Raw genomic sequence first — 115,343 nt, 5'->3', positions numbered from 1 at the left:
CCTCCCAAGCCGATGTCTTCGGCCATGGTGATTTGGACGTGGTCGATGTAGTTGGCGTTCCAAATAGGTTCAAACATTTGGTTGGCAAAGCGCAAGGCCAGGATGTTTTGCACTGTCTCTTTGCCGAGGTAGTGATCAATGCGAAACACAGAGCGCTCCGGAAAGACCTCACCCACGATCTCGTTGAGTTTATGGGCGGATTCTTCGTCGTGGCCGAAGGGTTTTTCAATGATCACGCGGCGCCATTGTCCCTCAGTCGGTGCCGCTAGCCCGCAGCGATCGAGCTGGTGGACCACGGAGGAGAAAAACTGCGGGGGAATAGACAAGTAGTAGGCCCAGTTTCCGCCGGTGCCGCGGGTGTTGTCGAAGGTGCGCAGCATCTCACCGAGGCGGTCGAAGGCTTCGTCGTCGTCAAAGTTGCCGCGCACAAAGTGCATGCCTTCGGCGAGGCGCTGCCAGACGTTGTCGTCGAAACGCGTACGCGAGAAAGCCTCGACGGCGTTGCGCACGTAGTCCTCAAAGTCGGTTTTGTCCCATTCGCGGCGACCGTAGCCGACCAGGGTGAAACCTGCGGGCAAAAGTCCCCGGTTGGCCAAGTCGTAAACGGCGGGAAGCAGCTTCTTGCGGGCCAAATCGCCCGTCACGCCGAAGATCACCATTCCGGAAGGCCCCGCGATGCGGGGCAGGCGTGTGTCATCGCTTTGGCGCAGCGGGTTTGTTGGGTGCTGATCGAAAGCAACAGTCACGAAAAATACCTCGCAATGGTGATAGGTGCGTGTTTACTTCAGGTTTTCGCGCATCGAGTCGAGTAGTTCCTGCCAAGCGTCGACGAACTTTTCGACGCCCTCGCGCTCCAGCACCTGGACTACATCATTCATGTCGATGCCGACGCCTTCGAGCGCGTCGAATACCTCTTTCGCTTCCCCGGCAAACCCCGTGAGCGTGTCGCCGTGCAGGCCGCCTTGCTCGAGTACCGCGTCGATGGTGTCCTCGGGCATCGTGTTGACGGTGTAGGGTCCGGCCAGCTCAGTGACGTACATTGTTTGCGGGTAATCGGGGTTTTTCACGCTTGTCGACGCCCACAGTGGCCGCTGCTTGTGGCCCCCTTCCGGCAAATCACGCGTTTGTAGGAAATTCTTCACAAACAATTGGTACGCCAATCGCGCGTTGGCAATGCCTGCCTTGCCCCGCAGAGCCAGCGCTTCTTCGGTGCCGATGGTCTCTAGGCGCTTATCCACCTCGGAATCCATGCGGGAGACGAAAAAGGAGGCCACGGAGTGGATCGTGGAGACATCATGTCCGTTGGCCGCAGCCTGGTCAAGGCCCTTCTTATAAGCGTCGATGACCTGTGCGTAGCGCTCAACGGAAAAGATCAAGGTGACGTTGACCGAAATTCCCGAAGCGAGCGCTGCGGTGATCGCAGGCAATGATTCGTCGGTAGCCGGAATTTTAATCATGACGTTTGCGCGGTCGACGAGTTCCCACAGCCTTTTCGCCTGTTCGATGGTGCGCTGCTCGTCGGCGGCGAAGCGCGGGTCCACCTCGATGGACACGCGACCATCGCGGCCGTCGGTGCGTTCATAAACCTCTTTGAACACATCGCAGGCATGGCGGACATCTTCGACGCTCATGGCGTAAACAGCTTCGTCGACATCCGCGCCGGCCGCTTTCAACTCGCTAAGTTGGGCGTCGTAAGCCGTGCCTGCGGACATGGCCTTAGCAAAGATCGCCGGGTTGGTAGTTACTCCCACAACCGACTTCTCGGCGCGAACTGCGTCAAGATTGCCGCTGGTGAGGCGGTCGCGGGAGAGGTCGTCGAGCCAGGTGGAAGTCCCGATCTCCAGAAGTTCGTCGATGTAGCTCACGGTGAATCAGTCCTTAGTTGCTAGCGTTGCGGACAGACGACAGGGACTCGCGGGCAGCTTTGGCGACGTTGTCGGCGGTAAAACCGAAGCGCTCGAAAAGCTCCGCGCCCGGAGCCGAAGCGCCGAAGTGCTCAAGGGAAACATTGCGGCCGTGATCACCGGTGAAACGGTGCCATGGCATTGCAATGCCAGCCTCCACAGAAACACGGGCTTTGACCGCGGCGGGCAACACCGACTCGATGTAGCTGTCCTCCTGCTCCAAAAACCACTCGATGGAGGGAAAGGAAACCACTCGGGTGGCGCTACCTTCAGCCTCGAGTAACTTCGCGGCCTCGACAGCGTACTGTACCTCGGAACCGGTGGCCATAAGAATAACGTCGGGAGTTGCCTTGGAGCCTTCGACAAGCACGTAGGCACCGCGGGCGACACCTTCGAAGGCCTTGTCTTTCGTCCCCTCAAGCACCGGCAGGTTCTGGCGCGACAAGGCGAGGGCTTTGGGCTGTTGCTTGCCTTCAAGAGCGGCCTTCCACGCGGCGGCAGTCTCGTTGGCGTCGGCGGGGCGCACAACCACCAAATCCGGGATGGCGCGCAGCGCAGTCAGAGTTTCAACAGGCTGATGAGTAGGACCGTCCTCGCCAAGGCCGATCGAGTCGTGGGTAAATACGTAGTAGCCGTCGATACCTGACAAGGCTGCGACTCGGATAGCTGGGTAGAGGTACTCGGAAAAGATGAGGAAGGTTCCACCGTAGACGCGGGTGCCGCCATGCAGCGCAATCCCGTTCATGACGGCACCCATGGCATGCTCGCGCACACCGAAATGCAGGTTGCGACCATAAGGCTGGGCGTTAAACATATTGGTTGTGATGTCCTCCGGGCCGAAGGAGGAAGCGCCCTTGATCAAGGTGTTGTTGGATCCGGCCAGGTCAGCAGAGCCACCCCACATCTCAGGCAGCGCCGCCGCGGCGGCCTGGATGACAGCCTCGGAAGCTTTGCGGGTAGCTAAGCCCTTTTCATCAGCATCCCACGTAGGCAAATTTGAGTCCCAACCTTCCGGCAGTTCACGGGCACTCAAACGATCGAGCAGAGCCTTGTTCTCCGGGTTCGCTTTCGCCCAAGCCTCGAACTTCTCGTCCCACGCAGCTCGCTTCGCAGCAGCGCGCTGCACCAGCTTGCGGGTGTGGGCGATGATGTCGTCTTCGATGGGGAAATTCTTCTCCGGGTCGAAGTCGAGCTGCTTTTTTACCTCAGCGATTTCTGCGGCGCCCAACGCCGCACCGTGAACTGCACCCGTGTTCTGCATGTTCGGAGCGGGGTAGCCAATAACGGTCTTGACGCGCACGATGGTGGGCCGCTGAGTCTCCGCTTTTGCTTGCGCCACGGCCCTTTCAATGGCGACGATGTCTTCGCCGGATTCCACGGTCAAGGTCTGCCACCCGTAGGCCTCGTAACGCTTCATCACGTCTTCGGTAAAGGCGATTCGTGTGTCATCCTCGATCGAAATACGGTTATCGTCCCAAAACAGGATCAGATTGCCCAGTTGTTGGGTGCCGGCCAGGGAGCTAGCCTCAGCGGTGACGCCTTCTTGAAGGCAGCCGTCGCCGGCAATGACGTAGATGAAGTGGTCGAAAGGGGACTCGCCAGCAGGTGCCGTCGGGTCGTAGAGGCCGCGTTCGCGCCGCGCCGCCATCGCCATCCCCACGGCGGAAGCCAGTCCCTGGCCGAGCGGGCCAGTAGTGATCTCCACGTGGTCAGTGTGGTTGAACTCCGGGTGGCCAGGTGTCTTCGAACCCCAGGTGCGCAGATCCTTCAGATCCTGCAATTCGAGGCCGAAACCACCGAGGTAGAGCTGAACGTACTGCGTCAAAGAGGAGTGCCCGTTGGACAGAACAAAGCGGTCACGGCCGACCCAGTGGCGGTCCGTTGGGTCAAGGTTCATCACCCGCTGATACAAGGTGTAGGCCAGCGGGGCGAGCGACATCGCGGCACCGGGGTGGCCCGAACCGCAGTTTTCTACGGCATCAGCGGCGAGTACACGGGCAGTATCGACCGCGCGAGTGTCCGCCTCTGTCCAATCGTCCGGGTAGTTGCGTACAGTCATCGCAGCAAGTTCGGGGGACAGGCTCACAATTTCCTCACTTCACGTTTTCGCTCATTGGTCTGGGGGCATCAGTGGAAGCACCCGAAAGTGCAGCCTCCTGACCGCCTTTGGGAAACCAGCCTAATCATTTGCTTGTCGATGTGTTTCACAGCACCGCCTTTGGGTCAGATGGTGTTTTGTTTTGCTCGAAGTTGGCGCGTGTTCAATTACCTCCGGAGGCGGTGCGGGCGCTACCATCGTCCAAAGGATTGATTTCAGCGGCGAATGTGCGGAACTTTCCCCGGCCGCGCGCCGACAACTAACGTGCGAGACTAACGCGCCTTCAATGCCGAGCTGTGCGAGCAAAGCGGAAGCGCTGGACCCGGGCCCCGGGTTCTTTGAGTTTTTGTGTGGAGGAAGATTTTTGGAGACCATCAAGGCCTATTTTGCGCTGACGAAGCCGAGGGTCATTGAGCTCCTTCTCGTCGCGGCGATCCCGGCCATGCTGCAGGCGGACCGCGGCAGCGTCAATGTGTGGCTTATTCTTGGGACGCTGCTCGGGGGATGGATGGGCGCCGGAGCCGCCAACACCTTCAACATGGTCGCGGATTATGACATCGACCAGAAAATGGGACGCACCAGAGCCCGCCCCTTGGTTCGCGCCAAGGTGACTAAGAAGCGTGCCGCGGTGTTTGCTTGGGCGCTGTTGGTCTTGAGCGTTCTGTGGCTTGGATTCTTGTGTAAGTCCTGGCTAGCGGCCTTCTTTATCATTTTGACTAACTGGTTCTACATCTTCATTTACACGAAGTGGTTGAAGCGGCGCACGTGGCAAAACGTCATCTGGGGCGGGGCAGCAGGGTGCATGCCGGTGTTGGTGGGGTGGGCAGTGATCCGCGACAACGTCCACGACGGCTCCCCGGACCGCTGGTGGCAGGCCATCGTGATGTTCCTCATCATCTTCTTCTGGACCCCGCCTCACACCTGGGCCCTGGCGATGAAGTATCGCGAAGACTACGCGCGAGTCAATGTTCCGATGTTGCCCGTGGTGGCCTCTCCAGCAGAAACCACCCGCCAAATCCTCATCTACTCGTGGGTCACGGTCGGGACTTCACTTTTGTTGGTTCCGGCGGCGTCCTGGATTTATCTTGTCGTTGCCCTTGCATCCGGTGCGGCGTTCCTTGCCGTGGCGACGAAATTGCACAACGACGTCAAGCGCGGAATCGACGTCAAACCTTTGAAGCTTTTTATCTTGTCGAATAACTACCTAGCTGCACTGTTCTTAGCCTTGTCGGTGGATGCGGTGCTCGGCTGGCAAACGCTGTCGCAATTGCTTTAAGACGCGCTCCACCAGCTTGTGTGAACGAGATGGTTAAGGCACTCCGCGACGATAGTTGTATTTTTCAACCCTAAACCTTGACCGCTTTATTGACCCCGAATACATCCGTGTTGTGCGCGTTGCTGGCTCGTTGTCTCGCCCGCCAAAAAGCCAAAGCCGAGGGCAGAAATTTCGTGCAGAAGCAGGCAAGGGCAATCGCCTGAACACGCCCAACGGAGGGGAAGGGGGGGTTAGGTAAGCGTCGGCAAGCGCCGTTTGGCGTGCGCGTAGAGGAAGGAGTTGAAGGCCACGACGAGAGATGACATTGCGATGTGCGCCGGAATCGTCCAGCGGGGCACACCCAAGTAGTACTGAGTTACGCCAATCGCCCACTGGACAAAGATCATCGCGATAAGAACCAAGGCTGTGCGCTGCGCGTCCTGCGGCGCCTTCGTGCGGCGCAGCAGGAGAGAGGCGGCTGCTGTTGCCAAAAGGTAGATATACATGCAGGTCGCGTGAACGTAGACGAGCATGCGAGTGTCCATTTGCAGACGTCCCTCCATGCCCACCCCTGCATCACCAGAGTGCGGTCCGGAACCTGTGACCATGGTGCCGGTAACCAGCACCAGCGACATCGCTACGGCAGCAACTACCGTTAAAAATCGAGCGTGGGAGCTGTAACGCTGGGTGGGGGAGGTATCGTCAGGTTCAGCGAGGCGCATGTAGAGCAGCCCAGCGACCCACACCAGGATCATTGAAGGCAAAAAGTGGAGAGCAACCGCCCACCAGTTGAGTTGAACGCGCACAGAGATGCCGCCGATGACCGCTTGGAGGACGATTCCGGCCAAAGAAATGATTGCCAGCCGTTTGATTTCGGAGCGTCGCTTCGCGCGCAACACCGCGTTGACAACGAGAATGGCCAGCGCCGCTAGCACCAATGCGAGGAGTCGGTTGCCAAATTCGATGGCCTGGTGAATCCACGGCGCGGCGCCCGCGACCGGGGTAAGAGAGCCCTCGTGGCAAAGCGGCCACGTGTCGCATCCCAGGCCGGAGCCTGTGACTCGCACCAAGGATCCGGTGACTGTGATCGCGCCTTGCCCAATGAGCAGCAGCATGCCCAAGATGCGTTGCTGCGCAAGAGTTGGGTTCGTCCACCAGCCGAAGCGGCCAGCGCGTTGTCCTAGAGCCGCGTGCTCTGGGGAGGATGAATGGGTCGTGGTGCTCACGTTGGACCTGCAACCTTCCTTATGCAACTTTTGTTCGATTCATAGCTTAAACCACGGTGATGCAAATCTTCAGATCTCGTGCTCAGCCGTCAAAGCGGAACCAGCGTAGCGTTCCGGCGACTGCGCCCAAGGCCCACAGCGCCAGCGAAATCCACGCTCCTGGGTGAAAGACCAAAGCGAAGGATTGACTGAGCGCCCCGGCGAGCGCCACCGTGGGCACCGCGTTGTACCACCCGGCCGCGGAGATGTCGCCGGAGTACACCACCCAGCCGACAGCGCCCATGAGAATCAACCATACAAGGTTGGCTAGGGCGAGAACTGTTTCGGAGCTTAGTGAGCCGCCCATGAGTAAACCCAGCGCACTAAAGGTTGCCACCCCTATGAGCAGGCAGGCTAAGCCGGCGAAGGCCCCCGCTGGGGTGACACTCCAGCCGATAAGTAGCGCCAGCGCCCCCAAAGCGAGGATTTGGACGGCGACGGTGGCGAGCACGCCGAGGATTTTTCCGGCAATGATGGTCCAGGCAGGCACCCCCGAAGCGCCCGTGCGTTTGAGGGCGCCGTAACGGCGGTCAAAAGCCAGCGAAATCGCTTGGCCGGTAAACCCGGCGCTGCTCGCGGCGACGGCAAAGACCATCGGCACGATCCGATCCAGCTCGAAGCCTGTGCCGGCGATGGTGAGTTTCGCTGAGGCGATCAAGATGGCGGCGGGAACGAGGATGTTTAAAAGGAGCTGCTCACCGTGGCGCAGCATCAGCTTTGCTTCAATGCGGCCCTGGGCGGCGACCATACGCGCAACGGGGGCGCGTTTGGGGCGCGGCGTGAAGGTACCGGGCTTGATGCGTGCGTTCGTGTGTGTGGTGCTCATTTTTATCAGCTCCTAAGTTCGCGTCCGGTGATGTCGAGGAAAACGTCTTCGAGGTTGCGGTGGGTGACCCCAAGCTCCCGAATCTGGACGTGTTGTGCTGCTGCTTCGGCGGTGAAAGCGGCAATAACGTCAGGTGCTGCGGTGCCAAGGACGCGATAATGCAGCGGACGTGGTACTTCGGCCTGCGCCCCGAAGCGCTCAAGCGCCAGGTTTAAAGCAGCTACGTCGAGCGCTTCGGCGGTTTCTACAGACAGCAGTGGAAAGCGATCATCAGAAGTCAGCTCGGAGGGGCTGCCTTTCGCCACGACTTTTCCCTTATCCATGATGACCACCTTGTCAGCGAGGGACTCAGCCTCGTCCATGAGGTGAGTGGTTAACAGGACTGTTACTCCGTCGCGTTTGAGCGCGGAAATGATGTCCCACACTGCCAGGCGAGATTGCGCGTCCATGCCGGCCGTGGGCTCGTCGAGGAACACGAGTTCTGGGCGACTAATGAGGGCTAAAGCGAGGGAGAGGCGTTGCTTCTGCCCTCCGGAAAGCCTGCGGTAGGTGGTCTTTTGTACACCGCCGAGCCCAAGTAGTTCGATGAGCCACTCGGGGTCGTGCGGGTCCTCGTTGTAGGAAGCGGATAGTTTAAGCATGTCACGCACGGTGATGCCGGAGTAAGATCCCCCGCCTTGGAGCATGATTCCGATGCGTTCGCGGACCGCTTCGGGTTTGGTTGCGGGGTCGAGCCCGAGGACTCGAATGTGCCCGGAGGTAGGGGAAGCGAAGCCTTCGCACATTTCCACTGTGGTGGTTTTTCCGGCGCCGTTCGGCCCGAGCAGGGCTAGGATTGTTCCTTTGTCCACGCTGAAACTGAGGCCGTCGACGGCTGTGACGTCGCCGAAGCGCTTGACGACGTTATCGACGACCAATGCTGCCTTCGATTCCGACCCTTTTGCTCCACCGAAAGTTGTAGCCATAGCCGTCGAGTCTAGACGCTCAGAGAAGTGTTTTGGATGGTGAGTTTGGTTAGTTGAGGATTCGCCGCCCGGCGCGTTTGTACCACCACCACGCTGCTCCGGCGAGAAGAAGATAAGCCACGGCCGCGCTGATGTAGATAGTTGCGATCGTGGCCGCAGACAAAGCGAGGCCCCGGGGGAGAACGAGGAAACTAAAGACGGCGGAATACAGGGCAACGCCGGCCCGGAAGGCGAAACGGTTGGCCCACGCAGCCAGCGGGAGAATCGCCCACAGCGCATACCACGGGTGCACAACGGGGAAAAGAATTACGAGGACGACAGTGGAGACTCCTAACCCACCGACGGGGTGAATGGTGCCTCTATACGTTGCCCATAAGAGACGCACCATAAAAGCCAATGCAATGGCGAGTCCAACGCTTCGCGTGACAACCATCGTGGCCTCCGTGTGGTCCCCGAGCCCCAGCAGGGAGCCGAGAAAACCAGCAGTGATGCCAATGTCGGTGGTCACTGACAACCAGCTACGGATGGTGGCGGCACCACCTTGGCCAGTGATCCACCCGAGGCCGATTCCCGTGGCGACAGTTGCCGCAGCTATAGCGGCAACTAACACGGCTATCTGGAAGGCTGCTGCCGCGGGCAAAGCCCATCGGTGCAGCCGCGGTTCCAGGTGGCGGGCGGTTGCCATACCCACGAATCCGAGGGCGATAAAACCCGTCACCTTCACCATGCCGCCGCACGCTATGAGGGCTCCGGACGAAATAAGTAGGCCCCACCCACTGGCAGGCTGGGAGGATATACGTTCCAGCCCCTTTAACCCTAGCTCCAGGCCGACCAAAACCAGCCCGAGCAACAAGGCTTCGTTGTGGATTCCCCCGATGAGGTGCAGAACCGTCAGCGGGTTGAGGATCCCCAGCCAGATCGCTGTTGGCCGCGAGATGTCGCAGCGGCGCGCCAGCGCAATGACCGCCCACGTCGCCGCGGCGATCCCGCACAAGGAAACAGCGCGGTGCGCTAAGACGCCAAGAAGAATAGAATCGCCGGTCAGCTTTGAAATCAGCGCGGCTACACCCAAAGCAACCGGACCATACGGGGAGGGGGAGTGTGCCCAGATGAAAGGTACGGAGCGGGCCAGGTGATTTTCGGCGCCGAGGATTTCCACCGGGCCAGCCGAATAGGGGTCCAAGCCTTGGCGCACAATCGACCCCTGCGCGAGATAAGAGTAGATGTCCTGGGTAAACAAAGGAGCGGTAAAAAACAGGGGGATGACCCAGGCGATAAGCGTGCGGATAAGCACCGGGGTGTCCACGCGAGCGCGTTGTTTGCCCGCCCCCACGAAAGGCCCCATCAGCAACCAGGCGGTAACGAGCAGGCCGGTCCCCAACAACACTAGTGAGGAAGATGTCTGCAGCATCCGGCCCATGAAGGCTCCACCGGGCAGATCTTTATAGGGGTTTCCAACCACCGGAAGTGCGCCTGCGCCCAGACCGCCTAAGCCCATCAGCAGTGTCCCGACGAGGCCCAGCCAACGCAAGAGAGAAAAGCGGTTAACCTCGCTGATGGTGGGGAGGGTGAGGTGGGCGTCGTCAAGCGTGCGCTGATGAAGCTTTGAGGAACGCGACCCTGCCCGACCCATGCGGGGCAACACTGAGAGGAAGGCGTTTCTGCGCGGTATCACGGTGGTTGAGCTTAGTGGAGGCGAAACTCAGTGCGGCTTCGTACCCCGGTCCGGCGGAATGATTTTACGCACACTACTGTTGTAAAAAGGTGGATGCGGGATACTGCGATGCGGCGCATGAAAATTTCCCGCTGTGACATCAAAGGCGAGAGAGGTGAAGACATGACCCACAAGAAGCGACAGCCGGACGTGCCGGGTGGCGGCACTCGCCACGATGTCATGTCGCTGCTGCTCAAACTCGGCCCAGTCACCGCAACCGAAATCGGGGAGTCCCTCGGACTATCCGCAGCCGGTGTCAGGCGCCACCTGGACAAGCTGGTTGAAGAAAACTACGCCGAAACCTGCGAACCGCACGCAGTAGCCGGTGAAGGCGCGGGACGGGGACGCCCCGCGAAGCACTTTCGTCTCACCCAGCACGGCCGTAATTTATTCGGCAACCACTATGACACCATGGCAGCAGAAGCCTTCGGTGCCCTCCGCGCACTCGGCGGCGATGACGCTGTCCGGGCACTAGCAAAACAGCGGGTAAATCAGTTGCTGGCCGGCATCGAAGGAGCAGCACTAGGTGCAGACAACTCGGAAATGCTCAACGACGACCAAGTCGAAGATGTCGCCAGGGAACTTGCCCGGACTCTGGATGAATCCGGGTACGCTGCAACAGTGACGCGGGCTGGCAATGGCATCCAAATATGCCAACATCATTGCCCCGTCGCGGCGGTGGCAGCGCAGCACCCAGAATTGTGTGAGGCTGAGCACCAAGCGATTTCTGCACTTGTTGGCAGACATATTCAACCGCTGGCGCTCATCGCCGACGGCAATGGCATCTGCACCACCAACATCCCCCTAGCCCGGGCTACCCAGGCCAGGAACCCATCTGAAAGGAGCGGAGACATTGACTGAGACAACTCCCGCACCCGGCCTGGAAAGGCCAATGAACGACGACGAGATCATCGAGTCCATCGGCGCGTATAACTACGGTTGGCATGACTCTGATGAAGCCGGCGCTTCCGCACGACGCGGACTCAACGCCGACGTCGTGCGCGACATCTCCTCCATCAAGCAGGAGCCGGAGTGGATGACCGAGCAGCGCCTGAAGGCCCTCGACATCTTCGACAAGAAGCCAATGCCGACGTGGGGTGCAGACCTGACGGGCATCAACTTCGATGAGATTAAGTACTACGTGCGGTCAACAGAAAAGCAGGCGACCTCCTGGGAGGATCTGCCAGAAGACATCAAGAACACCTACGACAAGCTCGGCATCCCCGAGGCGGAGAAGCAGCGCCTTGTCGCCGGTGTCGCGGCCCAGTACGAGTCCGAGGTGGTCTACCACCAGATTCGCGAGGACCTCGAGGCCAAGGGCGTCATTTTCGTCGATACTGACACTGCCCTGCGAGAGCACGAGGAGATGTTTAAGGAGTATTTCGGGTCTGTCATTCCAGCCGGTGACAACAAGTTCTCCGCCCTAAACTCCGCCGTGTGGTCTGGCGGCTCCTTCATCTACGTTCCGCCGGGGGTCCACGTGGACATCCCGCTGCAGGCCTACTTCCGTATCAACACGGAAAATATGGGCCAATTCGAGCGCACATTGATCATCGTCGACGAGGACGCTTACGTCCACTACGTCGAGGGCTGCACCGCGCCGATCTACAAGTCGGACTCTTTGCATTCCGCAGTCGTTGAGATCATCGTCAAAAAGGGTGGCCGCTGCCGCTACACCACCATCCAGAACTGGTCGAACAACGTCTACAACCTGGTGACTAAGCGCGCCAAGGCTGAAGAAGGCGCGACCATGGAGTGGGTTGACGGAAATATCGGCTCCAAGGTGACCATGAAATACCCGGCTGTGTGGATGACTGGAGAGCACGCCCGCGGCGAAGTCCTCTCCGTCGCCTTCGCCGGCGAGGGCCAGTTCCAAGACACCGGTGCGAAGATGACGCACATGGCCCCCTACACGTCCTCGTCGATCGTGTCCAAGTCGGTGGCCCGCAGCGGTGGCCGTGCAGCCTACCGCGGTCTGGTGCAGATCAACGCAAACGCACACCACTCGACTTCCAACGTTGAGTGTGACGCGCTGCTGGTAGACAACATTTCGCGCTCGGATACATACCCGTACAACGACATCCGCAACGACCACGTGACACTTGGCCACGAGGCGAAAGTGTCGAAGGTTTCTGAGGAGCAACTGTTTTACCTCATGTCGCGCGGCATTGAGGAAGAAGATGCCATGGCGATGATTGTGCGCGGTTTCGTTGAGCCGATTGCGAAGGAACTGCCCATGGAGTATGCGCTGGAGCTGAACCGTCTAATTGAACTGCAAATGGAAGGATCGGTGGGTTAAACAATGACGGAAACTACCGTCGACACAGTCAAGGCTGCGACGCCCCATAACACCAAAGGCGATTTGTTCACCTCCTTCAACGTCGAGGATTTTGCGATCCCCGGCGGCCGCGACGAAGTGTGGCGCTTTATTTCCTTGCGTCGCCTGCGTGGACTGCACAATGGCACCTTCGCTGAGGTTGTCGAGGCCAAGATCAAGGTTGAGGGTCCCGAGGGCGTTAAAGTTGAGCAAGTCACGCCTGACGACGACCGCCTTAAGGCCGCCGGTGGGCCGGTCGACCGCGTCGCCGCTCAGGCTTGGACGTCCGCGAAGTCCGGCACCATCGTGACCATCCCGGCTGACACCGTGCTGCGCGAGCCGGTCACGATCACCATTACCGGCGCTGGTGCGGGTGTGACCACTTTTGGCACCATTTTGATCGAGGCGAAAACGCACGCTGAGGCGACGGTGCTGGTCAATTACGAAGGCACCGGCACCCACGCTGACAACGTCAATTGGGTCATCGGCGACGGCGCCCGTGTCCACGCCGTCGTTGACACGAACTGGGATAGTGACGCCGTTCACCTTGGATCGCAGCAGATCACCGTGGGCCGCGACGCCACCTTGCGCCACACCGTGGCCGCGTTTGGCGGAGAGGTTGTGCGGATAACTCCACGGGTGGGCTTTAGCGCCCCTGGTGGAGATGTCGAGCTGACTGGCGTGTACTTCGCCGACGCGGGCCAGTACATTGAAAACCGTCTGCTCGTCGACCACTCGGTGCCTAATTGCCGCTCAAATGTCCTCTACAAGGGCGCTTTGCAGGGCGACCGCAGCTCCGACAAACCGGATGCCCGCACGTGTTGGGTGGGCGACGTTTTGATTCGTGCAAACGCACAGGGCACGGATACCTATGAAACTAACCGCAATCTTGTGCTCACCGATGGCGCCCGTGCCGACGCAGTTCCGAATCTGGAGATCGAAACTGGTGAGATCGCGGGTGCTGGCCACGCTGCCACGGTCGGCCGTTTCGACGATGACCAGATCTTCTACCTGCGTTCCCGCGGAATCCCGGAGCAGGAGGCGACCCGCCTGATCATTCGTGGCTTTTTCAACGAGGTCCTCAACATGATCCCGGTCGAGTCGGTCCGCGACGAGCTTATTGCCCGTGTTTCCGGCGAGCTTGAAAACGCCCACCTCTAATTGCCCACCCGTGAACCTAGATAGAAAGTAGACGGATACTTACCCATGCCTACTCTGGAAATTAAAAACCTTCACGCCAATGTCCTGCCGAACGAGGAAGGCCAAGAGCCGACCCCGATCCTCAAAGGCGTCAACCTCACCATCAAGTCCGGTGAGACTCACGCAATAATGGGCCCGAACGGCTCCGGCAAATCTACTCTTGCCTACACCATCGCGGGCCACCCGAAGTACGAGGTGACTGACGGCGAGGTGCTGTTAGACGGCGAGAATATCCTGGAAATGGATGTCGATGAACGGGCCCGCGCCGGCATGTTCCTGGCGATGCAGTACCCGGTCGAGGTCCCCGGTGTGTCCTCGTCGAACTTCATGCGCTCCGCCGTTACTGCTGTGCGCGGTGAGGCCCCGAAGCTGCGCGAATGGGTCCAAGAGCTCAACGCAGCACGCGAGTCTTTGCAGATGGACGCATCTTTTTCGGAGCGCTCCGTCAACGAGGGGTTCTCTGGCGGTGAGAAGAAGCGTCACGAGGTCATGCAGTTGGCTTTAATGAAGCCAAAGTTCGCCGTCATGGACGAGACGGATTCCGGCCTTGACGTTGACGCGCTGCGCATCGTTTCGGACGGTATCAACAAATACCAGGACGAGACTAATGGTGGAGTGCTCATGATCACCCACTACAAGCGCATCTTGAACTACGTCAAGCCGGATTATGTGCACATTTTCGCCGGAGGCAAGATCGTCAAAACCGGCGACGCGTCTTTGGCAGATGTTCTCGAGTCTGAAGGCTACGAGAAGTTCATCTAATGTCTTACACACTTTCAGACGGAACGCTCAACGTGGAGGCTATCCGCGCGGAGTTTCCGATCCTGTCACGCACTGTGCGCGATGGCAAACCTTTGGTTTACCTCGATTCGGGTGCGACCTCGCAGCGACCGGAACGCGTGTGGAACGCGGAGCGCGACTTTGTGCTGAACAATTTCGCGCCTGTCCACCGTGGCTCCTACCAGCTTGCGGAGGAAGCCACCGACTCCTACGAGACGGCCCGCGAGAACATCGCGGGTTTTGTGGGCGCGTCGAGCCACGAGATTGCCTTTGTGAAAAACGCAACGGAGGGCCTTAACCTCATTGCCTACACGCTTGGCGACGACCGAGCTGGCGCCCTGCGCGTCGGCGCGGGCGACACGATTGTGGTCACTGAGCTTGAACACCACGCCAATCTCGTGCCCTGGCAGGAATTGGCGCGCCGCACTGGCGCGCACCTGAAGTGGTATTCGATGACGCCTGATGGGCGTATAGACATGGATTCGCTGGATTTAGACGAGTCCGTCAAGGTTGTTGCTTTTACCCATCAGTCGAACGTGACGGGAGCGCAAGCTAATGTGACGGAGATGGTGCGCCGAGCGAAGGCAGTCGGTGCGCTGACCGTTTTGGATGCTTGCCAGTCGGTGCCGCACATGCCGGTGGATTTCCATGCCCTCGACGTTGACTTCGCGGCTTTCTCGGGCCACAAGATGTGTGGGCCTTCTGGAGTGGGTGTTGTTTATGGCAAGGGTGGCCACCTGGATGAACTGCCGCCTTTTTTAACGGGCGGGTCGATGATTGAAGTGGTCAAGATGGACCACTCGACCTACATGCCTGCGCCGCAGCGCTTCGAGGCCGGCACCCAGATGACCAGCCAAGTCGTTGGCCTCGGTGCGGCAGTGCAATTCCTCAGCGAGGTCGGGATGGACGCCATTGAAGCCCACGAGCAAAAACTGACCGCGCTAGCGCTGGAGAAGATGCAGCAGATCGAAGGTCTGCGCATCGCCGGGCCGCTGACAGCCGCCCAACGGGGCAGCGCCATAGCTTTCACGGTGGAAGGGCTGCACCCGCACGACTTAGGTCAGGTTTTGGACTCCGCGGGCGTGGCGGTTCGTACCGGGCACCACTGTGCCTGGCCCGCGCACCGCGGCCTGTCGGTCCAGTCGACGGCGCGCGCTAGCTTTTACCTCTACAACACGGAGGCGGAAGTTGAGGCACTTGTTCTAGCGATTGAAAAAGCAAAGAAGTTCTTTGGGGTGTAGCGCATGAACCTGGAATCTATGTACCAAGAGGTCATTCTCGATCACTACAAAAACCCCCAGTACGCGGGGCTGCGGGACCCTTTCGAGGCGGAGGTCCACCACGTCAACCCTTCCTGCGGTGACGAGTTGACGCTGCGGGTGCGGCTGTCTGCGGACGGTACCACCATCGACGATGTTTCCTATGAGGCGCAGGGTTGTTCGATTTCGCAGGCGTCGACAAGCGTCATGGCTGAAGAAGTCATTGGCCTGCCTGTCGAGGAGGCGATGGACAAGCTGGAAGCCTTCGACTTGATGATCACCTCGCGCGGTACTGAAAAGGGCGATCCGGACAAAATCGGCGACGGCGTGGCTTTTGCCGGTGTGGCGAAATTTCCTGCCCGTGTCAAATGCGCCCTTTTGGGTTGGAAGGCTTTCCAAGCGGCTACTGCGGACGCGCTTGAGGCGCGCCATTAACACGAAGGAGTTTTGAGACAGCAATGACCGACAGCAATTTCGGGGGTGCGCCTGAGCGCCCGACGCAGACTGCCGCGCAGGAGGAGCTCTCCGGCAAGGTTGTTGAGTACCTGTACGACGTGATCGACCCTGAGCTGGGCATCAACGTCGTTGATTTGGGGCTTGTGTACGACACATGGATCGAACAGCCGCAAGGCGCAACGAAGGCCGTCATCAATATGACCCTTACTTCTCCCGCCTGCCCCTTAACGGATGTGCTGGAGGAGCAGATAGAACAGGCGGTAACGAGCAACACTGAGGTTGATGAAGTCGAGCTCAACTGGGTATGGATGCCGCCGTGGGGCCCTCACATGATTACAGAGGAGGGCCGCGAACAGCTGCGTGCCCTCGGGTTCTCCGTCTAGCATGTGAGTGCCCGTAAACAGGGCGTAACCGGTGGTCAATCCGCCGGTTTTCGCGGCTGGATGCCGTAGTAGAGTATCGGCTTGTGATTGTCACGAACGATTTTGAAGTGCGTGTCGGAGCGCGCACGCTTCTTGACGCCCCCGGTCAACACCTGCGTGTCCAACCTGGTGACCGCATTGGGCTCGTTGGACGCAACGGTGCTGGTAAGACTACAACGATGCGCATACTGGCGGGGGAGACGCAGCCCTACGGCGGGTCGGTGACACGCTCCGGCGATATTGGTTACCTGCCGCAAGACTCGAAAGAAGGCGACATTGAGCAGACCGCGCGGGATCGTGTGCTCTCCGCGCGCGGCCTTGACCGGATTCGCAGCTCGATGGACCGCCAGCAAGAAATCATGGAGACTACTGAGGGCTCCACGCGCGACACGGCGATCCGCAAGTATTCTCGCTTGGAGGAGCAGTACCATGCCCTCGGCGGTTACGAGGCCGATTCGGAGGCGGCACAGATTTGCGTCAACTTGGGGTTGCCTGAGCGCGTCCTTGACCAACCACTGAAAACCCTTTCGGGTGGTCAGCGTCGCCGCGTGGAGCTTGCTCAGATCCTGTTTGCGGCCAATTCCGGTTCGGGAAAATCCACGACGACGTTGCTTCTCGACGAGCCCACTAACCACCTCGACGCCGACTCCATCCACTGGTTGCGGGGGTTTTTGTCGAAGCACGACGGCGGTCTGGTGATGATTTCGCACGATGTGGAGCTTCTTGACGACGTCTGCAATAAAATTTGGTACCTCGACGCTGTCCGGGCCGAAGCCGACATTTACAACATGGGCTTTAGCAAGTACAAGGATGCCCGAGCCACGGATGAGGCGCGGCGCCGTCGTGAGCGAGCCAACGCGGAGAAGAAGGCCTCTGCACTGCAAAAGCAGGCCGCCAAATTGGGGGCGAAGGCGACGAAGGCAGCAGCCGCCAAGCAAATGCTTGCGCGCGCCGACCGCATGATGAATGATCTTGATGAGGTTCGCGTGGCTGACAAGGTGGCCTCTATTTCTTTCCCGGAACCCGCCCCTTGCGGCAAGACCCCGCTCTACGGCAAGGGTTTGACCAAAATGTACGGCTCGCTTGAAGTGTTTGCGGGTGTGGATTTAGCCATCGACAAAGGTTCGCGGGTGGTTGTTCTTGGCACCAATGGTGCCGGCAAAACCACGTTGCTCAGACTGCTCGCCGGAGTCGAACGTACCGACGGCGAGGGGGGGTTGGTTTCCGGTCACGGACTTAAGGTTGGCTATTTCGCCCAGGAGCACGACACTATCGACGGCAGCAAGAGCGTGTGGGAGAACACGATCGCGGCTTGTCCAGATGCGGGACAGCAGGACTTGCGTGGCCTGCTAGGGGCTTTCATGTTTTCTGGCGATAAGTTGGACCAGCCGGCTGGCACGCTATCCGGTGGCGAAAAGACCCGCTTGGCCTTGGCCACCTTGGTTTCCTCCCGTGCTAACGTGTTGCTTCTCGACGAGCCCACGAACAACCTCGACCCCCAGTCGCGCGAGCAGGTTCTCGACGCCTTAAAGACCTACACCGGTGCGGTGGTGCTGGTCACCCACGACCCTGGAGCTGTGCGCGCACTGGAGCCGGAACGGGTGATCGTCATGCCGGAAGGCGACGAAGATCTGTGGAACGACGAATACATGGAGATCGTCGAGCTGGCTTAAAGCGTGGATTTCGGGTGGTTTATGCGAAGCTGCGGTACGTGAAGCCTCGTGGGGTGGTGAGTTAGCGCTCCGGTGGTGCTCGCCACGAAAAGAAGTTGGAGGCAGTCTTTTGCGTTCGGTGCTGTTGATTGGGCTTTCTCTCCATCCGGAAGATGCGAGTCAAGTTTGCCCGGCAGAAGAAGCTGTCCATTATGGTAGTTGGGCAAACCCAACTATGTCGTGGAGGAAGAATGACTGGTGTACCCCTGCTCGCAGTTTTCGCTGTTGCGATTGTCTTAATGATTGTCATGATTGCGCGTTGGCGGATTCACCCATTTCTTTCCATTATGACGATCTCGCTCGCCCTTGGTTTGGTTGGCGGCATCCCGCTGACCAGCCGCAAAGACGAGGCCTCAGAGACCATCCCAGGCATCGCGGAAGTAATTGGGCAGGGCTTTTCGGGGACTTTTACTTCCATCGGCATTGTCATTATTTTCGGAGCCCTCATCGGCCTAATCCTTGAAAAGACAGGTGGGGCTTTCCAAATTGCCGACGCTTTGGTGCGTCTAGTGGGGAAGACAAGGCCCGTTTTGGCCATGCAACTGATGGGCTGGATCGTCTCCATTCCTGTCTTTTGCGACTCTGGTTTTGTCATCCTCAATCCGATCCGCAAGGCATTAGCGCGTCGAACAGCGACATCCTCAGCAGCGATGACTGTGGCATTGTCTGCCGGTTTGTACATTTCCCACGTTTTTATTCCACCAACACCGGGACCGATCGCCGCCGCGAACACCCTCGGCGTCGGTGACAGTTTGCTCTTGGTCATTGGCTTAGGCACTCTGGTTTCAATCCCAGCTCTCGTTGTCTCGTACTTCTACGCCCAATACGTCGGCAAACGGGTTACCACTTCCCAAGACAGCGAGGCGATGACGGATGCGCAGCTCGAAGATCTCTATGAGCAGCTCCGTCGCTCCTATGGTCAGCTTCCCAGTTGGCGCCTGTCCGCACTGCCAATTGCTGTACCGATCTTGGCAATGGCGCTCGGTACAGTGTCAAAGGTTGCGGGATGGGAGGGCCTCATCGGCGAGATCATCGCTTTTGCTGGTACGCCAATCATCTCGCTTGCTTTAGGCCTTCTAGTAGCGATCGCGATTCTCGCCCACGTTGGCCGCGGTCGGGAACTCTACGACATCACTGAGGAGACTTTGAAAGTCGTTGGGCCGATCCTTTTTATCACCGCGGCTGGTGGTGTGTTAGGCAAAGTCATCGCCAACACCGGAATCGTTGATTTCGTGCAGGACAACGCCACAGCTTTTGCTTCCATTGGTTTGTTCTTCCCCTTCATCATTTCGGCACTTCTGAAAACTGCGCAAGGCTCGTCAACTGTTGCTTTGGTCACCACTGCGGGCATCGTTGCCCCGCTGCTTCCTAGCCTCGGGATGGAAAGCCCCGTGCAAATCGTCTTGGCTGTGCTGGCAATCGGCGCGGGCGCGATGACAGTCTCCCACGCCAACGACTCTTATTTCTGGGTGGTTACTAACTTTGGTGGAATGACTCCGCAGCAGGGCTACCGGACGCAAACCGTCGTGACCTTGCTGATGGGTGTGACTTCCATCATCTTCATTTGGTTCCTCGGGCTGTTTCTTCTCTAGATCGTGAAGGGTGCGGGTATGAAAGTGATCGTCGTATCGGATTCTTTCAAAGGTGCGCTTGGTTCACAGGCGGCAAATGAGGCCATTGCGTCCGGGGTACGCGCAGCCGCACCGGAGGCAGAGATCATCCAGATCCCCGTTGCCGACGGGGGAGAAGGCACCGTTGCAGCCCTAGCGAGCATATCCGGCAGTGAATTAACGCAGGCGAAAGTATGCGGGGTTTTTCCGGGGGAAAGCATTGAGGCAAGTTTCGCGCTGCTGAACCACGATACGGCCGCCATCGAAACGGCTTCATGCGCGGGATTGCCGCTTGCCGCAGGGCGGCTGCGTCCGGGGGCGGCGACGACCTATGGTGTAGGCGAGTTGATCCGCGCGGCGGTCAAGGCGGGCGCGAAGAAGGTCATTGTGGGAGCTGGGGGCAGCGCGACGACCGATGCGGGGTGCGGGGCGGCAGCGGCCCTCGGCACAGTTTTTCTAAACGATCGCGGCGAGCCTTTCGTACCCACCGGTGATTCCCTAAGGCAGGTGGCGGCAATTGAGGCGTCGCCTGTCGATGACCTTCCAGAAATCACCGTCATGTGTGACATTGACAATCCACTGTACGGCCCACAGGGCGCAGCCCACGTTTTCGGGCCTCAAAAGGGAGCGGATCCTGAAATGGCGGAATTGCTTGACGCAGGCCTGCGCCACGTCGCAGGCATTATTGAACGCGATCTCGGGGTGGACGTAGCTAAAGTGCCAGGTGCCGGTGCTGCCGGAGGTTTGGCGGGTGGGTTGATGGCCTTCGCAGGCGCTACTCTTACCCCCGGGATCGACACCGTGCTGGAGGCGAACAGTTTCTCACAAGTGGTGGCTGGGGCTGATTTAGTCATCACGGGTGAGGGCCGGATCGATGGGCAGTCGCTAGCGGGGAAGGTGCCTGTCGGCGTTGCCCGTCGAGCCGGCGGAATCCCGGTTGTGGTGCTGGCAGGTGCCGTTGATGAAGGCATCGAGGCAGTCTACGAGGAAGGGATCACAGCTGTGTTCCCCATCAACCGGCAGCCCCTGCAACTTGAACAGGCCATGGCGGCCACGGCGAAAAATTTGCAGGCCGGGGCGGAAAATGTCCTTCGCCTTGTCTACCGCGCGTAGCGTTTGGCAAAGTTCGCCAGAATACTATTGTTCGCGGTGTAGTCGGTGGAATAAGCGGCCTCGAGGATCTCGTCGAGTTCTTCTAAGTCGAAGTAATTCAGGTGGGCGTAGACCCTCAGCCGCAGCTCAAGAGCCTCGGCGGTCAGCTCGGGGTGAAATTGGGTGGCGTAGACGTTTTGCCCCACCTTAAACATCTGCACAGGGCACTGATCTCCCGAAACAAGCACTGTGGCAAGATCCGGTAGGTCGTCGACTGCCTCCTTGTGGCCCACGATGGTCGAAAAACGGGCCGGCACATCGGCAAGCAGAGGGTCGTTCGCAGGGGCGTCGACAAGCGATAGCTCGACCGGACCCGCAGCTTCCGCGTAGGTGGTGCCAAGCCTCGCCCCAATCGCGGTGCCGATAGCGCCGATACCATAGCAAGCACCCAGAAGGGGAAAGTCCCGGTCGAGGATTGCTGCGACAAGGGAGCCAATTTCGCGCTCCACACGCAACTGCAGCGCGGACTTCAACACATCCGTGTTGCAAAAAGGGCTGCCCCCCAGCAGGACCCCGGAATAATTATCGAGGTTGACGCGACCGAGCGCAGCGGACTCCACGCGGCGCTGCTCAATGTCATCTACGTCCACCTCCATCGCCGCCGCGAAGCTTTGCAACTCACCGCGTGCCGCTTCATCCTCAGGGCGAGTGCTCAGCAGAAGAAACGGACGCGAGATTCTGGCCATTGGATAAACCTAGCAAACAGTGCGAGTTGAGAGGCGTAGAATGGCCCCTATGCTAAGAAACTCACTACTAAACCTGCGCAAACAGTGGGATAGGCTCGGCCGCAACGAAAAAATCCTCATCAGCGCGCTGACAGCTCTCGACGGAGCCGCTAAAAGTGCGGCCCTAGCCAGCCTCGCCCGCACCCCGAAGGAGCAAGTGCGGGGGCCGAAGCTGCTATGGGGCCCGATCATCGCCTCCGTCAACACCTTCGGCTGGATCGCCTGGTTCATCTTCGGCACCACAAAGAAGAAAAGCGCGAAGAAAAACTAACTAATTCCTGAAACCGTGAACGGGGGCGGGGACAAAACCGCCGCGGTGAATGAAAGCGTCGTTGCCTTTCTCGTTGACGGGGATGACCGGGGCATACCCCAATAGCCCGCCGAAATTAACTTCGTCGCCCGGCTTCGTCCCGGGCACCGGAATTAGTCGCGCTGCTGTCGTTTTATGGTTCATTACTCCAATAGCAGCCTCATCAGCAATCATGCCGGCGATCAACTCCGCCGAGGTATCTCCCGGAATGGCAATCATGTCGAAGCCCACCGAACAGATGGAAGTCATTGCCTCTAGCTTGTCCAGTGAGATGGTGCCGGCGCGCACCGCGTCAATCATTCCTTGGTCCTCGGAAACGGGAATGAAAGAGCCGGACAGGCCACCGACGCGCGAGCAAGCCATCATACCGCCCTTCTTCACCGCGTCGTTGAGCAATGCGAGCGCCGCGGTGGTGCCATGAGTGCCCACCTGGTCTAAGCCCATGTGCTCGAGGATGTGGGCGACAGAGTCTCCGACTTCGGCGGTGGGGGCCAGGGAAAGATCGACTATGCCGAAGGGAACACCCAGGCGCTCGGCCGCCATGTTGCCCACCAACTGACCAGCGCGGGTGATCTTAAACGCTGCCTTTTTGATCTCCTCGGCCACCTCGTTGAGGGAAACGTCACCGAGGGAGGCGACGGCATTGTCCACCACACCCGGGCCCGACACTCCCACAGACACAACTGTGTCGGGCTCCTCGATGCCGTGAAAGGCGCCGGCCATGAAGGGATTGTCGCCCACCGCGTTGGCAAAAACGACCAACTTGGCGCACGCTATAGAGGAGTTGTCCTTGGTCAACTCGGCGGCTTCCTTGATAACCTCACCCATCACGCGCACAGCGTCCATGTTGATGCCAGCGCGGGAGGAGGCGACGTTGACTGAGCTGCACACTGCGTCGGTAATGCTCAATGCCTCCGGGATGGAACGAATCAGCCTGGTGTCAGATTCGGTGGAACCCTTCTCCACCAGGGCAGAGTATCCACCCACGAAATTGACGCCGAGTTCCGCGGCGGCGCGGTCGAGTGCTTTGGCAATGTCGACGGGATCGCCTTCGACGCCCGCTGCGACCAGGGAAACGGGGGAGACAGAAATACGTTTGTTTACAATCGGGATGCCGAGTTCGCGCTCAATGCCCTCGCACACCTCGACCAGGCGCGCTGCGCGGTAAGTGACGCGGTCATATACCGCCTGGGAAGTCTCCTCCATTGTGTTGCGAGTGCAACCGATCAGCGATATGCCCATGGTGACGGTTCGGATGTCGAGGCGGTAATCCTCGATCATCCGAATGACGTTGAGAATGTTTTGGGAAGCGGCGTGGAAATCTTTCACCATCTGTTGCGTCGGCCTTACCTTAGATCTCGTTCATGGCGGTAAACAGGTCGGTGGATTGGATGCGCACCACCACGCCGCGCTTTTCGCCAGCCTTGGCCAAATGTTCCTGCAACTGAGCCATATCCACCTCTGTGCCGGGAACCTCGACGCGCATCACCATGGTGAAAAAGTCATCCATGATGGTCTGGGAGACGTCCAAGATGTTGAGGTTGCGCTCTGCCGCAGCACTGGCCACGGCGGCAATAATGCCCACGCGGTCGTAGCCTGTCGTTGTGATAATTGCCTGCATGAGCCAGATTCTAGCTTCCGGGCTCAAGGCATTTCACGTCGCCCGGCAGTACTCAACGAAGCGGCGAAGCAACTTGTTTGACCATCTCACGTCAACGCTGGGGAGAGCGGCCACGATGGTGTCGTATTCCGTCAGCGGGAAGTAGCCGTAGTCGTAGAAGAAGTCCATGCGCGTTTTCATCGCAGCCGCGTCCATTTCCGCGTGGAACTGGCTCGCCCACACGTTTTTGCCCCAGCGTGCGATTTGCACGGGGGTAGTGGAGCCGGTAGCTAGCACTTCCACACCAGCGGGGATGCGCTCCGGGTTCTCGGTGTGCCCGGTTAAGGCGTCAAATGTATCCGGGAAGCCTGCAAGTAACGGATCGCGTTTGCCGGCCTCAGTGAGCTTGACGACGGTGGGCCCGGATGCCTCGGGGGAGCAATTTCCGACTGTGCCGCCGAGGGCGTCGATAAGCCAGCTGATGCCAAAGCAGACAAAGAAAACGGGAACTTCAGTGCGGATGAGGGCGTCTAACTCGGCGTGGATGTGTTCCTGCCACGGGCAGTAAGTTGGATTGGTCACGTTCAGGGAGCTGCCGCCGACGATTATGCCGCGATATGCCGAGACGTCTCCTATTGCGGTGTCCACTTCATCCAAAATGCGTAGGTCCAGTTCATCCTCGCTTAGCCCAGAGGCTTTAAGCACGTCGCAGTATTCAGCCGCCGCGACCTGGGGGCCGATGTCGCCGTTGCGCAGCGAAACAAGGAGGAACGAAGCCATGACACATATTCTATACCGCTTGGTCTAGTTTTCTTCCGGGGGGTGCCGCACCGATCGTTCAACAAGGTCCAACATCTGCCTGAGCTGGTCAATCGGTTGGCCCGCCGCCATTTGGGCAATCATTCCCTCCATAACGGTGGACAGATACGTCTGGATCACCTCGACGGATACGTCGTTGCGCATCGCTGCATTGTGCTCTAAACGAGTCAGCAGGGCAGTATCGAGGCTTTCGGACTGCTCGCGCCACCGATCGGCAAAATCCGGGTCCGTGCGCAACTTCCGCAAGATCTCAGCGCGAGTGATATACCAACTATGCGTTTCCGGGTGGTCCAAAAGGTTACGCATCACCTCGATAAGACCATGCTCAGCCACGACCGCCGCCTGCCTGTCTGCGTCTTCTTTAGCCACGGCCAAAAACAGCGACTCTTTGTCCCCGAAGTGGTGAAAGATGGCCCCGCGGGTTTTGCCCGTCGCCTTTTCCAACCGAGAAACAGTGGCACCTTCATAGCCGTATTGGGCAAAACAGGCGCGAGCGGCATCGAGAATATCCGCACGGCGGCGATTGAGCTCGTTGTGGTTAACGATCGGCATGAGGTGACCTTCCTGAAATTAGATAGAACGAAGGGGCCCACCGGAATGAACCGGAAGACCCCTCCATGTTGGCCAAGCTATGCGGGCTTAGCTTTGAACCATCTGGCGCAGCACGTACTGCAAAATGCCGCCGTGGCGGTAGTATTCGGCCTCACCAGGGGTGTCGACACGGACAACGGCGTCAAATTCGACGGTTTCCCCGCCCTCCTTGCGCGCAGTGACCTTGACGGTCGACGGAATATCATCGCCGTCATTGAAAGCGGTAATTCCGGAGATGTCGAAGGTTTCGGTGCCGTCCAGACCGAGCGACTCGTGGGACTCGCCCTCCGGGAACTGCAGCGGAAGCACGCCCATACCGATCAGGTTGGAGCGGTGGATGCGCTCGAAGGACTCAGTGATGACAGCCTTCACACCAAGCAGGTTGGTGCCCTTCGCAGCCCAGTCGCGGGAGGAGCCAGTTCCGTATTCCTTGCCCGCCAAAACGACCAGCGGAATGTCGGCGGCAGCGTAGTTCTGGGCGGCGTCGTAAATGAAAGCCTGCGGTGCGCCTTCTTGGGTGAAGTCGCGGGTGTAGCCGCCGGCTTCCTCCACAAGCTGGTTACGCAAGCGGATGTTAGCGAAGGTACCGCGAACCATGACCTCGTGGTTGCCGCGGCGGGAGCCGAAGGAGTTGTAGTCCTCGCGCTCAACGCCCTTCGCGTCGAGGTAGTTCGCCGCCGGGGTGCCGGGCTTGATCGAGGAAGCCGGGGAGATGTGGTCCGTGGTCACGGAATCACCCAACTTGGCAAGCACACGCGCACCAGTGATGTCCTGCACCGGGTTCGGCTGCTCCGGCATGCCATCGAAGTACGGCGCCTTGCGGATGTAAGTGGAGTCCGGGTTCCAGTCGAAGGTCTTGCCCTGCGGGATATCTAGGCCACGCCATGCAGCGTCGCCCTTAAACACGTCAGCGTAATCCGCTTCGTACATCTCGCGGGAGATGGTGCTGTTGATCGTCTCCTCGATCTCCTCGGTAGAAGGCCACACGTCCTTAAGGAAGACGTCGTTGCCATCTTGGTCCTGGCCGAGAGGCTCAGAATCGAAGTCGAAGTCCATCGTGCCGGCAATCGAGTAGGCGATAACCTGCAGTGGAGACGCGAGGTAGTTCATCTTCACGTCCGGGGAAATGCGGCCTTCAAAGTTACGGTTGCCCGACAAAACAGCGGTGGCGGTCAGGTCGTACTCGTTGACAGCCTCGGAGATCTCGTTCGGCAGCGGGCCGGAGTTACCGATGCAGGAGGCGCAGCCAAAGCCAGAGAGGTAGAAGCCCACAGCTTCAAGGTCTTTCCACAGGTCAGCGCGCTCGTAGTAACCGTTGACCACCTGAGAGCCTGGGGCCATGATCGTCTTGACCCACGGCTTAGCGCGCAAACCCTTCTCCGCGGCCTTGCGGGCGAGCAGAGCAGCGCCAACCATGACCGAAGGGTTGGAAGTGTTGGTGCAGGAGGTAATCGCTGCGATGGCGACCATGCCGTGGTCGAGCGTGTACTCGCCGCCCTTGGGGGACTCGACAATGACCGGCTTGGAGGCGCGGCCCTCGGAGCCCGCAGCGGCAGATTCGCCATTGCCCGGCCACGACTCGTTGTAAGAGACAGACTCGGTTTTGGCGGCGCGAACCGGCTCGAAAGTCTGGTCGCCAGCGTCGTTGTAATCCGGCAGTTGCTTGCGGAAGGTGTTCTTAGCCTCGGACAGCAAAATACGGTCCTGCGGGCGCTTCGGTCCGGCAATGGACGGCACGACAGTGGCCAAGTCGAGCTCAAGGTACTCCGAGTACTCGGCCTCCTTAGCGTCTTGCTCAAGCCACATTCCTTGCGCCTTGGCGTAAGCCTCGACACGGTCTTGAGTCTCCTGGTCGCGGCCAGTGAGCTTGAGGTACTCGATGGTCTCCTCGTCGATCGGGAAGATCGCGCAGGTGGAGCCGAACTCGGGAGACATGTTGCCGATGGTGGCGCGGTTCGCCAACGGAATTTGCTTGACGCCGTTGCCGTAGAACTCGACGAACTTCTGCACCACACCGTGCTTGCGCAGCATTTCGGTGATTGTCAAAACGACGTCGGTGGCGGTGACACCGACCGGGATTTCGCCGGTGAGTTTAAAGCCGACGACACGCGGGATAAGCATGGAGACAGGCTGGCCGAGCATGGCGGCCTCCGCCTCAATGCCGCCGACACCCCAGCCGAGGATGCCGAGGCCGTTTTGCATCGTGGTGTGAGAGTCGGTGCCAATGCAGGTGTCCGGGTAGGCCAAACCGTCGTTGTCAAAGACGACGCGGGAGAGGTACTCGATGTTGACCTGGTGGACGATGCCCGTTCCCGGCGGGACAACGCGGAAGTTGGAGAAGTTTTCTGCACCCCAGCGGAGGAACTGGTAGCGCTCCTCGTTGCGCTGGTATTCGATCTCGACGTTTTTCTCAATGGCGTCGGGGGTGCCGAAGGCTTCGATGATCACCGAGTGGTCGATGACCATCTCGGCCGGGTTGAGAGGGTTCACCTGGTCGGGGTTGCCGCCGAGAGTGGAGACAGCCTCACGCATGGTGGCGAGGTCAACCACACACGGCACACCGGTGAAGTCCTGCATGAGAACGCGGGCGGGGGTGAACTGGATCTCGACGGAAGGATCGGCCTTGGGATCCCAGTTGGCAAGCGCCTGGATGTGCTTGTCGGTTACGTTCTTCCCGTCCTCGGTGCGCAGGAGGTTCTCACCCAGCACCTTGAGGGAGTAGGGAAGCTTTTCCATGCCTTCGACTGCGTCGAGTGCGAAATAGTCGTAAGACTTGCCGCCGACCTCAAGCGTCTTCTTGGCATTGAAGGAGTTCTTGCTTTCAGCCACAGTGAGCTCCGTTTCTCGTTGTTAGCATAAACCGGGAATAATCAACCACGTTGATGGTCTGTCATCCATTCTAAGGGACACAACCCTCTCTCATGGCCTGTTCTAACATTACGCCCGTTATGTTTCTAAGTGAAATCGGGATTTCGGCGGTTTAAGGAGCGATATGATCCCAGGTGAGATCGACTTAGAGGACCTCGCGGCGCAGTTGCGAGAAGATGGTGTGGCGTTGGCGACAAGCGGGCAAAGCGGCCAAGATTTAGATAATGACGCATTCGAGTTGCACCTTCAAGCTAGCAAGCGGGACGCCGAGCTTGACAACGCCGGTTTTGTAGTTGTCGATCAGACCCCGGCGCAGCCTGCGGATCTGCGCGATGTCGCCCACGATCTTGCATTGGCAACAGGTTTGGATCTAGTTATCGTGCGCAGCCCCCATGCTAGTGGCGCAGTCAGCAACTCTCATAGTCGCTTTCAGGTGGAAAGCGGGCAGCGCGCGATGATGGCTGAGCCAGACTACGGTGACGGGCTGAAAGCGTTTGCGGAAACCGCAGATGGGCTTGGGGGAGGCTGGAGCTTCATCGCCATTTCTGTTGTGATTGCCGTGTTCGCGGCTATTGGGACGACTGTTGCGTGGACTGTAAAGCGTGCAGACTTGACATAGCTATGGACGTTTTGGGCGCTTGGGTGGTGTGATGACAATCACACCACTTTTTTGCGTGTCGATACTCCCAGCGTGTGGCGACTGTTATTCATGTGCCTAGACTTGACTTGCGGTAATCTTGGTAAAGATTGGAAAACGGATTCATAAAGTGACGTATGGTTTCACTGTCGGCACGTGAGTCGGGGCCAACATCAGCAGCTATACGCATCCGGGCATGTGGGGAAGCACGCTACGAATACGCTAAGGCTGGTGAAGGGGTCCTCAACGCACGCGCCTGACTTTCAGTAGTCACACTTTGAACCTCGCGTCAAGGCAACAGGCTTGCCTAACGATTGGTTGGTTTCGTCTAGTCAACGCCACCATCCAACGTCGCTTTGGCGTGCGGTGTAAGGAGCACCTTCAATGGGGAACCCCTGGAAGGGCACCCGATCGCGCCGGTTCCGCACGGTAGCCGGCGTCATCGCGTGCTGTACATCTTTGTCTCTTATCGGTACGGTGAGCGCGCCGAGCGCATCGTCTTCGCCAAACGATGCCCCCGCAACCTCACTCGTCGCCGCGATCAGCCAAGCCCAAGCCCGAGTCGATGCCCTCAACCTCGAAATTGGCAGCCAGCGTGAGGCAATGAACCAGGCGTTGGTTGACCTTCACGACGCACAATCGCGAGCAGAACAGGCACGCCGGGGAGCCGAGTCAGCACGCCAAAGACTCAGCGACTCGCAAGCTGCGGTTGAGGCTGCCCGCCGCGAACTCGACGAGGTGACTCGTTCCCACTACCGCTTCAAAGGCACGGCCTCCGCCTTCGGTGCCACCGCGGGAACCCACGGACGCAAAGACGTCCTCGACCGCTCCCTGTATCTGCGCCAGCAAGTGCAAGAAAAGCGGGCGAAACTCGAAGACGTCAAAAATGCCCGTATTACCGCGGCTAACGAAGAATCCATCCTGCGCGAAGCCAGCGAACTTGCACAACGCTTAGCTCAGCAGGCAGAAGATGCCGAACGTGCCACCCGTGCCTCCTACGAACAATCCCAACAGCTCATTGCCGAACAAGAGGCGCAACGCGATCAGGCACAACGCGAACTCAACGAGTCTCAGGAGAAACTCGGAGATATCCGACCGCAGGTCGCACAAGCAAACCCAAGCCCAGCTTCTACCGCACCTGTCGGAGCCGCCGGGCCACGTCCTGAAGTTGCCCAAGCCGAAGAAGAAGCTGTGCAACAACAAGCAGATGAGGCCGAGCAAGCATCCGTCGCCTCGGTGCGTGAGGAACTTGCTCGGCAGGCGCCGGAGGTGTCGTCGCTAAGCGACGCGCAGATCCTGGAAGCCCTGTCAACGGCGACTGCCGCCTCCGATGGCGCCGATGATCAATCGGGCAACCCTGTGACACAAGCTGCCGCCATCGCTGCAGCAACCGCGATCGTAGGTTCCTCTCAGGCCGATCATGCCTCCATGGACAACCCCTACGGCACAAACTCCAGCGACGTCATCGCAGCATTCGCGAACGGTCTTTCCAGCGTACTTAGCAGCCAGGACTCCGGAATTGACCTCAGCCCTGGGCTCGAGGATGTCCTGCCAAGGGTAGACACCGCAGAAACCATTACACAATCTCTGATCGGCTCGGTGACGCGCTCGGGATCAGCACCGGCTTCCAACAGTGCTGCGGTAGAAACCGTCATCGCCCGCGCGATGTCCCAGGTGGGTACCCCGTATGTATGGGGCGGCGGCGACGCCAATGGGCCCACCGCGGGCCTCAACGGCGGTTCGGTTCGAGGATTCGACTGCTCCGGCCTTGTCCTCTACGCCTACGCCGCCGCGGGTATCTCACTGCCTCACTACACCGGCTACCAGTACCAACGCGGAACGCAAATCGACCCAAGCGAGGCCCAGCGTGGCGACCTCCTCTTTTGGGGACCGAACGGAAGCCAGCACGTGGCTATCTACCTCGGTGACGGAACCATGATCGAGGCACCCACATTCGGGCAAACCGTCCAAGTCTCCCCAGTGAGGTACTCCGGAATGTCTGCGAAAGCAGTTCGTCTCCTCTAAATCTCTGGGGTATTCGAGGCTCGGCACCTTCCGCGACTACCATCTAAAGTATGAGTCTCAACGATTTCGACGCACTCCTTCTCCTTTCCTTTGGCGGCCCCGAGGGAGAGGATGAAGTCATTCCTTTTTTGGAAAACGTCACGCGTGGCCGCGGAATCCCCCGGGAGCGTTTAAAGGAGGTGGGAGAGCACTACTTCCACTTCGGCGGCGTCAGCCCGATTACCGAGCAGAACCGCCGGATTATCTCCAACCTCGAACATGAACTAGCTGAGCGCGAAATCGACCTGCCCGTCTACTTCGGCAACCGCAACTGGCACCCCTTCGGCGAAGATGCCGTCAAGCAAATGGCTGCCAACGGCCACCGCCGCGTCCTTGTCTTTGCCACCTCCGCCTGGGGTGGATACTCCGCTTGCCGCCAGTACGACGAAGATGTAGTGCGCCTGAGAAAGGTGGCTCCTGAAATGGAGTTCACCAAGCTGTGGCAGTTCTATGCCCACCCTGAGTTCATCCGCCTCAATGCGGAATACCTCAAGGAGGCAGTAGCCAAGGCCGACATGAGCCGCACCAAGGTCCTCTTTTCGGCACACAGTGTGCCGACCGCCGCAGACAACGCCTCCGGCGGCCCGGAAGACGCCAACTTGTACTCACGCCAGGTTGCGGAGTCCTCCCGTTTGATCGCTCAAGCCGCAGGTATCGACGACTACGAGGTGGTGTGGCAGTCCCGCTCCGGAAACCCAGCCACCCCGTGGCTGGAGCCGGACGTCGTGGACCGCAGCCTGGAAATCGGCGCCGAGGACAACGTCACCCACATCATCTGTGTGCCTGTCGGTTTCATAACCGACCACATGGAAGTTATTTGGGATCTCGACACTGAACTAAAAGACGGGATTGCTGAGAAAGGCATGACGCTTGACCGGCTTCCTACGGTAGGCCTCACAAGTGACTTTGCCGCGATGGTCGTCGACATCGCCGAAAATGTCGCGCAGGACACAGAGCCTGTTTCGCTTTCCACAGTCACTGTCCAAGGGTGCACAGTCAACGGTGCTGCCTGCGCGGTCGAGTGTTGCGCCCCGCAGCGCCCCGCCGTCGCTCATTCAAGCTAGATTCCGGCGCGAAGCGCCACAATTTCTTTGTTTAGCTGTTGAAGGCACTTAGCCGCCACAAGTCGTGGACTGCGTCGGCCACCCCCACCATGCGCGCAGTGCGAATGTGACGCCACAAGGAAAAAAGGTGAGGATCAAGACTGTGGTCGCCGACTTTGTCGGTCACCGTCTCGATAATTGCCGCCACTTGGTCCGCCCGAGCGAAAAGCTTCGCGGCCCTCGGGGTAACGCTGTTGGGAAGCCCGGGAGTGTCGTAGAAGTCACTTAAGGTCCCCACGGTTAAACGTGGAGCGGGCAGATCGTGATCTGCCCCTCCTACTGCTTCGATGAGCTGCGCCGCCTTTTCGGTGGCCTGCGACAGCAACCGATCAGCCTCTCCGGGGCTTATCCACGCGGGTTCGGGGAGCCGTTCGTGTTCGACGAACCAGCGCCACCTAACTCCACCTTTGTCGTAGGAGGGGACGAGTAGGTGCGCCACTTCGTCGTTTTCGCGAATCGCTAAAGCACCAGCGGGGGTGAGGGCAGCAAAGGCCGGCGACGAGGGAGCAATCGCGGCGGCTTGACCCGGCCCCCACAAAATAAGGCGGACGACGGGTTCGGGGTTAGTGAGGTCGGCTACAGCTCGAATGTTGTTGAGCAGATCCGAAACCGGGCCTTCTCCGAATGTATGCACCCCGCCCAAATCGTGCAGAGCATCGATGAGGGTATCGCTAGACTCCGCTGCGTAGAGCCAAGCGGCGATCCAAACGGCGGTGTTTTGGAGTGGGGAATAGACTTCGGCGCGCGTATACATCGCGGCAATCATAACGGATAGAATCAGGCGACTATGAGCTTCGAGGATCGCTACGGTGGAGACATCTTTAAAGGCCACGCGAGCAAGAAATCGCCGCATTATCCCCAGATTCCGGCGCAGCCGGGCATCATCGCCGAAGTAGTGGGCGAGGAGTTCGTCGGGGAGGTCATTGGCTTCGAGCGGACTTACGACGGCGATTTCATCCGGTTGGAGGACCGCCGCGGCGTTTCCCGTTTGTTCAAGCTGTTACCCGGCGCTTTTTTGGTGGAAGGTCAGCGTGTCACCTTGACCCGCTTTGTTCCACAACAGGACACGAGTATCAGGCAGTCGAATTCGGGTTCCCGCAAGGTCGAAAACTTGCGGGCAAAGGTGGCGATGCCGAGTCGGATTTGGGTGGAGGGTATCCACGATGCCGCCATTGTGGAAAAGGTGTGGGGCCACGACCTGCGTGTTGAAGGTGTCGTGGTGGAGTATCTCGAAGGCCTGGACAATCTCAAGGAGCGTCTCGCGCAGTTCCAGCCAGCCCCAGGGCGGCGGATCGGTGTGTTGGCGGACCATCTGATCGAAGGGACAAAAGAATCCCGGATTGTGGAAGACGTTGGCCCGCATGTGCTTGTTCACGGGCACCCCTATGTCGATATTTGGGCCGCGGTTAAACCTTCGAGTGTGCGCATTGCGCAGTGGCCTGACGTCCCTTTAGGTGAGGATTGGAAGGAAGGTGTGTGCCGCCGTCTTGGTTGGACCGATCCGAAGGAGGGCTGGCGCAGGGTGTACGGTGCAGTCGAAAGTTTCCGCGATCTCGACCACACCTTGATCGGGGCAGTTGAAAGGCTCATCGATTTTGTAACGAATCCTTCTTTAAATAAGGAGGACCTGTAGGGTAGTCCGCATGGGTTCCCTCATTTGGTTAGTCGCAGCTGTCGCCCTCGCCGGGGTGGAAGCTGCCGTCGGCGAGTTTACTTTTCTCATGCTTGCCGCTGGCGCTCTCACCACCTCGGCGGCAGCGTTGGCTGGGTTGCCTGTTTGGGCGGAGGTGACGATTTTCGCAGTGTCTTCTGCAGCGTTTTGGTTCTTCCTTCGCCCTTATCTGCACCGGCGTCTTGTGACCTCTGCGCCTTACGACGATTCCCCCCGCGCCCTGATCGGGACCCGCGCCGTGGTCCTGGAGCCCGTCACCGCTCGTGGTGGTCAAGTGCGGTTCGACGGGGGAATCTGGTCGGCGCGCAGCTTCGACCCTAGCGTTGAGATTCCGGTGGGTTCCGATGTCATAGTTTCAGAAATTGACGGCCCTGTCGTGGTCGTCTGGAAGGAAGACTAATGGGCCTTATTCTAGCTGTCTTAATCTTCGCTTTCGTGGCGGTGACCCTTTTCAGTTCCATCAAATTGATCCCCCAGGGCGAAGCTGCTGTTATCGAGCGTCTCGGACGCTATACCCGTACCGTCTCCGGCGGCTTGACCCTTTTGGTCCCATATATTGATCGGATCCGTTCGCGGGTAGATACCCGTGAGCGAGTGGTGTCTTTCCCGCCCCAGGCTGTTATTACCCAAGACAACCTCACCGTCGCAATTGACACCGTGGTGACTTTTCAGATCAATGATCCTGCCAAGGCTATTTACGGTGTGGACAACTACCTGGTCGGCGTCGAGCAAATTTCCGTGGCCACGCTTCGCGACGTCGTCGGCGGCATGACCTTGGAGGAAACCTTGACCTCCCGCGAGACGATTAACCGTCGATTGCGCGGGGAGCTCGACGCGGCGACAGCCAAGTGGGGTTTGCGTATCAGCCGAGTGGAGCTTAAGGCAATTGATCCGCCACCGTCGATCCAGCAGTCAATGGAAATGCAAATGAAGGCGGACCGTGAAAAGCGCGCGATGATTCTCACCGCCGAGGGCAAACGCGAATCCGACATTAAAACCGCCGAAGGTGAAAAGCAGGCACGTATCCTTTCTGCGGAAGGTGAGAAGCACGCCGCGATCCTTAATGCGGAAGCGGAACGTCAAGCGACTATCCTCCGCGCAGAAGGTTTGCGCGCCGCTAAATTCCTCCAGGCGCAGGGTGAAGCCCGCGCGATTCAGAAAGTCAACGCGGCTATTAAGTCCTCAGGGGTAACCCCGGAGCTGCTGGCGTACCAGTACTTGGAGAAGCTGCCGCAGATTGCGTCCAACGAGGCGTCTACCATGTGGATGATTCCCTCGACCTTTGGCGACTCCCTGGAGCAGTTCGCAAAAGCCTTTGCTAACAAAGACGACGACGGCGTGTTTCGCTACGAACCAAAGAGCGTCGACGCGGAGACTAAAGACATAGCCACCCAGGAAAACACCGACGAGTGGTTCGATACCTCCACCGACCCCGAGCTGGCTAAAGCCCTCGCGGAGGCGCGTGCCGTGGCAAATAAGCATGTCGACGATCCGGACCCGACTACCGCCAGAAAGCCTGCCCCGTCGCGTGAGATTGAGGCGCCAGAACCCGATCCTGGCATGAGCGCCACTTGGGCAGATCTCAACGAGCAGCAGCGCGAGCAATAAGGTTTAGCACTAGCTTCCAACCAGCTTGCTCGGCGCGCCACCCCGCCGCTTGGAGGCGCTGACTCATCGCTTGTTTGGAAATACCCAACTCAGCCGCGGCCTCGTTTTGGTTGTAGCCGGCGCGCAGCAGCGACGTCGCCTCCCGCCCCTCAAAGGTTCGCTTGTTGAGGACCTGACCCAACAGCGCGAACGCCGCGTCGATGTCTTCGGCTGCCGTACCCGGGTGGGAGGTGCTGACTTTCGTGGTGACCACGCCTGGCCGTGACCCCACCGCTTCTGAAGCAACAAACAGGGCACTACCCGCAGTAGTAATGCCCAGGCCAACGGCCCAGTTGGCGTCGGAAAGCAACGCCATGATCAGGTTTAAAGCCGCCTCAGCGTCGTCGACGTGGGCGCGAATATCCTCCACGCCGACCACTTCGAAGGTGCCGACCCCAGGAAGTGTGGCGAGAGCGTCGGCTGAGCGCCGGACCAGCTCGGCACGGTGCTTTTCACGGCCCCGGTAACGCGCGTGTACGGCAATCATGAAGCTGATTCTATCGCCCTGTTTTGCCGACGTGTCGGAAGGAGGGCGTCGAGAAGCAACCCGGCACAACCGACCAATGTAAGGACAACAGTTATGGCAACGACAGCAGGATTAGCCTGCCCTGACAAAGTGTCGCCGAAAACAACTCCGATGATGGTGGTCGGCAACGAACCTGCAAACGTGGCCGCCGCGAAGGGCAAAACCCCGACGCGTGTCAAGGCGGCAGCGTAGTTCAGAATCGAAAAAGGCACGACCGGGATCAGACGCAGGCTCGCCACAGCCAGCCACCCGCGATCCTCTAAGTGACGGTTGACCACAGCCACCGCAGGGTGCGTGAGTCTCGGTTCGACCCAGTCGCGCAGCAGGCCCCGCACAATCAACAACGAGAGGACTGCCGAGGCCGTGGCGGCACTAATCGACACGGCTACACCCCATACGCTGCCGAAAAGGACTCCAGCGGAAACAGTCAAGAAAGTGCGGGGAATCGGCAACTGCGTGATGAGCACATACAGCAGCCAAAACAGCACAGGAAACCAAAAGCCCGTGTGCTCCGCCCAATCTCTCAACACCCCCAGCGGCGGCACTTCCAGCCACGCCCACGCAGCGATAAACATCACGCCAACAGCGACCAGCGCCACACCACGACGGAAAGAGGGTTTACGCACCGGAGTGGGCCGCCTTTCAAGAACCAACACGAACTATGAAGTGGCAGGACGCGTGGAGAGAGCTTGCAGAGCACACAACTAGCCCCCTGCGAACAGAACACATATCAATGTTGAAATGTTAGCTGTCTGTCTAGGCACAGTATTCACTGGCTAACACTGGGCCTTGTTGCAGATCTGCCCGGCAGTGAAAAACCCCGAAACAATAGCGTCTCAGGGTTCTCGTCTGTGCCCAAAGGGGGGATCTGGTTGCCCAAACATCGCTGCGCATGTGGCATGAGGTCGTTTCGCCGGGCAGCTTCGACGCCTCTGCATCGCACGCAGCTGGGCGAGACGACCCATTCTCATCCTGTGCGTCGACACCATCGACACCATAGACACCATCGACACCATCGACACCGCAGCAGACATCAAAACCGCCGCCACGGGCCAACAAAAACAAAAAGCCCCGAGACATAACCGGAACTATGTCTCGAGACTTCGCACTGTGCCCGAGGGGGGACTTGAACCCCCACGTCCGTTAATAGGACACTAGCACCTCAAGCTAGCGCGTCTGCCATTCCGCCACCCGGGCTGGGTAGTGTATTCAGCCTCTCGGCTGGGCACTTGCATTACTATAGGGCTCCCCCCAGACCAATACAAATCGCCAGTTCAAAGGATAAAACCACACAATTCATTTCACCGTTGTAATTCTACTGCGCGCAAGATGTACCGCTTTTGGGGTACAAATGGTTCTATGACAACCTACGACTACACCTCCGACGTTTTCCCAGGGCATGACCCCTTCGCGATTATGAAGGACGTCCCCTTGTTTGAATTGACCTCCGAAGACATTGAGGAGGGCACAGAGCTCGCCAGTGGCCTGACGGGAGATAACGCGACTTCGCCCCAGTTAGCGTGGTCGAACGTGCCCGAGGGCACAAAGTCTTTCGCGGTGACCTGTTTCGACCCGGACGCTCCCACCGGCGCTGGCTTCTGGCATTGGGCCGCTTTCAACATTCCGGCGCACACCACGCAGTTGCCTGCCGGTGCTGGCGGCCTAGAGGACCTTGGCCTCGGCGCAACCACCCTAAAAGGTGACTCCGGCCAGCGCGGATTCTATGGAGCCAACCCTCCGGCTGGCCATACCCCACACCGCTATATCTTTGCGGTACATGCGTTGGATGTCGAAACCCTCGATGTAGCCAAGGATGCAGCCCCTACCTACCTCTCCTTTAACCTGTTTTCCCACACAATCGGCCGCGGTGTTGTCTGGGGCTGGTACGAAAACAAGTAACGTTACTGGGCATGATCCCGGTACAAATGCGCGCGGGGGGCGCCTTCGTGGCGCTTGCCATCGTTCTTTTCATTTTCGCTGCGACGTCTTTCTTCCGCGGCCAACCTGTCTTTTCCGTAACCTCTCAGGTGGCCTGTGTCCTCGTGGCGGCGGTCCTTTTCGGGGCCAATGCCACTTTTGTGCGCGGGCAAGAAAGGACTCGCGGCCAGGTGGTTTCGCTCGCTGGTGCTGTTGCGTTGGTTGCTGTGGGCGCGGTGTTGCCCGCTCAAACGCTTTTTGTTACCCAGCTTCACTGGCTCATCCTGTGGGCGCTTACCGCTGTCTTTTGCGCGCTTATACTGCGTCGCTTCGCCAGCTAAGCCCGCTTCCCACGGCTTGACGCACTGACGTTAAACCGTGGGCCTTCACCTGCGCGGCCACCGCCTTGTGGATGCTGCGAATCCAACCTGGCCCACCGTAGATGAAGGGGGTGTAGCCCTGCAGCAGGCTAGCGCCGGCGGTGATGCGCTCCCATGCTTGCTCAGGTGTGGTGATGCCGCCGACGCTAATGAGAACCAAGTTGTCGCCAACGCGTCGGTTCAACCGCCGCAATACCTCAAGGGAGCGTTGCGCCAACGGGGCACCCGAAATTCCGCCTGCGCCCATCTTCTCCACCTCAGCCGAATCAGTGGACAAACCTTCTCGTGAGATTGTGGTGTTGGTTGCCACGATGCCGTCGAGTTTAAGTTCGACAGCAAGGTCCGCGACAGCGTCGATGTCTTCGTCGCTTAAGTCAGGTGCAATCTTGACCAACACCGGTGTCGTGGTGGATTCCTTGACGACGGCAAGGATGGGGCGCAGCTCCTCTACTGCCTGTAGGTCGCGCAGTCCGGGGGTGTTAGGGGAGGAGACGTTGACCACGAGGTAGTCCGCAAGCGGGCCGAGGAGGGTTGCTCCTGCGCGGTAGTCGGCGACGGCGTCCGCGGCGGTTTTGTTTTTGCCGATGTTGATGCCTATCACGTTCGATGAACGTCTGCTGCGCAGGTTGCCTGCCACCGCCAACGCGCCGTCGTTGTTAAAGCCCATGCGGTTGAGGATTGCTTTGTCGGCTGGGAGGCGAAATAATCTTGGTGCTGGGTTTCCCGGCTGGGGGCGCGGGGTCACAGTGCCTAGTTCGGCGTAGCCGAAACCTAATGCTGCCCAGGCGTCGACGGCGTTGGCGTTTTTATCAAAGCCCGCGGCAAGACCCAAAGGGGCGGGGAATCGCACACCGAAAAGATCCTGGGCAAGCACGGGGTCGTTGACCGCCACGCATTTCTCCATCACGCGGGCAATCGGTCGCGTGGTGTGCAGCACGCGCAGGCCTGCTGCGATGATGCCATGGATGCGCTCGGGCGGGAGTAGAAACATTGCTTTGAGTGCAACATCGTAGGGGCGCATGGTGTAAACAACAGCCTTTCTTAAGGAGCGATGACCTGGAGGCCAGCGCCGGAAGCGGAGGCGATGAGCAGGGTGCCATTTTCCAGCACGACCATGTGCTGTGCGTCGGCGACAGTTGCGTGGGTTTCGCGTTTAATGGGCACGCCGGTGGACAGGCTGTAGCCTTCGGCAGTGTTGGTGGCCGTGGAGGTAATCCACGCCAGCTCGTTGGTGTCGTCCCACGCGACAGCCCACGGGCTTTTGGCAACCGGCGCCGTCATCTGCAGCCGGATGATGTCGTCGGTGTTGTAGACCAGCAGTTGCGAGCCGGTGGCATCGGCTGCGATAAACATCCCGTCGCGGCCCGCTGCGACACTCGCTACGCCCAGGCCGGCGCGTAGCGTTGCGCCTTGTCGGTTGTTCTCCCAATCAATGCCTTGGATCGTGGTGTCGAAGTAATTTATGCGCACGACGGAATCTGCCTGCCCTGGCCGCTGTGAGGCCAGGATTCGGTCGGATTCACGTGCCACGTCGAAGGATTTTTCCCCCTCACCGTCACGGAAAACGGTGACCCTGCGCTGCCCGGCGCTGCCCGCTACAATTTCACCGGTGGAGGTGCGTGCAGCCGCTGAGACTGGTGAGGGCACAGCGAGGTCTTTTTTACCGGCGGCGGTGAAGGTGTGGATGTCATCTGCACAGGCGACGGTGAAAACTCCGGCGTTAGCTGTGACATCGGTACAGCGGCTGTCGAGCAGGTAGCGTGCCGCGGCACCGTTTGTGAGATCTTCGAGCGAACCTATCTGCAAGGTCTCGCCGCTACGCACGGCGATGAGACCTTCCGTGGCATCTAGGTCGTCGACGGCGTCGAAAGGGTAGACGGTGCCGTCGGGAGCTGTCGCAGGGGGAGACACGGCTGGAACCGCGTTTCCCATCCCGGCCGGCGCTTCCTCGCCCTGTTCGGACTGTTGTTGACAAGCGCCCAACGCGAGAGCCGTGCCGACTACGAGGACTACAGACAGAAACTTCACACCTGGCACCTTCACAAGTTGCAAGCTTAGCAACGCCCAAAGGTAGGGTTTCAACCCATGAGCGTTGCGGAACCTATGAGCTGGGTGCAGGTAATCGTCCTTTCGGTTGTGCAGGGACTGACGGAGTTTCTCCCAGTGTCTTCCTCTGGGCACCTGCGCATCGTTTCGCAGTTTTTGTGGGGCGCGGATGCGGGCGCAAGTTTCACAGCCGTGATTCAGCTCGGCACTGAGCTTGCGGTGCTGATCTTTTTTGCCAAGGACATTTGGAGGTTTTTCACCGGGTGGTTAGTCGGCCTTGTGGACAAGGACAAGCGCGGCTTCGATTACCGGATGGGGTGGATGGTCATTGTCGGCACGATCCCTGTCGGTATTCTTGGCTTTTTGCTCAAGGACTTGATTCGCCAGAACTTCCGCAACCTATGGATCACGGCCGCGGTGTTGATCGTGTTTTCTTTGGTCTTTATTCTTGCTGAGCGCAAGGGCACCAAAACGCGCGGCTTTGCGGAACTGACCATGAAAGACGCTGTCATTATGGGGCTGTGGCAATGTCTTGCATTGATCCCTGGCGTGTCGCGTTCTGGCGGGACGATCTCCGGTGGGCTGTTTCTCAACCTTGACCGTGAGGTGGCGACTCGCTTCAGTTTCCTGCTGGCCATCCCCGCAGTGTTGGCGTCGGGGCTGTTTTCGCTTCCCGACGCCTTCGCGCCCCAGGCGGGCCAGGCCGCGACCGGCTTGCAGCTTATCGTCGGCAGCGCGATCGCTTTCGCCGTGGGATACGTGTCCATCGCGTGGCTTTTGAAGTTTGTGTCCAACCACTCCTTTGCGTGGTTTGCCGCATACCGCATCCCGTTGGGCCTCGTCGTGATGGTTTTGTTGGGCACCGGAGTGATGGCGGCAGGTTAGCAGTAGGGTAGAGCACATGCGTTCATGGCCGAGTCCTTCCATACCTGAAGTTGCGGGTGAGCCTGTCGAATTGCGGCTTTTCGACACCGCTGATGGAATCATCAAACCCGTTGATGTATCCGGTGACGAGGTGGGCATGTATGTCTGCGGTATTACACCTTATGATTCGACCCACCTCGGCCACGCAGCGACGTATTTGGCTTTTGACCTGGTTTACCGCCAATTACTCGCCAATGGTCACGATGTGCATTACGTGCAAAACATTACCGACGTAGACGACCCTCTTTTCGAGCGCGCCGAGCGCGACGGAGTGGATTGGCGCGATCTGGGCCGAGAGCAGATCAACCTGTTTCGCTCGGACATGGAGACGTTGTCGGTGATTCCGCCGCGCGACTATATCGGAGCAGTAGAAAGCGTCGAGGAGGTCGTAGAGATGGTGGGAAGGCTTTTGGAGGTTGGTGCTGCCTACCGTGTTGACCAGGGCGATATCTACGCTTCAATTGTGGCGACGGAGCAGTTCGGTTACGAGTCGAATTTGAACAGGGCCGCTATGGAGGAGTTTTTCGCTCAGCGCGGCGGGGACCCCGAGCGTTTCGGCAAACGCGACAGCCTTGACGCTTTGTTGTGGCGCGGAGAGCGTGAGGGCGAGCCGTCTTGGGAGTCTCCGTTTGGTCCCGGCCGGCCCGGCTGGCACGTTGAGTGTTCAGCAATTGCCACCAACCGTTTGGGCAGCACTTTTTCGATCCAGGGCGGAGGTTCCGACCTTGCGTTTCCGCACCACGAGTTCTCCGCCGCACATGCCGAGGCAGCTTATGGCACGAGGCGTATGGCAAATCATTACGTCCATGCCGGGATGATCGGCCTGGAGGGCACGAAGATGTCTAAGTCGCTGGGCAATTTGGTCTTTGTGCACAAGCTCACTGAGGCCGGCCACGATCCGAGCGCCATTCGCTTGGCTGTTTTTTCGGGTCATTACCGCGCCGACCGCGATTTTTCCGGCGCGCTTGTCGCCACTGCGCACAATCGTCTGGCTCGGTGGCGTGAGGCGGCGGCGCGGAAGGTGTCGCGGGATGAGGCGAGGGGAGTCGTCGATAAGCTTCGCGCGGCACTTGCAGAAGATCTTGACACCCCTCAAGCCTTGTCCATCCTGGACGAGGTCCGCGGTGACCACGACGGAATTGTCGCTGCTGCCGTCGAGGGCCTTTTGGGCGTGCGGCTTCGCGTGGTTTAGCGCACAATGAAACGCATGAGCATCCGCAGCCAATTCCAACCCGATGTTGATGAGTTCATCGACGATTTGACCACTTTCGCTTCCGGCTCCTACCTGCGCGACGAGGATAAAGAACTGTGGGAGCAGCCTTTTGACCCGGCCGTAGTCAACGATTTGAAAAGGCTGATTGAAATGTTCCTCGACGCGCTTGAGCTGCTTGGCGACGACCCTGATAGCGCCACCGTAAACAAGGTCGTTGAACCTTTCTACGCCAACCTCGAAGCGTTCAACGCCTCACACGCCAATGCTGTGCTTGAGCCGGAGGAGAAGGCTGACCTGGAGTCTTTGGTTTTCCGTGCCTGCGCGGCAACAGGCGCGGATGATGATGCCCTCAACAACCTGCCGGAGCTTGAGTAGGGACATGCCAGCGGCCGTTTTGTGGGACATGGACGGCACGCTGGTTGATTCAGAGCCGTTGTGGGGTGTGGCCACCTACGAGTTGGCGGAAAAACTCGGCCGACCACTGACACCTGAGCTGCGCGAGCGAACCGTTGGTGGCAGCTTCGCCAACACCTTAAGTATTTGCGCCGCTCATGCTGGCTATAAGCTCAAAGACGGGGACTACGAACGTTTCCGGAATTGGATGTATAAACGCATGGCTGAGTTGTTTTCGGGCCGACTCAAGCCGAACCCAGGTATTTATGGCCTGCTTTCTTCACTGCGAGGCGCGGGCGTGCCCATGATGGTGGTGACCAACACGGAGCGCGAGCTTGCCGACGTTTCCATCGCCGCTGTCGGCTCCGATTTCTTTGTGGGTTCTATCGCCGGAGACGAGGTTGCTCCGAAACCCGCCCCGGATGGTTACCTCGAAGCAGCCCGCAGAGTGGGGGCGCGGCCGCAGGATTGTTTGGTCTTTGAGGATTCGTGGGCGGGCATGAGCGCTGCGGCTGCCGCAGGATGTCACGTGCTGGGCTTGAGCGATGAGGTGCCCGAAGGTGTGCGCAGTTTCGACCCGTCTCTTTTCCTTGGGGCTGATCACTTGCATGTCAGCCGTTGGTTTGTCGACCTCATGCGTTAAAGTGAACCAGCGTGAAAACCTTCGAGGATCTTTTTGCCGAATTAACCCGCAAAGCCCATGAGCGACCGGAGGGCTCCGCTACCGTGGAAGCTTTGGACAAGGGGGAGCATTTCATTGGTAAGAAGATCATCGAGGAAGCTGGCGAGGTGTGGATGGCCTCCGAGTACCAGTCGGATGATCACTTGGCTGAGGAGATCAGCCAGCTTCTCTACTGGACGCAGGTGATGATGATTAAGCGTGGCCTGAGCGTCGACGACATCTACAAGTACCTTTAGGAGTGCCCAAGCCGATGATCAAGATTGCCGTACCCAACAAGGGATCGCTGTCAGACAAGGCGATGGAGGTGCTCAAGGAGGCGGGCTATAAGTCCCGTGGGATGCACAAAGCCCTGAATGTTGCCGACGAAGACAACGGTGTCGAGTTTTTTTACCTGCGCCCGAAAGATATTGCCATCTATGTTGCCCAGGGCCACCTAGACCTGGGTATCACAGGCCGCGACTTAGCGCTGGACTCCCGGGCGGATGTGGAGGAGGTTCTCCAACTAGGCTTCGGGCGCTCCACTTTCCGCTTCGCCGCGCCCGCAGGAGAGAGCTGGACGGTCAAAGACCTTCAAGGCAAGCGCATTGCTACCTCCTACCCGCACCTAGTGGTGGATTATTTAGCAAAGCTCGGCATTGAACCTGCGCAGGTGATTCGCTTGGACGGGGCGGTAGAGATCGCCATTAAGCTCGGGGTGGCCGATGTCATTGCCGATGTCGTCTCTACAGGTGCCACGTTGCGCCAACAAGGCCTTGCGCCCTTCGGCGATCCGATGACCACCAGTGAGGCAGTGGTGATTAAGCGTAAAGGTTTGGAGCTAGTGGAGCATCACCGCGTTGTGCTCAAACGCATTCAAGGTATTCTCAACGCGCAAAACTACCTCATGATCGATTACAACATTGCCCGTGTCAGTCTCGCGGAGGCTTCGGCACTTACCCCCGGTATCACCGGGCCGACGGTTTCCCCGTTGTCACGTGAGGGATGGGTCGCGGTTCGCGCCATGGTGCCGCAGGCCGAGGCGAATAATGTGATGGATGCGCTGGCAGCGATAGGTGCGGAGGGCATTTTGGCAACGCAGGTGCGGATCGCTCGCCTCTGATGTGGCTGCGCCGGGGTGCGTATGATGGCAGATATGAGTACACGCACCGAAGTAGACCTGCTTGGCACCATGGAAGTCCCCGCGGACAAGTATTACGGTATCCACACCCTGCGCGCCGTGGACAATTTTGCGATCTCCGGCTCGACTATTAACGAACTGCCCGATTTCATCCGTGGCATGGCGCAGGTGAAGAAAGCCACTGCTATGGCGAACCGTCGTTTGCATACTCTTCCTAAGGCGAAGGCTGAGGCCATCATGTGGGCCTGCGACCAGATCATCGAGGAGGGCCGTTGCCTCGATCAATTCCCGATTGATATGTTCCAGGGCGGCGCTGGAACTTCGGTGAACATGAACACCAACGAAGTCATCGCTAATCTGGCGCTTGAACACATAGGTAAGGAAAAGGGCTCCTACGACGTCATTAACCCGAACGACGACGTCAACATGTCCCAGTCGACCAATGATGCATACCCGACCGGTTTCCGCCTCGGTGTCTATTACTCAGTGCAGGGCCTTCTTACCGAACTCGACGCGCTGCAGAAATCTTTCCGCGCCAAGGGCGACGAGTTCGCGGACATTATTAAGATGGGACGAACCCAACTCCAAGACGCCGTCCCGATGACCCTGGGCCAAGAGTTCACTGCATTCGGCGCGAACTTGGCGGAGGAACAACGCACCATCCGCTCCGCGGCGGATGCCCTCCTTGAGGTAAACCTTGGTGCGACCGCCATCGGCACTGGAATCAATACTCCATCCGGCTACCGTGACCAGGTTGTTTCGGCCCTGCGGGAGGTCACCGGGTTGGACATTCAGGCATCTCCGGATTTGATTGAGGCGACCTCCGATACTGGTGGTTACGTGATGATGCATTCCGCCCTGAAGCGTGCTGCGATGAAGCTGTCGAAGATTTGCAACGATCTGCGTTTGCTTTCTTCTGGTCCGCGCGCTGGTCTGGGTGAAATCAACTTGCCGGAGCGCCAGGCAGGTTCCTCAATCATGCCGGCAAAGGTTAACCCTGTGATCCCAGAGGTTGTCAACCAGGCCTGTTTCAAGGTCATGGGCAACGACGTTAGTGTGTCCATGGCTTCCGAGGCTGGCCAGCTCCAGCTCAACGTCATGGAGCCGGTCATCGCCGAATGTTTGTTTAGCTCCATCAAGCTTTTGCGTAACGCTGCGCAGACATTGCGCGAGAAGTGTGTCACCGGCATTACTGCTAACCCGGAGGTGTGCGAAGCCTACGTGACCAGCTCCATCGGCATTATCACCTACCTTAATCCCTATATCGGCCACCACAACGGTGATGTGATTGGCAAGGAGGCTGCAGCGACGGGTCGCAGTGTCCGCGATTTGGTGCTGGAGAAGGGTTTGATGAGTGAGGAAGATCTCGATCGAGCCTTTAGCAAGGAAAACCTCATGCACCCGGAGTTTCGCGGCAAGCTCTATATCGACGAAGACGACAAGTAGCTGTTTGGCGGTTTGCGGGCAGGCTCCGTCCAGGGAATACTTATTGTTGATATAAATTTCAACAATAGGAAGTGTCCCAGATGCTGTTTGCACTCCAGCTCATCATCTTGTTGGGCGCCATCGTTCTTGGTGCCCGCATGGGCTCCATCGCCATCGGATTCGCTGGTGGCCTTGGAGTCCTTCTTCTTGGTCTGACAGGGATGACGGTTAGCGCCGAAGCCATCCCCTTCGATGTCATTGGCATCATCATGTGTGTCATCACCGCGATCGCCGCCATGCAGCTTGCCGGTGGCATGGACTACCTTGTCCACGTCGCGGAGCGTTTCCTAAGACGCAATCCGAAGCAGATCACCCTTTTCGCCCCGATTGTCACTTGGCTGATGACGGTCCTCGCCGGCACCGGCCACACTGCTTTTTCCACGTTGCCGGTCATCGTGGAAGTGGCTAAGGAAGGCGAGGTGCGCCCGTCGCGTCCCTTGTCGGTGGCTGTGATCGCCTCGCAAATGGCTATCGTGGCCTCCCCGATTTCGGCCGCTGTGGTGTTCATGGCGAGCGTCTTGGAGCCTTTGGGGGTTGGCTACCTGCAATTGCTCGGCGTCATGATTCCAGCGACGTTTTTGGCTATCTTTCCCACGGCGTTCATTGCCAACCGGATGGGTGTCCCGCTTCTCGACGACCCCATCTACCAGGAGCGCCTAGAAAAGGGTCTGGTGGCGCGTCCAGCGCCAGCCGCGCAATACGTAGCCCCGAAGGGCGCGAAGGCTTCCGTCGCAATTTTCGCCGCCGCCATCGTTGTTGTCATGGTTTACGCAACCCTTATTTCCGAACAGATCGGATTGATCCCAGATCCGACGATCCCGCGCAACGAGGCGATCATGGCCATCATGCTTGCGGCCGCCGCGGTGATTGTTCTAGCCACGGGCAACAATTCCGCCCAGGTGCTCAACACCCAGGTGTTTCGCTCAGGCATGTCCGCCTCCGTCTGTGTGCTGGGCGTGGCCTGGCTTGGCACGACCTTCATCAACCATTACATTGAGCAGATCAAGGCTCTGTCGGGAGATGTTCTCAACGCGGCGCCGTGGCTTTTGGCTGTGGTACTTTTCTTCGCCGCTTCGCTGCTGTATTCGCAGGCAGCCACTGCGAAAGCCCTTATGCCCGCTGCCATCGCCATCGGTGTCAGCCCCTTGACTGCATTAGCGGCCTTCCCGGCCGTCTCTGCACTGTTTGTCCTTCCGACCTACCCGACTCTTTTGGCCGCGGTGGAAATGGATGACACGGGCTCGACACGCATCGGTAAATATGTCTTCGATCATCCCTTCCTTATCCCCGGTGTAGTGTGCATTGCTCTGTCTGTGATCCTGTCCTACGCGATCGGAGCCGTTGTACTCTAGGTGGCATGGCTACCGACGTAGAAATTGCCCAGGCGCACACGCTCGAACCGATCACTGACATTGCCGCCAAGGCGGGGGTTGCTGAAGAAGCTTTGATTCCGTATGGCAAAGTCATGGCGAAAGTTGACACGACGAAAGTCAACAAATCCGCCTCCGGCAAACTTATCCTCGTCACCGGCGTTTCTCCGACACCGGCCGGCGAGGGCAAGTCCACGATGTTAATTGGGTTGACGGACGCGCTGGCGAAGCTCGGCCACAACGCCATGGTGGCGCTGCGTGAGCCTTCGCTGGGTCCTGTGATGGGCATTAAGGGAGGCGCCGCTGGCGGCGGCTATTCTCAGGTGGTACCCATGGAGAACATTAACCTCCATTTCACTGGTGATTTCCACGCGATTACTTCGGCTAATAACACCCTTTCCGCGCTGATTGACAACCACATCCAGCAAGGCAACGAACTTGGCATCGACCCGCGCCGCGTCACTTGGCAGCGCTGCCTCGATGTCAACGACCGCTCCTTGCGCAATGTGGTCACCGGGCTTGGCGGGCCGACCAATGGTGTGCCCGCCGAAACAGGCTTTACCATCACCGCAGCCTCTGAAATCATGGCGATTCTCGGTCTCGCCACAGACCTCGACGATTTGAAGAAGCGCCTCTCACGCATCACTATCGGCCTGACCTACGACGGCCAGCCTGTCACGGCCGGCGATCTGAAGGCAGAAGGGGCGATGACTGCTTTGCTTAAAGAGGCCATCAACCCGAACCTTGTTCAAACCTTGGGCGGGACCCCGGCGTTTATCCATGGCGGTCCCTTTGCCAACATCGCGCACGGCTGTAACTCATTAATCGCCACTCGCACTGCCTTAAACTTCGCTGATCTTGTTCTCACCGAAGCTGGATTCGGCTCTGATTTGGGTGCGGAGAAGTTCTTTGACATTAAGGCCCGCTATGGTGAGCTTGACGTAGCTGGCGCCGTTATCGTTGCGACTATCCGCTCGATGAAGCATAACGCGGGCGTGCCAAAAGACCGTCTGAGCGAGGAAAATGTTGCCGCGGTGCGCGAGGGCATTGTTAACCTGGAACGCCACGTGGAAAACGTCGCCAAGTTCGGCGTTACTCCTGTCGTTGCCATCAACCTGTTTACTTCCGACACAGACGCGGAGCGTCAATTCGTCCGCCAGTGGGCGAAGGAGCGCGGCATCAAGTTGGCGGAGTCTGAGGTGTGGGCCAAGGGCGGAGACGGCGCCGTCGATCTAGCCAAAGTGGTCCTTGACAACCTTGCAACGGGCAGTTCACATCAGCTTTATGACCCGTCTGACGGGGTAGAAAACGCAATTGCGACAATTGCCCGTGAGATTTACCGCGCTGCTGATGTGCAGTACTCAGCCGCAGCCCTGCGGGATTTACAGACCCTGAAAGACAACGGCTTTGACTCCTTGCCGGTGTGTATTTCCAAAACGCAGTATTCCTTTAGCGACGATCCCACGCAGCTTGGTGCGCCGACCGGGCACACGCTGCATGTGCGTAATCTGATTCCGCGCACCGGCGCCGGTTTCATCCTCGCGCTAACCGGCGATGTTATGACCATGCCTGGTCTGCCCAAAACCCCCGCCGCCAACAACATTGACGTCGGTGACAATGGTGTGGTCACCGGGTTGTTCTAGGCCTCGGCTGCGGAACCCGGCCAGCCCGGGTACGGCGGCGGGGTGCCGCCGAAGGCCGGGCAGAGTTTCTGAAAGGAGCACCAGCCGCACAATTTGGATGTTTGCGGGCGGAAGTTGCCCTCCTTGCCGTCCGTGACTATCTTGTGCCACAAATCGGCGAGGTCGCGTTCGAAGAACTCGAGTTCTTCGCGTGTGGGCGCCAAAAACAGCGAGTCGATTACCTTGAGGTACATCAGGCGTAGCTGGTCGGGGATTTGCCCGAATAAACGCCAATAGGCCAGGGCGTAAAACCTCATTTGGAATTGAGCGTCCGCAGAATAGTGCGGCAGTGGCTTTTTCCCCGTTTTGTAGTCGACGATGCGCACTTCTCCGGTGGGGGCGATATCAACACGGTCGATAAACCCCCGCACGGGCACGCCGTTGGGCAGCACCGCCTCGACGGGCATCTCCTGCTCATGGGAGTCGAAACCGTGCGGGTTTTCCATCTGAAAATAACCGCGGATCAGTGTCCGTGTGTCGACAAAGAGCTGGTACTCGTCTGCTATGGGTTCGGCGTTGGTGGGATCGGCAGAAAGCATTGCCTCCCATGCTGGTTTAATCCTTTTCACCGCGGCCGGGTAGGTGCGCTTTTCGCGCGGCCAGCCGTGCATTTCCTCCAAAACAGCGTGTACCAATGTTCCTTTGACCTGCGCCTCGGTTTTCTCCTCGGGCAGCCGGTCAATGGCGCGCAGTCGGTAAAGCAGCGGGCACTGCTTGTAGTCGGAGGCGCGGGAGGGGGAGAGGGCAAGTGGGCGCGGTTGTGATGATGTCATGATGATCAACATCTTAGAGTGGTGGCATGAGCTTCAAAGATTTCATTGCTGACAGTCCCAGCGCTTTCCACGCCGCCAAGAACGTGGCTGGTGCGTTGGAAAACGCCGGTTTTACCCGCGATACAGGCACGGCTCCGGGTGGGCATGTGCTCGTGCGCGACGGGGCAGTGATTGCTTGGTGGGTGCCGAAGAATCCGAATCCGCGGCTGCGCATCGTCGGTTCGCACACGGATTCGCCGGGGCTGATGGTCAAGCCTGACCCAGACATGCTGCGTGAGGGTTTCCGGCAGGTGGCGGTGGAGGTCTACGGCGGGCCGATTCTCGCGTCGTGGTTCGACCGCGACCTCGCTTTCGCCGGGCGTGTCGTGCTTGATGACGGCTCCGAGCAGCTCGTCAATACCGGGCCTGTCGCCCGAGTACCTAATCTGGCGATTCACCTGTACCGCGGCGATATGCCCACCATCGAGCGGCAGCTGCACACTCAGCCGATCCTTACTGTGGACCGCCCATTTGTCGAGCTGCTCGGTGTTGACCCGTCCCGCGTGTTGGCGCACGAACTGATCGGCGTGGACACGCAGCGCCCAGAGCAATTGGGCGACATGGTGGCGGCGGGGCGTTTGGATAATTTGACTAGCGTGTGGGCTTCTTTGCAGGCGATGCTCGCCGCAAAGGATCTCGCCCAGGATGTGCTGGTGCTCGCCGCGTTTAACCATGAGGAAGTTGGTTCGGCTACGACTGCCGGTGCTGGCGGCCCGATGTTGGAACGCATCGTGCGATCTCTTGCTGTCTCGCTGGGTGACGAGGCGCAGGTATGCGCAGATTCGGTGTTGGTTTCCGCGGATGCGGCCCATTCAGTGCACCCGAACTATCCGGGCAAGCACGATCCGACGCACCGTCCACTGCTCAATCGAGGGCCGGTGCTGAAGATCAACGCCAATCAGCGCTACGCCTCGAACGCGGTGACCGAGGCGGAGTGGATCCGGGCCTGCCGCGCCGTCAATGTGCCGGTGCAGACCTTTGTGAGCAACAATGACGTGCCCTGCGGCTCGACGATCGGCCCGATCTCGGCGACGCGCTTGGGCATACCGACGGTCGATGTTGGCGTGCCGCTTTTGTCGATGCATTCGGCTCGTGAGCTGTGCGGTGTGCGCGACATGGAGTGGTTTGAGCAGGCGTTGGCGTCGTTTTACCGCGGCCTGGCATACTAAACCGGCCACTACACAGGAGGCTTCATGTACTCAGGTCCTTTTCAGGCTGGCGACAAGGTCCAGCTTACCGACGCGAAACGCCGCCATTTCACCGTTGAGTTAACCCCGGGTGGGCAGTTTCACTCCCATAAGGGCATCGTCGAGCACGACGCTATTATTGGCGCAGACGAAGGATCGGTAGTTACATCCACCCTGGGAGCTGATTATTTGTGCTTCCGTCACCTGCTGGTGGACCACGTGCTGTCCATGCCGCGTGGCGCTGCGGTGATTTATCCGAAGGACGCGGGCCAGATTCTCGTGGAGGGCGATATTTTCTCCGGTGCGCGCGTGTTGGAGGCTGGGGCAGGATCGGGTGCGTTGTCGATGAATTTGCTGCGTGCGGTTGGACCTGCAGGCCGCGTGTTTTCCTACGAGATCCGCGAGGATCACCTGCAGTATGCCCGGGACAACGTCGCCGAGTATTTCGGCGGTGAGCCCGATTGGTGGACGCCACGCCTCGGCGACTTCGGGGAGGTGACCACGAAAGATCTCGGGGGGCCGGTGGACCGGCTTATCCTTGACATGGTGGAGCCGTGGCATTTCGTCGATACGGTGAAAAATCTGCTCATCCCAGGTGGGGTGTTTATGACCTATGTGGCGACCGTGCCGCAGCTCATGCAGATTATGGAGCACATTCGCGCAGCAAAGTGTTTCACCGAGCCGCGGGCGTGGGAGACGTTGTTGCGCGAGTGGAAGGTCGATGGTTTGGCGACGCGGCCTGAGCACCGCATGAATGCACATACCGCGTTTTTGGTGTGGACACGCAGGCTTGCCGACGGTGTGACGCCACCGCGGCCGCAGCGCAGGGCGCGTCGCTAAGCTGGAGTCCATGATCGAGGATGACGCTTTCGGGCCAGAGCTGAGCGATCTGCGCCGCACAAACCGGGAGATGAGATCTCGCAACGACAAGCTCGCGGAACTTCTTCAGGCTAGCCGCGACAAACTCAACGATCTCTACGCCCAGCTTGCAAAGCTGGAAGAACCCGCTTCTACCTACGGTGTGTTCTTGGAGAGCCTGGGCCACGGGCTCGACGCGGATGTTTTTACCTCTGGGCGGCGCATGAGGGTGAAGATTTCGCCAAATGTCGCCCCCGGCTCGCTCGCCCACGGGGCGCGGGTACGCCTGGGTGAAGGCACCATCATCGTCGAGGCTTGCGGCTTCGAGGATTCGGGCCAGATAGCGACAGTGGTGGAAAAGATCGACGCTTCCCGGGCGGTGATTTCCGATCAGCAGGGCGCAGAAACATTAGTCCACCTGGCGGATCCGCTGCGCGATACGGTGCGCGCCGGCGATGTCGTCGTCTGTGATATCCGCGTGGGCTACGCCTTTGAAAAGATCGAGAAAACTGAGGTTAACCAGCTCTCCCTTGAGGAGGTTCCCGATGTCACTTACGCCGATATTGGTGGGTTGGCCAGCCAGATCGAAACCATTCAGGACTCGGTGGAGTTGCCCTTTTCCCACCCTGAGCTCTACAAGTCCTACGCCTTGACCCCGCCGAAAGGTGTTTTGCTCTACGGGCCTCCAGGCTGCGGCAAAACGCTCATCGCCAAGGCGGTGGCCAACAGCCTTTCCGCCCGGATCGGCGACGGCGCATCCGCGCATTTCATTAACGTCAAAGGTCCGGAGCTGTTAAATAAGTTCGTGGGCGAAACCGAACGCCGCATCCGCCTGATTTTCGAACGTGCCCGTGAGTTGGCCACAGATGGTCGCCCGGTGATCATTTTCTTCGATGAGATGGAGTCGATCTTTCGCACGCGCGGCTCAGGTGTGTCCTCCGACATGGAAACCACGGTCGTGCCGCAGCTACTGACCGAAATCGACGGTGTCGAAGACATCGCCAATGTCATTGTCATCGGCGCTACTAATCGCGAGGAACTCATCGACCCGGCGATCCTGCGGCCAGGGCGTTTAGACATCAAGATCCGGGTGTCGCGCCCGACGCAGCCCGAAGCGCGCGATATCTTTGCACGCTACATTACGCAGTCCATTCCGCATGCAGAGGAGATCGATTCGCTGATCGACGCAGCAACGAACGCGTTGTTCGCACCGCGCCCTTTCGTGCGCCTTGTGCTTGCCGACGGCACCGAGGAGACTTTGCATTACCGGGACTTTGTCTCCGGGGCGATGATCGCCAACGTTGTCGACAGGGCGAAGAAGCTGGCCATCAAGGACCACCTTGCGGGGGTGTCGACAAGCGGGGTGAGCAGCGAGCACCTGCGCGCCGCCGTGCGAGCGGAGCAAAGCGAGAACGAGGATCTGCCGAACACCTCCAACCCCGACGAGTGGGCACGTATCACCGGCCGCCAGGGCAAGCGCGTCGTGGCCGCGGAGGTTATCGGCTAGTTCGCAACTTTGCGACAAGCAGCTCGACGGCTGCGGCAAAGTCTCCATCGCCAAGGTGGGCGAAGCTTAAGTGGAGTGCGCGGCTTTCGTCAAAAGTGCCGTAGCCGAGTCCCGCGCAGTCCAACTGCCGCCGAAAGGCGCTGAGTTTTTCAGGCGCAGCGAAGCGGACCGCCAGGTCGGTGCTTATAGTTTCGCCGCCGTCGTCGACGGTGGCTCCCGCCGCTTGGAAGGCGGGCATGAGGGTATCGGCAATTACTTTTCTGCGCTGGAGCAGACGTTTGTGGACGGTGCGAGAGTTGCGGCGGGCTTGGCCGGCGTCGAGAAGCGATGCGATCGCGTACTGGGTAACGGGGGAGACGGGCATACCTAACACAGCTCGTGCGGAGTGCAGCGCCGCCGCGTAGTCGGGGTCGGCGAGGACATAGCCGGCCGAAAGCTGTGTGCTCAAAAGGGTGGAAAAAGTGCCGAGGGTAAGTACCGGGGACTGGTTCGCGGAAACAGCCAGCGGAGGATGCGGCGAATAGCGGTAACGCAGCTCCGCGTTGTAGTCATCCTCGATGATCACGGTGTTTGTGTCCCGCGCCCAGGTCGAAAGCGCCGAACGGCGCGCAGCGGGCATCGCTTTGCCGAGCGGGAAAAGGTGCGCCGGGGTGACCAACACAGCGTCTAGATCCGCAGGGAGGTCCTTTGGCACCATGCCTTGAGCATCCGTCGCGCACTCCACGCACGCGTGCCCGCTCAGCGCGATGACGCGACGCAGCCCTGGGTGCCCCGGGTTTTCCACCCCGACGCGCAAACCCCGACCAAGCGACATGAGGATGAGCAGCAAGCCTTCGCGCGAGCCGCCGGTGACTATCACCTGATCGGGATCGACCTGCATTCCGCGGGAGAGCCGGAGGTGCTCCGCAATCGCCCAACGCAGCGCGGGCTGGCCCGCCTTATCCACGGCTTCGGGGCCGACATCGGCGGCCTCGCGCCACGCCCTGCGCCAGGCGGCGGGCCGGATTGTTTCCGCGTGCCCCGAGCTCGGGCGCAGCGAAATATCGTGCGTGCGTTTTGTGTGGTGTGAGGGTTGGAGGCGGCGGGGGCGCACTTCAGCCGGTGTTGGCAGGTCCGGGTGGACCACCGTCGGCGCCCCCTGGGAAGACTTCAAGAAGCCTTCGGATAGCAGTTGGTCGTAGGCTGCGACGACGCTTCCGCGAGAGACTCCGAGGGCACGGGAGAGCTCGCGGGTAGACGGCACGCGATCCCCGGCAACAAGGCTTCCCAGGGCTACCTGACGGCGCAGCTCGTTGGCTATCTGGGCTGGCAGCGGGGTGGGAAGGCGGCGGTCAATCTCAAACACAACTGGTCCAAAACAATTGTAAATAACTGGCACTAGGAATCTACCAGTTTGACAGACAGAATGGATCGCATGGCTCATCAAGAAAAGAACCCAGATCTCGCCGAAACCTTCAAAGGCGGGGTCATCATGGACGTTGTCACCCCGGAACAAGCACGAATTGCCGAAGACGCCGGCGCCGTCGCCGTCATGGCACTCGAGCGCGTCCCGGCGGATATCCGCGCACAGGGCGGAGTTGCCCGTATGTCGGACCCGGATCTCATCGAGGGCATTCTCGCAGCAGTAGAGATCCCGGTCATGGCAAAAGCACGCATCGGCCACAGCGTCGAGGCCCGCATCCTTGAGCACTTGGGCGTGCACTACATCGACGAGTCTGAGGTGCTCAGCCCAGCCGACTATGTCAACCACATTGACAAGCGCGGTTTTTGCGTCCCCTTCGTCTGCGGCGCGACCAACCTGGGCGAGGCCCTGCGCCGGATCAACGAGGGCGCGGCCATGATCCGTTCGAAAGGCGAAGCCGGCACAGGCGATGTTTCAGAGGCCACCAAGCACCTCCGCACCATCCGCGCGGAAATCGCCGGGCTGCAATCGTTGTGGAACGCCAACCGCGATGAGCTCTACGTTGCCGCCAAGCAACTGCAGGCACCCTACGAGCTCGTGCAGTACGTCGCGCAGCACGGCAAGCTTCCGGTCACGCTGTTTACAGCCGGGGGAGTGGCCACCCCGGCCGACGCCGCGCTGATGATGCAGCTCGGCGCGGACGGAGTGTTCGTCGGCTCCGGCATCTTCAAATCCGGCAACCCGGAGCAGCGCGCCAAGGCCATTGTCCAGGCCACCGCCAACTACGACGACATCGCAGTCGTCACCGAAGCCTCCCGCGGCCTCGGCGAGGCGATGGTGGGCATCAACGTCAACGACCTTCCCGCGCCCCACCGCCTTGCCGAGCGCGGCTGGTAGGGCACTTATCGGGCGTTGACCCACCAACTGACAAAAGGCCCGTTCGACGATTCTGAGTCCTTGGCGGCTCAAACCCGACAGCCCCAACCCATCAATCGCGGTTGGGGGGGCAAAGCTAGGCACTATTTGCCCGCCTGCCTCAAGAAACGCTCAGAGCGCTGAGGGGAAAACCGAATCACCCCTTTGGTGAAACGATGGCGCCTAACGATTGGCACGAATTGCCAAAGCGCTAGCTCCGGCAGTCCACAACTGCACCGGATAATTGGCAATTAATTCCAACCCCCCGGTAGCCGCCACATGTGCGAGAAAATACCCGCGACCACTATCACTCCGAAGGTGCAACGCAAGAGCGCCAACCACTGGCTTCTTCGACTCCGAAAGTCAATGCGAGGCATCGAAGGTGTTAGAAGGAACACCACACTCAAGGCGTAGAGAGGCGAAACTAGCAAAGCGGGAAGAAGGGCATTGAAGTCAAGGCGTCTTTTCGCCGCTGCGTAGCATATCTCACAACGAATGGTCCTGCTAGCCAGTCATGACAATCTTCTATCTCAGTGGCGTACCCTGTTCGAGTGATGAGTAATGACCAGTTGCGCTACATGGGAACCGAAACGGAGTACGGCATTGCCTGCCCTTCCGAGCCTGGGTTGAGCCCCATCATCACCTCCACCCACGCAGTGGTGGCCTACGCGGCGATGAACACAGGGGCGCGGGCGCGGTGGGATTATCACGATGAGCACCCGCTCAAAGACACCCGCGGTTTCGACCTGAAGCGCTACCGCACGGTGCCGGTTGTAGATGCCAACGCTGTCGGTGTCGCCAATGTGGTGACGCGAAACGGCGCACGCTTCTATGTCGACCACGCCCACCCCGAATACTCCAGCCCAGAAGTCTCCAACGCCTGGGACGCTATGGTCTACGACGCCGCCGGCGACCTCCTCCTCAACCAGGCTGGTGAGGCAGTCGCTGAGCTCTACGCCCAGGGCGTGAGCGTGCTCAAAGACAAACAGCCCTGCCCGCCGCTGAAGTTCTACAAAAATAATGTCGACGGCAAGGGCGCGTCCTTTGGGGCCCACGAGAACTACCAGTATTCGCGCCACACCGATTTTGCCCGGCTTAGCCAGGCTCTCATCCCGTTTTTTGTCACCCGCCAAGTCATTATCGGCGCTGGTCGGGTCGGCATCGGGCAAAACAGCGAGCGCGAGGGTTTCCAGATCTCGCAGCGCGCAGATTACTTCGAGCAGGAAGTGAGCCTGGAGACCACGCTCAACCGCGGTATTGTCAACACCCGCGATGAGCCGCACGCGGACGAGCGGGAGTTTCGCCGCCTGCACGTCATCGTAGGCGATGCCAACATGAGCCACTATTCGAACCTTTTGAAACTCGGCATGACAAAGCTGGTCCTCGACGCGATCGAGGCAAGCACGGATTTCAGTGACTTAAAGCTCGCTTCCCCGGTCGCAGAAATCAAGGAAATTTCGCACGATCCAACGTGCACGCACAAGCTTGTGCTTGCCGACGGCCGCCGCATGAGCGCCATCGACATCCTGCGCGTATACCGCGGTAGGGTGGTGGCGCAAACGGACGTCGACAAGCATGTGCTTGAGCTGTGGGGCGAGCTTCTCGACGACCTCGAGCGCGACCCACTGTCGACCGCCGATCGCCTCGATTGGACCGCCAAATACGCCTTGATCAAGGGGTTTACCGCGCGCGGCGTCGACATCGCGGACCCGAAGCTAAAAGCGGTTGACCTGCAATACGCCGACATCGACCCGCAAAAATCCCTCTACCACGCCTTGGTGCGCAAGGGGAGCATGACAACACTGGCTACCCCGGAAGAAATCTCGCGGGCAGCTACGCAGCCCCCGCAGGATTCGCGTGCCTGGTTCCGCGGCGAAGTCACCGCGAAATTCTCCGCCAATATCCGCGCCTCAAGCTGGCAGTCAATCGTTTTCGACACCGCCGCCGGGGTGCGGCGAGTGCCCATCGACGCCGTCGACGGCTTCACTGAAGCGCAATTCGGCGAAGTGCTCAAGCGCAGCGACACAGTCGATGACCTGCTCGCCGCCGTTGCGGACACAACCCACTAAGCTACACCTATGGTCAACCAGCAACAGCAGTTCCACGGAAAGCCCGGGGGAGAAGACTCCGACAACCAGGACCACGAAAGCGGCCAGGCGCAGATCGACACCTCCGGCACGGACTCACTGCTCGACGAAATCGATGCCCTCCTCGACAGCAACACTGAGGAGTTCGTTCGCTCCTACGTGCAAAAGGGCGGAGAGTAGAAACCTCATGGCACCAGTCTTTACTCGCCGCATCATGGGAGTCGAGACAGAATTTGGGGTCACGGCGGTGCGCGACGGTCGGCCGGTGCTCAGCCCCGAGGAAATCTCGCGTTACCTGTTTCGCCCGGTCGTTGCGAAACACCGCAGCTCCAACATCTTCATCGCAAACGGCGCCCGCCTCTACCTCGATGTGGGCGCCCACCCGGAGTACGCCACCGCCGAATGTGACTCAATTGACCAGCTCATCGCCCATGACAAGGCAGGCGAACGAATTTTTGCCAAACTGGCGCGAACAGCAGAAGAAGCACTCGCTAACGATGGTGTACCCGGCGAGGTTTACCTATTTAAAAACAACGTCGATTCTCGCGGCAACTCCTACGGCGCCCACGAAAATTACCTGGTCAGCCGCGAACTGGTGTTAAAAAGCCTCTCACGCCAACTACTGCCGTTTCTCATAACCCGCCAACTTATCTGCGGCGCAGGAATCATCAAAAATGGCCGCTACCTTCTCTCCCAACGTGCCGACCAGGTGTGGGAGGGCGTGTCCTCAGCAACCACGCGTACTCGCCCAATTATCAACACCCGCGACGAACCCCACGGGGATTCGCACCGTTTCCGGCGCATGCACGTCATCGTGGGCGACTCCAACATGTCCGAGCCCACCCTCGCGCTCAAAATCGGCTCGACACTGCTTGTACTTGAAATGCTGGAAGCGGGGTTTGACCTGCCCGACTTCGAGCTCGACGACCCCATCGAGCACATCCGCGACATCGCCGCCGACCCCAGTGGCCACACGCAGCTAAAACTGCGGCGCGGCGGCCACGTCAGTGCCTTTGAAGTCCAAAAGGCCACCTTCGAGGCTGCCACAAGGTGGATGGAGCACCGCGAAGCAGACAACACTGAGATGGAAAAAGTCCTCGATTTGTGGGGCAGGGTATTAGCGGCGATCGACTCGCAGCACTTTTCTGGCGTTGACCGCGAGATAGATTGGGTGATCAAACGCAAACTTCTCACCCAAGTCAAAAATGAACTCGGGTGTCAGTGGTCCCATCCCAAGCTCGCCCACATCGACTTGGCCTACCACGATATTCGCCCGGAACGCGGCCTGTTCTACCTCCTGGAGCGCAAAGGGTTGGTTGCGCGCTGGAGCAGCGACGAAGCCATCGACGCCGCCGCACGCCAGGCTCCGCAAACCACGCGCGCCAAATTACGCGGCGATTTTCTCCAGGCGGTGCGCCAGCATGGCGCCTCCTACAACGTGGACTGGGTCAACTTGAAGGTCAATAGACCCGAGCCGCGCACCGTGGAGTTGCTCGACCCTTTCGCCTCTGAAGATGAACGCGTCGATGCTCTAATTAGTTACGTAAAGGCACAGCAGTGAATGACTCCGAAGCCATCGAAAGGCTCACCAACTTAACCTTCGCTCTTTTGGGGGCGCAGCGTCCCCGCGACTATGCGTGGGTATATAAGCACGTCTCGGGCTACGCACCGCGCAGCGAGGAGACGTTCCAGCGCCAGCTAGCGCGCGACGTGCAGACCATCAGACGCGCTGGTGTCCCCGCGCGCATGGAAAACGGCCTGGTGTGGGTAAACAAGGACGCCTACGAATTGCCGCCACTGAAGTTCACCGATGAGGAAGCTACCGTTTTAGGTCTCGCCGGTGATCTAGGCACCAAGGGGAGCCTGGGCGCATTCGCCCGATCAGGGTGGACTAAATTGGCGGCCTCCGGTGTAACGCGCACCTTCGACGAACCTCCGTTAGGTAGCGTGGACAATGATGTGTTGCGCCTCGATGCTGAGGTGGTGCGCGCCGTGACAGCGTGCGTGCGGGCACAGGTGTGCATGTCTTTCGATTACCTCCCCTCGCCAACAGCGAAGGTGCAGCGCCGAACGATGGCCCCGTGGGGGATTGTCGCGCTTCACAATAAGGCCTACGTGGTAGGTTTCGACACTGAGCGAAACCAGCCCCGCGCATTTCGTGCGGTGCGTGTGCGCAATGTTAAAAGGACAGCGGGAAAATACCGCGACGCCGACAGGCCATTGCAAAGAATCGTGGAGGAGATCCTGCGCGGGCCGGTGACAGATGCGCGCATCGGCCTCGACAAGGCGCCCGAGTTGGAGGCCCGCGGACTAAGACAAGGCAATGAAATCGTTTTCGAGTCCGTCGAAAGGGACTGGTTAGTGCGCACCGTTGCCAGCTACGCCCCGCGGGTGCATTCGATCGAGCCCGAAGATGTCAAACGTGATGTGCTCAGACTTTTGGAGTTAGCCTATGAAAGATAGCCCCGCGAAGCTTGAGGGTTTGGTGCGCTCCCTCAACCTTGTCCCGTACCTGCGCCAGCACCCACAGGCGACCCCGATGGAGATCGCCCGCGACCTCGGGTACAGCCACGAGGACATCATGGCTGACTTGACGCGGCTAAGTATGTCCGGGGTGGGCAACGGCCCCGGTGAGCTAATCGACCTTGTCGCCTCGTGGACGGGCATCACGCTGATCGACGACCAAGGGTTAAACAAGCCCCTGCGCTTGACTCCCACCGAGGCGAACGCGCTGTTGTTGACCCTGGAGTCACTCGAGACGATGCCCGGCCTAGTTAACCATGACGCCGTGGCCTCCGCGGCCGCTAAGTTGCGCGAGCATATCCGCCGCCCCGGCGTCGACGATATCGACCATCCGGCCGGCTCGAAAGCCTCAGTTGGGGCCACCGTTTCCGCAGCGGTGGCCCAGCGGGTGCAACTGATCATGGAGTACTACTCGCAGTCCTCGGACACAACCACAACGCGCACCGTCGAACCGTTGTCGCTGTTTCACAAAAACGGTGAAACCTACCTGCGCGCCGTTGAAAACGGCGCCAGAAAGAACTTTCGCATTGACCGTATCCGCAGCGCCCAACTCACCGAAACAGCCGTCAGCGCACAGCCGGAAACCTTCGACGAAAATGATCCCTTTGGCTTCGCAACGTCAACGCGAGCCGTTTTGCACATCCGCAGCGACGCCACCTGGTTGAAAGATTACTGGGAAATTGAACTTGGTGAACCCGTTGAAGGGCAGTGGCAAAACGCCACGATGCCCTACGGCACCCCGGAGTGGCTCATCCGCTTTTGCCTCAGCCAAGCCGACCGAGTCAGGCTCATCGAGCCAGTCGAACTCGCCGAGGAACTCACCCAGCGGGCGCGGGAAGCACTTCGAGCGTTAAGATGAACCGACAAGTGGGAAGACGAAAACGAAAGGAATCCCCATGCCCAATTTGGGTTGGACCGAAATCCTCATCATTCTAGTGATCATCTTGCTGCTTTTCGGCGCGAATAAGCTGCCGGATCTTGCACGCTCGATGGGCCGCTCCGCACGAATTTTCAAATCCGAGGTCAAGGAAATGAGCAAGGATGACCAGCTCGATTTACCGCCGGCGTTGAACCAGGAAACCGGCAGTGTCGCTCAGCCCCAGGACCACTTCGGGAATGGCCCAAAAAACCAGCCCCACCCGCAGAACTAGGCCGTGGCTAGATCCCTTCGGCCGCGGCGCTTAGCGGGGAAGAAGAATCCGACCGGCGACATGACGCTGGTGGAGCACTTAAAGGAGCTCCGTCGCCGCATCATCGTGTCTCTGGCTGCCATTCTTGTCGGCACGGTGCTGGGCTTCATCTGGTACCAGTCTGCCCCTCCCGGCATGTCACCTCTCGGCGAGATCATTCGCGGGCCCTATTGCACCCTGCCAGCGCACCTGCGCGCTGACTTCACCGGCGACGGACAGTGCCGCCTTTTGGCAACCAATCCCTTTGAAATGTTTATGCTGCGCCTGAAGGTCGGTGCGCTCGCTGGCTTGGTTGTCGCCTCGCCAGTGTGGTTGACACAGATCTGGCGCTTCATCACGCCGGGCCTTCACCGCAACGAGAAACGCTACACTTTTACATTTGTCACTTTGGCCGTGCTGCTTTTCGTCGCCGGTGCCCTGCTTGCTTACTTCGTTTTGGACCAAGGCCTGTACGTTCTTATTTCCATCGGTTCCGAGTTTCAAATCGCGGCTTTGACCGGACGGGAGTATTACAACTTTCTGCTTGCGCTCGTGGTCATTTTCGGCGTGAGCTTCGAGCTGCCACTGGTGATCATCATGCTCAATATCGTCGGCGTGCTGCGCTACGAGCACGTCCGCGACAAGCGCCGCATGATTATTGTCGGCCTGTTCATCTTTTCTGCCTTTATGACACCAGGTCAAGACCCTTTCTCCATGGTGGCCCTCGCCTTTTCGATGACACTTCTGGTGGAGGTTGCCTTCCAGGTCTGCCGCATCCGCGACAACAGGGCCCGCGAGAAGCGCCCTGACTGGTTAGATCTCGACGATGGGGAAGCCTCCGGGCCCATCACACCGGCTGCGCCGATTGCTACTCCGGAACCTGTCGAACCAACGCGGTCTGTCAAACCCGAGGACTATTTCAACGACGTACTCTAAAGGCTATGGCTTTCACTGAGCAGCTCTTGGAGGATTTCCGCGCTTCCCGCCCCTTCCCGCTCGACGGTTTCCAGGTGGAGGCCTGCCAGGCCCTTGAGGCCGACCACGGGGTTTTAGTGTGCGCACCTACCGGCTCCGGAAAAACCATCGTCGGGGAGTTTGCCGTCTACTGCGCGCTGCGGCGGGGCACCAAATGCTTTTACACCACCCCTATCAAAGCGCTCAGCAACCAGAAATACCACGACCTTGTCGCCGAACATGGGGAATCGGCCGTTGGCCTGCTCACCGGCGATGTCAGCATCAACGCCTCCGCCGAGATCGTCGTGATGACCACCGAAGTTTTGCGCAACATGATTTATGCGCACGCACCTCAACTTGATCGTCTCGCGTTTGTGGTTATGGACGAAATTCACTACCTGGCTGACAGGGACCGCGGGGCCGTGTGGGAGGAGGTCATCCTCAACCTCGACGATTCCGTTTCCTTGGTCGGGCTGTCGGCCACCGTGTCCAACTCCGAGGAGTTCGGCGAATGGCTCGAAACGGTTCGCGGCGACACAAAAGTTATCGTCTCGGACAAACGCCCCATCCCGCTGAGCCAGTACATGTTGGTTGGGCGCAAACTGTTTCCCCTTTTCGAATCCGCAAGTGATGGTCAGGTCAACCGAGAACTTGAGTTTGCTATCTCCCGCATCGAGGCCGGCAGCGCGGATGAGGGCCGTGCAGATTTCGGCAAAACTAGCGGCTTTCGCTCCCGGGCGGCGGGGCGCAGGGGGCGTCGAGAAGCGAAAATTCGCCCTGTCGGGCGACCGGAACTGATCTCCGCCTTACAGGGCCGAGACATGTTGCCGGCCATCGTTTTTATCTTCTCCCGCGCCGGCTGCGACTCGGCGCTTTTTCAGTGCCTGCGCTCCCGCAAGGAACTGACCACACCGCAAGAGCAAGACCAGATCAAGGCCATCGCGGACGCTGGAGTCGCCGACATCCCAGAAGAAGACCTTGAGATTCTCAACTACCGTCAGTTGCGCACCGCGTGGTCCCGCGGCTTCGCCGCCCACCATGCAGGCCTTCTCCCAGCTTTCAAACACATCGTCGAAGAATTATTTGTCCGTGGGCTGGTCAGCGTCGTCTTCGCCACCGAAACCTTGGCGCTAGGAATTAACATGCCGGCGCGCACCGTAGTGCTGGAAAAGTTGGTCAAATTCAACGGTGAGGCGCATGTTGATCTCACCCCGGGCCAATACACGCAGCTAACCGGTCGTGCTGGACGCCGCGGCATCGACGTCATCGGCAACGCCGTCGTGCAGTGGGCACCCACCATGGACCCTCACGAAGTCGCCGGATTGGCCTCCACCCGAACCTACCCACTGATCTCGCCGTTTCAGCCCGGCTACAACATGGCCATCAACATGCTGAAGATGAATGGCTTCGATGAGTCGATCCGCTTAATTGAGCAGTCCTTCGCCCAGTTCCAAACGGATCGTTCCGTCGTGGGGGAGGTAAGAGACATTCAACGACGCCAGTCGAAGGTGAAAAAGCTACGCGCCCAACTAGAACGCGACGTAGCCTCCTTCGCCCCGCAAAGCGATGACGCAGCGCAGCAACTCGTTGAGTACATGAACCTGCGCCGAGATCTAACCGAAGCAGAAAAGCTTGCTCACCAAGAGTCCCTCACTCAGCGCTACACCGAAACAACCCGCATCCTGGCGCGGTTGCAAGTCGGCGAAGTCATTGCTCTGCCGGGCAAGAAGAAACCTGAGCTTGCGGCGGTTGTCCAAGTCGCCGGTAAGCAAGATGACCCGCGGCCATGGATCACCACAGAGCGAGGGTGGTCAGGGCGCATTGAGGCGGCTGCGTTGAGAAACCCGCCGGTAGTCGTCGGCAGGATTAAGGTGCCGCGCCACATGCGCGACCAACCCCGCCGCCATGCGAAAAAAGTCGCCCAGCTTCTGCATAGCGCGGATTTGCACGGACCAAAGAAATTGAAAGAAAGGGCACGGGTGCGTCCTTCAAAGAAGGTCACCGCTTTGCGCGAAGCCATGCGCAACCACCCCGTGCATAATTGGCCGGCGACAGACCGGGAGATGCTCGCCCGTGTGGCCGCAGAACTGGTGCGCGAGCAGCGCACACTTGAACGCTTAAAAAAGCACGTAGATTCCTCCACGGATTCACTTGGGCGCACCTTCGAGCGCATCGTCGGCCTGCTCACCGAGATGGATTACGTCGAAGTTGTCGAGGCAGTGCCCCAGGTCACCGACGAAGGCGAGCGACTCGCGCGTATCCACAATGTTTCGGATCTTTTGGTTGCCCAATGCCTCAAGCGCGGTATCTGGAACGAACTCGACCCAGCCGAGTTGGCGGGTGTGGCAGCAATGTGCGTTTTTGAAAACCGCAAAAGCAACGGCGCTGCCCCAGAAGCTGCGACGGAGAACATGGCAGCGGCAATGGAGTCCACGATGCGCATTTATGGTGAGTTGGTTTCTGATGAACAGCGCCACCAGCTTCCGCCGACCAGGCTTCCAGATCCTGCTTTTAGCCTTTCCATTCACCAATGGACCGCGGGTGCGCCGCTAGGTTACGCGCTTGCGGCCGCGGCTGAATCCGGTGCGGAGCTGACCCCGGGAGATTTCGTGCGTTGGTGTCGCCAGGTCATCGATTTGCTTGAGCAGGTGGCCAAAACCGGCTACACCTCCGAGATTCAGCGCAACGCGAACAAAGCCATTGATGCGATCCGCCGCGGCGTGGTAGCCATCGGCAACTAAAGTGTGTCAACATGACTGTTTTGCTTCTCGGCGGCACCAGCGACATCGGTGGAGAAGTTGCGGCTCGCGTGTGTCCAGGGCGCGACGTGGTGCTTGCGATGAGGAACCCAAGCGCCGGGACAGAGGCGGAAAAACGCTTGCTTGAACGGGGGGCAAAAAGTGTCCGCAGCGTGGCCTTTGAGGCCACAGACTTTGCCTCGCACCGGCGTGTCATCGAGGACGCCGGTGACGTCACGACCGCAATCGTTGCCTTCGGCATCCTCGGTGACCAGGCGAAAGCCGAGCACGATGAGGCGGAGGCCGTGCGCATCGCCACCGTTGACTACACGGCTCAGATCAGCGTTTTGACTGTGCTTGCAGACACCATGAAGCGCGGGGAGATCTTTGCTTTTTCCTCCATTGCCGGGTGGCGCGCGCGGCGGGCGAACTACGTCTACGGTTCCACGAAGGCGGGCCTCGACGCTTTTTGCCAGGGTCTGGCGGATCGTCTGCATGGCAGTGCGGTGAAGTTGATTACAGCTCGCCCCGGTTTTGTCATCGGTTCTATGACCGAAGGGATGACACCAGCGGTTATGTCGGTAACGCCAGACGTGGTCGCCGACGCGGTGGTTCATGCTGCGCAGGCGCAGACGAGCACCACGGTGTGGATTCCGCGGCGGCTGCGCGCGCTCGCTGCGGTTATGCGGGTTGTGCCCCGCGCCTTGTGGCGCCGTATGCCCAGGTAGGCCGCACCATGTTTCGTCTCCTTGCCCGGGCTAGTTTGCCGTTTCTTGTCGACGCGCTTCGTGTTGCCCCCCGCACTGATCCGGATTTTGGTGCTGCTTCCTGGTTAACCGGTGTCAAACCCGGCACGCTCCTGAGCGCTCACGTGGTTGACCCGGTTGGGCTTCGCACTCGGCTCAATCCGGTTATCGCCCACCGCATCGAATACGCGACGACCGATTCTCGCAGCCGTAGTCTTACAGCAACGGGAGCGGTGATCCGTTCTCTTGTTCCGTGGCGCGGGCCAGGGCCGCGCCCAACTGTCGCTTTCGCCCCCTCGACGCAGGGTGTGGCCAGGCGCTGCGACCCCTCGTATTCATGCACGGTTGGCTTCGCGGTGCGTTTTCGCCCGTGGGACGCCATCGCAGCCTACGAACAGCCCGCAGTGAGCCTGCTTGCGGCTGCGGGAGCAAACGTGGTGCTGACGGATTACCCACGTGATCCCGAAGATGGGGTGCAGCTCTACAGCGATCATGTTTCCGCGGCGCGTTCGCTTATCGACGCCACCCGCGCTGCGGGCTGTCTCGGCGTGGGCACGCAGGCTCTCGGCTTGTGGGGTTATTCGCAGGGCGGCGGTGCGATCGGCGCGTGGCTGGAAAATCCCGGCTACGCCCCGGAGCTGCAGCCTTTGGCTGCTGTGGTGGGAGCCCCGCCGGCTGATTTGAAGGCAGTGCTGGGCCACGTCGAGGGCGGTCTTTTGGCGGTGGTGGCGCTCTACGCCGTTGCTGGGCTAGTTGCCTGGGACGAAGGCATTGCCGAGGAGATTTATTCTGCGCTTAGCCCCGCCGGGGCACGGGCCGTGCTCGACGCCGGGCGGGTTTGCGCGATTGGTGCCGTGTGCAATCGCCCGTGGGCCAACACGCAGAGATGGACGGCATCTGGGGTTTCAATGTCTGAGCTTTTAGAGACCCTTCCTCAAACGAGTGCGCGGTTGGACGAGATGGCGCTTGGTCGTGGGCCGGCGTTGAAGATCCCGACGAGGTTATGGGCTGCAATTAACGATGACGTCATTCCTTACGGCAGTGTTGCAGCATTGGCGCGCACCTGGGATGTGGAGCTTGACACTCGCCGTCTGCCGCGGATTGCCGGTCGTACCGGGGCAAACCATATCCTGCCGTATTTCCAGCACGCGCCAGCCGATGTGCAATGGCTTCTCGCGAATCTGGGCGGGTAGTCTGTCGGCATGCGGCTAATTCTTCTTGCCTATTTTCTCATTGAGGTTCTCGCGTTTATAGGTGTGTCCAAGGTTGTGGGCATTGGTTGGGCCATCCTTGCTGTTTTTGCTTTGTCCGTGCTTGGTGGGGTGGTCGCCAGCGCCACTTTGCGCAACTCCGTGGCGCGCGCAGCCGTTGGGCAGGGTTCGCTGGGGCGGCTGGCGGGTGACGGCGCAATTTTGGTAACAGGCTGGGCGTTGTGCATCCTGCCTGGGTTTGTTTCTTCGTTGCTGGGGCTTTTGCTGGTGTTTCCTCCTTCCCGCGCCGTGATCCGCCGCGCGTTGACTGCGAAAACTGCGAAGGCGGTGGAGGAGTTTGGCATGAAGGTCTATTTGGCTTCCCCGATGTCTCAGCAGCGCACGAGTTACGGCAGTTTCGTCGATGAAAGCCAGGTGGTTGACGCGGAGGAGTTGGAGAGGTGGTTTCAGGCCGATAGCGCTGGTGATGTGGAGAACCCGCACGGCGGGGGTCGGGGTGGCAACCAAGGGGGACAGCGTTAAGTGCTGCTGCTTTTCCGCATCGCGCTGGCGGCATTGTCCGGCAAGCTCGTTTTCTACTCCTATGAGCCTCATGGGATGTGGTGGTTGGGGATAGTGGGCCTCGCCCTGTTTGTTGCTTCTTTGGCGCCGTGGCCGTTGGGCTTGCGGGTTTCCGTCAAGGCTGGGGCACTTTTGGGTTTTACTCATTCGTTTTTTCTTTTCCTGTTTATGCTTCCGTGGATCGGTGAGTTCGTCGGTTGGCAACCGTATGTGGCGCTGTCGTTCTTCTTGGCGCTTTACGGCATTCCGGTGGGTGCGTTCGGGGCCGTTCTCGCGCGGCACAATCGCGCACTGTTGGCTTTTCCTTTTGTTTATGTGGCGTGGGAGTTTCTTCGTTCGACGTTGCCTTTTGGCGGTTTTCCGTGGGGTCGTCTTGCTTGGGGTCAAATTGAGGGACCTTTGCGCCACCTTGCGGCTTGGGGCGGGCCCGCTTTGGTTACATTCGCCACGGTTTCAACTGCGGTCGGTTTAGTTGCGTTGCTTGCTTATCGACGCCCCTTCGGTGCCGCCTTCTTCGTTTTTCCCGTGGTCGCGGCTTTTGTGGCTGGGGCGATGCACACCGACCGCGACGATGGTGCGGTCACTGTTTCGGCGGTGCAGGGCAATGTGCCTCGTCTGGGCTTGGATTTTAACGCCCAACGTCGCGCTGTGTTGACCAATCACACGCAAGAAACGAAACGTCTCGCTGAATCTGGGGCGCGGCCGGATTTTGTTGTGTGGCCGGAAAACGCCGCTGATGTCAGTCCCTTTACTGATTCCTTTGCGGCCGCGCTTGTCGACGAAGCCTTGCACGCCGTCAATGTCCCGATCTTGGTGGGGACGCTGACCCGCGACGAGGTCGGTGCGCGCAACACCATGGCTGTTTTCGACCCGGATTCTGGGCCGGGGGATTACCACCACAAGAAGTATTTGCAGCCTTTCGGCGAGTACATGCCGATGCGGGATTTCTTCCGCTTGTTTTCTGATTTGGTTGATCAGGCGGGAAACTTCCAACCGGGCGACGGCAATAGCGTGGTCGACATTGCGGGGGTTCGGCTTGGCATTGCTACCTGCTACGAGGTTGCTGTTGACGCCGCTTACCGCACGGCCGTCACTCACGGGGCGAAAATTTTGGCTACTCCCACCAATAACGCCACTTTCGGTTTTACGGACATGACCTATCAGCAGATGGCCATGAGCCGCATGCGCGCGATTGAAACCGATAGGGCGGTGGTGGTTGCGGCCACTTCGGGCGCTTCCGGCATCATTCGTCCGGACGGCACGGTGACCCAGCAAACCGGGATTTTTGAGGCGGGGCATTTGACGGAGACTTTGCCGCTGCGCTCGACTGTGACCCCGGCGGTGCGTTTCGGTACTCAACTTCAGTGGCTGCTTGTCGCCGGCGGGGTGGCGGTGATGCTGGCGACATTGCTGCGTCGGCGCGGCGGGTATGCTGCTATGGAGACGACTTCAAACGCTTAAGCAAGGAGACATGTTCGTGGCGAAGACCACCTTGGTTATCATCCCGACCTACAACGAGGTGGAAAACCTCCCTGTTATTGTCGGCCGCCTGCGCTCGGCAGCGCCGCAGGTCGACGTGTTGGTGGTGGATGACAACTCCCCGGATGGCACGGGCGCCGCCGCGGATGATCTCGCCGCACAACACGACGAGGTTCACGTCCTTCACCGCGCTGGCAAAGAGGGCTTGCTTGCCGCCTACCGGGCGGGCTTTGAGTGGGCGCTGGAGCGCGATTACGAAGTCATTTGCCAGATGGATGCCGATGGCTCTCACGCCCCCGAGGAACTTGGCCGCCTGCTTGAGGCTATTGATGCTGGGGCAGATTTGGTCATTGGGTCGCGCTACGTCGAGGGCGGTGAGGTGAAGAACTGGCCGCAAAACCGCTACCAGTTATCCAAGTGGGGCAACCGTTACATTGGTGTTGTGCTCGGCGAGGATGTGCGCGATATGACGGCCGGCTATCGGGCTTTTCGCCGTGAACTCCTCGAAGAAATTGATTTTGGTTCGCTTTCGCCCAAGGGATACATCTTCCAGGTGGACATGGCCCGCAGGGCTCTCGATGCGGGTTTTGACGTGCGCGAGGTGCCCGTCACCTTCGAGGACCGCACGCGCGGGGAATCCAAGTTGGATGCGAGTTTCGCGGGTGAGTCTTTCGTTGAGGTGAGCAAGTGGGGGTGGGAGAAGTATTCGACTCTTGCCAAGGAGCTGACGAAGGAATTTAGCGGGCTTGTCGCCTATGAGGTTGATCGTTCTGGGTTGTGGAAGCTGCGCTTGAAGGCCGAGAAAGCTCCAGAGAAGGTAGTGAGGTTTCTTGCTGAGGGTGCGAAGCTGGGTGCCTATGAGTTCTATCGTTCTCGCTTGAAGGATCTGCCGGAGCGCGCGGCGCGCCGTGCCGATGAGGTGGTAAGCCTTTTTCGCGAAGGTGTGCGTCTGGGCGACTATGAAGTTAAAGGGCGCAAGTAGGAGGCCAGCTCGGCGGCACATGAGTTGCACTGTTTGAGGTGGTGCATACGCGAAATGTTTAAAGCCCGGGCAATGCCCGGGCTTTAGTTTGTAAAGGTGCTTTAGTTTTTTTCTTGTTGCTCTTTGGCAATGCGTGCGGCGAGTCGACGGCGCTTGCGTAACTGCTCGAGGCGCTCCTCGAGCAGGACGTCAAGTTCTTCGATTGAGCGGCGCTCACGCAGCATGTCCCAGTGGGTGCGCGGCGGCTTGACCTGCTTGGATTCGACGCCTTCGCCCTCCATTAACGTGCCCACCTGGCCGTTTTTGCACATCCACTCCTCGGGGATTTCCGCGTCGTCGGCGAAGGGGACATCGAAGACCGACCCATCGGGAGTGCGGTATTTGGCCATGCGGCGGGGAGCGAGATCGTGATCGCGGTCCGTCTCGTAGCTCACAGCGCCCATACGACTACCGCGCAACACACGATCAGCCATGCTGTTGTTTCCCTTCTGTCGGTGGAACAGGTTCGCTATATTATAACGGCGGCCTTGTCGGCTTTGTTCCCGACCCTCAGGTGGGTTGCGCCATGTACTAAGCTGGCCTGTGTGTCTCACAGCTTTTTTGCCTGCGCCTGGTGTGGGTGCGATCTACCTGCGCAGCAGGGTAGAGGACGCAAGCGTAAATTCTGCGGTAATTCATGCAAGCAAAGAGCTTATGAGCAGCGCAACAATGTTGCGGGGAGCTCCATTCACGCTGAATCCTTGATCCTGCACCCGGACAAGGTGGCAGCTATGCGCGATAAATTGTTCGAACTGCGCTGCTCAGCAGAAGACATTGCCACGGCACACGCGGAAGGTGCTGACACTCAGGAGATTTCTCGGATGTGTGAGGAATTGACCGAAATTGCCAGGGAGTTGGAGAAATTAAGGTGAAACCCATCGATAAGAAGCGCCGCTCGAACACACCGATCATTGTCGCTGGCGTGCTTGTCATTTGTGCACTCGCAGCGCTTGCTTTTGTGCCTTTGATTTATGGGCTCGTCTCAGGCGGCACTGGGGTAAGAACTGAGGGCATTGAGGAGGCGAAACTCAAGCAAGCGACCACACCGATTGACGGTACGTGGGAGGTCAGTGGCAAGCCGGGCGCCAACCTGTCCTCGGCGGGTTTTAGTTTCCATGAGATTCTTCCGGGTGAGGAGAAGATCACTTCGGGCTCCACCCGCGATGTTTCTGGCACGGTGGAAATTTCCGCCGGGGTGCTGCGCGCTGGCGAGATCGTCGTTGATGTGACGAATTTAACCACCGACAGCGACCGGCGGGATACGAATGTGCGCAACAAGATCCTGCATACGGATACGTACCCGGAGGCAGTTTTTGCCGTCACCCAGGAGGTGGATGTCTCTCAATTGCCTGAGGACGGATCTGTGGGTCAGGTGGAATTGACCGGTGAGATGACCATTCATGGTGTGACTCAGCCGGTGACGCACACCTTCGACGTGGTGCGTTCGGGCGAGAACGTGATCGTCGCGGGCGATGTGCCGATTAATCGTGAGGACTACGGCGTGCAAACCCCGGATTTCGTCGCGGCGAAGATTGACAAGCAGGGCGAGGTCAATATCCGGCTTAAGTTTGAGAAGAAGTAGTCAGGCCCGCACATCCACTTATTTACATCACGTTACGTAAATAAGGGGTATAAATGTCCGATAATGTACATTATGTCAAGTAGGATGTGGGGCTGCCGCATCCCCCTTTTCCACTACCGCAGTCCTCTCCGGTCCCGCGGCACCAAAGTCAGCTGCACAAGATCGATCATCCCCAAACGCGCCAGCGCCTCACGGACAGCGAACTGCCACTGCCACAGTCTGCGATACACCGGATCGAAGCCATCCGCAGCCGCCTCGCGCAGACGCGCATCGAACCTATGGCGCTGCAGGCGCAGCGACGCGGTCAAGTGTTCCGGGGCGTGTGTGCGCGACAGCACCCGCAGATTCGTTTGCTTATCGACGCTGCGCGTGATCTCCTCCGGCAAAGAAAAACTCAACCCCGGCCAAATATAAGCCCGTAGCGACTCCAGGGCCCCGTCAGCCGCCGCTGTGTAGGCCGCGGTACGCATCACGGTCTGCACCGCGATCCTTCCGCCCGGCTGGATCAAGCGGCCAAGCGCCCCCAGGTACGCCGCCTTGGACGCCTCCGGCAGTGTCTCAAGTTTTTCAACCGAGATTGCCGCATCGAAAAAACCGCCGCGTTTGACCTGTGGGCCGTCCACCTCAATGTGAACGGCGTCGCGTACCCCAGCGAACACGAGTCGCTCCTCGAGTGCGTGCGCGGCGGCGTCGTCCGATGCAATACTGTGCACCGTCGCGCGCCGTGCCGCCGCCGCCACCGCGACAAGGCCACCCGAGGAAGGAAACTCGACAACATGGGAGCCGGAGGTGACGCGGGTGGCGTCGAGAAGCATCTCGACCGCACGACCCTGCGCTGGGCTTAAATCTCCACGCTCAGCATCCTGCGGAGCATCAACGGTCGTGATATCGACAAAACGCGAGGTCGGCTGGCCTTTCCTCCCGGCCCCAGGCACGTGCGATTTCATCATCGTGCGCTCGGTGGTGGCCACCCCCGTAGAGAAAAACCCTGCGAATGCGCTCATGCCATCCTCAGAAAAATGGTGCACCAGCTCAGGGGGAATATCCCCGGACTCCGCAGCCACGGTTTTCACCGTCGAGCGAGGGTTGTAGCCGCGGCCGAGAAGGGCTTCGAGGGCGTCGACAAGCGTGTCTGTATTTTCCACACTCCACTCCCCGGCCATGAACCCCTCGGCAAGACCTACCCAGCCACTTTCCGCGATGCGCGCGAAAACCGTCGCGTAGTCAACTACGACCTGTGCCCCCGAAGCGGGATCTAGCTCAATTCCAGCCTTCGCACAGGCTTTAGCGAAAGCACGTTCCGCACGGCGGGCCTTCGACTCCACGCGCCAACCACCTGGTACCGAGGTAAGGCCCGGCCAGACGGTGGAATCAATTGCCGCAAGATGTGAGTGAGAAAGCACGCACCACACCATAACCGGCGAAACCGCCTACACGATGCGCCACGGCGGGACCGAGGAATAGACGATTGTCACGCGGGGCGTACTATGGACGCGGAAAGATGCACAAAATCTTGGTAAACCTTGTCTAAGGAGACGAAGTTCATGGCTGAAACAGCCGCACGCCCGGCGGGCAACCGTCACCACGTCGTCATCATTGGTGCCGGCTTCGGCGGTATCAACGCCGCCCGCGAGCTCGCAGACGCGGATGTGGACATCACACTGATTAACCGCACAAACCATCACCTCTTCCCGCCGCTGCTTTACCAGGTGGCAACCGGCCTTTTGTCCACCGGGGAAATCGCCACCTCCGTCCACCAGTTACTCCAAGGCCAAGACAACGTGCGCGTCGTGCGCGGCGATGTCACCGACATCAACGTAAAAAGCAAAACTGTCACCTTCAACGAAGGCGAGTTCACCCGCGACGTCGCCTACGACTCTCTAATCGTTGCCGCTGGCGCCGGTCAGTCCTACTTCGGCAACGATCACTTCGCCGAGTTCGCACCCGGTTTGAAAACGCTCGACCATGCGCTGGAAATCCGTGCCCGCCTCGTGACCGCCTTCGAGCGCGCCGAACTTGCAGAAACCGCCGAGGAGCGAGATCGCTACCTCACCTTCGTCGTCGTCGGCGCCGGACCGACCGGTGTCGAACTCGCGGGCCAAATTTCTGAAATGGCTCACCGCTCCTTCGAGGGCCAATACAAAAACTTCGTGCCCTCCCAGGCCAAGATCATCCTCATCGACGGTATGCCGCAGGTCCTTCCTCCCTTTGGCAAGCGCCTGGGGAAGAAGGCGCAGCGCACCTTGGAAAAGGACGGTGTCACGGTCGTGCTCAACGCCATGGTGACCAACATTGACGCCGACACCGTCACCTACAAAGACTCCGCTACCGACCAGGAAGTTACCATTTACTCGCGGACCAAGATCTGGTCCGCCGGTGTGCAAGCCTCCCCGCTAGGCAAACTCGTCGCCGACCAGCTCGGGGTCGAAGCCGAGCGCAACGGCAAAGTCCCCGTTAACCGGGATTTGACCGTTGGCGAAGAACGCAACGTCTTCGTCATTGGCGATATGATGAGCCTCGATCAACTACCCGGTGTCGCCCAGGTCGCGATCCAGTCAGGTGAGTACGTCGGCAAGATCATCAAGGAGCAGGTCGACAACGGCGCCGCTTGGCAGACTCGCGACGACTTCGCGTACTTCGACAAGGGCTCGATGGCCATCGTCTCTCGCTATAACGCCGTGGTGAAAATGGGCAAGGTTGAAATCACCGGCTTCATCGGTTGGATCATGTGGCTTGTCGTGCACGTTTCCTTCCTGGTCAATACCCGCAACCGCGTGGTGTCCCTGTTCACCTGGACGCTTAACGCACTGACCCCGAAGCGCTACAACCTGGCGACCACCTTGCAGCAAATGCACAGCCGCACCGCCTTGGAAAAGTTGCGCAACGAGGACAAGGAACTGCCGGAAACCCGCGATTACAACGGCGAGAACTAACCCAGCGCCTTTCCTGCGCTCGCCCGGCACCCCACACGGTGTCGGGCTATCGGCTTTTTGTGCGAGCAAAATCACGGTGCCTCCACCTCCTTTCGACTCGCTTCACACATGTCCGAAACCTAAAATGGCAAGAAGAAGTGGTTATTACGCTCAGTAGGAAAACGCGATTGATTCCGCGCCCGCCCCGGAGAGCCCCCACCACTTCTGTACCTTGAAAAGTGGAAAGGACACGCGACCTACAGTGACCGCTGCAGCACAACCAAAGACAACCGCATGGGCGGGTTTTGAGCCCGGAACATGGACCGAAAGCATCGACGTGCGCGATTTCGTCCAGCGTAACTACACCCCCTACGACGGCGACGCCTCCTTTTTGGCAGGCCCCACGGAAAAGACCTTGAAGGTCTGGGAGCACCTGGACAAAAACTACCTCGCCGTCGAACGCGAGCGCCGCGTCTTCGACGTCGACACCGAAACCCCCGCCGACATCGACGCCTTCGCCCCCGGCTACATTTCGGCTGAAGACGATGTCATCGTCGGGCTGCAAACGGACGTGCCCACCAAACGCGCCATGATGCCCAACGGCGGATGGCGCATGGTGGAGCAGGCCATTATGGAGGCCGGAAAAGAAATCAACGAGGACATCAAAAAGGTCTTCACCCAATACCGCAAAACCCACAACGATGCAGTCTTTGACATCTACACTCCACGTATCCGCGCTGCGCGTTCCTCCCACATCATCACAGGGCTGCCCGACGCCTACGGACGCGGCCGCATCATTGGGGATTACCGCCGCGTCGCCCTCTACGGCGTCGACGCTCTCATTGCGGACAAAGAGCGGGCTAAGGAGGCGTCGCTAAGCGAAGGCTTCTCCGAGCACTGGGCGCGCTACCGCGAAGAACACGCCGAACAAATTAAGGCTCTGAAAAAGCTCAAGAGGATGGCCGCTGACTACGGCTTCGACATGTCCGGTCCCGCTGCCACGGCGAAAGAAGCAGTACAGTGGACCTACTTCGGCTACCTGGCCTCTGTCAAAAGCCAAGACGGCGCCGCCATGTCAATTGGGCGCCTCTCCCCCTTCTTCGACATCTACTTCGAGCGCGACCTTACCCACGGTGTCATCAACGAAACCGACGCCCAGGAGATCATTGACGCGTTGGTGATCAAGCTGCGCATCGTGCGATTTTTGCGCACCATCGACTACGACCAGATTTTCTCTGGCGACCCCTACTGGGCCACCTGGTCGGACGCGGGCTTTTCCGAGGACGGACGCCACCAGGTAACCAAAACGGCCTTCCGCCTCCTGCAAACGCTGCGCAACCTCGGCCCCGCCCCGGAACCCAACATCACCATTTTCTGGGACCCAGAACTGCCGGAAGGCTACAAGCAGTTCTGCTCCGCCATCTCAATCGAAACATCCTCACTGCAGTACGAATCCGACAAGCAGATTCGCGACAGGTGGGGCGACGATGCCGCCATCGCCTGCTGCGTCTCCCCGATGAAGGTCGGAAAGCAAATGCAGTTCTTCGGCGCCCGCGTCAACGCGGCGAAGTCTTTGCTTTATGCCATCAACGGCGGCCGCGACGAAATCTCCGGACAGCAGATCACCCAAGGCCACAGCCCCATCGAAGGAGACGGCCCCCTCGACTTCGACGAGGTGTGGGAGAAATTCGAACTCATGCTGGACTGGGTTGTAGGCACCTACGTCGAAGCGCTCAACATCATCCACTACTGCCACGACAAGTACGCCTACGAGGCGATCGAGATGGCACTGCACAATTCGGAGATCATCCGCACGATGGGTTGCGGCATCGCCGGATTGTCAATCGTGGCCGACTCCCTGTCTGCCATCAAATACGCCCAGGTCACCCCGGTGCGCGACGAGACTGGTTTGGTCGTCGACTACATCACGGAAGGTAGTTTCCCGCGCTACGGTAACGACGACGACCGCGCCGACGACATCGCCGCAACCGTCGTACACACCGTCATGGAGAAAATTAAAGCCATCCCGATGTACCGCGACGCGATCCCGACCCAGTCCGTGCTCACAATCACCTCGAACGTTGTCTACGGCAAGGCCACCGGCTCTTTCCCCTGCGGCCACAAAGCCGGTACCCCCTTCGCACCCGGCGCCAACCCGACCAACGGCGCGGACAGCCACGGAATGGTCGCCTCCATGCTCTCGGTTGGAAAGCTGGACTACAACGACGCCCTCGACGGCATCTCTTTGACCAACACGATCACCCCGTCGGGCCTTGGCCGTACCAAAGATGAGCAGGTAAACAACTTAGTCGGCATCCTCGACGCCGGCTTTATCATGGATAACGCCTAAACGCCCACACACCAAAGGAGATTCACTATGAACACCGCCAAAACCTTCGACGAACGCCTCGAATCTATGCGCGCCAACCGCGCCGCCAACAACATGGAGTCCGGGCTTTACCACGCCAACATCAATGTTCTCGACCCCTCCACCCTCGAAGATGCGATGGAACACCCGGAGAACTACCCGAACCTAACGGTGAGGGTTTCTGGCTACGCCGTCAACTTTGTGAAACTGACCAAGGAACAGCAGCGCGACGTCATCTCACGCACGTTCCACCAGCAGGCTTAGCCTATGGCTCATGACGGCACGACAGGTGCGGTAAAGCTAGATCCCCAACTGGGCGAACGCGTCCGCGGCGTCGCGGCGGGCCTCGGTGGCATGTCTGCGGACGGCCTTGAAATCACGCGCCCGGAGCTTTTAGATGCCCGCCGTACCGGCGAAATCGGCCTTGTCCACTCCTGGGAGTTAGTCACCGCGGTTGATGGACCTGGCACCCGCATGACCGTTTTCCTGTCGGGCTGTCCCCTCCGCTGCATGTTTTGCCACAACCCGGACACCATGGGCATGAAAGAAGGCACTCTCGAGCGCGTGGAGGAAGTGGCCAAGCGTGTTATCAGATATCGCCGCATTTTCGCGGCCTCCGGGGGCGGGTTGACTCTGTCAGGAGGTGAGCCGCTGTTCCAGATCGCGTTTACCCGCCGGTTGCTGGAAATGGTTCACGCGGCGGACATTCATACTGCCATTGACACCTCCGGCTACCTCGGTTCCCGCCTCAACGACGAGGACCTAGACAATATCGACCTGGTGTTGCTAGATATCAAGTCGGGCGACGAATCCACCTATAAGCGTGTCACCAGCCGCGAGTTGCAGCCAACCATCGACTTCGGCGACCGGCTCAATGCGATGGGCAAGAAAGTATGGATTCGTTTCGTGGTGGTTCCTGGCCTGACGGATTCCCCGGACAATGTTGCCCGGGTTGCTGATATCGCGGGGCGCTGGACTAGCAACGTCGAGCGCGTTGAGGTGTTGCCCTTCCATAATATGGGTGCGGACAAGTGGAAAAAGATCGGTTTGCCTTATGAACTTGAGGGTCTATCACCGCCCGCACCGCACGTTGTGGAGCGCGTCCGCGAAACCTTTCGCAGTCGCGGGCTCGAGGTGTTTTAGTTTCGAATTTCAACCCACGGAGTGAGCGCGTATCATTCTGTGGGTTCTTTGTATTTGAAGGGAGGCTTGCCCATGGCGCCGCGTTTTCCTCTGCCGATCCACCGACCTAAGCGCCCGGAGCAGGCGATTGCCCCTTCGGTTCCTGTCCCCATTGAACGTTCGACAGATTTTTGCCGCATTTTCGTCGACGGTAAGCGTTTGCCTGGCGAGGCGCGGATTTCCCAAGCCTTAGACATTGCCGGACAACACGACAATGCTTTCGTGTGGTTGTCGGTGCGTGAGCCTTCCGACGCCCAAATGGAGCGTCTCGGCGAAATTTTCGGCCTCCACGACCTGATTGTCGACGACGTCATCGCCTCGCACCACCGTCCTAAGGTGGAGCGCTACAACGACCAATTGTTTATGGTGATGCGCACGGTCTACTACCGCGACGACGAGGAAGTCGCCGACGCCCGCGAGATCATCTCGACCGGAAAGGTCGAAATTGTTGTCGGGGAGAAGTTCGCTATCACTATCCGCCACAACTCCCCTCTGCCCGACCTGTCGGCAAAGCTGGAGGAGGAAGACGAGGATCTGGCCATCCTGGGGTCTCCGGCTGTGGCCTGGAAAATTTCCGACTACGTGGTGGACAACTATTTGCGCGTTTCCCGGGCATTGAGCCAAGATGTCGATGATTTGGAAAACGAGGTTTTTACTCCGCAGCGCAGCATCAACATCGACAAGATCTACATGTATAAGCGCGAAGTTTTGGAGATGCGCCACGCCATCGACCCGTTGGGGCCCGCGCTGAAAAGTGCCTTGGAAAACAACAAGGACCTGCTCCGCAAGTCCCTGCGTTCTTATGTGCGCGATGTCCAGGACAACGCGATGATCGTCAGCGACCAAATTTCCGGTTTCGATGAGCGTCTTTCGTCGCTTCTCGACGCTTCCGTGGCCAAGGTATCAATGCAGCAAAACCGCGACATGCGCACCATCTCCGCGGTCGTCGGCATGGCCGCAGCGCCGACGATGATCGCCGGTATCTACGGCATGAACTTCGAGTACATGCCGGAGCTTGGCTGGCGCTGGGGTTACCCAGTTGTGCTTGCGACGATGTTCGCGGTGATCCTTTTAATGTACCGCTGGTTCAGGAAGAAACACTGGCTCTAGATTTTCCTCTTAGCGCCGATCCAAAACCATCACTTTCAGATTGGTCGTGGCCACTAGCTTTCCGCCGTGGCGCATCTCGATGCGCCACAGGTGCGTCGAGGTTCCCACATGCACCGGCACGGCCACGGCCTCAACCCGGCCCGACACGACGGAACCGAGCAGGTCGGTGTTGTTGTTCATCCCCACCGCAGGCTTACCGGCGGCCGCGATTGCACCCACGGAGCCAAGCGTTTCACCCACCGAGCAGTACAAACCGCCGTTGGCCACACCAGCCGGCTGGTGATGCTGCTCCCCGACGTCGACGAAGCCCTCAACTCGATCCCGGGCCACATAAGTAATTTCAATACCGAGTTGCCCAGACAAACCGCTGTGCTGCGCAAACGCAGCCAGCTCCGCAGCGCTAAGCGGTGTGTCAATAATTTCTTTTGCGTATCTGTGCTCCATGGGCAGTCATCTTACGCAAGTCGCTACCATTGCAAGCATGACTTCCAGCAGCGATAACCCCGCAACCCCCCAAGCTGAAATTGGCGTCGTCGGCATGGCCGTCATGGGCTCGAACCTGGCGCGCAATTTTGCTTCCAAAGGCCACACTGTCGCCCTTTACAACCGCTCCCCGCAGCGCACCCGAGACGTCATCGAACAATACGGCTCGGAGGGCAATTTCATCGCCTCGGAGACCATTGAGGATTTTGTCGCCTCGCTCAAACGACCGCGCCGGGCCGTGATCATGGTTCAGGCAGGTGCGGCCACCGACGCCGTGATCGGACAGCTCGCTGAGCAGATGGAAGAAGGCGACATCATCATCGACGGCGGCAACGCCTTATATACCGACACCATCCGCCGCGAACGCGAGATGTCCGCGCGCGGCTTGAACTTTGTCGGCGCCGGGATCTCCGGCGGCGAGGAGGGAGCCTTAAACGGCCCTTCGATTATGCCCGGCGGCCCCGCCGAGACCTGGGATGCTCTTGGCCCCTTACTGGAAGACATCTCAGCCAAAGTCGACGGTGAACCGTGCGTAACCCACATCGGCCCGGACGGGGCCGGCCACTTTGTCAAGATGGTCCACAACGGAATCGAATACGCCGACATGCAAGTCATAAGCGAGGCCTACCACCTTTTGCGCTACGCCATCGGGCTTGAACCTGAGGCCATCGCCGACGTCTTTGCCGAGTGGAACCGAGGCGAGCTCAACTCCTACCTCATCGAGATCACAGCCGAAGTACTGCGCCAAGTGGACCGCCGCACCGGCAAACCTTTCATCGACATTATTATGGATTCCGCAGGCCAAAAGGGAACCGGGCGGTGGACCGTTAAGGAGGCGCTCGACTTAGGCGTTCCGGTTACCGGTATCGGAGAGGCCGTATTCGCCCGCGCACTGTCCTCGGCTGTAGCGCAGCGCCAGGCTGTACACGACAACACACTTCCGGCGGGTCAGCTCGCCACTTGTGAAACACTCGGTGTGGACCCGCAAGGCTTCATCGAAGACGTCCGCCGCGCACTTTACGCTTCCAAGCTGGTGGCCTACGCGCAAGGCTTCGACGAAATCAACGCGGGCTCCCAGGAGCACAACTGGGGAATTAACCCCGGAGATCTGGCGCGCATCTGGCGAGGCGGCTGCATCATTCGGGCCAAGTTCCTCGGCCGGATCACTCAGGCCTACGAAAACAACCCTTCCCTCCCCTCGCTGCTTGTAGACCCCCACTTCAAGTCCGAACTAGAAAACCTCATGGATTCGTGGCGTCGCGTAGTCGCCGTCGCCACACAGCTCGGCCTACCGGTGCCGGTTTTCGCCTCCTCCTTGTCCTACTATGACTCGCTGCGCGCGAAGCGCCTTCCGGCCGCACTGATCCAGGGCCAAAGGGACTTCTTCGGCGCTCACACCTACCGCCGCATCGACATGGAAGGAACCTTCCACACATCCTGGTCAGGTGACCGTGAGGAAATCAGCTATTAGAAATAGCCGTCGGTGGGCACCGCGCCTGTAGACTGGGGCAAATGACTACGTTTGCTGAGCTGGGCCTGCCCCAGCCAATTGTCAGCACCCTTGCCCGCCTCGACATCACCGAGGCGTTCCCCATCCAAGAAGCGGCCATTCCGGACGCTTTAGCTGGCAAGGACGTCTTGGGGCGCGGACCCACAGGCTCCGGCAAAACCTTCACGTTTGGGCTGCCGATGCTCACCAGGCTCGCCGGCGCGCCTTCCCGGCCTGGACACCCGCGGGGGCTCGTACTCGCCCCCACACGCGAGCTTGCGGCCCAGATCCGCGAAAGACTCGCTGATCCCGCCGCGGCGCTTGGTTTGCGGGTCATCGACGTTGTCGGCGGCGTCAACATCAACAACCACATCCGGGCGTTGGCTGCCCCAGTAGATCTTCTCGTGGCCACCCCCGGCCGCGCCGAGGACCTCATTAACCAACAGAAGCTGTCGTTAGATGCCGTGGAAATTTCCTGCCTTGACGAGGCAGACCAAATGGCAGACATGGGATTTTTACCCCAGGTGCGCAAACTGCTCGACCGCGTGGACCGCGGCGGGCAAACGATGTTATTTTCGGCGACGTTAGATGGCGACGTCGAAAAGCTCGTGCAACGCTACATGAAAAATCCCGTGACCCACTCCACCGCGCCCGTCGAAGCATCCGTAGAGACCATGCAGCATTACCTTTTGGTGGTGAAAAGCCGCGAGGAACGCAACGATGTCGTTGAACGAATCGGCGCACGCGAAGGCAAAACGATTATGTTCATGCGCACGAAGCACGGCGTGGACAGGCAGGTCAAGAAACTGCGCCGCGCCGGAATCAACGCCCAAGGGCTCCACGGCGACAAAGGCCAGGGCGCACGCACCCGTGCCCTGTCCGGCTTTAGCGACGGCTCTACCCCCGTGCTCATCGCCACCGATATCGCTGCGCGCGGAATCGACATTAACGACGTCTCCCTCGTGGTCCACGTGGACCCGCCAGCCGAACACAAAGCCTACCTGCACCGCGCTGGGCGCACGGCACGCGCCGGCACCTCCGGCACTGTAGTCACCCTCGCGCTTACCGAGCAGGTATCCGACGTAGAAAGCTTGCTACGCAAAGCCGGTGTGCACGCCACAGCAGCCCACATCCACCCGGATTCACGTGAGTTAGTTAAAATTACGGGCGCACGCACCCCCTCCGGCACGCCCCTGCCCCCTCCAGGTCAGCAACAAAAGCCACAAGCCGAAAGCGCAACCCGCCGCCACAAAGGCCAAGGAAGCCCTGCCGGTGGCACCGGGCACCTCCACAGTCAACGCCGTGGAAGAAGCGGGAGGGGACGCCGACAACAAAGGAGTAGCGGGCGCTAGAACGCTAGTGCAACGACAGTAATGGACATAGTCATATCGATCATCGCCCTTCTGGGCTTTATCCTCCTCACCGCCTCAACGGGCTTGTTCGTCGCCATCGAGTTCGCCATGACCGGCCTGGAGCGCTCCACTGTGGAAGCCCACGTGAAAGATAAGGGCGACCGCACTGCCCGCGCAGTCGCCCGCGACCACGGCAACCTGTCCTTCGTGCTCTCAGGCGCCCAGCTCGGCATTACCTTAACCACGCTAGCGGCGGGCTTCCTCGCCGAGCCGGTGCTGGGGAGCTTCTTTACACCAGTACTTGAGCTCATGGGGTTGGGCGCATCCGCCTCCCGCACCGTCGCGCTAGTGCTGGCGCTTCTGGTAGCCACATTTTTATCCATGGTTTTTGGCGAGCTGGTGCCCAAAAACGCCGCGATCACCGAACCTTTACATACGGCCCGCGTCGTGGTGCCGCCGGTCAACGCCTTCAACACCGTGTTTAAGTGGTTTATTAAATCCCTCAACACCTCAGCGAACTGGTTCGTTCGCCGTCTCGGCTTCGAACCCGCCGACGAGTTGGCCTCCGCCCGTTCTGGTCAAGAGCTCGGGGCAATGGTGCGCAACTCCGCTGAGGCTGGCGGGTTGGACGCGGAAACAGCGCGCGTGATCGACCGCTCCCTGCAGTTCGGCGAAACCACTGCCGAAGAAGTTATGACGCCGCGCTCGAAAATCCACTCGCTCGACGTCGAAGACACCGTGGTAGATCTCATCGCCATCGCGCGCGAAACTGGCCACTCCCGCTTCCCCGTGCGACGAGGCGACCTCGACGACACCATCGGCGTGGTACACATCAAAGATGCCTTTTCCGTCGACGCCAGCGAAAGGGCGACGACGACCCTGGGCGAGCTTGCCAAACCTGTGCCCATGGTGCCGGGAACCCTCGACGGTGACGCGGTGCTCAACCGTGTGCGCTCCGCTGGCTCGCAAGTGGTTTTGGTTGCCGACGAATACGGTGGAACCCAAGGCTTGGTCACCATCGAAGATGTCGTTGAGGAAATCCTTGGTGAGGTCTACGACGAATACGATGACCGCGAGTCCGAGCGCGATTTCCAACGCTTCGGCTCCTCATGGGAAATTTCTGGCCTCGTTCGTTTAGACGAAGTCAGCGAGCGCACCTCCTACGTCGCTCCGGAAGGCCCCTATGAAACTCTCGGCGGTCTGATCATGCACACGTTGGGACGCATCCCTCGCGTCGGCGACAAGGTCGTCTTGCCCGACGGCGCAACCGATTTTCACGGCACCTTCGAAGCTGGCAACGCCGGGAGTTGGCTGGCTCGTGTTTCCGTGATGGATGAGCGTCGTGTTGACAGTGTGATCCTCACACCAGTTCCGTTGACCAAGGACCTCCCCGCAGACAACGAGGAGAGCAACCAGTGAGTATCCTCGTCGCCATTGCATTGATCATTTCGCTGCTGCTGGCCAACGCCTTTTTTGTCGCCTCCGAGTTCGCGTTGATTTCCTCACGCCGCGACAGGTTGGAATCGCTGCTCGCCCAGGGCAAAAAAGAGGCCGCAGGCGTCATTCACGCCATTGAAAACCTCTCCATTTACCTAGCCGGCGCCCAGTTCGGCATCACGGTCGCCTCCTTGATCTTAGGAAAGGTCGCAGAACCCGCCGTCGCGCACTACGTGGAGGTGCCCTTCGCTGCACTGGGGCTTTCGCCGCACTTGCTTCACCCGGTCTCCTTCATCATCGCCCTGGGCATTATTTCCTACCTGCACATTCTTTTCGGCGAAATGGTGCCGAAAAACATCGCGATCGCCGGTCCCGAGTCGCTCGCTTTGTGGTTGACCCCCGCGATGACGCTGTGGGTCAAGCTCACCCGCCCGCTCATCGAGTTCTTGAACTGGGTTGCCCGCATTACGCTGCGTGCTTTTGGGATGGAGCAACGCGACGAATTGGAATCCACGGTGGATCAAGAACAGCTTGCCTCCATGATTCAAGAGTCTCGCGAGGAGGGGCTTTTGGACGCCGAGGAGACTGTGCGTCTGGCCAAGGCGCTGCGCTCTGATTCCCGCAACCTCCAGGAGGTCATGATCCCTCTCGATCGCCTCACCACCGTCCCCTACTCCGGCCGCGGCATCCCACTTGCACAACTGGAACAAAGAGTGCGTGATACTGGTTTCTCGCGCTTCCCCGTGGAGCGCTCCGAAGGGGTACTGGTGGGCTATATACATGTGAAAGACATCCTCGACCTCATGGAGTCACCTGATAGCGACGCGGAGGCGAAAGTGCTCATCCCCACGTCGCGCATCCGCCCTTTGAGCATTGTCGACGGCGCCGGTAGCCTCGACGACGCATTGACAGCGATGCACCGCCGCTCCGCCCACATGGCGCAGGTACGGGACAAAGGTGAGCTTGTTGGTGTGCTGGCTTTGGAAGACATCATCGAGGAATACGTCGGCACCGTCTCAGACTGGACCCACGAGGAAGGCTGATGGGCAACACACTCACCAGGCAGCAGTGGACGAACGCCCAAGCCGATCACGAGACACGGGCACGCCAGTGGGTAGATCCCCACTTGAAGCGCAAAGCTTCAGGGCAGTCGCACCCCGTATGGGATTTTCTCTTTGACTACTACTGGCCGCGCCCCTCCCACCTGACCCGCTGGAACCCAGGCTTGGGTACGCAATTAGCGCAGGCCGCAGATTGCCCGATTGCCCGCAGACGCCACTACATGGCTGATAAGGATGGTGCGGTGCGGCTGGATGTGGAGAGCTTTCTTGCCCACCGAGGTGATTCTATGCGTCAGATGCGAGATTTGATGGCGCAGGTAGATACGGCTTTTCCTCACTTTGACTGCTTCGGTATGCACGAGTGGGCCATGGTTTACCGCAGCGATAATCCACGCCACGACCTGCCCCTTCGTCTCGGTGTGCGCGCTACCAATAAGGTGGTCGATGCGCACCCGTTGAAATGCACGCATTACGATGCTTTCCGCTACTTCACCCCTGCCGCACGCCCCCTCAACCTCACTGTGCTCGACCGCAGCGGGCAGGCCGACAATGACCAGCCGGGGTGTGTCCACGTGACCATGGACCTTTACAAGTGGGCAATGAATATGGGCCCCGTTGTCCCTGGGGAATTGCTCCTGGACATTTTTGAGTTGGCGCGCGAGGCGCGGCGCCTGGACATGGAGGCTTCTCCTTATGACTGCCGTGGGCTCGGCCTCGGTGTCGTCGCGGTAGAAACCCCTGAAGGCAAGGCTGAGTATGTGCGCCGCCAACGCGAACTTGCGACGCGCGCTAAGCCACTTCGCGTCCGGCTTGTCGAACTTCTCGACCGCCTGTTTGGTGAATAAGATAGCCCTCAGAAAATTGTTGTCGAAAGGTGAGGTACAAACATGGGTCGGCATTCCAATAGCAAAAGGAGTTTTTCACTCTCCGGTGGTGCATTAGCGGCACTGATCGCTCTTTTCGCGATCGTTGCTTTGCTGGTGTGGATCTTCTGGCTGCGCCCGGACGAGTCTTTGGAGGCGGCAGAAGACGACAAGCAATGCGTTGCCGGAGATCTCGAACTTCCCATCAGCGCGACAGACGATGGTGTGGCTAAACAGCTCATCACCGCTTATGCGGATTCCCGCCCTGTCGTGCGAGACTATTGTGTCACCCCTGTTTATACCCCCGACCTTGCTGCATCAGCGGTTCACATTTTTCCCAATAACCCTGCGGATCGCCAGAAAATAGAGCTGGCTGAGCGCACCGCGGCAACCTCGGAGGCAACACCAGTAGCCGCTGGTGAGGTAGGCGTGGCTGGCATGAAAGCGGCGGAAGGAAACATCGACGTCAATGCTGTGTTTTTCCCCGTAGATGAGCAACCCGCTGCCGCGGCAGTAGCCGCTACCGCCCTGACCGGAAACGAGGAGGAGGCGGTTTCGGTACTGACTCAACAACGCATCGCATCTGTCTCTGAGGTCGCGGGCGATGAGACGCGCTATGCCGCCACAGTTCAGGCCCGTGTTCCGGAGGGAATGGAGTTTACTGCGCTGGGTGCTTCGTTGATCTATTACGCTCAGCCGCTGAACCAAACGGATGCCGTCACTGAGGAACAAGCGCGCGCCGGGCAGGACTTTGCCAGGTTCGCTGGGGAGGAGTTCACCGGCGAAAGCAGCGCTCAGCCGGAGATCTCCGAAAGTGTATGGGCTGCAGCCTCCTTGAGTGAGATGGCTAATAGCGAGGAAGCAGGTGCGGCGAAAGAGGAAGAATCTCCCGCGGTTTTGCAACCGGAGAACACCTTGTTCCTTTTCGATACTTCTTCCGCCATGATGCCTTTCCAGATCGAAGCGGCGACGGCTATTGGTGATTCGGCTCGCGGCCTGGCCGGACAGGGCAAGGCTGTCGGTTTGTGGAACTACTCCTCACCGCTAAGCCCAGGGGTGATGAATGGGTACCGCGAGAATTTGCGCCTCGGAGCGGATGCGGAGGCCGTCGCGGGGATGGCTGGCATGTTCAGCGCCGGCGGGCAGCCGCAGACCCGTGAGGCCCTCCGCGCGGCCGTGGGCTACGCCGCCCAGGCCGAGTCCCCGACCCGCATTGTGTTGGTGACCACGGGAACCGTCGACGCTGCCGAGGATGACGCCTTTATCGCCGAGTTGCGCGAAAGGGCCGGAGATAAAGTTACTATTTCTGTGGTTCACGTCGGTGAGGCTGCGGTGGATCCGGCTGCGGCCGAGGTGGCGGGTTTTCACTTGGCAGTAACGGACATGCAAGCAATTAAGCCGGCAGTCGCTGCGGCTGCCGGCTTGGGTTAAGTCGTTGTGACCTTCCGTGGTGGGTGCTTAGGAGCTCTTGCGGCGGCGACGCGCTGCAAGTTCGTCGAGTCCGATCACGTTGTCGCCGTCTGGTTGTTCCGTGTCGCCGTCGACGCGCTCTGCTGGGAATGAGGAGATCGTTCCTGTCAGCTCGCGCATGATCTGCGGCACGGCAATGCCGAACACGCCTTGCCCGCCGCCGAGTAGGTCGATAATTTCTTCGTTGCTGCGGCACTCGTAGACGGTGGTGCCGTCTGAAACGAGGGTGATTTCAGCGATGTCGTTGACGCCGCGGTCGCGCAGTTTATCGACAGCCAGCCGAATGTTCTGGAGGGAAATGCCAGTATCTAGCAAGCCTTTGACAATTTTCAAGACGAGAATGTCCTTGAAAGAATACAGGCGCTGAGATCCGGAGCCACGCGCACCGCGGATCGAGGGGCGCACCAGGTTGGTCCGTGCCCAGTAGTCAAGCTGGCGGTATGTGATGCCGGCGACTTGGCACGCAATCGGCACGCGGTAGCCGACCTCGTCGGAGGGACCAAGGTCGAACAGCGTTTCCTGTACGGCGTTGTTGGCTTGCTCCCCAGAGGAATTTTCGATACTCACGTAATTACTCCCATGATGTTTAGCGGTGCGCTAATGCTTATTAAAAGGCAAGCCTAGGCGTCGGTCAAGACTTAACACTAGCAACACGCCGAACTTTAACTCTAAAGTTTAACTTTAGATATCGTCGTCGGGCTCCGTTGAGGCTTCATCTTCCCCACTTTCGAAACCATCCGAAAGCTCCTCAACGCCCAAGTTGCGCATCAACTCGGCAAACTCCGCATCCGCCGCCGCATCGCCACTAGCAGACTCGCCCTCGCTTCTGTCATTATCCAACTCAAGGTTGAAGTAATTCAGCGCATCCATCGTGTTAAGGCGAAGGCTGGCTTGAGCGACCACACTTTCATCAGCCTCCACAGGAACATCAAGAATAACTGCCAAGTTCAGCGCATCAGAAGGTCGCGCATCGTACTGCGTGCCATCAGCAAGCGTGATCGATGCCATGAACACCCCGTTGTAGTAGCTGGAAAGATGAATACTTTCCACGCCCTTAGTACCCGAGCGCAGCACATCGGCCAAAACCTCCTCGGCCGTAGGGCGATTCGACTCCCACCCAGACAATCGCGCCATCAATCGGCCGCCCTCAAAAGGAGGAAGCCACACGGGAATGAAACGCTTATTTGCCTCGCACCGCAGCAAAGCGCACAGGAAATTCTCCGGACCAATCGGGAAAACACCCAGCAGCGAGAGCGGAACCATCGCGCAGCCTAGCCATTGAGCCGCTGGTGCAGCTCATTTTTCACCAAATCGGCGTGCAGCGAAACAACCAAGGCAGTGAGCTGATGGCCCAGCTCCTCCGCCTTCTGACGAGCGCTGTCTGTGCGCGACTTAGCTACAGGCTCGGTGACCTTAGAAATCAAATCCGCCTGACGCCCAGCCGCGTTGCGTAAAGATTTCAAGTGGCGCAGGTCAAGACCGAAACCCGCGAGTGCTTGCACGGAAGAAATAATGCGCAAATCATCCGCATGGAACAACCCAGCCGAATCCGGCACCAAAAGACCAGCGGCGATGAGTTGATCCACGGCCTTGTGCTCAGTGCCAGCCCTTTCGGCCAATTCGGTGTCCGTCAAACGGGAAGATACCGGGGAACGAAGCGACTCAGGCGAAACAATCGGTTCGGTTTTTGCCGCTGACATAATTGCCGTGACCTGTCCCGCATCCATCGCCTCAAGCTGCTCGCGGATCACCTTAAGAGGCAGATAGTTGTCACGTTGGGTGACAAGAATGTAGCGCAAACGCTCAACATCCTCATCGGTAAAACGCCGATACCCGGAAGCAGTACGCTCCGGGGTAATCAGTCCCTCCGACTCCAGAAACCGGATTTTGGAGACTGTGACATCCGGAAACTCCTCGCGCAGGTGGTTAAGGACGACGCCGATGGACATCGTCTTTGACTTTGCGCGTGTGGCGCTGCGCTGCGGGGAGGTCTTGGGAAGTGCATTCACGTTGATACTCGGTTCCTCACGGGGTAGGCGGCGCTGTTATTACTTCTGGTCAGCTAGGAAAACGAGACGGAACTTGCCAATCTGAATCTCATCACCTGCAGACAAGGCCTGCGAGTTGCGCGGCTCACGGTTGACATAGGTGCCGTTGAGCGATCCGACATCGACAACTTCGAAGGTTCCCTCCGTACGGCGAAACTCGGCGTGACGGCGCGAAACGGTGACGTCATCGAGGAAGATGTCCGCCTCCGGGTGGCGGCCTGCGGTCGTGGTGTCCTGGTCGAGCAGGAAACGAGCACCAGCGTTTGGACCTCGCTTAACCACGAGTAGCGCGGCCCCCTCGGGAAGGTTATCAGCGCCACCGACGGTGTCGGATGTGGCAGCTCCCGACTCCATTTCCTTCAGCAGATCCGCACGGAACACCGAAGTGGTTTCTACCTGGTTCTCCGGCGTGCCAGTGTTCTCGCTCATGAATTGCTCCTGACGGTGTCGAGGGATTTTCAAACTTAACTGTTAGCCATAGTAGCGGCTGCACCTCCGTCTCGGGGACAAAGGCACCGTGGTACCGCTAGGCAATCCTAGCGGAAGATGTTGGCTATCCCAGAGATGAAGGAGTTGCCCGAACCGGCCAACGGATTGTCCGAGACCATGTACGTCCACGTCGCGCTTGGCCGCTTCCAACCGGCCTCTGCAAGGTGAGCGCCAGCCTCGTCGATGCGCACCGTGTTGAAAGTTTCCACCGCTTTATCGACGGCCCTGTTCGCCAAGTCCTTAAACTCGCGCACGGCGATGCGATGATACTCATCAATCGGAGTCTCCCGGGCTATCGCGCGCAGGTGGATGGACTCGCGCACGTCATCCATCAACGCGAGGTGGTGCGACCATTCCTCATCGAGGTGAAAAAGCATGATTTCGCGCGCGGCCTGCTTGACAACCTCATCGGGCAGGTGCCCGAGCTCTTCAGCACGCTGCGGACTGCGTTTCGCCAACTCACGCCAGGCGATGTCGGTGTCGAGCAAGTTCGCGCGACGCTCGTCGAGGATGTCTCGGTGGTCGGCCAGCAACTTGTTGTACTTCCAGGTCTGGGAATGGATCTCCAAAAGCTGGCCCTCAGTGACGCGCTGGCAGTGCTCCACAAAGTGTTGGATGCGGCTGGATTCGACTCGGCCGTCCTCGGCTGGATGCGCTGTGACCTGCTCACCTTCTCCCCCGGTAGCGACGATGTCGTCTTCCAAAGAGACAAAAAACACGCTTAGGCCCGGATCGCCCTGACGGCCGGCGCGCCCACGGAGCTGATTGTCCAGCCGTGCGGTTCGGTGACGGGCCGTACCGATAACCGCTAAACCGCCCAGACTCGCAACCTTTTCTTTGTCAGCCTCATCGGCCCCGCCGAGCCGAATGTCAGTGCCGCGGCCCGCCATCTGTGTAGACACGGTGACCCTTCCCACATCACCCGCTTCAGCGATGATGCGGGCTTCCTCCTGATCATTTTTGGCGTTGAGCACGTTAACCTCGATGCCGCGAGCGCCCAGCGCGGCGGCCAAAGCCTCCGACTCAGCAACGTCATGGGTGCCCACAAGCACCGGCTGGCCGAGACTATGGAGACGCTCAATTTCTGCGACAATCGCGGAGTTTTTCTCCTCCATCGTCGCGTAAATGCGGTCCGCCTCGTCGAAACGCTGCAGCTCTTGCGCGCGGTCGATCACTGCCACATGCAGGCCGTAGAAAGAACGCAGTTGGTCCGTCGCCTCCACGGCAGTACCCGTCATGCCGCACACCACTGGATAGCGACGCATCAGCGCCTGCAGGGTGATTGAATCGAGGATGCGTCCGCCCTCGGAAACATCCAGGCCCTCTTTCGCTTCCACAGCCGCCTGAAGTCCGTCGGGCCAGCGCTGCAATTCGGCCACCCGGCCCCGGGAGGCGTCGACAAGCGAAACCTTGCCATCTTCGACGATGTAGTGAATGTCGCGGATCAACAGCGCACGAGCGTGCAGCGCCAGGTTGACGCGCACAAGCGTATCGCCAATGTGCTCCTCGGAGTAGAGCGAATCAATCCCCAGCAAATTTTCTAAACGCTTTGCCCCCTCGTCGGTCAGAAAAGCGTTTCGCCCATCGGCGTCGATGGTGTAATGCTTGTCCTTTTCCAAGTGCGAAACCGCCTCCGTGATACGCCCGGTGGCCTGGGTGCCAGGCTGCGAACCGGCGAGAACGAGGGGAACCAAGGCTTCGTCGACAAGCACGCTATCTGCCTCGTCAACGAGCGCGACCTCCGCCGGTGCTTGCAGAGCCTGAGAGCGGCTAGTGATCTGGTTGTCGCGTAGATGGTCGAAACCGATCTCGGAAACAGGAGCGTAGACGACGTCGCAGCGATAAGCTGCAAGGCGATCTTCGCGGGATGAATCCTCCGTAACCGCGCCCACACTCAGGCCAAAGAACTCAACCAGCGGACGCATCCACTCAGCATCGCGCTGCGCCAAGTAATCGTTGACCGTGATGACGTGAACCCGCTTACCAGTCAAGGCATAACCAGTCGCCGCCATCGCACCAACCAAAGTCTTGCCCTCACCAGTGGCCATCTGGATGACATCGCCCTCCAGCAGGCGCAGCACCGCCTGATTTTGCACCTCAAACGGAGTCATTTTCAAAGTGCGGGAGGAGGCCACCGACAAAATCGCCAAAAAAGCAGACTTATCTGCAATGGTGTTGCCGGAAACAGCTTGGTGCATAGCGCCGACAAGCTCAGCGTTATCAACGCCCTCGAACTCAACAATGCGCTCGTGCGCCTTAGAAACCACGCCTTTCGACGCCTTGTTGTTGCGCTCCGAGCTTGAACCCATCGCCTTCCAAAACCAGTCGAAAGCGCCCATCGGCGACCTTCCCCTTTCATTGAGAAACGTTGAATCACCACTTTACGGCAGCCATCCGCCCGCATTTCACGCAACTGCAATATCCTGTGGCACATGCTCTCGCTCAATGTGAAGGTTCCCTCGTCCACGGGCACCATGATGGCCGCCACGATTGACCAACCCGACCATCCGGCCGAGGCCTACGCGGTATTCGCCCACTGCTTTGCGGGATCACGCCACACCCCAGGTGCCTCCCGCATTTCGAAGCGGCTGACAGACTTTGGCATAGCCACCCTCCGCTTCGACTTTCCGGGGCTGGGTCAGTCCGAGGGCGATTTCCAGGACACGACGTTTAGCCAAAACGTCGACGACATCGTCGCCGCTTCCCGGTGGCTCAGCGAGAATTTCCGCGCCCCTCAGCTACTGATGGGCCACTCCCTCGGTGGGGCCGCTGCCCTAAAAGCCGCAACCCGCCCCGAACTAAAAGGGACGCTCAGGGCCGTCGCCACCGTCGGCGCCCCCTTCGACCCGGCCCACTCCGTGCTTCATTATGCAAGCAGAATTGCCGAAGCCGATGAAAACGGCGCCGTAGAGGTCATCCTCGGCGGCCGTCCATTGACGATCTCCCGCCGCTTCCTGGAGGACCTTGCGGAGACGAACCCGGAAACATACCTGCCGAAACTGCGCAAACCTCTCCTTTTAGTCCACTCCCCAATCGACCAAACTGTCGGAGTGGACAACGCCCAAACCATCTTCCGGCTCACGCGCTACCCAAAATCGCTTATGTCCCTGGACAAAGCGGACCATCTGCTCACACGCACCGACAGCGCAAAGCGCGCCGCCGATATCATCGGGTCCTGGGCCCGCCAGTACATCGAACCGCAGTTCATCGCCGAGCCAACCACAGATACCAATGCTGTGTCCTTTAGCGCCCGCGGCACCAAGTACGGCGACGTGGTGCGCACTTCGAACCGCGCCATCACAACCGACCGAGCGAAAAACTCTGGCGGCAAAGGCCAGGGTGTGACATCGACGGGATTGTTTATGAGCGCGATTGCCGTTTCCAGCTCACAGGCCATCCGCGAAGCAGCCAAAGGCATGAAGCTTGACGACGTCCGCGTTGAAGTCAACCACCTTGGCGAGCGCAACTTCACCCGCCACATCACTGTCGAAGGCGAACTCAGCGACCAACAACGCCAGCTCCTCTTAGCCGCAGCGAAAACCTCGCGCATCGACGGTTTCATCGGCACCGGCAGCACGATCGAAACTACGTTGTCGTAATTTCTCGACACTGCCTTCTACCTTATGATTTACAGTTCTAGGTGGCGGTGTTGTAACCTAACAAAGTCGCCCGAAGCACAGCGCTAGGGCAGGCAAACGGGCTGTGGCGCAGTTTGGTAGCGCACTACACTGGGGGTGTAGGGGTCGCAGGTTCAAATCCTGTCAGCCCGACCACAACAAGCAGGCCAGGAGATGTTTTCATCATCCGGCCTGCTTTTTGTTATGTTCAAGGTCCCCGCAAGGCGCACAGGTCAAGTTGACACCAAAGGCGCTGCTTGCCGTGGGGAGCTATCACAGGTGAATCCTCGCTTCCGCCGAACAGGAGCAACCAACGACCACCGGCAACGAATCCTGTTTGTTTTCACAATTGGGACACGGGCTGCCTTTTGTTTGTCGCGTGTGGGGCTACTGGTCATTGCGGGCGCGAACGCAGTGTCGATCACACCCGCACAAGCAGTGCTTTCGGCTCCACCTCAATGACCAAGGAGACAACATGGCCCACGGGATCTCCATCGAGTTCGAAGATATGCGGTTGGGAAAACTCCACGGCAGCGCGCTTGCCTCGCGCGTAGCGCAACATGGACGCGCCGCCCAGCAGAAGGTGATTGCGTTTTCGGCTGCGCTTGACCCAGTGTGTGCCCGGAAGTTTGCGCACCACGGCAGTGGCGGCGTTGATGCCTATCCAGCCGAATACATTCAACCAGCCGAGCGGGCCGCGCGGGGCCATGGTAATCACATCGAACACACCGTCGTCGGGTTTGGCTTCCGGCAGCAGCGGAAAGTCGTTGATGAGGCAGCCGCAGTTGCCGAAGATCATGGTGTTGAGTGTGGCTTCGGTTTTTTCTTCGCCGTCGATGGTGTAGGTAGCGCTCACGTCGCTGCCCTTTGCTAAGGAGCGCAGGATTCCTTGCCCGTAAGCAAGGGGCCCAACACGCTTTTTCAAACGTTCGTCGGTGTTTTCTAACATTCCGGTGTCGAGTCCTAGCCCGGCCATGACTGTAAATCCAAGGCAATCCACTGTGCCGTCGGGTCGGGTCAGCTTCGCCCGGCACACGTCAATGCCTCGGTCCACTCCTTTAAAGGCGCGTTTGACGGATGCATCCAGCCCCAGGTCCATCCCTAGGTTGCGGGCCAAAAGGTTGCCAGTGCCGACGGGAATAACCCCGAGGCTTATGCCGGTGCCGGCCAGCGCCGAGGCAATGAGCCGCACGGTTCCGTCGCCGCCGGCAACGAGCACGAGGGCGATGTCGGGCCGCGACAGCACCGAGATCTCCCCTGCTTTTTCATTCTCCGGGTGTGTCTTAACCCACTCGATGCGGCAGGAAGGCGGGGCGTGCTTAGATACGCTTTCGCGCAGTTTATTCTGGTCGACCTTGACTGGGTTATAGACGACCAGGACCGCTCCGACGCTTTCATTGCTCATGCGCGCAACTTTATCGCCGTACGATGGGCGAACGGGAATTTTTAGGGATCGTAGTCGACGCCGAAGAAGTCGAGAAGGACCTCGGTGGCGAAGGAGGGCCACACGTGGCGGCCACCGTGAATTTGGTAGTGGATCAGCGAAGCATCGCAATGCAGCCAGGTGAACTGAGCAACGCCGGAGGCGAAGTCCCGGGCGATGGGATCTAAAAGGCAGTGATTGCGTCGGGCGGATTCATTGAGCACGGTGGCAATGGATTCGTAGGATGCTTTGTGTCGCTGTCCCCCGCCGTACTCCATGACGGGGTCGTTGGTGCCGTGGAAATTCACGTGCTTGAGAGGAATGGTGCTACAGCTTTCGGAAACCTCTGCGTAGAAGGCCGCGGACACGGTGGCGATCGCGGTGAGTGTCTGTGGGCGTTGGCAACCGACGTAGGTGGCAAATCCCCCGCCGTTGGAGAGGCCTGCGGCGAACACCCGCGCCTTGTTGATTCTGAATTCCCCTTCTACTTGCCGTCTCACCGCGTCGACGAAGGCGAGGTCTTGATCACCCGTTGTCGTGGCGTAGGGCGCTGGCGCCCACGCGGAGTCCATTCCGTCCATAAACACCACTATGGCCGTGGATTTTTCCAGGTTGCTGTAGTTGCGAATCTTCTCCGCGCTTTCGCCGTAGCCGTGGAAAACCAGGATCAGTGGCAGTGCGCGCAAGGCGTCGTAGTGAGGGGGGATGGAGATTATGTAGGTGCGATCCAGCCCAGCGGCTTTGATGTGGCGGCGTTGGATTGTTGGTTTGCCGGCCTCATCGCGCGGTAGGGCGCCGGCGTTTTGCGCCGGTGGGGGCGCTGTGGTGGTGTGGACGGGTGTAGGAGATGGGGTCGCGCTTGGTTGCGCAAGCTGCTGCGGCTGCGAGCAGCCGAGTAGCCCTGAGAGTGCCACTGTGCACGCGGCGAGCGCGGCTGTGCGTACCCCTGCCAACTTCACTCTCCCTATTGATAGATTGATAAAACATGAGGCCGAGCAGAAAGGACACCCCGGCGTTTCGGGACGCTTCACAGCGCCAGCGGGCAGCGGGAACTTACCAGCTCGGCGCTGAGGAATACGACCGAGCCCGCCCCTTTTACCCGGATGAAGTTATCTGCATGTTGCCTGAGATGGGAACTGTACTCGATGTCGGGGCGGGCACCGGCAAATTCACTGCCCAGCTTGCGCGTGCCGGGCATCGTGTCCTCGCTTGCGAACCTGCGGCGCAGATGGCGCAGGTGCTCAAACGCAACTACCCGGGTGTGCCCGTGTGGCAGGCTAGCGCCGAAGCAACCGCGCTTGGCGACGCCACCGTCGATGCCCTCACCGCCGCTCAAACCTGGCACTGGGTGGATCCCGCTGCCGCCAGCGCCGAGGCCGACCGGGTGATCCGTCCGGGTGGAAAGTTGTTGCTGTGCTGGAACACCATTGACGTTTCTCACCCGTGGGTGCTGCGGCTCACCCGCATCATGCACTCCGGTGACGTCCTGCGCCGCGGCTTTTACCCGGAGGTTAAACGCCCCTGGGCGCTGGAGCAGGAAAAGCGCCTGACTTGGATCCAACCCATAACTCCAGAGGGACTGTTCGAGTTAATGGCCACCCGCTCCTATTGGCTGCGCTGCACGCCGCAGTTAAGGGAGAAAATGACCGCCAATTTAACCTGGTACCTCTATGACCGCCTCGGGTTTGACCCCGGCCAGCTCCTCCCACTTCCCTACCGCACGGACGCTTTTAGCTACACCCGCTAGCGCTTGGAGCGCCTTTCGCGCACACGCACCGCGAACCGGATTGGGGTGCCGTGGTAGCCGAAAGTTTCGCGGAATTTGCGTTCCAGGTAACGGCGGTAACCGGCGTCGAGGAAACCTGTGGTAAACAGCACTACCGTCGGTGGACGGGTAGACGCCATGGTGGAAAACAGCACGCGCGGAAGTCGGTTGTTTTTCATGGGCGGCGGGTTAGCAGCAATGGCGTCACGCAGCCAACTGTTGAGCTGCCCCGTGGAGACCCGCTTGTCCCAGTTTGCTAAAGCTTCGTCCATGGCAGATTCGAGGCGATGCAAACCACGTCCCGTGTCGGCGGAAATGTTGATTTTGGTCACCCACGGCAGGTGGTTGATCTGCTCGTCGAATTCGCGATCAAAGTAGTAGCGGCGGTCTTCATCCATCAGGTCCCACTTGTTGAAGCAGATGACCATGGCCTTGCCCGCTTCTAGCACCATGGAAATCACGCGCTGATCCTGCTCAGAAATCTCCTGTGAGGCGTCGATAAGCACAACGCACACTTCAGCGGCGTCGATGGTGCCGCGGGTGCGCAAACTGGCATAATACTCGTGCCCTTGAGCGTTGTTAACCTTCTTGCGCAAACCCGCGGTGTCAATGAACTTCCAAACCTTCCCATCAAGCTGGATCAGTTCATCGACTGGGTCGACGGTGGTGCCGGCGACGTTGTCCACCACGGCGCGTTGGGACTTACTGAGCTTATTTAACAAGCTGGACTTACCCACGTTCGGTCGGCCAACTAGGGCTACGCGACGTGGGCCTTCGGTAATGGAATTGGCGGCTTTCGGCTCCTTTGGAAAGAGACGCAAAATCTCGTCGAGGACGTCGGCGCCGCCACGGCCATGCAATGCAGAAACCGGCCACGGATCACCGAGCCCCAGCGCGTAAAACTCGGCAACATCAGCCCACTGGCTTTCCGACTCGAACTTATTCGCCACCAGGATGACCGGCACGTCAGCGCGCTGCAGGTTGCGCGCCATCACTGCATCGGTTTCGGTTACGCCGGTGTGAGCGTCGACAACCATGACGATGATGTCGGAAGTCTCCATCGCCGCCTCGGATTGGCGGGCAATCGCGCCGTGGATGCCCTTGGCATCTGGGTCCCAGCCGCCGGTGTCTTGGACCCAGAAGCGGCGCCCGCCCCAGTCCGCGAGGTAACTGACGCGGTCACGGGTAACACCGGGGTGGTCTTCAACCACTGCTTCACGGCGCCCGATAAACCTGTTGACCAACGTGGACTTGCCCACGTTAGGCCGACCCACGATGGATACCGTGGGCAAAGCCTCCTCAACATGTGCGAAATCGCCGGTGCCCAGGACCTCGTCGACGCGCGCCCACTCCTGCTCGGTTAGGTCCTCGGGATCGGTGGACTCGACAAACTCGACAAGTTCCTCAAGCCCATCAATGCTGTCGAGTTGCGAATCTAGCTCGACGTTGTACTCGTGGTTTGTTTCATCGCTCATGAGGCGCTCCTTTCGATCAACGTCATTAGCTCCGCTAGGACCTCGTCGCGGTCCATCGCGGAGGTATCGATGACTACCGCGTCTGCGGCGGGGCGCAGAGGGCTTGTCGCCCGGGTGGAATCAAGCTCGTCGCGGCGCTGAACATCCGCCAAAACGGTGTCGTAATCTGTCTCTCGCCCAGCCGCGATGTCTTGTTCGTAGCGGCGCTGGGCACGCACCTGAGCGGAGGCGGTGAGGAAGGCTTTCGCGGGGGCGTCGTGAAGCACGACAGTGCCGATGTCGCGGCCTTCTACAATGGCGCGGTGCGCTTCCGCCGCCAGCTTGCGCTGCAAAGCCACAAGGTTTTCGCGCACCTGAGGAATGGCTGAGACAGCCGAGACGTTGCGGGTGACTTCTTTTCCGCGGATCTCGGCGGAGACATCTTCCCCGGCGAGCAGAACCTCTGTGGAATCCGGGTCGTCTGACACCGTCAACGGTAAATCTGTCGTGGCCGCGATCACAGCCGGAGCATCGGTGGGATCGACCCCTGCGCGCAACACAGCGAGCGTAGCAACCCGGTACATCGCACCAGTGTCGACATATTTCGCATCCAGCTTCTTCGCCAACCGACGGCAGGTGGTGGACTTGCCAGTGCCGGAGGGTCCGTCGACGGCGAGAAGCAAACCGTTGTCGGGCATGTTGGACAGTGTCATTACATTTCCACCGCCTTGTATAGGCTCGTCAGCTCAGCGGAATTGAGTGCGCGCATAGAGCCCGGCTTCATCTCCCCGAGTTGGACGGTGTGGATCTTGGTGCGCACCAAGCGCTGCACCGGGTAGCCGGCGGTCTTCAGCATGCGGCGCACGATGTGTTTGCGCCCTTCGTGGATTTCAAGGCGAACAATCGACTGGCCGTTGTGCACGTCGACGATTTGGACATAGTCGGCGGCTGCGGTGCCGTCGTCAAGCTCAATGCCGTTTTTTAGCTCCTTGACAAGAGAAGGCTTGACCTCGCCCAAAACCGTCGCCATGTAAGTTTTTGAGATCTCGTAGCGCGGGTGCATGAGACGGTTCGCCAGTTGACCGTCGTTGGTGAGCAGCAAAAGGCCCTCAGTGTCCGCGTCGAGGCGTCCGACGTGGAACAGGCGCTGCCCTGAGGCAGTCTTTTCCGACAGGTAACTGCCCACCGAGGTGCGATCCAGCTCATCTTTCATCGTGGAGTGCACGCCGCGCGGTTTATTGAACGCAAAGTACTCAAGTTCCTCGTTGACGTTGATTCGCGTCCCGTCAACACGGATGATGTCGGTGGTGGGGTCGACGCGCATGCCCTGACGGGAAACAATTTTTCCGTTGACCTCAACGCGGCCTTGGTCAATCATGATCTCTGCGTGGCGGCGAGACGCCACACCCGCCTGGGCCAGCACTTTCTGCAGTCGCACCCCCTCCTTGGCGTACGTGGAGTTCGCGGGCGTGTCCGGCTCATCCCACCAATTATCTTCCAGCGGGTGGGGTTGTTCCTGCGCTGCGGCGCGGCGCTTTTCTAGGCTGACGTTTTGTTTCTTTGCCGGCTTGGCATAGGAGATATAGAACGTGTCGTCCTTGCCTCTCCTGTTATCCGGTGTGCCGTCTCGGCGAGCGGGTGGAGTCACAGCTTCATCCTCACTGTTGTATGCGGTTATCTACCGCACTCACGCTACCAGGGCTGACGTAGCCTTACCAAGCGTCGTCGATCGCGTCGATCTCCGGCATAAGCGGCGCAAGATCCGGCAGCCGTTCCAAGCAATCTATCCCGAGTAGCTCAAGGAAAAGCTCCGTGGTGACATAGCGGTGGGCACCGCTGGCTTCGTCGGGGTCGACTTCCGTGATCAACCCGCGCAGCGCAAGCGTGCGCATCACCCCGTCGACGTTGACGCCGCGCACCCCCGCAACCTGAGCACGGGTGACCGGCTGCCGGTAAGCGACCACCGCGAGGGTTTCCATCGCGGCGCGGGAAAGGCGGGTCTGGGAGCCGTCGAGAAGGAAAGCTTCGACAGCCTCGGCATTGGCCGGGCGGGTATATAAACGCCACCCTTCGGCGGTTTCCCGCAGGTCAAACCCGCTGCCGCGGCGGTCGAACTCATCGCGAATTTCCGCCAATAGCTGCTCGACGTCGTCTCTTTGCGCCCCCAAAGCCCGCGCCAACGCCTCCACATTGGCGGGGGTATCGAGCACAAGCAGCACTGATTCCAGCCGTGAGCGCAACTGGGAGACCAAGTGCACGCCGGAATCGTGGTCACTGTGGAAATCGCGGGCCATGGCCCCTCATCCTAATAGCTCAGGGAGCTATTCCCAGTTGCCCGCGGCCACCACAGCCGGATCAACTTCCGCTCCGGTCCAGGACACCTCGAGAGGGCCCAGCGCCTCCTCTTGGACTGTCTCCACGGCACGGGCTTTGGACAGCTCAAGCAGCGCCAAGAAGCGGCCTACCACTTCCATGGAGCGACCGCAGTCCTTCGTCAGGGCCTGAAAAGAGAGCCACTGCCCCGCGCCGAGGATGCGCAAAGTTGCGAGGATTTTGCCGGCCTGTTCCGGCACCGACACCGGCACGGCGTGGAGGTGGTCGGTGCGCACTGTCTCTGGCGGGCGGGGGCGAAACACACTCGCCGCCAATAAAGCGAAGCTCTCCGGCGTGTGCCCGAGACTAACGGGTGGCAATAGTTCGACGAATTGCTTCTCAACAGCAACGGCGCGCGGGTAGCGAAACAAAGCGTTTTTCTGCCATTGGGCGAAAAGGTCCGCGACTTGTTGGTAGGCGCGGTACTGCAAAAGGCGGGCGAAAAGCAGGTCGCGTGATTCGAGAAGTTCAAGGTCGGCCTCCTCCGACATTTCGCCGCGCGGCAAAAGGCGCGCCGCCTTCCAATCGAGCAGCGTGGCCGCGACCACTAGAAACTCGGTGGTCTCGTCGAGTTGGGTGCTGTGACCCAGCGTGCGGGTGTAGGAGATAAATTCGTCGGTCACCTCGGCTAGGGCCACCTCGGTGACATCGAGCTTTTTGGAGTTGATTAAGGAAAGCAGCAGGTCGAAGGGGCCCTCAAAGTTGTTCAGGACGAGGGTGAAGCCGGTTATTTCCGGTTGTTGTCCCAGCGTGGGGCTGGCGGGCGCTGTCACTGCTCTGTGCGCTCCAGCACTTCCAGCGCCAGGTTGCGGTACTGCTGTGCCCCTTGTGAGGACGGCGCCCAGGTGATGATCGGCTCTCCTGCCACTGACGTCTCCGGGAAGCGCACGGTGCGGGTGATTACGGTGTCAAAAACCGTCTCTCCAAAGACTTCGAGGACGCGATCCATCACTTCGCGGGCGTGGGTGGTGCGACGGTCGAACATGGTAACTAGGATGCCGACGATTTCTAGGTCGAAATTGATGCGGTCGCGGACCTTTTCTACTGTGTCGGTCAGCAGCGCGAGGCCACGCAGGGAGAAGTACTCGCACTCCATGGGGATGATTACGCCTTGGGAGGCCGCGAGCGCGTTGACGGTGAGCAGGCCGAGGGAAGGCCCGCAGTCAAGGATGATGACGTCATATTCCTTGCGCACTGGGCGCAGGACACGGGCGAGTGTGTGTTCGCGTCCAACTTCGTTGACCAACTGGATTTCCGCCGCTGAAAGGTCAATGTTGGCTGGGACTAGGTCGAGGCCGGAGACGTTAGAGTGGTGGATAGCAGCGTGGATGCTCGCGGTGTTGTCGAAAAGTAGGTCGTAGACGGTGACTTGGTCTTCGTCGTGGGAGACGCCGAGCCCCGCCGACAGGGCCCCCTGCGGGTCTAAGTCAACGAGGAGGACTTTACGCCCCTGCTCCGCCAGGCACGCCCCCAGGTTGATAGTCGAGGTCGTCTTGCCCACCCCGCCTTTTTGGTTCACCATCGAAATCACCGTGGCCGGACCGTGTTTATCCAGCGGTTTAGGCGTAGCGAACTCGCGGATCGGGCGACCAGTGAGGCCGACAGTGGCCTCGTCTTTTGTGTTCGCCTCGAACAACGAACCGTCCGTCATTGACTCACCTTCCCCTTGCGCGAGTTGGGTCTACCTTAGCGGGTTGACTGCGAGCTTACACCGTTGTCATTTCTTCCGGCGACGTCTCACCGCCGCGAGCAAGGCGCCCGCCAGCAGCACCAGTGCCGCTGCCCCCACCAAAATCGGCCCGAGCTTCGAGCCTGTGCTCGCCGAGTTGCCCAGCGAGGCTCCCGCTTGGTCCGCGCCGGAAGGATCCGCGCCGTACTTGGCGTAAGGGCTAGCAGGATTTGTCGCCACCTCCAAGGGGGCGTTAACCGCCGTGATCACGGCGATAAACTCGGCGCTACCACCTCGCACCACCTCGAGGATGAACGGGTTGTCGGGCGTTTCGCCCTCCGGGTATGTCAAAGTCATGGTGCGGGTGAGCTTGTCAATTTCACGCTCCACGCCCTCGATGATTTGCCCGTTGATGTCCACGTAGCGAAGCGTAGCTCCCTCCTTGTGTGTCGCCACGTGCCCCATCAACTCACTTACCTGCGACAGGGAAACTTTGACTGAAAGCACATTGCCTTCAATCGTGCCGTCGAAATAGAGCTCGGTTGCTGCTGAGATATCAACCGGCGCCGCTGGCTGACGCTGCGGGTGTGTCACGTTCGCCCCGTTGTTGGCACCCTCGCCTGACTCTTGTGCTCCGGTGCCGCCAGCAGGCGCGGTGTTGTCACCGCGCACCGCCTCTTGAGGTCCTTCCGAACCGCCGGTCGGCGCTGGGTTTTCCGCTGGGTTTTCCGCTGGGTTTGCCGCACCACCACCGACCGCGACGAGCGTGACCGTTGCGGTATGCCCGCCGGCGCTTACCGGCACAGTCGCCGTCGCGCCCGGCACATCCGGAGCAGTCACGCTCACCGTTGTGCCGCGGGAAACGACGTTCCAGCCCTCGGCGGAGTAGGAGGCATTGAGGGCAATGCCAATGTCGACGGTGACGGTTTCACCGGCGTTGACTTCGATTGTGGAGGGGATTTGCTCTTTGATTTGCTGCGGGGACATCCCTTCAAAAAGCTGGGCGTGGGCCGCGGGTGCGGCGCAGGCGAAACCCAAGGCTGCGACAACGGCGGCCGATGCGAACAGGGTCTTCGGTCGCATATAGTCCTTTCGTGATGGAGGCGTGAATTCGCAACTCGCTCATCGTACAGGGTCAGCACTACATTGCACGAGGGTGCGCGCTGCGAAAGACCTCACGGAGGTTCTCGGCGGTGACGTGGGTATAAATCTGCGTCGTGGTCACTGAAGAATGTCCCAACAGTTCCTGAACCGTGCGCACATCTGCCCCGCCTTGCAGCAGATGGGTAGCAAAAGAGTGGCGCAAAGTGTGCGGGGAGACAACACGATCAATGTGCGCGCGCTGCGCCGCATTTTTGATGATGGTCCAGGCGCTTTGGCGCGACAGCGCGCCGCCGCGCTTGTTTAAAAACACCGCGTGTGAAATCCCCGTGGCAAGCGCCGGCCTGCCACGTACCAGGTACGCCTTCAGTGCGTCTTGGGCGGCTCGGCCCACAGGCACCAGGCGCTGTTTTGCACCCTTGCCCGTTACAGTGACCACCCCTGGGATGTCAGCGACATCATCGACGCTTAAGGCGAGCACCTCAGAAATGCGCGCACCGGTAGCGTAGAGCAATTCAAGCAGCGCCTTGTCACGCAACTGGGAGGCGGTATCGGTCGGGCAGGCGTCGAGAAGCGTAGCTACCTCGTCAATACTCAGCGTGTCCGGTAACTTCTCCCCCGCCGTCGGCGGCGCAACCTCAGCGGCCACATCCGCCGCAACCACTCCCTCACTGAGGGCAAATTTGTGCAGCCCGCGCGCAACAGACAGCGCCCGCGCAGTCGAGGAGGCCGAAAGCGGCGCCTGCTGCTCAGTGCCGCGCCGCAGTTCAGCGACGTAAGCTTCAACGTCGGTTGCTGTGACCTCGGCAAGTTCTCGACGGCCAGCCGCAACCAGCCACTGCGTGTAGCGACGCAGGTCACGGCGATAATTGCTCAGCGTGTGAGGGGAGCGGCCGCGTTCCACAGCGAGGTGGTCAAGCCATGCTTGAGCGATGGTTTCCGGCCGCATCACAGCATCTTCAAATCGGGGCCGATGCCCTGCGCTTTGCGACGCTCGGCCAACCTCCACGGACGCAACTCAAAAGGCGCAGCTTTCGGCCGCGCTGCGGCTGCGCCGGACTCCACAGATGCCGCGGCGAGAATACCGCCCACCGCAATCGAGTTGACTATCTCGCCGGCCAACACGCGCCTCACAGCGTCGTCAAGGCCCAGCCACGCAAATCCCAAGTCCGCCTCCTCATCATCGGCGGCGGGGCGTTGAACCTCAGTTAAGTCGCGGGCCAAAAAGACGCGCACGGCCTCATCGGAAAAGCCCGGGGAAGTCACCAGGTCCACCAACACAGACCACGTCCGCGCCACAAGACCCGCTTCTTCCACCAGCTCACGCTTCGCGCAGTCCAACGGATCCTCGTCGGCTATATCGAGGATGCCTGCGGGAAGTTCCAGCAGTCGCTTGTCGACGGCCCTTCGATACTGCTCGATCACCGCCACGCGCCCCTGTTCGTCTAATGCCACCACCGCCACAGCGCCGAAATGCTCCATCACCTCACGGTTGGCCTGCCTACCTCCGGGCATGACGACGCGGTCGCGCCGCAGCGCAATAATGGGGGCATCAACAAGAATCGAAGAATCGGTGACGCTATATTCATGGGCCATACCATCCCAACCTACCCGGCTTGACCTTCAGCGTTACTCCTGCGCCAGCACGGCGCGCAGCGCACGGATCACGTTGATGGCTCCTGCCTCCGTCGCCGCTATTTCTACGGTTTCTACACCATGCTCGCCGCGTTCAGACAAAGCGATCTCCACGCCGCTGTTGTTCTTGCTGCCCTGGAGGGCAACAACCACCGGGACGTCCCGAGCGCTTAAAGCAACGGCGAAATCGCCCACCGCACCGTCTGCAAAACGCGCTGAAGTCTCCTCCGCCTCCGCAGTGAGGATAACCACCGCATCCGCGGCGATGACATCGCCCTGCGTGCTCACATACCCCGCTTCGGCAAGGCTAGACACAAGGAAATCGCGATCGTTTTGACTTGCGCGGGCTTGCCCCTCGGCACCGGTAAAAAGACCCTGAGCAAAACTCTCACCAGCGTGCGTCGCCGCCGACTGGTTGTGAGTGGAAAGCTGGGCGCCAGCGGGCAAAGTATGAGAAATGATCGTGGCAAGTTCGTCGGCACCCTGCTGGGAGGTGAACTTCTCACTTAAGGTCACCACCCCTGCGGGGTCGGCCCCAGCAGCATCCAAAAGCTCTGCCACGCGACTATAGGTCTCCGGCTGCGAACCTGGAGCGTAGATGACCAGCACTGCGTTGTCGCGCAGCACGCCCTCGACGAACTCCGCTCCTTTTTGCCCAAGCAGCTCGTTAGCCGCGGCGAGCTCTCCCTCGGCAGCCTCGGCGCGAGCGAGGGCTTGCTGTGTCGAAGCTGCCGCAGAATCAGTGGTTGTATCGCCCACCGCACTCAAAGCGGGTGCCACAACAAGCGCCCCCGCAACTATTCCTGCAGCAAGACCCCACGTCACACCAGCGAGAGCCGCTATCGTGCGGCCGCCGCGGCGCGCCGCCGTCCTTCTTCCCCCATCTTTTCGTCCCACGCCTAACTCACCCAACCTTCAACCTGGGTGCGCACAGCGTCCCAAAAGGCAGCGAGGTTGTCAGCAAATAAACCGCTACCGCTGAACCCAATGAGCAAAATCACCGTCGCCACAGAGACAAATAAACCAAGTATGGCCCAAGCCCAAACAAGGCCGTTGCGCCGCTGAACCATGTAGAGGCTTTCAATCATCTCCGAATCGACCAGGCGCGAGCCCGCTTTGAGCCTGCTCAGAAGTGCCGCGGGGCTCGCATGCCCGGCATTGGCAAAAATTGCAGACAAATCGACCGGCTTGCCCACAGTCACGATCATCTCCGCACCATGAACCGCGGCGAGCAGCAACGCCAAATCCAACGGAGAGTCAGTGGCGGCAGGGAAGGTCATCGCCCCCACACCAAGGTCCTGAATCCTCTCGAGTCCGGGCGCGTGTCCGTCCGGACCTGCCGGAAGCACCACGCGCGCTTCGCTGCGCAGGCTTTCCGAGGACACATCCTTCGGATCCGCAACAATGAAATCGGGGCCATAGCCCATGTCGGCGACGGTGTCCGATGCGGCCCCCACCCCAACAATCAAAGGTTCATACTCACGGATGAAGTGCCGCAAACCCTCAAGGCGCTCACGCACATCATCGACAGCGTCAACAATTATCACTTTGCGCCCATCCATTGAGCTGCCTAACTCGGGCACCCCGACACCGTCGATAAGCAAAGGCGACTCTGAGTGGATGAACTCAATAGTGTTGCCGAAATAGGCCTCCATGTGGTCGAGCAGGCTCTGCTGCGCCGAACCGAAAGACAACTCAACATCTCGGCGGCTCACCGGGTGCGCCTGACCGACAAGCTTCTTCCCAAGGAGGATCTCCCCAGCGGAGGTGATCTTGCCCTTCTTGCCGTCTTTCATCAAACCGGCAAGTTTTCCGTCGTGGTCCTCAAACAGGGGAATTTTCGCATCAAGAAGCATGTGCGGGGCGTAATTTGGGATCGCTCCCGTCGAAAAACGCGACAGGTTAACCACAGCCCCTGGTGAAGCCTTGATCAAAGCTTCTGCCTCCCTGCGCTCCATATCCGCAGAGTCAACCACGGCGATCTCACCGGCACGAAGCCGTGCGCTGCCACGGCCAGCACGCGAGCAGTCCCGAAACACGGAACGCACAACCACGGTCGCCGGGCCATCCCCAGCCGCCAAAGCTTCAGCGGACGTAGGTCCGACGGGTTCGACGGGTTCGCCGGTTGCGCGGGGTGAGAAACTCATGCGCACTATTGTGCAGGCTATAAAGCCCGAGCTGCGGAAGGCGCGCGGGGCTAAAGCCCCTTAAAACCTTGCACCTCTTTTTGCGCCTGCTCGTAAAGTTCGGTGGCGTGCGCCCGGCCCGTTTCCGAATCCTCCATGCCTGCCAGCATGCGGGCAAGTTCCTCCACCCGCTGCGGCTGCGTCAAGTGCGACACCCCAGAGGAAACCGTTTCATCCCCGACGCTTTTCGCCACATGCAGGTGCGTATCCGCGTACGCCGCGACCTGCGGCAGGTGCGTGACCACAATAACTTGGTTGTTGGTGGCCAACCGGGCAAGACGCCGCCCGATCTGGACGGCGGCGCGCCCCCCAACACCAGCGTCAACCTCATCAAAAACTAAGGTGGCGCCGGAGGACCCGGAGCTTAAGATCACTTCCAGCGCCAGCATCACCCGCGAAAGCTCGCCACCGGAAGCACTAATGGCCAAAGGTTGCGGCTCCATTGCATCGTTGGCAGCTAAACGAATCTCGACGGCGTCCGCACCAGCGCGGGAATAAGGTTGCTTGTCCACGTTGACCGTCAGCCGCGCCTTGGGCATTGACAGCCCCCGCAGTTCTTCTGTCACTGCCTCCCCCAGCGCCTGAGCTGCCGTGGTACGCACCTTGGTCAACGTCGCCGCCCGCGCAACAAGTTGTTTCTCCAACTCCCCCACGCGCTTTTTTAGCTCCTCAACGGCCTCAGCGGAGGTGTCGATCTTGCTGAGGCGTTTGTGGGCTTTCGCCCGCCAGGCGAGCACCCCGGCAACATCAGGCGCATACTTGCGCGTCAACCCCTTGATTTCTTGCTGGCGCTGGAGCTTTATATCGAGCGCTTCCGTCTCGCTGGGCAGATCGGCGATGTAGCTGCCTAACTCCGCGGAGACATCTGCAAGCACCCCTGCTACCTCCTCAAGCTGCGCCCCGAGCTGTTTGAGCCTGTCATCGCTTGCCGAGATCAACCCCGACGCCGCCCGGCCCACCAAACTCGATGCCGCCTCCTCATCGCTTCCCACCCCTTCCGCCGCATCTGCACCGTCAATGCACACCAAAGCCAGCTCCGCGGCTTGCCGCAGGCTATCGACGTCTTGGAGGCGGTTGATGCTGTCTACCAACGCGGCATCTTCTCCCTCCTGCGGATCTACCGCGTCGATCTCCGCGATGGCGAACCGCAAACGGTCGATTTCCTGGGCCAACTCGCGGCGCTTTTGTGTGCGCTCCTGCAAATCGCGCGTCGCTTCGCGCCACTGCCTCCACACTTGTTGGTATGCGTGGAGAGCTTCGGCTGCTGCCGGTTCGTAGCGGTCAAGCGCCGCGAGTTGCTGATCCGCCGACATCAAACGGATCTGATCATTTTGGCCGTGGATAGTAAGCAGGCTGCTGGTGAACTCAGATAAGGCGGCGGCTGGGACGAAGCGCCCCCCGAGGTGTGCCCTGGAACGGCCGGCGGCACTGACTGAGCGCGCCACCACGTACTCCCCATTTTCATCGGCGCTGGCGCCAGCATCTTCCGCGATCTTTTCGATCCTTTCCAGCTCCGCCTCCCCGCTGCCTTCGAGGCTAAATACTCCTTCAACCACGGCCTGTTTCGCCCCCGCGCGCACCCTGGAGGCATCCGCCCGCCCGCCGGTAAGCAGCCGCAGCCCAGTGACCACCATCGTCTTGCCGGCGCCCGTTTCACCAGTTAGAACTGTCAGCCCCGGGCTCAGTTCCGCAAAGGCGCGTGGGATCACACCGAGGTTGGAAATTGAAATTTCAGTCAACATTCTTCGAAGCGGGTCCTCGCCAGCCCTTCACGGGAAGTTTGAATTTATGCACCAAGCGGTCAGTAAACGGGTGCTCGTCTAGCCGCACCCACCGCACGGGGCGGGCGCCGCGTATAACCTCCACCCGCGATCCCGGCGGCATCATCATCGAACGGAACCCGTCAAGCACCACGTTCGCACTGCCAGTGGCCGATTTCGACTCCACTGCCACGGTCGAGCGCGGCGAGACAACCAACGGCGTGGTAAACAAAGCGTGCGCATTGTTGGGCACCACAAGTAAAGCCTCGACCTCGGGCCACATAATGGGACCACCAGCCGCAAAGGCGTAAGCCGTCGACCCCGTCGGGGTGGACAAAAGCACGCCGTCACACCCAAAGCTTGACACTGGGCGAAAATCTACCTCCAGTGTCGCGTCAAGGACCTTGGTCCGGTCCACGTTTTCCACGCTCGCCTCGTTGAGTGCCCAGCCGCTGCCAAGCAGGTTCGCCTCGGAATCGTAGAGGGCAACATCGATAGTCATGCGGTCTTCTACCCGGTATTCTCGCTCGATGACTCGCCCAATTGCCTCATCTAAGCTCTCCTGCTCCCACTCGGCCAGAAAACCGACGTGACCAAGATTGATGCCCAGCACGGGGATGTCCTGGGCGTAGGCGTAGGTGGCGGCGCGCAAAAAGGTTCCGTCGCCGCCTAAGACCAACACGAGTTCGCAACCGGCGGCCGCTTCCGGGCCTTCTTCCGCGCGTTCCAATGCCTGCAGCACAGGCTCGTCCATGACGGGGCCCTCGTTGCGCTGTTTCAATAACCGCACTTCAATTCCTGCATCGCTGAGAAGCTCAGTTGCGCGCACGGCGGCCAAAATGTTGCCGGGCCGGTGGGTGTGCGGCACGAGCAGGATTGTGCGCTGGGAGCGTGCAGTCATCTATTCCTCGGTCCTTCCTTCACAGCTTGGTCGACAAGGGCGGTCAGTTCGGCGTCGTCAAGCGGCGTCGCCACCGGATTTTTCTCAAGCCATAGAAAGTATTCTACGTTGCCGCTCGGACCGGGAAGCGGCGATGCCGTAACCCCTTTGAGCTTCAGCCCGAGCCCCTGCGCAAAACGAGCGACATCCGCTGTCACTTCCGCACGCAACTCATCTGAGCGCACCACACCCCCGCTGCCGAGACGATCCTTTCCCACCTCGAATTGCGGCTTGACCATCGGCACAAGATCAGCATGTGTGGCCATGCACTCAACGATTGCCGGCAGCACAAGTTTAAGTGAAATAAACGACAGGTCGCCGACCATCACATCCGCGGCAGCTCCCATCATCTCCACACTAAGGTGGCGGATGTTTGTCCGATCAAGCACTCTCACCCGCGGGTCGTTTTGCAGGCGCCACACGAGTTGCCCGTATCCGACGTCGACAGCGACGACTTCCCGCGCGCCGTTTGCAAGCAGCACGTCAGTAAATCCACCTGCCGACGCCCCCGCATCTAAGCACCGACGCTTCTCGACGACCAACCCGTCTTTGCCAAAGACCTCCAAAGCGCCCAAAAGTTTGTGTGCGCCTCTCGACGCCCACTGGTCCGATTCTTCCACCTCTACCTTGATGGACACCCCCGGATCGACAACGGTCGCAGGCTTGCTGGCAACAAAACCAGCCACCTCAACCTTGCCTTCTTTGATCCAGGTCTGCGCCTGCTCCCGCGAGCGGGCAATTTTTCGCCGCACTAGCTCCGCGTCGAGACGCCTGCGTCCAGGGGCCATAAATTCTCCTTCGGAGGGTTGACAATGACGAAGAAACTATTCGTCTCCGTGTAGGGCTCGGTGTAAAACCTCGTGGGCGCGCCGCAGCAGCTCTGCTTCCTCCCGCAGGCTACCGGAAGGCGCCGATAGCACTGCGTTGACCTCCTCGGTGACGGCGGCCGCATCAACTTGCGCCTTGCGTGGGTCTTGCGGAATTGGAATGTTCACAGGCTCACCACCACTGCTCAAGTGCCCGTTGGGCCGGTGCCGACCACGCCTTCACATCCCGTGGCGGCTGCGCACCCGACCAAACTACCTCAAGTGCCGTGCGCAGAGCTTGCACGGCGGTCGCGTCGTCGGAACCACCGTCGAGGATGAGCGCACCATCTTCTACATGGGCAACAAATCCTCCCTGCGGGCCTGGACGCAAGAAATCTACATTGTCTTTCAGGGCCGAAAAATCCTCGCCAATAAATGTTGGGCGATGTTCAACCGGCGCCTTGAGAAGCGCCCACGGCCCGGAGACACCAGTCAACACATGCAGGCTCGACATTTTTGCGGCGACAGCTCCGGCGATATCGGTGTCAAGTCTGTCCCCCACAGCCAGCGGCGCATCTACCTTCAACTGGGCTGCAGCCTGCTCGAACATGACGGGTTTCGGTTTACCCGCTATGTCTGGGACGACCCCCGTGGCCGAAGTGACCGCGGCGACCATCGACCCGTTGCCGACAAGCAAACCACGCTCCGACGGCAACGAAGTATCGCTATTCGACGCCACATAGATCGCGCCGCGTCCAATCGCAAGGGCTGCTTCCGATAACTGTCTCCACCCTGTCTCCGGGTTGTGCCCCTGCAACACTGCGACCGGATTATCGTCTGCAGAGTCGACGACCACAAAACCAGCGCGACGTGCAAGCTCCTTGAAGCTTTCCGAGCCCAGGATTAGGACTTTTGCGCCGGCGTCGAGGCGCTGGCGCGCCAAACCCACCGCGGCAAGAGCCGAAGTGAACACGTCCTGCGCCTGGGCCTGAATACCTAAAGCATTGAGCATGCGCGCGACTTGCGAAGGTGCCCGGGAAGCATTGTTGGTGATGTAGGCAACGGGAAGTGACGTGGAGTTTAAAATCTCCACGGTATGTGGCAGGGCGCGATCCCCCTGCCACACTGTGCCGTCAAGATCGAGCAGCAATGCGTCAAAAACATCAAGAAGCATATTTATCCCAGTTCATCAAGACGATGCGCCGCGTCCGTTACGTGAAAGGAATCGATCTTCGCGGCGTGTTCGAACCAGGTTTTCGCTTCTTCGCGCCGCTCAAGCGCGAGCAAAGCGTCCGCGTAGGCGTAGGTTAAGCGTGCTTGCTCCGGCTCCTTCGAATCCAGGGAGGGATTTAGCTTGTCAAGGGTTGCCAACGCTGCCTCGTGTTGACCCAAATCATGGCGCGCTCCGGCAAGCACGATTGCCAACTCCACCTTGGATTCCGGATCCAATTCACGTGCCTCGGGGCCGCGACCTATCTCTAAGGCCTTCTCCGGCCGGCCGAGGCCACGCTCTGCATCCGCCATCACAGCCAACAGGCCCGGACCACCCGAAATGCGGCGCGCGGCGCGCAGTTCAGACAGTGCCTCTTTCCACTCGCCAGCATGGTAGGCAACAATACCGTTCGTCTCACGCACCACCCCGACGCGGCCAGCGCGGTTCTTAGCCGCACGGGCATGACGAAGCGCGAGCTGGGGATCATCTTCTAGCAAAGAGCCAGCCATAATCATGTGCTTGGCCACCCGTTGCGCGTTGTCTTTCGATAAAACCTTCAAATCACGCAAGACTGAAGCATCAAGCTCCGTGACGTCGATCTCGGCGGGTAAATCAGGCTCGGACAACCGCTGATTCATGCGGTCCTCGCGAAAACCCTTGCGCTCAGGGTTGGAGCGTGAGTGGCGAAAGCTTCCGTCTTCGCGGCGCCCAGATGCACGCCGAGAGTCATCGTCTCGTCCACCACGGCGTTGACCGGAGTTCCTGCCGCGGCCATCACCGCGACTGTCGCCCCGTGACGGACCGTCGAAGCGTTTCGAGCCACCGCGGTGCGCACGCGACTTTCCGTCGCGGTTACGGGAGTCAAACTCTTGCGACATACTGTACCTTTCTACTTAAGCCTCGCCCATTATATGCGCGGCGCTTTGGTGCAATGTAGAGGCAAAAGAAATCGCGGCCCGGACAGCTCAACCTTGAGGGTTGAACTGAGGTTCCGGGCCGCGATCACCTTGTTGTGAAGTTGTTGGGTCGGCGGTAACTTACTCTCCCACATCCTTCCGGATGCAGTACCATCAGCGCGGGCGGGCTTAGCTTCCGGGTTCGGAATGGTGTCCGGGCGTTTCCCCGCCGCCATCAACCACCGACACATTTTGGGGATGTGTCCGTGCCTTTGTCGGGCAGTGGACCTTAATTGATTTATTGTTGTGGCTTATGTAGCAGACGTGGTGTGTCAGATACTGCATAGTGGACGCGTTTGGTGCATACAGAACTCTTCTTCGGTTGTGTTGTTGAGTTTTGCGTTGTTGGTGTATTAGTACCAGTCACCTCATGCACATTGCTGTGTGTCCAGATCTGGCCTATCAACCCACTGATCTCGTGGGAACCTCAAAAGAAACCTCATCTTGAAACGGGCTTCCCGCTTAGATGCTTTCAGCGGTTATCCCTTCCGTACGTAGCCAACCAGCCGTGCTCCTGGCGGAACAACTGGCACACCAGAGGTACGTCCGTCCCGGTCCTCTCGTACTAGGGACAGCCTTTCTCAAGTTTCTGCGCGCGCGGCGGATAGAGACCGAACTGTCTCACGACGTTCTGAACCCAGCTCGCGTGCCGCTTTAATGGGCGAACAGCCCAACCCTTGGGACCTACTCCAGCCCCAGGATGCGACGAGCCGACATCGAGGTGCCAAACCATCCCGTCGATATGGACTCTTGGGGAAGATCAGCCTGTTATCCCCGGGGTACCTTTTATCCGTTGAGCGACACCACATCCACAAGTAGGTGCCGGATCACTAGTCCCGACTTTCGTCCCTGCTCGACTTGTAGGTCTCGCAGTCAAGCTCCCTTGTGCACTTACACTCGCCACCTGATTGCCAACCAGGCTGAGGGAACCTTTGGGCGCCTCCGTTACTCTTTAGGAGGCAACCGCCCCAGTTAAACTACCCACCAGGCACTGTCCCCAACCCAGATCATGGGCCAAGGTTAAGGTATCCACTACGGTCAGAGTGGTATTTCAACAACGACTCCACAACCACTAGCGTGGCCGCTTCACAGTCTCCCACCTATCCTACACAAACCGCACCGAACACCAATACCAAGCTATAGTGAAGGTCCCGGGGTCTTTTCGTCCTGCCGCGCGAAACGAGCATCTTTACTCGTACTGCAATTTCACCGGGCCTGTGGTTGAGACAGCAGGGGAGTCGTTACGCCATTCGTGCAGGTCGGAACTTACCCGACAAGGAATTTCGCTACCTTAGGATGGTTATAGTTACCACCGCCGTTTACTGGGGCTTAAATTCTCCGCTTCGAACACAAAGTGATCTAACAGGTCCTCTTAACCTTCCAGCACCGGGCAGGCGTCAGTCCGTATACATCAACGTAAAAGTCTTCGCACGGACCTGTGTTTTTGATAAACAGTCGCTCCCCTCTATTCTCTGCGCCCCACACCAGCTCACACACGTAAAGCATGATCACCAGCACAGGTCCCCCTTCTCCCGAAGTTACGGGGGCAATTTGCCGAGTTCCTTAACCACAGTTCACCCGACCGCCTTAGTATTCTCTACCTGACTACCTGTGTCGGTTTCGGGTACGGGCCATTGCCACACATCGCTAGAGGCTTTTCTCGACAGTCCAGGATCACCACCATCACCCCACAAAAGGGGCTACGCATCACGCCTCACACACAATGAACCCCGCATTTAACAAAGGTTCGTGCCACACGCTTGCACCGCAATCCAATAAACGGCGTGGCTACCTCACTGCGTCACCCCATCACTGACCTACTAAGCATCAGGCCCCACGCATCACCATCACCACACACTCAAAGAGCATGACAGCAACAGATCAGGGTGGTTAGTATCAACCATTCAGTCTTGGTCGCGTGACAACGGGTACGGGAATATCAACCCGTTAACCATCGACTACGCCTGTCGGCCTCGCCTTAGGACCCGACTCACCCTGGGAAGACGAACTTGACCCAGGAACCCTTAGTCATCCGGCGGATAAGATTCTCACTTATCACTCGTTACTCATGCCTGCATTCTCACTCGCGTGCAGTCCACAGCCCCTTACGATACTGCTTCACCCCACACACGACGCTCCCCTACCCAAACACACAAAAAGCATGCTTGCCGCGGCTTCGGCGGTGTACTTGAGCCCCACTACATTGTCGGCGCGAAACCACTCGACCAGTGAGCTATTACGCACTCTTTCAAGGATGGCTGCTTCTAAGCCAACCTCCTGGCTGTCTTCGCGATCCCACATCCTTTTCCACTTAGTACACCCTTAGGGGCCTTAACCGGCGATCTGGGCTGTTTCCCTCTCGACTATGAAGCTTATCCCCCACAGTCTCACTGCCATGCATCACTTACACCGGCATTCGGAGTTTGGCTGATGTTGCTAAGATGATAGTCCCGCTCAACCAACCAGTAGCTCTACCTCCGGCAAGCTAACATAACGCTGCACCTAAATGCATTTCGGGGAGAACCAGCTATCACGGAGTTTGATTGGCCTTTCACCCCTACCCACAGCTCATCCCCTCAGTTTTCAACCTAAGTGGGTTCGCGCCTCCACAACCTCTTACAGCTGCTTCACACTGGCCATGGGTAGATCACCCCGCTTCGGGTCCAGGACATGCCACTACAACACCCCATGAGGATTCGCTTTCGCTACGACTACCCCTTCAC

The 115,343-nt window shown here is 59.5% G+C and carries 106 protein-coding genes, 2 tRNA genes, 2 rRNA genes and 2 pseudogenes (2 of these 112 cut by a window edge); 62 read left to right on the top strand and 50 right to left on the bottom strand.

Annotated elements, in window-relative coordinates:
- The 3 genes in view from zwf to tkt are tightly spaced (at most 33 nt apart) and all read right to left on the bottom strand, a layout consistent with a single transcriptional unit that may run on beyond the window.
- Positions 1-746: the beginning of a glucose-6-phosphate dehydrogenase gene (gene zwf, locus VLL26_RS03780; RefSeq protein ID WP_342319784.1), read on the bottom strand. The gene continues 796 nt to the left of window position 1, outside the view; only the first 746 of its 1,542 coding nucleotides appear in the window; its start codon is at positions 744-746; its stop codon lies beyond the left edge, outside the window.
- A gap of 33 nt (positions 747-779) precedes the next feature.
- On the bottom strand, positions 780-1,865 hold the full coding sequence (gene tal, locus VLL26_RS03775; RefSeq protein ID WP_342319783.1) for a transaldolase: 1,086 nt from the start codon (positions 1,863-1,865) through the stop codon (positions 780-782).
- 13 nt (positions 1,866-1,878) lie between these two features.
- Complete coding sequence (gene tkt, locus VLL26_RS03770) at positions 1,879-3,963, bottom strand: transketolase (protein WP_342320142.1); 2,085 nt, start codon at positions 3,961-3,963, stop codon at positions 1,879-1,881.
- A gap of 403 nt (positions 3,964-4,366) precedes the next feature.
- Between tkt and VLL26_RS03765 the strand changes: the two genes are divergently transcribed.
- A complete protein-coding gene (locus VLL26_RS03765) occupies positions 4,367-5,278 on the top strand; it encodes a heme o synthase (RefSeq protein WP_342319782.1) in 912 nt (303 codons plus the stop codon).
- 230 nt (positions 5,279-5,508) lie between these two features.
- Here VLL26_RS03765 and VLL26_RS03760 read toward each other — a convergent pair whose 3' ends face one another.
- From VLL26_RS03760 to mptB, 4 genes are all read right to left on the bottom strand, one after another.
- Positions 5,509-6,483, bottom strand: coding sequence for a COX15/CtaA family protein (locus VLL26_RS03760; protein ID WP_342319781.1), 975 nt, complete (start codon positions 6,481-6,483; stop codon positions 5,509-5,511).
- Positions 6,484-6,565: 82 nt separating this feature from the next.
- On the bottom strand, positions 6,566-7,348 hold the full coding sequence (locus tag VLL26_RS03755; RefSeq protein ID WP_342319780.1) for an ABC transporter permease: 783 nt from the start codon (positions 7,346-7,348) through the stop codon (positions 6,566-6,568).
- Between the two features lie 5 nt (positions 7,349-7,353).
- A complete protein-coding gene (locus VLL26_RS03750; protein WP_342319779.1) occupies positions 7,354-8,313 on the bottom strand; it encodes an ABC transporter ATP-binding protein in 960 nt (319 codons plus the stop codon).
- 49 nt (positions 8,314-8,362) lie between these two features.
- Positions 8,363-9,946: a polyprenol phosphomannose-dependent alpha 1,6 mannosyltransferase MptB gene (mptB, locus tag VLL26_RS03745; RefSeq protein ID WP_342320141.1), complete on the bottom strand. Its 1,584-nt coding sequence runs from the start codon at positions 9,944-9,946 to the stop codon at positions 8,363-8,365.
- Positions 9,947-10,150: 204 nt separating this feature from the next.
- Here mptB and VLL26_RS03740 point away from each other — a divergent pair, with 204 nt between their 5' ends.
- The 10 genes from VLL26_RS03740 (at position 10,151) to VLL26_RS03695 (ending at position 20,896) form a co-directional block, all read left to right on the top strand.
- A complete protein-coding gene (locus VLL26_RS03740) occupies positions 10,151-10,888 on the top strand; it encodes a helix-turn-helix transcriptional regulator (protein ID WP_342319778.1) in 738 nt (245 codons plus the stop codon).
- Between the two features lie 31 nt (positions 10,889-10,919).
- Positions 10,920-12,326 carry a Fe-S cluster assembly protein SufB gene (gene sufB / locus VLL26_RS03735; protein WP_342320140.1) on the top strand — a complete coding sequence of 469 codons (1,407 nt, stop codon included), beginning with the start codon at positions 10,920-10,922 and terminating at the stop codon, positions 12,324-12,326.
- A 3-nt stretch (positions 12,327-12,329) separates the two neighbouring features.
- Positions 12,330-13,505, top strand: a complete 1,176-nt coding sequence (gene sufD / locus VLL26_RS03730) for a Fe-S cluster assembly protein SufD (RefSeq protein ID WP_342319777.1) — start codon at positions 12,330-12,332, stop codon at positions 13,503-13,505.
- Between the two features lie 45 nt (positions 13,506-13,550).
- Positions 13,551-14,306 carry a Fe-S cluster assembly ATPase SufC gene (sufC, locus tag VLL26_RS03725; RefSeq protein ID WP_342319775.1) on the top strand — a complete coding sequence of 252 codons (756 nt, stop codon included), beginning with the start codon at positions 13,551-13,553 and terminating at the stop codon, positions 14,304-14,306.
- On the top strand, positions 14,306-15,565 hold the full coding sequence (locus VLL26_RS03720) for a SufS family cysteine desulfurase (protein ID WP_342319774.1): 1,260 nt from the start codon (positions 14,306-14,308) through the stop codon (positions 15,563-15,565). Before sufC ends, VLL26_RS03720 begins: the two co-directional genes overlap by 1 nt.
- A 3-nt stretch (positions 15,566-15,568) precedes the next feature.
- The gene (sufU, locus tag VLL26_RS03715) at positions 15,569-16,018 is read left to right on the top strand and encodes a Fe-S cluster assembly sulfur transfer protein SufU (protein ID WP_342319773.1); all 450 of its coding nucleotides are present in this window, start codon (positions 15,569-15,571) and stop codon (positions 16,016-16,018) included.
- Positions 16,019-16,041: 23 nt separating this feature from the next.
- Positions 16,042-16,422, top strand: coding sequence for a metal-sulfur cluster assembly factor (locus tag VLL26_RS03710; protein WP_342319772.1), 381 nt, complete (start codon positions 16,042-16,044; stop codon positions 16,420-16,422).
- An 83-nt stretch (positions 16,423-16,505) separates the two neighbouring features.
- Complete coding sequence (locus VLL26_RS03705; RefSeq protein WP_342319771.1) at positions 16,506-18,134, top strand: ABC-F family ATP-binding cassette domain-containing protein; 1,629 nt, start codon at positions 16,506-16,508, stop codon at positions 18,132-18,134.
- 230 nt (positions 18,135-18,364) lie between these two features.
- Complete coding sequence (locus VLL26_RS03700) at positions 18,365-19,765, top strand: GntP family permease (RefSeq protein ID WP_342319770.1); 1,401 nt, start codon at positions 18,365-18,367, stop codon at positions 19,763-19,765.
- An 18-nt stretch (positions 19,766-19,783) separates the two neighbouring features.
- Complete coding sequence (locus VLL26_RS03695) at positions 19,784-20,896, top strand: glycerate kinase (protein ID WP_342319769.1); 1,113 nt, start codon at positions 19,784-19,786, stop codon at positions 20,894-20,896.
- Here the strand turns inward: VLL26_RS03695 and VLL26_RS03690 are convergent.
- Positions 20,884-21,621, bottom strand: a complete 738-nt coding sequence (locus VLL26_RS03690; RefSeq protein WP_342319768.1) for a glutamine amidotransferase — start codon at positions 21,619-21,621, stop codon at positions 20,884-20,886. The two genes, VLL26_RS03695 and VLL26_RS03690, sit on opposite strands and share 13 nt — an antisense overlap.
- Before the next feature lie 49 nt (positions 21,622-21,670).
- Here VLL26_RS03690 and VLL26_RS03685 point away from each other — a divergent pair, with 49 nt between their 5' ends.
- The gene (locus VLL26_RS03685; protein ID WP_342319767.1) at positions 21,671-21,931 is read left to right on the top strand and encodes a PLDc N-terminal domain-containing protein; all 261 of its coding nucleotides are present in this window, start codon (positions 21,671-21,673) and stop codon (positions 21,929-21,931) included.
- On the opposite strand, the gene VLL26_RS03680 is transcribed toward VLL26_RS03685, so the two are convergent.
- The 5 genes from VLL26_RS03680 to acnA form a co-directional block, all read right to left on the bottom strand.
- Positions 21,932-23,302 carry a PFL family protein gene (locus VLL26_RS03680; RefSeq protein ID WP_342319766.1) on the bottom strand — a complete coding sequence of 457 codons (1,371 nt, stop codon included), beginning with the start codon at positions 23,300-23,302 and terminating at the stop codon, positions 21,932-21,934.
- Between the two features lie 19 nt (positions 23,303-23,321).
- On the bottom strand, positions 23,322-23,591 hold the full coding sequence (locus tag VLL26_RS03675) for an ACT domain-containing protein (RefSeq protein WP_342319765.1): 270 nt from the start codon (positions 23,589-23,591) through the stop codon (positions 23,322-23,324).
- Positions 23,592-23,624: 33 nt separating this feature from the next.
- Positions 23,625-24,350, bottom strand: coding sequence for a glutamine amidotransferase (locus VLL26_RS03670; RefSeq protein WP_342319764.1), 726 nt, complete (start codon positions 24,348-24,350; stop codon positions 23,625-23,627).
- Positions 24,351-24,374: 24 nt separating this feature from the next.
- A complete protein-coding gene (locus tag VLL26_RS03665) occupies positions 24,375-24,941 on the bottom strand; it encodes a TetR/AcrR family transcriptional regulator (RefSeq protein WP_342319763.1) in 567 nt (188 codons plus the stop codon).
- An 87-nt stretch (positions 24,942-25,028) separates the two neighbouring features.
- Positions 25,029-27,809, bottom strand: a complete 2,781-nt coding sequence (acnA, locus tag VLL26_RS03660; protein WP_342319762.1) for an aconitate hydratase AcnA — start codon at positions 27,807-27,809, stop codon at positions 25,029-25,031.
- Between the two features lie 163 nt (positions 27,810-27,972).
- Between acnA and VLL26_RS03655 the strand changes: the two genes are divergently transcribed.
- From VLL26_RS03655 to VLL26_RS03645, 3 genes are all read left to right on the top strand, one after another.
- The gene (locus VLL26_RS03655) at positions 27,973-28,467 is read left to right on the top strand and encodes a DUF6676 family protein (RefSeq protein ID WP_342319761.1); all 495 of its coding nucleotides are present in this window, start codon (positions 27,973-27,975) and stop codon (positions 28,465-28,467) included.
- A 402-nt stretch (positions 28,468-28,869) separates the two neighbouring features.
- Positions 28,870-30,510, top strand: a complete 1,641-nt coding sequence (locus tag VLL26_RS03650; RefSeq protein ID WP_342319760.1) for an NlpC/P60 family protein — start codon at positions 28,870-28,872, stop codon at positions 30,508-30,510.
- A gap of 50 nt (positions 30,511-30,560) precedes the next feature.
- Complete coding sequence (locus tag VLL26_RS03645; RefSeq protein WP_342319759.1) at positions 30,561-31,613, top strand: ferrochelatase; 1,053 nt, start codon at positions 30,561-30,563, stop codon at positions 31,611-31,613.
- 31 nt (positions 31,614-31,644) lie between these two features.
- Here the strand turns inward: VLL26_RS03645 and VLL26_RS03640 are convergent, their stop codons facing one another.
- Positions 31,645-32,406: a hypothetical protein gene (locus VLL26_RS03640; protein WP_342319758.1), complete on the bottom strand. Its 762-nt coding sequence runs from the start codon at positions 32,404-32,406 to the stop codon at positions 31,645-31,647.
- A gap of 33 nt (positions 32,407-32,439) precedes the next feature.
- Here VLL26_RS03640 and VLL26_RS03635 point away from each other — a divergent pair, with 33 nt between their 5' ends.
- Genes VLL26_RS03635 through VLL26_RS03625 form a run of 3 tightly spaced genes read left to right on the top strand, consistent with a single transcriptional unit; the run spans position 32,440 to position 34,932 of the window.
- Positions 32,440-33,285 carry a DUF3097 domain-containing protein gene (locus VLL26_RS03635; protein WP_342319757.1) on the top strand — a complete coding sequence of 282 codons (846 nt, stop codon included), beginning with the start codon at positions 32,440-32,442 and terminating at the stop codon, positions 33,283-33,285.
- 10 nt (positions 33,286-33,295) lie between these two features.
- Positions 33,296-33,724: an NfeD family protein gene (locus tag VLL26_RS03630; protein WP_342319756.1), complete on the top strand. Its 429-nt coding sequence runs from the start codon at positions 33,296-33,298 to the stop codon at positions 33,722-33,724.
- Positions 33,724-34,932, top strand: a complete 1,209-nt coding sequence (locus VLL26_RS03625) for an SPFH domain-containing protein (protein ID WP_342319755.1) — start codon at positions 33,724-33,726, stop codon at positions 34,930-34,932. Before VLL26_RS03630 ends, VLL26_RS03625 begins: the two co-directional genes overlap by 1 nt.
- Here VLL26_RS03625 and VLL26_RS03620 read toward each other — a convergent pair.
- The 3 genes from VLL26_RS03620 to VLL26_RS03610 form a co-directional block, all read right to left on the bottom strand.
- The gene (locus VLL26_RS03620; RefSeq protein WP_342319754.1) at positions 34,907-35,458 is read right to left on the bottom strand and encodes a MarR family transcriptional regulator; all 552 of its coding nucleotides are present in this window, start codon (positions 35,456-35,458) and stop codon (positions 34,907-34,909) included. The genes VLL26_RS03625 and VLL26_RS03620 overlap by 26 nt on opposite strands.
- Entirely contained in the window at positions 35,455-36,123 is a 669-nt protein-coding gene (locus tag VLL26_RS03615) for a TVP38/TMEM64 family protein (RefSeq protein ID WP_342319753.1), read from the bottom strand. The genes VLL26_RS03620 and VLL26_RS03615 overlap by 4 nt, the downstream gene beginning before the upstream one ends.
- A gap of 485 nt (positions 36,124-36,608) precedes the next feature.
- Positions 36,609-36,694 (bottom strand) — tRNA-Leu (locus tag VLL26_RS03610).
- 162 nt (positions 36,695-36,856) lie between these two features.
- Between VLL26_RS03610 and VLL26_RS03605 the strand changes: the two genes are divergently transcribed.
- Together VLL26_RS03605 and VLL26_RS03600 are read left to right on the top strand one after the other, a co-directional pair.
- Positions 36,857-37,396, top strand: coding sequence for a YbhB/YbcL family Raf kinase inhibitor-like protein (locus VLL26_RS03605; protein WP_342319752.1), 540 nt, complete (start codon positions 36,857-36,859; stop codon positions 37,394-37,396).
- Between the two features lie 11 nt (positions 37,397-37,407).
- A complete protein-coding gene (locus tag VLL26_RS03600) occupies positions 37,408-37,755 on the top strand; it encodes a hypothetical protein (protein WP_342319751.1) in 348 nt (115 codons plus the stop codon).
- On the opposite strand, the gene VLL26_RS03595 is transcribed toward VLL26_RS03600, so the two are convergent.
- The gene (locus VLL26_RS03595; protein ID WP_342319750.1) at positions 37,730-38,815 is read right to left on the bottom strand and encodes a quinone-dependent dihydroorotate dehydrogenase; all 1,086 of its coding nucleotides are present in this window, start codon (positions 38,813-38,815) and stop codon (positions 37,730-37,732) included. The genes VLL26_RS03600 and VLL26_RS03595 overlap by 26 nt on opposite strands.
- 20 nt (positions 38,816-38,835) lie before the next feature.
- Positions 38,836-39,822: a hypothetical protein gene (locus VLL26_RS03590; RefSeq protein WP_342319749.1), complete on the bottom strand. Its 987-nt coding sequence runs from the start codon at positions 39,820-39,822 to the stop codon at positions 38,836-38,838.
- Positions 39,823-39,879: 57 nt separating this feature from the next.
- Between VLL26_RS03590 and VLL26_RS03585 the strand changes: the two genes are divergently transcribed.
- The 9 genes from VLL26_RS03585 to VLL26_RS03545 all read left to right on the top strand — a co-directional run bounded on the left by VLL26_RS03585 (position 39,880) and on the right by VLL26_RS03545 (position 48,667).
- Positions 39,880-40,725: an undecaprenyl-diphosphate phosphatase gene (locus tag VLL26_RS03585; RefSeq protein ID WP_342319748.1), complete on the top strand. Its 846-nt coding sequence runs from the start codon at positions 39,880-39,882 to the stop codon at positions 40,723-40,725.
- Between the two features lie 16 nt (positions 40,726-40,741).
- Positions 40,742-41,956 (top strand): cysteine--1-D-myo-inosityl 2-amino-2-deoxy-alpha-D-glucopyranoside ligase, encoded by a 1,215-nt coding sequence (gene mshC / locus VLL26_RS03580; protein ID WP_342319747.1) that lies wholly within the window; start codon positions 40,742-40,744, stop codon positions 41,954-41,956.
- A gap of 15 nt (positions 41,957-41,971) precedes the next feature.
- Positions 41,972-42,352: a hypothetical protein gene (locus VLL26_RS03575; protein WP_342319746.1), complete on the top strand. Its 381-nt coding sequence runs from the start codon at positions 41,972-41,974 to the stop codon at positions 42,350-42,352.
- A gap of 4 nt (positions 42,353-42,356) precedes the next feature.
- Positions 42,357-43,013, top strand: coding sequence for an HAD family hydrolase (locus tag VLL26_RS03570; RefSeq protein ID WP_342319745.1), 657 nt, complete (start codon positions 42,357-42,359; stop codon positions 43,011-43,013).
- Positions 43,014-43,024: 11 nt separating this feature from the next.
- On the top strand, positions 43,025-43,288 hold the full coding sequence (locus tag VLL26_RS03565; RefSeq protein ID WP_342319744.1) for a phosphoribosyl-ATP diphosphatase: 264 nt from the start codon (positions 43,025-43,027) through the stop codon (positions 43,286-43,288).
- A gap of 14 nt (positions 43,289-43,302) precedes the next feature.
- Entirely contained in the window at positions 43,303-44,151 is an 849-nt protein-coding gene (gene hisG / locus VLL26_RS03560; RefSeq protein ID WP_342319743.1) for an ATP phosphoribosyltransferase, read from the top strand.
- Positions 44,152-44,184: 33 nt separating this feature from the next.
- Positions 44,185-45,615 (top strand): aspartate ammonia-lyase, encoded by a 1,431-nt coding sequence (gene aspA, locus VLL26_RS03555; protein ID WP_342319742.1) that lies wholly within the window; start codon positions 44,185-44,187, stop codon positions 45,613-45,615.
- A gap of 80 nt (positions 45,616-45,695) precedes the next feature.
- Entirely contained in the window at positions 45,696-47,006 is a 1,311-nt protein-coding gene (locus VLL26_RS03550; RefSeq protein ID WP_342319741.1) for an anaerobic C4-dicarboxylate transporter, read from the top strand.
- 5 nt (positions 47,007-47,011) lie between these two features.
- Positions 47,012-48,667 (top strand): formate--tetrahydrofolate ligase, encoded by a 1,656-nt coding sequence (locus VLL26_RS03545; RefSeq protein ID WP_342319740.1) that lies wholly within the window; start codon positions 47,012-47,014, stop codon positions 48,665-48,667.
- Here VLL26_RS03545 and VLL26_RS03540 read toward each other — a convergent pair.
- Entirely contained in the window at positions 48,664-49,479 is an 816-nt protein-coding gene (locus VLL26_RS03540; protein WP_342319739.1) for a RecB family exonuclease, read from the bottom strand. The genes VLL26_RS03545 and VLL26_RS03540 overlap by 4 nt on opposite strands.
- 26 nt (positions 49,480-49,505) lie before the next feature.
- Here VLL26_RS03540 and VLL26_RS03535 point away from each other — a divergent pair, with 26 nt between their 5' ends.
- Genes VLL26_RS03535 through arc form a run of 3 tightly spaced genes read left to right on the top strand, consistent with a single transcriptional unit; the run spans position 49,506 to position 53,070 of the window.
- Positions 49,506-50,687, top strand: coding sequence for a M18 family aminopeptidase (locus VLL26_RS03535; protein WP_342319738.1), 1,182 nt, complete (start codon positions 49,506-49,508; stop codon positions 50,685-50,687).
- Positions 50,688-50,711: 24 nt separating this feature from the next.
- Positions 50,712-51,545, top strand: a complete 834-nt coding sequence (locus tag VLL26_RS03530; RefSeq protein ID WP_342319737.1) for a tRNA (adenine-N1)-methyltransferase — start codon at positions 50,712-50,714, stop codon at positions 51,543-51,545.
- Between the two features lie 10 nt (positions 51,546-51,555).
- Positions 51,556-53,070 carry a proteasome ATPase gene (gene arc, locus VLL26_RS03525; RefSeq protein ID WP_342319736.1) on the top strand — a complete coding sequence of 505 codons (1,515 nt, stop codon included), beginning with the start codon at positions 51,556-51,558 and terminating at the stop codon, positions 53,068-53,070.
- Here the strand turns inward: arc and VLL26_RS03520 are convergent.
- On the bottom strand, positions 53,060-54,415 hold the full coding sequence (locus VLL26_RS03520; RefSeq protein ID WP_342319735.1) for a PLP-dependent aminotransferase family protein: 1,356 nt from the start codon (positions 54,413-54,415) through the stop codon (positions 53,060-53,062). The genes arc and VLL26_RS03520 overlap by 11 nt on opposite strands.
- A gap of 60 nt (positions 54,416-54,475) precedes the next feature.
- On the opposite strand from VLL26_RS03520, the gene pdxS reads away from it, so the two are divergent.
- From pdxS to VLL26_RS03450, 14 genes are all read left to right on the top strand, one after another.
- Positions 54,476-55,369: a pyridoxal 5'-phosphate synthase lyase subunit PdxS gene (gene pdxS / locus VLL26_RS03515; RefSeq protein WP_425292298.1), complete on the top strand. Its 894-nt coding sequence runs from the start codon at positions 54,476-54,478 to the stop codon at positions 55,367-55,369.
- Between the two features lie 572 nt (positions 55,370-55,941).
- Positions 55,942-57,456: a depupylase/deamidase Dop gene (dop, locus tag VLL26_RS03510; RefSeq protein ID WP_342319733.1), complete on the top strand. Its 1,515-nt coding sequence runs from the start codon at positions 55,942-55,944 to the stop codon at positions 57,454-57,456.
- Positions 57,457-57,465: 9 nt separating this feature from the next.
- Positions 57,466-57,654 (top strand): ubiquitin-like protein Pup, encoded by a 189-nt coding sequence (locus VLL26_RS03505; protein ID WP_342319732.1) that lies wholly within the window; start codon positions 57,466-57,468, stop codon positions 57,652-57,654.
- Between the two features lie 7 nt (positions 57,655-57,661).
- Positions 57,662-59,035 (top strand): Pup--protein ligase, encoded by a 1,374-nt coding sequence (pafA, locus tag VLL26_RS03500; protein ID WP_342319731.1) that lies wholly within the window; start codon positions 57,662-57,664, stop codon positions 59,033-59,035.
- Complete coding sequence (locus VLL26_RS03495; protein ID WP_342319730.1) at positions 59,032-59,937, top strand: helix-turn-helix transcriptional regulator; 906 nt, start codon at positions 59,032-59,034, stop codon at positions 59,935-59,937. Before pafA ends, VLL26_RS03495 begins: the two co-directional genes overlap by 4 nt.
- Entirely contained in the window at positions 59,927-60,856 is a 930-nt protein-coding gene (locus VLL26_RS03490) for a helix-turn-helix transcriptional regulator (RefSeq protein WP_342319729.1), read from the top strand. The genes VLL26_RS03495 and VLL26_RS03490 overlap by 11 nt, the downstream gene beginning before the upstream one ends.
- 37 nt (positions 60,857-60,893) lie before the next feature.
- On the top strand, positions 60,894-61,148 hold the full coding sequence (tatA, locus tag VLL26_RS03485; RefSeq protein ID WP_342319728.1) for a Sec-independent protein translocase subunit TatA: 255 nt from the start codon (positions 60,894-60,896) through the stop codon (positions 61,146-61,148).
- A 60-nt stretch (positions 61,149-61,208) separates the two neighbouring features.
- Positions 61,209-62,102, top strand: coding sequence for a twin-arginine translocase subunit TatC (gene tatC, locus VLL26_RS03480; RefSeq protein ID WP_342320139.1), 894 nt, complete (start codon positions 61,209-61,211; stop codon positions 62,100-62,102).
- Between the two features lie 5 nt (positions 62,103-62,107).
- Entirely contained in the window at positions 62,108-64,861 is a 2,754-nt protein-coding gene (locus VLL26_RS03475) for a DEAD/DEAH box helicase (protein ID WP_342319727.1), read from the top strand.
- Between the two features lie 11 nt (positions 64,862-64,872).
- Positions 64,873-65,586, top strand: a complete 714-nt coding sequence (locus tag VLL26_RS03470) for an SDR family oxidoreductase (RefSeq protein ID WP_342319726.1) — start codon at positions 64,873-64,875, stop codon at positions 65,584-65,586.
- A gap of 8 nt (positions 65,587-65,594) precedes the next feature.
- On the top strand, positions 65,595-66,797 hold the full coding sequence (locus VLL26_RS03465) for a lipase family protein (RefSeq protein WP_342319725.1): 1,203 nt from the start codon (positions 65,595-65,597) through the stop codon (positions 66,795-66,797).
- A 9-nt stretch (positions 66,798-66,806) separates the two neighbouring features.
- On the top strand, positions 66,807-67,337 hold the full coding sequence (locus VLL26_RS03460) for an FxsA family protein (protein ID WP_342319724.1): 531 nt from the start codon (positions 66,807-66,809) through the stop codon (positions 67,335-67,337).
- On the top strand, positions 67,338-68,837 hold the full coding sequence (gene lnt, locus VLL26_RS03455) for an apolipoprotein N-acyltransferase (RefSeq protein WP_342319723.1): 1,500 nt from the start codon (positions 67,338-67,340) through the stop codon (positions 68,835-68,837).
- A 16-nt stretch (positions 68,838-68,853) separates the two neighbouring features.
- A complete protein-coding gene (locus VLL26_RS03450) occupies positions 68,854-69,837 on the top strand; it encodes a polyprenol monophosphomannose synthase (RefSeq protein WP_342319722.1) in 984 nt (327 codons plus the stop codon).
- A 101-nt stretch (positions 69,838-69,938) separates the two neighbouring features.
- Here the strand turns inward: VLL26_RS03450 and VLL26_RS03445 are convergent, their stop codons facing one another.
- Entirely contained in the window at positions 69,939-70,310 is a 372-nt protein-coding gene (locus VLL26_RS03445) for an RNA polymerase-binding protein RbpA (protein WP_342319721.1), read from the bottom strand.
- 111 nt (positions 70,311-70,421) lie between these two features.
- On the opposite strand from VLL26_RS03445, the gene VLL26_RS03440 reads away from it, so the two are divergent.
- Together VLL26_RS03440 and VLL26_RS03435 are read left to right on the top strand one after the other, a co-directional pair.
- Positions 70,422-70,748, top strand: coding sequence for a hypothetical protein (locus VLL26_RS03440; RefSeq protein WP_342319720.1), 327 nt, complete (start codon positions 70,422-70,424; stop codon positions 70,746-70,748).
- Positions 70,745-71,458, top strand: coding sequence for a YceI family protein (locus VLL26_RS03435; RefSeq protein ID WP_342319719.1), 714 nt, complete (start codon positions 70,745-70,747; stop codon positions 71,456-71,458). Before VLL26_RS03440 ends, VLL26_RS03435 begins: the two co-directional genes overlap by 4 nt.
- 113 nt (positions 71,459-71,571) lie before the next feature.
- On the opposite strand, the gene VLL26_RS03430 is transcribed toward VLL26_RS03435, so the two are convergent.
- The gene (locus tag VLL26_RS03430; RefSeq protein WP_342319718.1) at positions 71,572-72,861 is read right to left on the bottom strand and encodes an SAM-dependent methyltransferase; all 1,290 of its coding nucleotides are present in this window, start codon (positions 72,859-72,861) and stop codon (positions 71,572-71,574) included.
- Positions 72,862-73,002: 141 nt separating this feature from the next.
- Here VLL26_RS03430 and VLL26_RS03425 point away from each other — a divergent pair, with 141 nt between their 5' ends.
- The 5 genes and pseudogenes from VLL26_RS03425 (at position 73,003) to VLL26_RS03405 (ending at position 79,030) form a co-directional block, all read left to right on the top strand.
- Complete coding sequence (locus VLL26_RS03425) at positions 73,003-74,391, top strand: NAD(P)/FAD-dependent oxidoreductase (RefSeq protein ID WP_342319717.1); 1,389 nt, start codon at positions 73,003-73,005, stop codon at positions 74,389-74,391.
- Between the two features lie 241 nt (positions 74,392-74,632).
- Positions 74,633-76,450: pseudogene (locus VLL26_RS03420) on the top strand (pyruvate formate lyase family protein); the annotation flags it as partial.
- Positions 76,430-77,002: pseudogene (gene grcA2 / locus VLL26_RS11135) on the top strand (autonomous glycyl radical cofactor GrcA2). The pseudogenes VLL26_RS03420 and grcA2, both read left to right, overlap by 21 nt.
- 3 nt (positions 77,003-77,005) lie before the next feature.
- Positions 77,006-77,881, top strand: a complete 876-nt coding sequence (pflA, locus tag VLL26_RS03410) for a pyruvate formate-lyase-activating protein (protein ID WP_342319714.1) — start codon at positions 77,006-77,008, stop codon at positions 77,879-77,881.
- 72 nt (positions 77,882-77,953) lie between these two features.
- Positions 77,954-79,030 (top strand): magnesium and cobalt transport protein CorA, encoded by a 1,077-nt coding sequence (locus VLL26_RS03405; protein ID WP_342319713.1) that lies wholly within the window; start codon positions 77,954-77,956, stop codon positions 79,028-79,030.
- A gap of 9 nt (positions 79,031-79,039) precedes the next feature.
- Here the strand turns inward: VLL26_RS03405 and VLL26_RS03400 are convergent, their stop codons facing one another.
- Positions 79,040-79,474, bottom strand: a complete 435-nt coding sequence (locus tag VLL26_RS03400; RefSeq protein ID WP_342319712.1) for a PaaI family thioesterase — start codon at positions 79,472-79,474, stop codon at positions 79,040-79,042.
- Between the two features lie 37 nt (positions 79,475-79,511).
- Between VLL26_RS03400 and gndA the strand changes: the two genes are divergently transcribed.
- Genes gndA through VLL26_RS03370 form a run of 6 tightly spaced genes read left to right on the top strand, consistent with a single transcriptional unit; the run spans position 79,512 to position 87,146 of the window.
- On the top strand, positions 79,512-80,984 hold the full coding sequence (gene gndA, locus VLL26_RS03395; protein WP_342319711.1) for an NADP-dependent phosphogluconate dehydrogenase: 1,473 nt from the start codon (positions 79,512-79,514) through the stop codon (positions 80,982-80,984).
- A 41-nt stretch (positions 80,985-81,025) separates the two neighbouring features.
- Complete coding sequence (locus VLL26_RS03390) at positions 81,026-82,354, top strand: DEAD/DEAH box helicase (RefSeq protein ID WP_342319710.1); 1,329 nt, start codon at positions 81,026-81,028, stop codon at positions 82,352-82,354.
- A gap of 21 nt (positions 82,355-82,375) precedes the next feature.
- Entirely contained in the window at positions 82,376-83,773 is a 1,398-nt protein-coding gene (locus VLL26_RS03385; RefSeq protein ID WP_342319709.1) for a hemolysin family protein, read from the top strand.
- Positions 83,770-84,834, top strand: a complete 1,065-nt coding sequence (locus VLL26_RS03380) for a hemolysin family protein (RefSeq protein ID WP_342319707.1) — start codon at positions 83,770-83,772, stop codon at positions 84,832-84,834. The genes VLL26_RS03385 and VLL26_RS03380 overlap by 4 nt, the downstream gene beginning before the upstream one ends.
- Positions 84,834-85,697, top strand: a complete 864-nt coding sequence (locus tag VLL26_RS03375; protein WP_342319706.1) for a 3-methyladenine DNA glycosylase — start codon at positions 84,834-84,836, stop codon at positions 85,695-85,697. Before VLL26_RS03380 ends, VLL26_RS03375 begins: the two co-directional genes overlap by 1 nt.
- A gap of 42 nt (positions 85,698-85,739) precedes the next feature.
- Positions 85,740-87,146 carry a hypothetical protein gene (locus tag VLL26_RS03370; protein ID WP_342319705.1) on the top strand — a complete coding sequence of 469 codons (1,407 nt, stop codon included), beginning with the start codon at positions 85,740-85,742 and terminating at the stop codon, positions 87,144-87,146.
- A gap of 27 nt (positions 87,147-87,173) precedes the next feature.
- On the opposite strand, the gene VLL26_RS03365 is transcribed toward VLL26_RS03370, so the two are convergent.
- From VLL26_RS03365 to secA2, 5 genes are all read right to left on the bottom strand, one after another.
- Positions 87,174-87,746, bottom strand: coding sequence for a MerR family transcriptional regulator (locus VLL26_RS03365; protein WP_342320138.1), 573 nt, complete (start codon positions 87,744-87,746; stop codon positions 87,174-87,176).
- A 120-nt stretch (positions 87,747-87,866) separates the two neighbouring features.
- The gene (locus VLL26_RS03360) at positions 87,867-88,448 is read right to left on the bottom strand and encodes a bifunctional nuclease family protein (protein WP_342319704.1); all 582 of its coding nucleotides are present in this window, start codon (positions 88,446-88,448) and stop codon (positions 87,867-87,869) included.
- An 8-nt stretch (positions 88,449-88,456) separates the two neighbouring features.
- Positions 88,457-89,194 (bottom strand): MerR family transcriptional regulator, encoded by a 738-nt coding sequence (locus VLL26_RS03355; protein WP_342319703.1) that lies wholly within the window; start codon positions 89,192-89,194, stop codon positions 88,457-88,459.
- Positions 89,195-89,233: 39 nt separating this feature from the next.
- A complete protein-coding gene (odhI, locus tag VLL26_RS03350; protein ID WP_342319702.1) occupies positions 89,234-89,662 on the bottom strand; it encodes an oxoglutarate dehydrogenase inhibitor Odhl in 429 nt (142 codons plus the stop codon).
- A 107-nt stretch (positions 89,663-89,769) separates the two neighbouring features.
- A complete protein-coding gene (secA2, locus tag VLL26_RS03345; RefSeq protein WP_342319701.1) occupies positions 89,770-92,061 on the bottom strand; it encodes an accessory Sec system translocase SecA2 in 2,292 nt (763 codons plus the stop codon).
- Positions 92,062-92,154: 93 nt separating this feature from the next.
- Here secA2 and VLL26_RS03340 point away from each other — a divergent pair, with 93 nt between their 5' ends.
- On the top strand, positions 92,155-93,321 hold the full coding sequence (locus VLL26_RS03340) for a bifunctional alpha/beta hydrolase/OsmC family protein (protein WP_342319700.1): 1,167 nt from the start codon (positions 92,155-92,157) through the stop codon (positions 93,319-93,321).
- Positions 93,322-93,418: 97 nt separating this feature from the next.
- Positions 93,419-93,495: transfer RNA gene (locus VLL26_RS03335), tRNA-Pro, on the top strand.
- Between the two features lie 265 nt (positions 93,496-93,760).
- Here the strand turns inward: VLL26_RS03335 and VLL26_RS03330 are convergent.
- Complete coding sequence (locus VLL26_RS03330) at positions 93,761-94,744, bottom strand: diacylglycerol/lipid kinase family protein (RefSeq protein WP_342319699.1); 984 nt, start codon at positions 94,742-94,744, stop codon at positions 93,761-93,763.
- A 41-nt stretch (positions 94,745-94,785) separates the two neighbouring features.
- A complete protein-coding gene (locus VLL26_RS03325) occupies positions 94,786-95,715 on the bottom strand; it encodes an alpha/beta hydrolase family esterase (RefSeq protein WP_342319698.1) in 930 nt (309 codons plus the stop codon).
- A 32-nt stretch (positions 95,716-95,747) separates the two neighbouring features.
- Here VLL26_RS03325 and VLL26_RS03320 point away from each other — a divergent pair, with 32 nt between their 5' ends.
- On the top strand, positions 95,748-96,509 hold the full coding sequence (locus VLL26_RS03320) for a class I SAM-dependent methyltransferase (RefSeq protein WP_342319697.1): 762 nt from the start codon (positions 95,748-95,750) through the stop codon (positions 96,507-96,509).
- Here VLL26_RS03320 and der read toward each other — a convergent pair.
- The 19 genes from der to VLL26_RS03225 form a co-directional block, all read right to left on the bottom strand.
- Positions 96,506-98,002, bottom strand: coding sequence for a ribosome biogenesis GTPase Der (der, locus tag VLL26_RS03315; protein ID WP_342319696.1), 1,497 nt, complete (start codon positions 98,000-98,002; stop codon positions 96,506-96,508). The genes VLL26_RS03320 and der overlap by 4 nt on opposite strands.
- Entirely contained in the window at positions 97,999-98,694 is a 696-nt protein-coding gene (gene cmk / locus VLL26_RS03310) for a (d)CMP kinase (RefSeq protein ID WP_342319695.1), read from the bottom strand. Before cmk ends, der begins: the two co-directional genes overlap by 4 nt.
- The gene (locus VLL26_RS03305; protein ID WP_342319694.1) at positions 98,694-99,629 is read right to left on the bottom strand and encodes a pseudouridine synthase; all 936 of its coding nucleotides are present in this window, start codon (positions 99,627-99,629) and stop codon (positions 98,694-98,696) included. The genes cmk and VLL26_RS03305 overlap by 1 nt, the downstream gene beginning before the upstream one ends.
- 64 nt (positions 99,630-99,693) lie before the next feature.
- Positions 99,694-100,275, bottom strand: a complete 582-nt coding sequence (scpB, locus tag VLL26_RS03300) for an SMC-Scp complex subunit ScpB (RefSeq protein ID WP_342319693.1) — start codon at positions 100,273-100,275, stop codon at positions 99,694-99,696.
- A 27-nt stretch (positions 100,276-100,302) separates the two neighbouring features.
- Positions 100,303-101,127, bottom strand: a complete 825-nt coding sequence (locus VLL26_RS03295) for a segregation and condensation protein A (protein WP_342319692.1) — start codon at positions 101,125-101,127, stop codon at positions 100,303-100,305.
- Entirely contained in the window at positions 101,124-102,005 is an 882-nt protein-coding gene (locus VLL26_RS03290; RefSeq protein WP_342319691.1) for a ParA family protein, read from the bottom strand. The genes VLL26_RS03295 and VLL26_RS03290 overlap by 4 nt, the downstream gene beginning before the upstream one ends.
- Before the next feature lie 66 nt (positions 102,006-102,071).
- Positions 102,072-103,106 carry a hypothetical protein gene (locus VLL26_RS03285; protein WP_342319690.1) on the bottom strand — a complete coding sequence of 345 codons (1,035 nt, stop codon included), beginning with the start codon at positions 103,104-103,106 and terminating at the stop codon, positions 102,072-102,074.
- Between the two features lie 58 nt (positions 103,107-103,164).
- Positions 103,165-104,073 (bottom strand): site-specific tyrosine recombinase XerD, encoded by a 909-nt coding sequence (gene xerD / locus VLL26_RS03280; protein ID WP_342319689.1) that lies wholly within the window; start codon positions 104,071-104,073, stop codon positions 103,165-103,167.
- Entirely contained in the window at positions 104,073-104,720 is a 648-nt protein-coding gene (locus tag VLL26_RS03275) for an NUDIX hydrolase (RefSeq protein ID WP_342319688.1), read from the bottom strand. The genes xerD and VLL26_RS03275 overlap by 1 nt, the downstream gene beginning before the upstream one ends.
- Before the next feature lie 33 nt (positions 104,721-104,753).
- Positions 104,754-105,656, bottom strand: a complete 903-nt coding sequence (locus VLL26_RS03270) for a copper transporter (protein ID WP_342319687.1) — start codon at positions 105,654-105,656, stop codon at positions 104,754-104,756.
- Positions 105,657-105,658: 2 nt separating this feature from the next.
- Positions 105,659-106,906, bottom strand: a complete 1,248-nt coding sequence (gene steA, locus VLL26_RS03265; protein WP_342319686.1) for a putative cytokinetic ring protein SteA — start codon at positions 106,904-106,906, stop codon at positions 105,659-105,661.
- 50 nt (positions 106,907-106,956) lie between these two features.
- Positions 106,957-108,687, bottom strand: coding sequence for a DNA repair protein RecN (recN, locus tag VLL26_RS03260; RefSeq protein WP_342319685.1), 1,731 nt, complete (start codon positions 108,685-108,687; stop codon positions 106,957-106,959).
- The gene (locus tag VLL26_RS03255) at positions 108,677-109,606 is read right to left on the bottom strand and encodes an NAD kinase (protein ID WP_342319684.1); all 930 of its coding nucleotides are present in this window, start codon (positions 109,604-109,606) and stop codon (positions 108,677-108,679) included. Before VLL26_RS03255 ends, recN begins: the two co-directional genes overlap by 11 nt.
- Complete coding sequence (locus tag VLL26_RS03250; RefSeq protein ID WP_342319683.1) at positions 109,603-110,433, bottom strand: TlyA family RNA methyltransferase; 831 nt, start codon at positions 110,431-110,433, stop codon at positions 109,603-109,605. The genes VLL26_RS03255 and VLL26_RS03250 overlap by 4 nt, the downstream gene beginning before the upstream one ends.
- A 36-nt stretch (positions 110,434-110,469) precedes the next feature.
- Positions 110,470-110,640: a hypothetical protein gene (locus VLL26_RS03245; RefSeq protein ID WP_342319682.1), complete on the bottom strand. Its 171-nt coding sequence runs from the start codon at positions 110,638-110,640 to the stop codon at positions 110,470-110,472.
- A gap of 4 nt (positions 110,641-110,644) precedes the next feature.
- Positions 110,645-111,625, bottom strand: coding sequence for an HAD-IIA family hydrolase (locus VLL26_RS03240; protein WP_342319681.1), 981 nt, complete (start codon positions 111,623-111,625; stop codon positions 110,645-110,647).
- 2 nt (positions 111,626-111,627) lie between these two features.
- Entirely contained in the window at positions 111,628-112,542 is a 915-nt protein-coding gene (locus VLL26_RS03235) for a tetratricopeptide repeat protein (protein ID WP_342319680.1), read from the bottom strand.
- Between the two features lie 146 nt (positions 112,543-112,688).
- Positions 112,689-112,807, bottom strand: a 5S ribosomal RNA gene (rrf, locus tag VLL26_RS03230).
- 146 nt (positions 112,808-112,953) lie between these two features.
- A 23S ribosomal RNA gene (locus VLL26_RS03225) occupies positions 112,954-115,343 on the bottom strand; it runs 704 nt beyond the window's last position.

Source organism: Corynebacterium sp. BD556, from assembly GCF_038452275.1.
GTDB lineage: Bacteria > Actinomycetota > Actinomycetes > Mycobacteriales > Mycobacteriaceae > Corynebacterium > Corynebacterium mayonis.
Note: the sequence above shows the minus strand (reverse complement) of the source record. Positions and strands in the feature narration are given on the sequence as shown.

Coding starts and splice junctions, on each gene's coding strand:
- tkt (WP_342320142.1), bottom strand. CDS start 3,963: ATGACTGTACGCAACTACCCGGACGATTGGACAGAGGCGGACACTCGC.
- VLL26_RS03755 (WP_342319780.1), bottom strand. CDS start 7,348: ATGAGCACCACACACACGAACGCACGCATCAAGCCCGGTACCTTCACG.
- VLL26_RS03750 (WP_342319779.1), bottom strand. CDS start 8,313: ATGGCTACAACTTTCGGTGGAGCAAAAGGGTCGGAATCGAAGGCAGCA.
- mptB (WP_342320141.1), bottom strand. CDS start 9,946: ATGGGTCGGGCAGGGTCGCGTTCCTCAAAGCTTCATCAGCGCACGCTT.
- VLL26_RS03740 (WP_342319778.1), top strand. CDS start 10,151: ATGACCCACAAGAAGCGACAGCCGGACGTGCCGGGTGGCGGCACTCGC.
- sufB (WP_342320140.1), top strand. CDS start 10,920: ATGAACGACGACGAGATCATCGAGTCCATCGGCGCGTATAACTACGGT.
- sufD (WP_342319777.1), top strand. CDS start 12,330: ATGACGGAAACTACCGTCGACACAGTCAAGGCTGCGACGCCCCATAAC.
- sufC (WP_342319775.1), top strand. CDS start 13,551: ATGCCTACTCTGGAAATTAAAAACCTTCACGCCAATGTCCTGCCGAAC.
- VLL26_RS03720 (WP_342319774.1), top strand. CDS start 14,306: ATGTCTTACACACTTTCAGACGGAACGCTCAACGTGGAGGCTATCCGC.
- sufU (WP_342319773.1), top strand. CDS start 15,569: ATGAACCTGGAATCTATGTACCAAGAGGTCATTCTCGATCACTACAAA.
- VLL26_RS03710 (WP_342319772.1), top strand. CDS start 16,042: ATGACCGACAGCAATTTCGGGGGTGCGCCTGAGCGCCCGACGCAGACT.
- VLL26_RS03700 (WP_342319770.1), top strand. CDS start 18,365: ATGACTGGTGTACCCCTGCTCGCAGTTTTCGCTGTTGCGATTGTCTTA.
- VLL26_RS03695 (WP_342319769.1), top strand. CDS start 19,784: ATGAAAGTGATCGTCGTATCGGATTCTTTCAAAGGTGCGCTTGGTTCA.
- VLL26_RS03690 (WP_342319768.1), bottom strand. CDS start 21,621: ATGGCCAGAATCTCGCGTCCGTTTCTTCTGCTGAGCACTCGCCCTGAG.
- VLL26_RS03685 (WP_342319767.1), top strand. CDS start 21,671: ATGCTAAGAAACTCACTACTAAACCTGCGCAAACAGTGGGATAGGCTC.
- VLL26_RS03680 (WP_342319766.1), bottom strand. CDS start 23,302: ATGGTGAAAGATTTCCACGCCGCTTCCCAAAACATTCTCAACGTCATT.
- VLL26_RS03675 (WP_342319765.1), bottom strand. CDS start 23,591: ATGCAGGCAATTATCACAACGACAGGCTACGACCGCGTGGGCATTATT.
- VLL26_RS03670 (WP_342319764.1), bottom strand. CDS start 24,350: ATGGCTTCGTTCCTCCTTGTTTCGCTGCGCAACGGCGACATCGGCCCC.
- VLL26_RS03665 (WP_342319763.1), bottom strand. CDS start 24,941: ATGCCGATCGTTAACCACAACGAGCTCAATCGCCGCCGTGCGGATATT.
- VLL26_RS03655 (WP_342319761.1), top strand. CDS start 27,973: ATGATCCCAGGTGAGATCGACTTAGAGGACCTCGCGGCGCAGTTGCGA.
- VLL26_RS03650 (WP_342319760.1), top strand. CDS start 28,870: ATGGGGAACCCCTGGAAGGGCACCCGATCGCGCCGGTTCCGCACGGTA.
- VLL26_RS03645 (WP_342319759.1), top strand. CDS start 30,561: ATGAGTCTCAACGATTTCGACGCACTCCTTCTCCTTTCCTTTGGCGGC.
- VLL26_RS03640 (WP_342319758.1), bottom strand. CDS start 32,406: ATGTATACGCGCGCCGAAGTCTATTCCCCACTCCAAAACACCGCCGTT.
- VLL26_RS03635 (WP_342319757.1), top strand. CDS start 32,440: ATGAGCTTCGAGGATCGCTACGGTGGAGACATCTTTAAAGGCCACGCG.
- VLL26_RS03630 (WP_342319756.1), top strand. CDS start 33,296: ATGGGTTCCCTCATTTGGTTAGTCGCAGCTGTCGCCCTCGCCGGGGTG.
- VLL26_RS03625 (WP_342319755.1), top strand. CDS start 33,724: ATGGGCCTTATTCTAGCTGTCTTAATCTTCGCTTTCGTGGCGGTGACC.
- VLL26_RS03620 (WP_342319754.1), bottom strand. CDS start 35,458: ATGATTGCCGTACACGCGCGTTACCGGGGCCGTGAAAAGCACCGTGCC.
- VLL26_RS03605 (WP_342319752.1), top strand. CDS start 36,857: ATGACAACCTACGACTACACCTCCGACGTTTTCCCAGGGCATGACCCC.
- VLL26_RS03600 (WP_342319751.1), top strand. CDS start 37,408: ATGATCCCGGTACAAATGCGCGCGGGGGGCGCCTTCGTGGCGCTTGCC.
- VLL26_RS03595 (WP_342319750.1), bottom strand. CDS start 38,815: ATGCGCCCCTACGATGTTGCACTCAAAGCAATGTTTCTACTCCCGCCC.
- VLL26_RS03585 (WP_342319748.1), top strand. CDS start 39,880: ATGAGCGTTGCGGAACCTATGAGCTGGGTGCAGGTAATCGTCCTTTCG.
- mshC (WP_342319747.1), top strand. CDS start 40,742: ATGCGTTCATGGCCGAGTCCTTCCATACCTGAAGTTGCGGGTGAGCCT.
- VLL26_RS03575 (WP_342319746.1), top strand. CDS start 41,972: ATGAGCATCCGCAGCCAATTCCAACCCGATGTTGATGAGTTCATCGAC.
- VLL26_RS03570 (WP_342319745.1), top strand. CDS start 42,357: ATGCCAGCGGCCGTTTTGTGGGACATGGACGGCACGCTGGTTGATTCA.
- hisG (WP_342319743.1), top strand. CDS start 43,303: ATGATCAAGATTGCCGTACCCAACAAGGGATCGCTGTCAGACAAGGCG.
- aspA (WP_342319742.1), top strand. CDS start 44,185: ATGAGTACACGCACCGAAGTAGACCTGCTTGGCACCATGGAAGTCCCC.
- VLL26_RS03550 (WP_342319741.1), top strand. CDS start 45,696: ATGCTGTTTGCACTCCAGCTCATCATCTTGTTGGGCGCCATCGTTCTT.
- VLL26_RS03545 (WP_342319740.1), top strand. CDS start 47,012: ATGGCTACCGACGTAGAAATTGCCCAGGCGCACACGCTCGAACCGATC.
- VLL26_RS03540 (WP_342319739.1), bottom strand. CDS start 49,479: ATGACATCATCACAACCGCGCCCACTTGCCCTCTCCCCCTCCCGCGCC.
- VLL26_RS03535 (WP_342319738.1), top strand. CDS start 49,506: ATGAGCTTCAAAGATTTCATTGCTGACAGTCCCAGCGCTTTCCACGCC.
- VLL26_RS03530 (WP_342319737.1), top strand. CDS start 50,712: ATGTACTCAGGTCCTTTTCAGGCTGGCGACAAGGTCCAGCTTACCGAC.
- arc (WP_342319736.1), top strand. CDS start 51,556: ATGATCGAGGATGACGCTTTCGGGCCAGAGCTGAGCGATCTGCGCCGC.
- pdxS (WP_425292298.1), top strand. CDS start 54,476: ATGGATCGCATGGCTCATCAAGAAAAGAACCCAGATCTCGCCGAAACC.
- dop (WP_342319733.1), top strand. CDS start 55,942: ATGAGTAATGACCAGTTGCGCTACATGGGAACCGAAACGGAGTACGGC.
- VLL26_RS03505 (WP_342319732.1), top strand. CDS start 57,466: ATGGTCAACCAGCAACAGCAGTTCCACGGAAAGCCCGGGGGAGAAGAC.
- pafA (WP_342319731.1), top strand. CDS start 57,662: ATGGCACCAGTCTTTACTCGCCGCATCATGGGAGTCGAGACAGAATTT.
- VLL26_RS03490 (WP_342319729.1), top strand. CDS start 59,927: ATGAAAGATAGCCCCGCGAAGCTTGAGGGTTTGGTGCGCTCCCTCAAC.
- tatA (WP_342319728.1), top strand. CDS start 60,894: ATGCCCAATTTGGGTTGGACCGAAATCCTCATCATTCTAGTGATCATC.
- tatC (WP_342320139.1), top strand. CDS start 61,209: ATGACGCTGGTGGAGCACTTAAAGGAGCTCCGTCGCCGCATCATCGTG.
- VLL26_RS03475 (WP_342319727.1), top strand. CDS start 62,108: ATGGCTTTCACTGAGCAGCTCTTGGAGGATTTCCGCGCTTCCCGCCCC.
- VLL26_RS03470 (WP_342319726.1), top strand. CDS start 64,873: ATGACTGTTTTGCTTCTCGGCGGCACCAGCGACATCGGTGGAGAAGTT.
- VLL26_RS03465 (WP_342319725.1), top strand. CDS start 65,595: ATGTTTCGTCTCCTTGCCCGGGCTAGTTTGCCGTTTCTTGTCGACGCG.
- VLL26_RS03460 (WP_342319724.1), top strand. CDS start 66,807: ATGCGGCTAATTCTTCTTGCCTATTTTCTCATTGAGGTTCTCGCGTTT.
- VLL26_RS03445 (WP_342319721.1), bottom strand. CDS start 70,310: ATGGCTGATCGTGTGTTGCGCGGTAGTCGTATGGGCGCTGTGAGCTAC.
- VLL26_RS03425 (WP_342319717.1), top strand. CDS start 73,003: ATGGCTGAAACAGCCGCACGCCCGGCGGGCAACCGTCACCACGTCGTC.
- pflA (WP_342319714.1), top strand. CDS start 77,006: ATGGCTCATGACGGCACGACAGGTGCGGTAAAGCTAGATCCCCAACTG.
- VLL26_RS03405 (WP_342319713.1), top strand. CDS start 77,954: ATGGCGCCGCGTTTTCCTCTGCCGATCCACCGACCTAAGCGCCCGGAG.
- VLL26_RS03400 (WP_342319712.1), bottom strand. CDS start 79,474: ATGGAGCACAGATACGCAAAAGAAATTATTGACACACCGCTTAGCGCT.
- gndA (WP_342319711.1), top strand. CDS start 79,512: ATGACTTCCAGCAGCGATAACCCCGCAACCCCCCAAGCTGAAATTGGC.
- VLL26_RS03390 (WP_342319710.1), top strand. CDS start 81,026: ATGACTACGTTTGCTGAGCTGGGCCTGCCCCAGCCAATTGTCAGCACC.
- VLL26_RS03385 (WP_342319709.1), top strand. CDS start 82,376: ATGGACATAGTCATATCGATCATCGCCCTTCTGGGCTTTATCCTCCTC.
- VLL26_RS03375 (WP_342319706.1), top strand. CDS start 84,834: ATGGGCAACACACTCACCAGGCAGCAGTGGACGAACGCCCAAGCCGAT.
- VLL26_RS03370 (WP_342319705.1), top strand. CDS start 85,740: ATGGGTCGGCATTCCAATAGCAAAAGGAGTTTTTCACTCTCCGGTGGT.
- VLL26_RS03360 (WP_342319704.1), bottom strand. CDS start 88,448: ATGGTTCCGCTCTCGCTGCTGGGTGTTTTCCCGATTGGTCCGGAGAAT.
- odhI (WP_342319702.1), bottom strand. CDS start 89,662: ATGAGCGAGAACACTGGCACGCCGGAGAACCAGGTAGAAACCACTTCG.
- secA2 (WP_342319701.1), bottom strand. CDS start 92,061: ATGGGCGCTTTCGACTGGTTTTGGAAGGCGATGGGTTCAAGCTCGGAG.
- VLL26_RS03340 (WP_342319700.1), top strand. CDS start 92,155: ATGCTCTCGCTCAATGTGAAGGTTCCCTCGTCCACGGGCACCATGATG.
- VLL26_RS03330 (WP_342319699.1), bottom strand. CDS start 94,744: ATGAGCAATGAAAGCGTCGGAGCGGTCCTGGTCGTCTATAACCCAGTC.
- VLL26_RS03320 (WP_342319697.1), top strand. CDS start 95,748: ATGAGGCCGAGCAGAAAGGACACCCCGGCGTTTCGGGACGCTTCACAG.
- der (WP_342319696.1), bottom strand. CDS start 98,002: ATGAGCGATGAAACAAACCACGAGTACAACGTCGAGCTAGATTCGCAA.
- cmk (WP_342319695.1), bottom strand. CDS start 98,694: ATGACACTGTCCAACATGCCCGACAACGGTTTGCTTCTCGCCGTCGAC.
- scpB (WP_342319693.1), bottom strand. CDS start 100,275: ATGGCCCGCGATTTCCACAGTGACCACGATTCCGGCGTGCACTTGGTC.
- VLL26_RS03290 (WP_342319691.1), bottom strand. CDS start 102,005: ATGACGGACGGTTCGTTGTTCGAGGCGAACACAAAAGACGAGGCCACT.
- VLL26_RS03285 (WP_342319690.1), bottom strand. CDS start 103,106: ATGCGACCGAAGACCCTGTTCGCATCGGCCGCCGTTGTCGCAGCCTTG.
- xerD (WP_342319689.1), bottom strand. CDS start 104,073: ATGCGGCCGGAAACCATCGCTCAAGCATGGCTTGACCACCTCGCTGTG.
- VLL26_RS03275 (WP_342319688.1), bottom strand. CDS start 104,720: ATGGCCCATGAATATAGCGTCACCGATTCTTCGATTCTTGTTGATGCC.
- steA (WP_342319686.1), bottom strand. CDS start 106,906: ATGAGTTTCTCACCCCGCGCAACCGGCGAACCCGTCGAACCCGTCGGA.
- recN (WP_342319685.1), bottom strand. CDS start 108,687: ATGTTGACTGAAATTTCAATTTCCAACCTCGGTGTGATCCCACGCGCC.
- VLL26_RS03255 (WP_342319684.1), bottom strand. CDS start 109,606: ATGACTGCACGCTCCCAGCGCACAATCCTGCTCGTGCCGCACACCCAC.
- VLL26_RS03250 (WP_342319683.1), bottom strand. CDS start 110,433: ATGGCCCCTGGACGCAGGCGTCTCGACGCGGAGCTAGTGCGGCGAAAA.
- VLL26_RS03240 (WP_342319681.1), bottom strand. CDS start 111,625: ATGCTTCTTGATGTTTTTGACGCATTGCTGCTCGATCTTGACGGCACA.
- VLL26_RS03235 (WP_342319680.1), bottom strand. CDS start 112,542: ATGTCGCAAGAGTTTGACTCCCGTAACCGCGACGGAAAGTCGCGTGCG.